The sequence below is a fragment of the Aliihoeflea sp. PC F10.4 genome (genome assembly GCF_054612275.1).
Genome location: NZ_JBTSWH010000001.1, coordinates 4,106,826 through 4,217,803, shown reverse-complemented (window position 1 = coordinate 4,217,803; position 110,978 = coordinate 4,106,826). Strand labels below are relative to the sequence as shown.

At 63.4% G+C, this 110,978-nt stretch carries 110 protein-coding genes, 3 pseudogenes and 2 riboswitches (2 of these 115 cut by a window edge); of the genes and pseudogenes, 43 read left to right on the top strand and 70 right to left on the bottom strand.

Annotation, left to right across the window (positions count from 1 at the left end; genetic code table 11):
* The 4 genes from atpA to ACX82Z_RS21185 all read left to right on the top strand — a co-directional run.
* Positions 1-1,467 carry the 3' portion of a F0F1 ATP synthase subunit alpha gene (atpA, locus tag ACX82Z_RS21200; protein ID WP_459591064.1) on the top strand. Its footprint begins 63 nt before the window's first position, so the window shows 1,467 of its 1,530 coding nt (coding positions 64-1,530); the start codon falls outside the window, past its left edge; it ends in the stop codon at positions 1,465-1,467.
* Positions 1,468-1,497: 30 nt separating this feature from the next.
* Entirely contained in the window at positions 1,498-2,376 is an 879-nt protein-coding gene (locus ACX82Z_RS21195) for a F0F1 ATP synthase subunit gamma (protein ID WP_459591063.1), read from the top strand.
* Positions 2,377-2,424: 48 nt separating this feature from the next.
* A complete protein-coding gene (gene atpD, locus ACX82Z_RS21190) occupies positions 2,425-3,888 on the top strand; it encodes a F0F1 ATP synthase subunit beta (protein WP_459591062.1) in 1,464 nt (487 codons plus the stop codon).
* A 66-nt stretch (positions 3,889-3,954) separates the two neighbouring features.
* On the top strand, positions 3,955-4,353 hold the full coding sequence (locus ACX82Z_RS21185; protein ID WP_459591061.1) for a F0F1 ATP synthase subunit epsilon: 399 nt from the start codon (positions 3,955-3,957) through the stop codon (positions 4,351-4,353).
* A 69-nt stretch (positions 4,354-4,422) separates the two neighbouring features.
* On the opposite strand, the gene ACX82Z_RS21180 is transcribed toward ACX82Z_RS21185, so the two are convergent.
* The 7 genes from ACX82Z_RS21180 to hemC form a co-directional block, all read right to left on the bottom strand.
* The gene (locus tag ACX82Z_RS21180; RefSeq protein ID WP_459591060.1) at positions 4,423-5,514 is read right to left on the bottom strand and encodes a YihY/virulence factor BrkB family protein; all 1,092 of its coding nucleotides are present in this window, start codon (positions 5,512-5,514) and stop codon (positions 4,423-4,425) included.
* Positions 5,515-5,589: 75 nt separating this feature from the next.
* On the bottom strand, positions 5,590-6,366 hold the full coding sequence (locus ACX82Z_RS21175) for a glutamine amidotransferase (RefSeq protein WP_459591059.1): 777 nt from the start codon (positions 6,364-6,366) through the stop codon (positions 5,590-5,592).
* A 5-nt stretch (positions 6,367-6,371) separates the two neighbouring features.
* Positions 6,372-6,848 (bottom strand): tellurite resistance TerB family protein, encoded by a 477-nt coding sequence (locus tag ACX82Z_RS21170; protein ID WP_459591058.1) that lies wholly within the window; start codon positions 6,846-6,848, stop codon positions 6,372-6,374.
* Positions 6,849-6,954: 106 nt separating this feature from the next.
* On the bottom strand, positions 6,955-8,766 hold the full coding sequence (locus ACX82Z_RS21165) for a heme biosynthesis HemY N-terminal domain-containing protein (protein ID WP_459591057.1): 1,812 nt from the start codon (positions 8,764-8,766) through the stop codon (positions 6,955-6,957).
* A gap of 15 nt (positions 8,767-8,781) precedes the next feature.
* Positions 8,782-10,089 carry a COG4223 family protein gene (locus ACX82Z_RS21160; RefSeq protein WP_459591056.1) on the bottom strand — a complete coding sequence of 436 codons (1,308 nt, stop codon included), beginning with the start codon at positions 10,087-10,089 and terminating at the stop codon, positions 8,782-8,784.
* Positions 10,090-10,139: 50 nt separating this feature from the next.
* Positions 10,140-10,835, bottom strand: coding sequence for a uroporphyrinogen-III synthase (locus tag ACX82Z_RS21155; protein ID WP_459591055.1), 696 nt, complete (start codon positions 10,833-10,835; stop codon positions 10,140-10,142).
* Positions 10,836-11,765 carry a hydroxymethylbilane synthase gene (gene hemC, locus ACX82Z_RS21150; protein WP_459591054.1) on the bottom strand — a complete coding sequence of 310 codons (930 nt, stop codon included), beginning with the start codon at positions 11,763-11,765 and terminating at the stop codon, positions 10,836-10,838. It abuts the gene before it with no gap.
* A gap of 91 nt (positions 11,766-11,856) precedes the next feature.
* On the opposite strand from hemC, the gene tsaD reads away from it, so the two are divergent.
* Both tsaD and ACX82Z_RS21140 read left to right on the top strand, forming a co-directional pair.
* Positions 11,857-12,942 (top strand): tRNA (adenosine(37)-N6)-threonylcarbamoyltransferase complex transferase subunit TsaD, encoded by a 1,086-nt coding sequence (gene tsaD / locus ACX82Z_RS21145; protein ID WP_459911928.1) that lies wholly within the window; start codon positions 11,857-11,859, stop codon positions 12,940-12,942.
* Positions 12,939-13,922 (top strand): NAD(P)H-dependent glycerol-3-phosphate dehydrogenase, encoded by a 984-nt coding sequence (locus tag ACX82Z_RS21140; RefSeq protein WP_459591053.1) that lies wholly within the window; start codon positions 12,939-12,941, stop codon positions 13,920-13,922. Before tsaD ends, ACX82Z_RS21140 begins: the two co-directional genes overlap by 4 nt.
* Positions 13,923-13,924: 2 nt before the next feature.
* Here ACX82Z_RS21140 and ACX82Z_RS21135 read toward each other — a convergent pair whose 3' ends face one another.
* The gene (locus ACX82Z_RS21135) at positions 13,925-14,488 is read right to left on the bottom strand and encodes a peroxidase-related enzyme (protein WP_459591052.1); all 564 of its coding nucleotides are present in this window, start codon (positions 14,486-14,488) and stop codon (positions 13,925-13,927) included.
* Positions 14,489-14,612: 124 nt separating this feature from the next.
* On the opposite strand from ACX82Z_RS21135, the gene ACX82Z_RS21130 reads away from it, so the two are divergent.
* Both ACX82Z_RS21130 and ACX82Z_RS21125 read left to right on the top strand, forming a co-directional pair.
* Positions 14,613-19,388, top strand: a complete 4,776-nt coding sequence (locus ACX82Z_RS21130; protein WP_459591051.1) for an NAD-glutamate dehydrogenase — start codon at positions 14,613-14,615, stop codon at positions 19,386-19,388.
* Between the two features lie 21 nt (positions 19,389-19,409).
* Positions 19,410-20,822 carry an MFS transporter gene (locus ACX82Z_RS21125; RefSeq protein ID WP_459591050.1) on the top strand — a complete coding sequence of 471 codons (1,413 nt, stop codon included), beginning with the start codon at positions 19,410-19,412 and terminating at the stop codon, positions 20,820-20,822.
* 226 nt (positions 20,823-21,048) lie between these two features.
* Here the strand turns inward: ACX82Z_RS21125 and ACX82Z_RS21120 are convergent, their stop codons facing one another.
* The 4 genes from ACX82Z_RS21120 to ACX82Z_RS21105 all read right to left on the bottom strand — a co-directional run bounded on the left by ACX82Z_RS21120 (position 21,049) and on the right by ACX82Z_RS21105 (position 24,326).
* The gene (locus ACX82Z_RS21120) at positions 21,049-22,404 is read right to left on the bottom strand and encodes a TadE/TadG family type IV pilus assembly protein (protein ID WP_459591049.1); all 1,356 of its coding nucleotides are present in this window, start codon (positions 22,402-22,404) and stop codon (positions 21,049-21,051) included.
* Positions 22,405-22,619: 215 nt separating this feature from the next.
* The gene (locus ACX82Z_RS21115; protein ID WP_459591048.1) at positions 22,620-22,991 is read right to left on the bottom strand and encodes a thermonuclease family protein; all 372 of its coding nucleotides are present in this window, start codon (positions 22,989-22,991) and stop codon (positions 22,620-22,622) included.
* Positions 22,992-23,092: 101 nt separating this feature from the next.
* Complete coding sequence (locus tag ACX82Z_RS21110) at positions 23,093-23,968, bottom strand: transglutaminase-like domain-containing protein (protein ID WP_459591047.1); 876 nt, start codon at positions 23,966-23,968, stop codon at positions 23,093-23,095.
* Between the two features lie 100 nt (positions 23,969-24,068).
* Complete coding sequence (locus ACX82Z_RS21105; protein ID WP_459911927.1) at positions 24,069-24,326, bottom strand: DUF1674 domain-containing protein; 258 nt, start codon at positions 24,324-24,326, stop codon at positions 24,069-24,071.
* 54 nt (positions 24,327-24,380) lie between these two features.
* Between ACX82Z_RS21105 and htpX the strand changes: the two genes are divergently transcribed.
* The 4 genes from htpX to purH all read left to right on the top strand — a co-directional run bounded on the left by htpX (position 24,381) and on the right by purH (position 30,237).
* Positions 24,381-25,307 carry a zinc metalloprotease HtpX gene (gene htpX / locus ACX82Z_RS21100; RefSeq protein ID WP_459591046.1) on the top strand — a complete coding sequence of 309 codons (927 nt, stop codon included), beginning with the start codon at positions 24,381-24,383 and terminating at the stop codon, positions 25,305-25,307.
* Positions 25,265-26,680 carry an RsmB/NOP family class I SAM-dependent RNA methyltransferase gene (locus ACX82Z_RS21095; RefSeq protein WP_459591045.1) on the top strand — a complete coding sequence of 472 codons (1,416 nt, stop codon included), beginning with the start codon at positions 25,265-25,267 and terminating at the stop codon, positions 26,678-26,680. Before htpX ends, ACX82Z_RS21095 begins: the two co-directional genes overlap by 43 nt.
* Positions 26,681-26,839: 159 nt before the next feature.
* Positions 26,840-28,546, top strand: coding sequence for a heparinase II/III family protein (locus ACX82Z_RS21090; protein WP_459591044.1), 1,707 nt, complete (start codon positions 26,840-26,842; stop codon positions 28,544-28,546).
* Positions 28,547-28,620: 74 nt separating this feature from the next.
* Positions 28,621-30,237: a bifunctional phosphoribosylaminoimidazolecarboxamide formyltransferase/IMP cyclohydrolase gene (purH, locus tag ACX82Z_RS21085; RefSeq protein WP_459591043.1), complete on the top strand. Its 1,617-nt coding sequence runs from the start codon at positions 28,621-28,623 to the stop codon at positions 30,235-30,237.
* A 39-nt stretch (positions 30,238-30,276) separates the two neighbouring features.
* Here the strand turns inward: purH and ACX82Z_RS21080 are convergent, their stop codons facing one another.
* From ACX82Z_RS21080 to ACX82Z_RS21065, 4 genes and pseudogenes are all read right to left on the bottom strand, one after another.
* Positions 30,277-31,083, bottom strand: a complete 807-nt coding sequence (locus ACX82Z_RS21080) for an exodeoxyribonuclease III (RefSeq protein WP_459591042.1) — start codon at positions 31,081-31,083, stop codon at positions 30,277-30,279.
* Positions 31,084-31,205: 122 nt separating this feature from the next.
* Positions 31,206-31,889 carry an outer-membrane lipoprotein carrier protein LolA gene (locus ACX82Z_RS21075; protein ID WP_459591041.1) on the bottom strand — a complete coding sequence of 228 codons (684 nt, stop codon included), beginning with the start codon at positions 31,887-31,889 and terminating at the stop codon, positions 31,206-31,208.
* Positions 31,890-32,000: 111 nt separating this feature from the next.
* Positions 32,001-34,579, bottom strand: a pseudogene (locus ACX82Z_RS21070) (FtsK/SpoIIIE family DNA translocase).
* 156 nt (positions 34,580-34,735) lie between these two features.
* Positions 34,736-36,193 carry an amidohydrolase gene (locus ACX82Z_RS21065; RefSeq protein WP_459591040.1) on the bottom strand — a complete coding sequence of 486 codons (1,458 nt, stop codon included), beginning with the start codon at positions 36,191-36,193 and terminating at the stop codon, positions 34,736-34,738.
* A gap of 128 nt (positions 36,194-36,321) precedes the next feature.
* On the opposite strand from ACX82Z_RS21065, the gene ACX82Z_RS21060 reads away from it, so the two are divergent.
* Positions 36,322-36,801, top strand: coding sequence for a hypothetical protein (locus ACX82Z_RS21060; RefSeq protein WP_459591039.1), 480 nt, complete (start codon positions 36,322-36,324; stop codon positions 36,799-36,801).
* Positions 36,802-36,878: 77 nt separating this feature from the next.
* Here ACX82Z_RS21060 and ACX82Z_RS21055 read toward each other — a convergent pair whose 3' ends face one another.
* The 3 genes from ACX82Z_RS21055 to tesB form a co-directional block, all read right to left on the bottom strand.
* Positions 36,879-38,246 carry an ammonium transporter family protein gene (locus tag ACX82Z_RS21055; RefSeq protein ID WP_459911925.1) on the bottom strand — a complete coding sequence of 456 codons (1,368 nt, stop codon included), beginning with the start codon at positions 38,244-38,246 and terminating at the stop codon, positions 36,879-36,881.
* A 33-nt stretch (positions 38,247-38,279) separates the two neighbouring features.
* Entirely contained in the window at positions 38,280-38,618 is a 339-nt protein-coding gene (locus ACX82Z_RS21050; protein ID WP_252912000.1) for a P-II family nitrogen regulator, read from the bottom strand.
* 209 nt (positions 38,619-38,827) lie between these two features.
* Positions 38,828-39,703, bottom strand: a complete 876-nt coding sequence (gene tesB / locus ACX82Z_RS21045) for an acyl-CoA thioesterase II (protein ID WP_459591038.1) — start codon at positions 39,701-39,703, stop codon at positions 38,828-38,830.
* Positions 39,704-39,798: 95 nt separating this feature from the next.
* Here tesB and ACX82Z_RS21040 point away from each other — a divergent pair, with 95 nt between their 5' ends.
* From ACX82Z_RS21040 to ACX82Z_RS21025, 4 genes are all read left to right on the top strand, one after another.
* Entirely contained in the window at positions 39,799-41,067 is a 1,269-nt protein-coding gene (locus tag ACX82Z_RS21040) for a ubiquinone biosynthesis hydroxylase (protein ID WP_459591037.1), read from the top strand.
* Between the two features lie 25 nt (positions 41,068-41,092).
* Positions 41,093-41,551 (top strand): YbaK/EbsC family protein, encoded by a 459-nt coding sequence (locus ACX82Z_RS21035; RefSeq protein ID WP_459591036.1) that lies wholly within the window; start codon positions 41,093-41,095, stop codon positions 41,549-41,551.
* 64 nt (positions 41,552-41,615) lie between these two features.
* Entirely contained in the window at positions 41,616-42,053 is a 438-nt protein-coding gene (locus ACX82Z_RS21030) for an OsmC family protein (protein WP_459591035.1), read from the top strand.
* Positions 42,054-42,223: 170 nt separating this feature from the next.
* Complete coding sequence (locus ACX82Z_RS21025; protein WP_459591034.1) at positions 42,224-43,336, top strand: Glu/Leu/Phe/Val dehydrogenase family protein; 1,113 nt, start codon at positions 42,224-42,226, stop codon at positions 43,334-43,336.
* A 54-nt stretch (positions 43,337-43,390) separates the two neighbouring features.
* Here the strand turns inward: ACX82Z_RS21025 and msrA are convergent, their stop codons facing one another.
* The 8 genes and pseudogenes from msrA to sdhC form a co-directional block, all read right to left on the bottom strand.
* Complete coding sequence (msrA, locus tag ACX82Z_RS21020) at positions 43,391-43,990, bottom strand: peptide-methionine (S)-S-oxide reductase MsrA (protein WP_459591033.1); 600 nt, start codon at positions 43,988-43,990, stop codon at positions 43,391-43,393.
* A gap of 76 nt (positions 43,991-44,066) precedes the next feature.
* Entirely contained in the window at positions 44,067-45,113 is a 1,047-nt protein-coding gene (locus ACX82Z_RS21015) for a DUF2332 domain-containing protein (protein ID WP_459591032.1), read from the bottom strand.
* A gap of 18 nt (positions 45,114-45,131) precedes the next feature.
* Positions 45,132-45,227, bottom strand: a pseudogene (locus ACX82Z_RS21010) (succinate dehydrogenase iron-sulfur subunit); the annotation flags it as partial.
* A gap of 56 nt (positions 45,228-45,283) precedes the next feature.
* Positions 45,284-45,373 (bottom strand): annotated as a pseudogene (locus tag ACX82Z_RS21005) (succinate dehydrogenase iron-sulfur subunit); the annotation flags it as partial.
* Positions 45,374-45,435: 62 nt separating this feature from the next.
* Positions 45,436-46,215 carry a succinate dehydrogenase iron-sulfur subunit gene (locus ACX82Z_RS21000; RefSeq protein ID WP_459591031.1) on the bottom strand — a complete coding sequence of 260 codons (780 nt, stop codon included), beginning with the start codon at positions 46,213-46,215 and terminating at the stop codon, positions 45,436-45,438.
* Between the two features lie 11 nt (positions 46,216-46,226).
* A complete protein-coding gene (gene sdhA, locus ACX82Z_RS20995) occupies positions 46,227-48,035 on the bottom strand; it encodes a succinate dehydrogenase flavoprotein subunit (RefSeq protein WP_459911923.1) in 1,809 nt (602 codons plus the stop codon).
* 42 nt (positions 48,036-48,077) lie between these two features.
* Positions 48,078-48,461 carry a succinate dehydrogenase, hydrophobic membrane anchor protein gene (gene sdhD / locus ACX82Z_RS20990; RefSeq protein ID WP_459591030.1) on the bottom strand — a complete coding sequence of 128 codons (384 nt, stop codon included), beginning with the start codon at positions 48,459-48,461 and terminating at the stop codon, positions 48,078-48,080.
* 3 nt (positions 48,462-48,464) lie between these two features.
* Positions 48,465-48,875, bottom strand: coding sequence for a succinate dehydrogenase, cytochrome b556 subunit (gene sdhC / locus ACX82Z_RS20985; RefSeq protein WP_459591029.1), 411 nt, complete (start codon positions 48,873-48,875; stop codon positions 48,465-48,467).
* Positions 48,876-49,208: 333 nt separating this feature from the next.
* Here sdhC and ACX82Z_RS20980 point away from each other — a divergent pair, with 333 nt between their 5' ends.
* The 3 genes from ACX82Z_RS20980 to ACX82Z_RS20970 all read left to right on the top strand — a co-directional run bounded on the left by ACX82Z_RS20980 (position 49,209) and on the right by ACX82Z_RS20970 (position 51,835).
* Positions 49,209-49,568: a hypothetical protein gene (locus ACX82Z_RS20980; RefSeq protein ID WP_459591028.1), complete on the top strand. Its 360-nt coding sequence runs from the start codon at positions 49,209-49,211 to the stop codon at positions 49,566-49,568.
* Between the two features lie 99 nt (positions 49,569-49,667).
* Positions 49,668-51,017, top strand: coding sequence for a hypothetical protein (locus ACX82Z_RS20975; RefSeq protein WP_459591027.1), 1,350 nt, complete (start codon positions 49,668-49,670; stop codon positions 51,015-51,017).
* Positions 51,014-51,835 carry a COG3904 family protein gene (locus tag ACX82Z_RS20970; protein ID WP_459591026.1) on the top strand — a complete coding sequence of 274 codons (822 nt, stop codon included), beginning with the start codon at positions 51,014-51,016 and terminating at the stop codon, positions 51,833-51,835. The genes ACX82Z_RS20975 and ACX82Z_RS20970 overlap by 4 nt, the downstream gene beginning before the upstream one ends.
* On the opposite strand, the gene ACX82Z_RS20965 is transcribed toward ACX82Z_RS20970, so the two are convergent.
* The 5 genes from ACX82Z_RS20965 to ACX82Z_RS20945 form a co-directional block, all read right to left on the bottom strand.
* A complete protein-coding gene (locus ACX82Z_RS20965; protein WP_459591025.1) occupies positions 51,804-53,006 on the bottom strand; it encodes a GGDEF domain-containing protein in 1,203 nt (400 codons plus the stop codon). The two genes, ACX82Z_RS20970 and ACX82Z_RS20965, sit on opposite strands and share 32 nt — an antisense overlap.
* A gap of 221 nt (positions 53,007-53,227) precedes the next feature.
* Positions 53,228-54,637: a 3-isopropylmalate dehydratase large subunit gene (leuC, locus tag ACX82Z_RS20960; protein WP_459591024.1), complete on the bottom strand. Its 1,410-nt coding sequence runs from the start codon at positions 54,635-54,637 to the stop codon at positions 53,228-53,230.
* A 64-nt stretch (positions 54,638-54,701) separates the two neighbouring features.
* Entirely contained in the window at positions 54,702-54,824 is a 123-nt protein-coding gene (locus tag ACX82Z_RS20955) for a hypothetical protein (RefSeq protein WP_459591023.1), read from the bottom strand.
* A 32-nt stretch (positions 54,825-54,856) separates the two neighbouring features.
* Entirely contained in the window at positions 54,857-55,360 is a 504-nt protein-coding gene (locus tag ACX82Z_RS20950) for an MgtC/SapB family protein (protein ID WP_459591022.1), read from the bottom strand.
* Positions 55,361-55,452: 92 nt separating this feature from the next.
* A complete protein-coding gene (locus ACX82Z_RS20945; protein ID WP_459591021.1) occupies positions 55,453-56,643 on the bottom strand; it encodes a vWA domain-containing protein in 1,191 nt (396 codons plus the stop codon).
* A gap of 106 nt (positions 56,644-56,749) precedes the next feature.
* Positions 56,750-56,852, top strand: a riboswitch (TPP riboswitch).
* Positions 56,853-56,885: 33 nt separating this feature from the next.
* Here ACX82Z_RS20945 and thiB point away from each other — a divergent pair.
* The 4 genes from thiB to ACX82Z_RS20925 all read left to right on the top strand — a co-directional run bounded on the left by thiB (position 56,886) and on the right by ACX82Z_RS20925 (position 61,878).
* Complete coding sequence (thiB, locus tag ACX82Z_RS20940) at positions 56,886-57,890, top strand: thiamine ABC transporter substrate binding subunit (protein ID WP_459591020.1); 1,005 nt, start codon at positions 56,886-56,888, stop codon at positions 57,888-57,890.
* The gene (gene thiP, locus ACX82Z_RS20935) at positions 57,866-59,485 is read left to right on the top strand and encodes a thiamine/thiamine pyrophosphate ABC transporter permease (RefSeq protein ID WP_459591019.1); all 1,620 of its coding nucleotides are present in this window, start codon (positions 57,866-57,868) and stop codon (positions 59,483-59,485) included. Before thiB ends, thiP begins: the two co-directional genes overlap by 25 nt.
* The gene (gene thiQ, locus ACX82Z_RS20930) at positions 59,482-60,204 is read left to right on the top strand and encodes a thiamine ABC transporter ATP-binding protein (RefSeq protein WP_459591018.1); all 723 of its coding nucleotides are present in this window, start codon (positions 59,482-59,484) and stop codon (positions 60,202-60,204) included. Before thiP ends, thiQ begins: the two co-directional genes overlap by 4 nt.
* Positions 60,205-60,426: 222 nt before the next feature.
* Complete coding sequence (locus ACX82Z_RS20925) at positions 60,427-61,878, top strand: M48 family metalloprotease (protein ID WP_459911921.1); 1,452 nt, start codon at positions 60,427-60,429, stop codon at positions 61,876-61,878.
* A gap of 54 nt (positions 61,879-61,932) precedes the next feature.
* On the opposite strand, the gene pyk is transcribed toward ACX82Z_RS20925, so the two are convergent.
* Together pyk and ACX82Z_RS20915 are read right to left on the bottom strand one after the other, a co-directional pair.
* Positions 61,933-63,369 (bottom strand): pyruvate kinase, encoded by a 1,437-nt coding sequence (pyk, locus tag ACX82Z_RS20920; protein WP_459591016.1) that lies wholly within the window; start codon positions 63,367-63,369, stop codon positions 61,933-61,935.
* The gene (locus ACX82Z_RS20915) at positions 63,366-63,797 is read right to left on the bottom strand and encodes a DUF1036 domain-containing protein (protein WP_459911919.1); all 432 of its coding nucleotides are present in this window, start codon (positions 63,795-63,797) and stop codon (positions 63,366-63,368) included. The genes pyk and ACX82Z_RS20915 overlap by 4 nt, the downstream gene beginning before the upstream one ends.
* A 313-nt stretch (positions 63,798-64,110) precedes the next feature.
* On the opposite strand from ACX82Z_RS20915, the gene ACX82Z_RS20910 reads away from it, so the two are divergent.
* The 4 genes from ACX82Z_RS20910 (at position 64,111) to ACX82Z_RS20895 (ending at position 66,066) form a co-directional block, all read left to right on the top strand.
* The gene (locus ACX82Z_RS20910) at positions 64,111-64,908 is read left to right on the top strand and encodes an N-formylglutamate amidohydrolase (protein ID WP_459591015.1); all 798 of its coding nucleotides are present in this window, start codon (positions 64,111-64,113) and stop codon (positions 64,906-64,908) included.
* A gap of 16 nt (positions 64,909-64,924) precedes the next feature.
* Positions 64,925-65,233: a DUF1244 domain-containing protein gene (locus tag ACX82Z_RS20905; RefSeq protein ID WP_459591014.1), complete on the top strand. Its 309-nt coding sequence runs from the start codon at positions 64,925-64,927 to the stop codon at positions 65,231-65,233.
* A gap of 148 nt (positions 65,234-65,381) precedes the next feature.
* Positions 65,382-65,642 carry a DUF2312 domain-containing protein gene (locus tag ACX82Z_RS20900; protein WP_459591013.1) on the top strand — a complete coding sequence of 87 codons (261 nt, stop codon included), beginning with the start codon at positions 65,382-65,384 and terminating at the stop codon, positions 65,640-65,642.
* A gap of 73 nt (positions 65,643-65,715) precedes the next feature.
* Positions 65,716-66,066, top strand: coding sequence for a hypothetical protein (locus ACX82Z_RS20895; protein ID WP_459591012.1), 351 nt, complete (start codon positions 65,716-65,718; stop codon positions 66,064-66,066).
* A 13-nt stretch (positions 66,067-66,079) separates the two neighbouring features.
* Here ACX82Z_RS20895 and ppk2 read toward each other — a convergent pair whose 3' ends face one another.
* Positions 66,080-66,985: a polyphosphate kinase 2 gene (gene ppk2 / locus ACX82Z_RS20890; protein WP_459591011.1), complete on the bottom strand. Its 906-nt coding sequence runs from the start codon at positions 66,983-66,985 to the stop codon at positions 66,080-66,082.
* Between the two features lie 123 nt (positions 66,986-67,108).
* Positions 67,109-67,315, top strand: a riboswitch (cobalamin riboswitch).
* 108 nt (positions 67,316-67,423) lie between these two features.
* On the opposite strand from ppk2, the gene ACX82Z_RS20885 reads away from it, so the two are divergent.
* Positions 67,424-67,675 carry a hypothetical protein gene (locus ACX82Z_RS20885; RefSeq protein WP_459591010.1) on the top strand — a complete coding sequence of 84 codons (252 nt, stop codon included), beginning with the start codon at positions 67,424-67,426 and terminating at the stop codon, positions 67,673-67,675.
* 18 nt (positions 67,676-67,693) lie between these two features.
* Entirely contained in the window at positions 67,694-68,758 is a 1,065-nt protein-coding gene (locus tag ACX82Z_RS20880) for a homocysteine S-methyltransferase family protein (protein ID WP_459591009.1), read from the top strand.
* Between the two features lie 42 nt (positions 68,759-68,800).
* Here the strand turns inward: ACX82Z_RS20880 and ACX82Z_RS20875 are convergent, their stop codons facing one another.
* From ACX82Z_RS20875 to ACX82Z_RS20845, 7 genes are all read right to left on the bottom strand, one after another.
* Complete coding sequence (locus tag ACX82Z_RS20875; RefSeq protein ID WP_459591008.1) at positions 68,801-70,036, bottom strand: hypothetical protein; 1,236 nt, start codon at positions 70,034-70,036, stop codon at positions 68,801-68,803.
* Positions 70,037-70,182: 146 nt separating this feature from the next.
* Positions 70,183-71,205: a TerC family protein gene (locus ACX82Z_RS20870; RefSeq protein ID WP_459591007.1), complete on the bottom strand. Its 1,023-nt coding sequence runs from the start codon at positions 71,203-71,205 to the stop codon at positions 70,183-70,185.
* Positions 71,206-71,354: 149 nt separating this feature from the next.
* On the bottom strand, positions 71,355-73,475 hold the full coding sequence (locus tag ACX82Z_RS20865) for an EAL domain-containing protein (RefSeq protein ID WP_459591006.1): 2,121 nt from the start codon (positions 73,473-73,475) through the stop codon (positions 71,355-71,357).
* Positions 73,476-73,548: 73 nt separating this feature from the next.
* Complete coding sequence (locus tag ACX82Z_RS20860) at positions 73,549-74,610, bottom strand: alpha/beta fold hydrolase (protein ID WP_459591005.1); 1,062 nt, start codon at positions 74,608-74,610, stop codon at positions 73,549-73,551.
* 31 nt (positions 74,611-74,641) lie between these two features.
* Positions 74,642-75,226 carry a tetratricopeptide repeat protein gene (locus tag ACX82Z_RS20855; RefSeq protein ID WP_459911917.1) on the bottom strand — a complete coding sequence of 195 codons (585 nt, stop codon included), beginning with the start codon at positions 75,224-75,226 and terminating at the stop codon, positions 74,642-74,644.
* A gap of 125 nt (positions 75,227-75,351) precedes the next feature.
* Positions 75,352-75,477 (bottom strand): type B 50S ribosomal protein L36, encoded by a 126-nt coding sequence (ykgO, locus tag ACX82Z_RS20850; protein WP_159589347.1) that lies wholly within the window; start codon positions 75,475-75,477, stop codon positions 75,352-75,354.
* Between the two features lie 141 nt (positions 75,478-75,618).
* The gene (locus tag ACX82Z_RS20845) at positions 75,619-76,014 is read right to left on the bottom strand and encodes a RidA family protein (RefSeq protein ID WP_459591004.1); all 396 of its coding nucleotides are present in this window, start codon (positions 76,012-76,014) and stop codon (positions 75,619-75,621) included.
* Positions 76,015-76,168: 154 nt separating this feature from the next.
* Between ACX82Z_RS20845 and ACX82Z_RS20840 the strand changes: the two genes are divergently transcribed.
* Positions 76,169-76,792, top strand: a complete 624-nt coding sequence (locus ACX82Z_RS20840; RefSeq protein WP_459591003.1) for a TetR/AcrR family transcriptional regulator — start codon at positions 76,169-76,171, stop codon at positions 76,790-76,792.
* On the opposite strand, the gene ACX82Z_RS20835 is transcribed toward ACX82Z_RS20840, so the two are convergent.
* From ACX82Z_RS20835 to ACX82Z_RS20825, 3 genes are read right to left on the bottom strand one after another with little or no spacing between them, the layout of a single operon-like run.
* A complete protein-coding gene (locus ACX82Z_RS20835) occupies positions 76,778-77,857 on the bottom strand; it encodes a 5-(carboxyamino)imidazole ribonucleotide synthase (RefSeq protein WP_459591002.1) in 1,080 nt (359 codons plus the stop codon). The genes ACX82Z_RS20840 and ACX82Z_RS20835 overlap by 15 nt on opposite strands.
* Entirely contained in the window at positions 77,854-78,351 is a 498-nt protein-coding gene (purE, locus tag ACX82Z_RS20830; protein ID WP_459591001.1) for a 5-(carboxyamino)imidazole ribonucleotide mutase, read from the bottom strand. Before purE ends, ACX82Z_RS20835 begins: the two co-directional genes overlap by 4 nt.
* A 24-nt stretch (positions 78,352-78,375) precedes the next feature.
* Positions 78,376-78,579, bottom strand: a complete 204-nt coding sequence (locus tag ACX82Z_RS20825) for a YdcH family protein (RefSeq protein WP_459911915.1) — start codon at positions 78,577-78,579, stop codon at positions 78,376-78,378.
* Between the two features lie 226 nt (positions 78,580-78,805).
* On the opposite strand from ACX82Z_RS20825, the gene ACX82Z_RS20820 reads away from it, so the two are divergent.
* Positions 78,806-78,985: a YdcH family protein gene (locus tag ACX82Z_RS20820; protein WP_459591000.1), complete on the top strand. Its 180-nt coding sequence runs from the start codon at positions 78,806-78,808 to the stop codon at positions 78,983-78,985.
* Positions 78,986-79,064: 79 nt separating this feature from the next.
* On the opposite strand, the gene ACX82Z_RS20815 is transcribed toward ACX82Z_RS20820, so the two are convergent.
* From ACX82Z_RS20815 to ACX82Z_RS20805, 3 genes are all read right to left on the bottom strand, one after another.
* A complete protein-coding gene (locus tag ACX82Z_RS20815) occupies positions 79,065-79,328 on the bottom strand; it encodes an ArsR/SmtB family transcription factor (protein WP_459590999.1) in 264 nt (87 codons plus the stop codon).
* A complete protein-coding gene (locus ACX82Z_RS20810) occupies positions 79,325-80,599 on the bottom strand; it encodes an MFS transporter (RefSeq protein WP_459590998.1) in 1,275 nt (424 codons plus the stop codon). The genes ACX82Z_RS20815 and ACX82Z_RS20810 overlap by 4 nt, the downstream gene beginning before the upstream one ends.
* A gap of 113 nt (positions 80,600-80,712) precedes the next feature.
* Positions 80,713-80,907 carry a DUF1192 domain-containing protein gene (locus ACX82Z_RS20805; protein ID WP_459590997.1) on the bottom strand — a complete coding sequence of 65 codons (195 nt, stop codon included), beginning with the start codon at positions 80,905-80,907 and terminating at the stop codon, positions 80,713-80,715.
* A gap of 81 nt (positions 80,908-80,988) precedes the next feature.
* Here ACX82Z_RS20805 and ACX82Z_RS20800 point away from each other — a divergent pair, with 81 nt between their 5' ends.
* The gene (locus ACX82Z_RS20800; protein ID WP_459590996.1) at positions 80,989-81,993 is read left to right on the top strand and encodes an NAD(P)H-quinone oxidoreductase; all 1,005 of its coding nucleotides are present in this window, start codon (positions 80,989-80,991) and stop codon (positions 81,991-81,993) included.
* A gap of 101 nt (positions 81,994-82,094) precedes the next feature.
* On the opposite strand, the gene ACX82Z_RS20795 is transcribed toward ACX82Z_RS20800, so the two are convergent.
* Positions 82,095-82,514 carry an SH3 domain-containing protein gene (locus tag ACX82Z_RS20795; RefSeq protein WP_459590995.1) on the bottom strand — a complete coding sequence of 140 codons (420 nt, stop codon included), beginning with the start codon at positions 82,512-82,514 and terminating at the stop codon, positions 82,095-82,097.
* A gap of 147 nt (positions 82,515-82,661) precedes the next feature.
* Here ACX82Z_RS20795 and ACX82Z_RS20790 point away from each other — a divergent pair, with 147 nt between their 5' ends.
* Together ACX82Z_RS20790 and ACX82Z_RS20785 are read left to right on the top strand one after the other, a co-directional pair.
* Positions 82,662-82,982 carry a hypothetical protein gene (locus ACX82Z_RS20790; protein ID WP_459590994.1) on the top strand — a complete coding sequence of 107 codons (321 nt, stop codon included), beginning with the start codon at positions 82,662-82,664 and terminating at the stop codon, positions 82,980-82,982.
* A gap of 87 nt (positions 82,983-83,069) precedes the next feature.
* Complete coding sequence (locus ACX82Z_RS20785) at positions 83,070-83,798, top strand: L,D-transpeptidase (RefSeq protein ID WP_459590993.1); 729 nt, start codon at positions 83,070-83,072, stop codon at positions 83,796-83,798.
* Positions 83,799-83,817: 19 nt separating this feature from the next.
* Here the strand turns inward: ACX82Z_RS20785 and ACX82Z_RS20780 are convergent, their stop codons facing one another.
* Positions 83,818-84,819, bottom strand: coding sequence for a DUF808 domain-containing protein (locus ACX82Z_RS20780; RefSeq protein WP_459590992.1), 1,002 nt, complete (start codon positions 84,817-84,819; stop codon positions 83,818-83,820).
* A gap of 188 nt (positions 84,820-85,007) precedes the next feature.
* Between ACX82Z_RS20780 and ACX82Z_RS20775 the strand changes: the two genes are divergently transcribed.
* Positions 85,008-85,703, top strand: coding sequence for a DUF1013 domain-containing protein (locus tag ACX82Z_RS20775; RefSeq protein ID WP_459590991.1), 696 nt, complete (start codon positions 85,008-85,010; stop codon positions 85,701-85,703).
* Positions 85,704-85,771: 68 nt separating this feature from the next.
* Here the strand turns inward: ACX82Z_RS20775 and ACX82Z_RS20770 are convergent, their stop codons facing one another.
* The 5 genes from ACX82Z_RS20770 to ACX82Z_RS20750 all read right to left on the bottom strand — a co-directional run bounded on the left by ACX82Z_RS20770 (position 85,772) and on the right by ACX82Z_RS20750 (position 89,592).
* Positions 85,772-86,086: a hypothetical protein gene (locus tag ACX82Z_RS20770; protein WP_459590990.1), complete on the bottom strand. Its 315-nt coding sequence runs from the start codon at positions 86,084-86,086 to the stop codon at positions 85,772-85,774.
* 73 nt (positions 86,087-86,159) lie between these two features.
* On the bottom strand, positions 86,160-86,387 hold the full coding sequence (locus ACX82Z_RS20765; protein ID WP_459590989.1) for an NINE protein: 228 nt from the start codon (positions 86,385-86,387) through the stop codon (positions 86,160-86,162).
* Between the two features lie 66 nt (positions 86,388-86,453).
* A complete protein-coding gene (locus tag ACX82Z_RS20760; RefSeq protein WP_459590988.1) occupies positions 86,454-87,173 on the bottom strand; it encodes a helix-turn-helix transcriptional regulator in 720 nt (239 codons plus the stop codon).
* An 82-nt stretch (positions 87,174-87,255) separates the two neighbouring features.
* Entirely contained in the window at positions 87,256-88,047 is a 792-nt protein-coding gene (locus ACX82Z_RS20755; protein WP_459590987.1) for an SDR family NAD(P)-dependent oxidoreductase, read from the bottom strand.
* Between the two features lie 672 nt (positions 88,048-88,719).
* On the bottom strand, positions 88,720-89,592 hold the full coding sequence (locus ACX82Z_RS20750) for an ArsR/SmtB family transcription factor (protein ID WP_459590986.1): 873 nt from the start codon (positions 89,590-89,592) through the stop codon (positions 88,720-88,722).
* Here ACX82Z_RS20750 and ACX82Z_RS20745 point away from each other — a divergent pair.
* Entirely contained in the window at positions 89,551-89,769 is a 219-nt protein-coding gene (locus ACX82Z_RS20745; protein ID WP_459590985.1) for a DUF1127 domain-containing protein, read from the top strand. The genes ACX82Z_RS20750 and ACX82Z_RS20745 overlap by 42 nt on opposite strands.
* 53 nt (positions 89,770-89,822) lie before the next feature.
* Here the strand turns inward: ACX82Z_RS20745 and ACX82Z_RS20740 are convergent, their stop codons facing one another.
* The 3 genes from ACX82Z_RS20740 to ACX82Z_RS20730 form a co-directional block, all read right to left on the bottom strand.
* Positions 89,823-90,146 (bottom strand): c-type cytochrome, encoded by a 324-nt coding sequence (locus ACX82Z_RS20740; protein ID WP_459590984.1) that lies wholly within the window; start codon positions 90,144-90,146, stop codon positions 89,823-89,825.
* 120 nt (positions 90,147-90,266) lie between these two features.
* Positions 90,267-91,547: a PQQ-dependent sugar dehydrogenase gene (locus tag ACX82Z_RS20735; RefSeq protein WP_459590983.1), complete on the bottom strand. Its 1,281-nt coding sequence runs from the start codon at positions 91,545-91,547 to the stop codon at positions 90,267-90,269.
* Between the two features lie 90 nt (positions 91,548-91,637).
* Positions 91,638-92,402, bottom strand: coding sequence for an SDR family NAD(P)-dependent oxidoreductase (locus ACX82Z_RS20730; protein WP_459590982.1), 765 nt, complete (start codon positions 92,400-92,402; stop codon positions 91,638-91,640).
* Between the two features lie 97 nt (positions 92,403-92,499).
* Here ACX82Z_RS20730 and ACX82Z_RS20725 point away from each other — a divergent pair, with 97 nt between their 5' ends.
* Entirely contained in the window at positions 92,500-93,396 is an 897-nt protein-coding gene (locus tag ACX82Z_RS20725) for a LysR family transcriptional regulator (RefSeq protein ID WP_459590981.1), read from the top strand.
* 12 nt (positions 93,397-93,408) lie between these two features.
* Here ACX82Z_RS20725 and ACX82Z_RS20720 read toward each other — a convergent pair whose 3' ends face one another.
* Positions 93,409-95,313: a propionyl-CoA synthetase gene (locus ACX82Z_RS20720; protein ID WP_459590980.1), complete on the bottom strand. Its 1,905-nt coding sequence runs from the start codon at positions 95,311-95,313 to the stop codon at positions 93,409-93,411.
* A gap of 117 nt (positions 95,314-95,430) precedes the next feature.
* Between ACX82Z_RS20720 and ACX82Z_RS20715 the strand changes: the two genes are divergently transcribed.
* Entirely contained in the window at positions 95,431-95,592 is a 162-nt protein-coding gene (locus ACX82Z_RS20715) for a hypothetical protein (RefSeq protein WP_459590979.1), read from the top strand.
* Positions 95,593-95,607: 15 nt separating this feature from the next.
* On the opposite strand, the gene ACX82Z_RS20710 is transcribed toward ACX82Z_RS20715, so the two are convergent.
* From ACX82Z_RS20710 to ACX82Z_RS20690, 5 genes are all read right to left on the bottom strand, one after another.
* Complete coding sequence (locus tag ACX82Z_RS20710) at positions 95,608-96,336, bottom strand: SGNH/GDSL hydrolase family protein (protein WP_459911913.1); 729 nt, start codon at positions 96,334-96,336, stop codon at positions 95,608-95,610.
* Positions 96,337-96,427: 91 nt separating this feature from the next.
* Positions 96,428-97,453, bottom strand: a complete 1,026-nt coding sequence (locus ACX82Z_RS20705; RefSeq protein WP_459590978.1) for a class I fructose-bisphosphate aldolase — start codon at positions 97,451-97,453, stop codon at positions 96,428-96,430.
* 164 nt (positions 97,454-97,617) lie between these two features.
* Positions 97,618-98,400: a Bax inhibitor-1/YccA family protein gene (locus ACX82Z_RS20700; RefSeq protein WP_459590977.1), complete on the bottom strand. Its 783-nt coding sequence runs from the start codon at positions 98,398-98,400 to the stop codon at positions 97,618-97,620.
* Between the two features lie 199 nt (positions 98,401-98,599).
* A complete protein-coding gene (locus ACX82Z_RS20695; protein ID WP_459911911.1) occupies positions 98,600-101,098 on the bottom strand; it encodes an ABC transporter permease in 2,499 nt (832 codons plus the stop codon).
* Positions 101,099-101,142: 44 nt separating this feature from the next.
* Positions 101,143-101,844: an ABC transporter ATP-binding protein gene (locus tag ACX82Z_RS20690; RefSeq protein ID WP_459590976.1), complete on the bottom strand. Its 702-nt coding sequence runs from the start codon at positions 101,842-101,844 to the stop codon at positions 101,143-101,145.
* An 88-nt stretch (positions 101,845-101,932) separates the two neighbouring features.
* On the opposite strand from ACX82Z_RS20690, the gene ACX82Z_RS20685 reads away from it, so the two are divergent.
* The 4 genes from ACX82Z_RS20685 (at position 101,933) to ACX82Z_RS20670 (ending at position 104,279) form a co-directional block, all read left to right on the top strand.
* Positions 101,933-102,568 (top strand): arylesterase, encoded by a 636-nt coding sequence (locus tag ACX82Z_RS20685; protein ID WP_459590975.1) that lies wholly within the window; start codon positions 101,933-101,935, stop codon positions 102,566-102,568.
* A gap of 292 nt (positions 102,569-102,860) precedes the next feature.
* Positions 102,861-103,460 carry an RNA 2',3'-cyclic phosphodiesterase gene (gene thpR / locus ACX82Z_RS20680; protein WP_459590974.1) on the top strand — a complete coding sequence of 200 codons (600 nt, stop codon included), beginning with the start codon at positions 102,861-102,863 and terminating at the stop codon, positions 103,458-103,460.
* Positions 103,461-103,527: 67 nt separating this feature from the next.
* Positions 103,528-103,824 carry a 4a-hydroxytetrahydrobiopterin dehydratase gene (locus tag ACX82Z_RS20675; RefSeq protein WP_459590973.1) on the top strand — a complete coding sequence of 99 codons (297 nt, stop codon included), beginning with the start codon at positions 103,528-103,530 and terminating at the stop codon, positions 103,822-103,824.
* 53 nt (positions 103,825-103,877) lie between these two features.
* Positions 103,878-104,279: a YkvA family protein gene (locus tag ACX82Z_RS20670; RefSeq protein WP_459590972.1), complete on the top strand. Its 402-nt coding sequence runs from the start codon at positions 103,878-103,880 to the stop codon at positions 104,277-104,279.
* Here the strand turns inward: ACX82Z_RS20670 and ACX82Z_RS20665 are convergent.
* The 6 genes from ACX82Z_RS20665 to tolB all read right to left on the bottom strand — a co-directional run.
* Positions 104,255-105,511, bottom strand: coding sequence for an NAD(P)/FAD-dependent oxidoreductase (locus tag ACX82Z_RS20665; RefSeq protein ID WP_459590971.1), 1,257 nt, complete (start codon positions 105,509-105,511; stop codon positions 104,255-104,257). The genes ACX82Z_RS20670 and ACX82Z_RS20665 overlap by 25 nt on opposite strands.
* Before the next feature lie 136 nt (positions 105,512-105,647).
* Positions 105,648-107,585, bottom strand: coding sequence for an ATP-dependent zinc metalloprotease FtsH (gene ftsH / locus ACX82Z_RS20660; RefSeq protein WP_459590970.1), 1,938 nt, complete (start codon positions 107,583-107,585; stop codon positions 105,648-105,650).
* A gap of 113 nt (positions 107,586-107,698) precedes the next feature.
* Positions 107,699-108,973, bottom strand: coding sequence for a tRNA lysidine(34) synthetase TilS (tilS, locus tag ACX82Z_RS20655; RefSeq protein ID WP_459590969.1), 1,275 nt, complete (start codon positions 108,971-108,973; stop codon positions 107,699-107,701).
* Positions 108,974-108,987: 14 nt separating this feature from the next.
* Complete coding sequence (gene ybgF, locus ACX82Z_RS20650) at positions 108,988-109,902, bottom strand: tol-pal system protein YbgF (RefSeq protein ID WP_459590968.1); 915 nt, start codon at positions 109,900-109,902, stop codon at positions 108,988-108,990.
* 169 nt (positions 109,903-110,071) lie between these two features.
* Complete coding sequence (pal, locus tag ACX82Z_RS20645; RefSeq protein ID WP_459590967.1) at positions 110,072-110,590, bottom strand: peptidoglycan-associated lipoprotein Pal; 519 nt, start codon at positions 110,588-110,590, stop codon at positions 110,072-110,074.
* A gap of 172 nt (positions 110,591-110,762) precedes the next feature.
* Positions 110,763-110,978, bottom strand: partial view of a Tol-Pal system beta propeller repeat protein TolB gene (gene tolB, locus ACX82Z_RS20640; RefSeq protein ID WP_459590966.1) — the final stretch only. The gene runs 1,101 nt beyond the window's last position; only the last 216 of its 1,317 coding nucleotides appear in the window; its start codon lies beyond the right edge, outside the window — the gene reads right to left on this strand; the stop codon is at positions 110,763-110,765.

The window sequence follows — 110,978 nt, the reverse complement described above, 5'->3', positions numbered from 1 at the left end:
GAGGCCGAGGTTTCCGAGGTCGGTCAGGTTCTCTCCGTCGGCGACGGCATCGCGCGCGTCTACGGTCTCGACAACGTCCAGGCGGGCGAAATGGTCGAGTTCCCCGGCGGCATTCGCGGCATGGCGCTCAACCTTGAAGCCGACAATGTCGGCGTCGTCATCTTCGGTGCTGACCGCGACATCAAGGAAGGCGACACCGTCAAGCGTACCGGCGCGATCGTGGACGTTCCGGTCGGCCCGGGTCTGCTCGGCCGCGTGGTCGACGCTCTCGGCAACCCGATCGACGGCAAGGGTCCGATCGAAGGCATCGAGCGCAAGCGCGTCGACGTCAAGGCACCCGGCATCATTCCGCGCAAGTCGGTTCACGAGCCGATGTCGACGGGTCTCAAGGCCATCGACGCCCTGATCCCGGTCGGTCGCGGCCAGCGCGAGCTGGTCATCGGCGATCGCCAGACCGGCAAGACCGCGATCATTCTCGACACGTTTCTCAACCAGAAGCCGCTCAACGATGGCGACGACGAGAGCCAGAAGCTCTATTGCGTCTACGTCGCCGTCGGCCAGAAGCGCTCGACCGTCGCGCAGTTGGTCAAGGTTCTGGAAGAGCGCGGCGCGATGGACTATTCCATCGTCATCGCAGCAACCGCCTCCGATCCGGCTCCGATGCAGTATCTGGCCCCGTTCGCCGGCTGCACCATGGCCGAATATTTCCGCGACAATGGCAAGCACGCGCTGATCGCCTATGACGATCTGTCGAAGCAGGCCGTCGCCTACCGCCAGATGTCGCTGCTGCTGCGCCGTCCGCCCGGCCGCGAAGCCTATCCGGGCGACGTCTTCTACCTGCACTCGCGTCTCCTGGAGCGCGCCGCCAAGCTGAACGACGAGCTGGGCGCCGGTTCGCTCACCGCTCTGCCGGTCATCGAGACACAGGCCAACGACGTTTCGGCCTACATCCCGACCAACGTGATTTCGATCACCGACGGCCAGATCTTCCTTGAGACGAACCTGTTCTTCCAGGGCATCCGTCCTGCCGTGAACGTCGGCCTTTCGGTGTCGCGCGTCGGATCGGCCGCTCAGGTCAAGGCGATGAAGCAGGTCGCCGGCTCGATCAAGGGCGAGCTCGCCCAGTATCGCGAAATGGCCGCCTTCGCGCAGTTCGGCTCGGACCTCGACGCCTCGACGCAGCGCCTCTTGAACCGTGGCGCGCGTCTGACGGAGCTTTTGAAGCAGCCGCAGTTCTCGCCGCTCAAGACGGAAGAACAGGTCGCGGTGATCTTCGCGGGAACGCAGGGTTATCTCGACAAGCTGCCGCTCGGCGACGTCGGCAAGTTCGAACAGGGTCTGCTGGCTCATATGCGTTCGGACGGAAAGGCCGTTCTGGAAGCCATCCGCAAGGAAAAGGCGCTTTCGGACGACCTGCGCGGCAAGCTCAAGGGCGAGATCGACAAGTTCGCGAAGAACTTCGCCTGAGGCCTTTGACGAGAAAGCAGAGATTGCCGCATGGCTTCACTGAAAGACCTTCGTAACCGCATCGCCTCGGTCAAGGCGACGCAGAAGATCACCAAGGCGATGCAGATGGTCGCCGCGGCGAAGCTGCGTCGCGCGCAGGAGGCTGCCGAGGCCGCGCGCCCCTATTCGGAGCGCATGTCGGCGGTTCTGGCGAACATTGCAGGTGCGGTCGACGCCGTCGACGCGCCCCCGCTGATGTCGGGCACCGGCAAGGACGACGTGCATCTGCTCGTTGTCGCGACTGCCGATCGCGGACTGTGCGGCGGCTTCAATTCGCAGATTTCGCGTTTGGCGCGCGACCATGCCCGCAAGCTTCTGGCCGAAGGCAAGACAGTCAAGATCATCACCGTCGGCAAGAAGGGTTACGATATCCTTCGTCGCGACTATGCCAATCTGATTGTCGAGCGCATCGAACTGCGCGACGTCAAGCAGGTGGGCTTCGCCAATGCGGACCAGATCGCGCGCAAGGTCATCCAGCTCTTCAATCAGGGCGAGTTCGACGTCGCGACGCTGTTCTATTCGCGGTTCAAATCGGTGATCAGCCAGATTCCGACGGCGCAGCAGCTCATTCCGGCTTCCGCACCGGTCGTATCGGATGAGCAGGTCGGCAATACGCCGGTTTACGAATACGAGCCGGATGCGAGCGAAATCCTCGGCGATCTCATTCCGCGTAACATCTCGATCCAGATTTTCCGCGCGCTGCTCGAAAACGCAGCCGGCGAGATGGGGTCCAAGATGACCGCGATGGATAATGCCACGCGCAATGCCGGCGACATGATCAAGAAGCTCTCGATCACCTACAACCGTCAGCGCCAGGCGCAGATCACCAAGGAACTGATCGAAATCATTTCCGGCGCGGAAGCGCTGTAATCGACTTGGGCGCACCTTGTGCGCCATGAAGAAAGAGGCTGAGAAACGATGGCTAAAGCAGCTACCAAAATCACGGCGGCCCCGCCTGCCGCATCTGGCGCGACCGGCACGGTCCGTCAGGTCATCGGCGCCGTCGTCGACGTTGCCTTCGAGGGACAGCTCCCTGCGATCTTGAACGCGCTCGAGACCGACAACAATGGTCAGCGGCTCGTCCTGGAGGTCGCGCAGCACCTCGGCGAGAACACCATCCGCACGATCGCCATGGACTCGACCGAAGGTCTCGTCCGCGGTCAGGCCGTGCGCGACACCGGCGCGCCGATCTCGGTGCCCGTCGGCCCCGAAATGCTCGGCCGCATCATCAACGTCGTCGGTGAAGCCATCGACGAGGCCGGCCCGCTCGGCGCCAAGGAAACCCGCGCGATCCACGCGCCGGCTCCCGAATATATCGAGCAGTCGACCGAATCCGAAATTCTCGTCACCGGCATCAAGGTCATCGACCTTCTGGCGCCCTACGCCAAGGGCGGCAAGATCGGCCTGTTCGGCGGCGCCGGCGTCGGCAAGACCGTTCTCATTCAGGAATTGATCAACAACGTCGCCAAGGCGCACGGCGGTTACTCGGTGTTCGCCGGCGTCGGCGAGCGCACCCGCGAGGGCAACGATCTTTATCATGAGTTCATCGAGTCGGGCGTCAACAAGGCCGGCGGCGGCGAAGGCTCCAAAGCCGCGCTTGTCTACGGCCAGATGAACGAGCCGCCCGGTGCGCGTGCCCGCGTCGGCCTGACGGGTCTGACCGTCGCCGAATATTTCCGCGATCAGGGCCAGGACGTTCTGTTCTTCGTCGACAACATCTTCCGCTTCACGCAGGCGGGTTCGGAAGTGTCGGCGCTTCTCGGCCGTATTCCTTCGGCCGTGGGCTATCAGCCGACGCTCGCGACCGACATGGGCGCCCTGCAGGAGCGCATCACGACGACGACCAAGGGTTCGATCACCTCGGTTCAGGCCATCTACGTTCCGGCCGACGACTTGACCGATCCGGCTCCGGCGACCTCGTTCGCGCACCTTGATGCGACGACGACGTTGAACCGCTCGATCGCCGAAAAGGGTATCTACCCGGCCGTCGATCCGCTGGACTCCACCTCGCGCATGCTCGATCCGCAGATCGTCGGCGAGGAGCATTATGCGGTCGCCCGCGACGTGCAGCAGACGCTCCAGCGCTACAAGTCGCTTCAGGACATCATCGCGATCCTGGGCATGGACGAGCTTTCCGAAGAGGACAAGCTGACCGTCGCCCGCGCCCGCAAGATCGAGCGTTTCCTGTCACAGCCCTTCTTCGTCGCCGAAGTCTTCACCGGCGCGCCGGGCAAGCTCGTCGACCTCGCCGACACCATCAAGAGCTTCAAGGGCCTTGTTGCCGGTGAATACGACCACCTTCCGGAAGCCGCCTTCTACATGGTCGGCTCCATCGACGAAGCCGTCGAAAAGGGCAAGAAGCTCGCTGCCGAAGCGGCCTGATCCAGACTGTTCGAAGGACGCGCCGATGCGCGTCCTTCCCTTTCCTTCCTACCCGCGTGAGTGACCATGGCTGAACGCTTCAAATTCGAACTCGTCTCGCCGGAACGCCTCCTCGTTTCCGAGGAAGTCGAAGCTGTCGTTATCCCCGGCTCCGAGGGCGAATTCACCGTCATGGCCAACCATGCTCCGTTCATGACGACGGTGAAGCCGGGTGTCGTGCGAGTGCAGTTCAGTGGTGGGCGCGAAGATCGCTACGTCGTTTTCGGCGGCTTTGCCGACGTCCTTCCTGAAGGCTGCACCTTGCTGGCCGAATCGTCCGTCGCGGTTGCCGAACTGGACAAGAACGACATCCAGCAGCGCATCCAGGACGCGCGCGAGGACCTTGACGACGCCAAGGACGACGACAGCCGCTCGAAGGCCGAGCAGCTGATCGCGCAGCTTTCCACGCTGCACGACGCCGTCTGATTTCAGGCGCATATCCAGACACGATCATGGCGGGCATTGCCCGCCATTTTCATTTTTGCGCTTTCCTGACTACTTCACCCGGTGCAGCACCGGAATCGCCATCATCACGACGGCGGCCGCGGCTAGGAAGCCGATCCCGGCCTTTTGAGGTTTCTCGCCCGTCTGCCCATCCTTCATGTGTTCGTCGGGAATATGGGTTTCAGCCTGCCGGCCGAGCGTGTCGGCCATCGTCGCGCCGCGCAATCCGAGCGGACGCTTTTTGCCGATCGTTGTGTCGATTGCGGTCTGGTGCTCGATCTCGGCATTGATCTCGGCTCCGACGATAACGATCATCGCGGAAATCCACGTCCACATCATGAAGCCGATGACGGCGCCGAGCGAACCGTAAGTCGCGTTGTAGTCGGCGAAGTTCTGGAGATACCACGAAAAACCGACCGAGGTTATGACCCACACGATCGACGAGAAGCATGCACCCCATGACAGCCAGCGCCACTTGGCGAACTCGCGGCTCGGCCCGAACCGGTAGAGAAGCGAAATGCCGGTGACGATGATCAGCAACATGATCGGCCAGCGCATCGCCGCGATGAGCATCGGTCCGAACTCGTCGAGTCGCAAAAGCGCAAGAGCGGCCGGCACGACACCCACAGTGAAGATGAAAGAGATGGCCAGGAACATCGCGCCGAGCGTGAAGCAGAACGAGATCAGGTTGAGCTTGATGAAGGAGCGCTTCTCTGTCTCCTGATTGGCGACGTTCATCGCCTCGAACATCGACTTGATGCCGTTATTCGCACTCCACAGCGCGATGAGAAGGCCAGTGATGAACCCGAAGCTCAGCGCTTCGGTTCTCTGCTCGGCCAGCGCTTCGAGCTGCGTGTAGATGATATCGAGCGATGCGGACGGCAACAGCCCACCGAGGAACGAGATATGGTCGGCGACCGTGACCGGATCGGCGACGAACCCGTAGATCGACACGAAAGCCGCAAGCGCGGGGAAGAGAGCCAGCAAGAGATAGAACGTGACGCCCGCCGCGATCAGCATCACCCGGTGTTCGTTGATGTTCGCCCACACACGCCAGAAAATGTCCGTCCACCCGGCCTTCGGGATGGCCGAGGGCCACTCCGCGTCACGTCCGCGTGGTGTCTTCGTCGCCTGTCCGGTCATGTGGTATCGCCCCGTATTCGTTCATGAGCGAAACCTTGAATGGAGCGATAGGTTGCATGACGGGAGGCGATGATTTCAGGAAAGCGCGGACGTGCGCGAGGGATGCCGGGCAGAGGCATCGGCACGTGACTCGCGTTCAAAGATGAGCTTCAGAAAACCATCGAGCCAGGCCTTCAATTTAAGGTCCCACATCATCCGACCATGCAGATGATCCCTGCCCGGCTGCGCACCGGGCAGCACGAAACGATGCGCGCCCTTCACCACCCATTTGTGCATCATGACGCGGGTCAGTTCGGCATGGAACTGGATGCCCCACGCGTTCTCTCCATAGCGGAACGCCTGATTGGGATAGTCGCGCGCCGTGGCCAGAAGTTGCGCGCCGGACGGCAGCGAAAAGCCTTCGCGATGGAACTGGTAGACCATGTCCGGCCAGTCGATCGGTAGGGAACGCGCCTCGTCGGTCGCCTCGATCGGATACCAGCCGATTTCGACCAAACCGTCCTCGCGACCGCCTACCTTGCCACCGAGATGGTTGACCAGCATCTGCGCACCAAGGCAGATGCCCAGAAACGGCTTTTTCTCCCGAAGCGGCACCGCGATCCAGTCTGTTTCGCGCTTGACGTATTCTTCCGGGTCGTTGGCGCTCATAGGACCACCGAAAACGACGGCACCGTCATGCTCTGCAAGCGTATCCGGCAAAGGGTCGCCAAGCGGCGGCCGCCGGATATCGAGGTGAAAACCGTTGGCGACGAGCAACTGGCCGACACGGCCGGGGCTCGAATGCTCCTGATGAAGAACGACGAGGATCTGTCTTTTGCCGCGCGCGGCTATCTGGATCGGCCGGTCAAGCATCGCCCTTACGTTTCCCCTTCGGTTTCCCCGCTTCTCAGCCGTTCGGCAACGCGGCGGCGAAGCGCCACGCGGTCCTGCGGCTCGATGCCGATCAATTCGGAGACGCGCCACACGATGTTGTCTTCCAACTCGTGGCGCTCGCCGTCGGCATAGACCATCTCCCACAACAGGGAGACGAGTTCCTGTTTTGCCGGATGATCGAGATGCCGGTTGACGACGCTGGTGAAGGTATAAAGATCGACGGCATCGCGCTCGGCCGTTTCGCCCTCGACCAGAATGTTGTCGAGTTCGCTGCCGGAAAGCTGATAGGCCTCGGCGATCGTCCGGCGCAGCGTGTTCGCCTCCTCGGCACCGCGGACGCCGTCCGCATCGATGATGTGGTACATCAGTGCCGCGACCGCCACGCGCGGATCGTCGGAGCGATCCGCATTGCTCCGGTGGGCAGGCACGTCACGGAAAAGCGATAGAAGTCGGTCGAGCATGGGTGAGCGGCGTTCCCTGAATGCGAGCTTGAAGAATCACGCGCCTGTGCATTCATTTAACGCAACGCGCGTGCAATGGCCAATATTAAGGCAATGAAGAAAACCGTCAGAACAGCTTGAACCGGCTTTCGGCCTGCGGCTTGTCGTTTTCGTCGACACCCGGATCGTCGGGAATCGGTGCCTTGACCGGTTCGCGCTCGATCTCGTCTACTGGTTCGCCATCCGGCATGACCGGCTTTTGTTCCGCCGGTTTCGGCTGCGCCTCGGTTATGGCCGGTGGCGCTTTCGCCTCGCTCAAGGGCTTCACGTCGTTCGCAGGCTGGGGCCGTGCAGGTTCCGCCTTCGGCGCAGGCTTTGGTTCGGGCACCGGCTTTTCCATCGGCTTCACCTGCGCTTTTTCAGGCTCCTGCGGAACGATGGCAGGCGTATCCTTCGGCTCGGCTTTTGGTTTTTCAGCCGTTGCATCGACCTGCTTTGCAGGCGCGGGCTCCGGCGTGTCCTCCACGTCGATGATGTCGTCCTGCGCGTCGAGAAGGCGCGTTTCGGGTTTTCCGGGCTTCGCTTCACTTGGAGCCGGCAAGATAGGCTTAATAGCGAGCGCTTCGTCCCCGGCCTCGATGACCTGGCCGAGCCGCTCGACCGGCGCGCGCCATTCGAAGGCGTCGAGATGGCCGGTGACAGGCGACAGCGGTGCCCATCGGTCCGAGACATACCCGTCGGCGACCCAGGCCGGATCGCGCGGCGCGCGAAGCGCCTTGCCGAGCCACTGGCGCACACGGCCCTGATCGCCCGTCTCGGCCTCCTCGATGTCGGCGAGAACGAGATAGGCTCCCTCGCGCGGCTCCTGACGGATCGCCGCTTCGGCCTGCTCGCGGGCAAGCTTGTAATCGCCGGCGGCGAGCGCCGCGCGGGCCACGACCAGCGCCGATTCGGGATTGTTCTGCTTCAGCGCCTGAAGCTTCTTCGCGCGGGTCAGACGGTCGAGCGTGGAATCGCCCAGCCGCGCATTGACGTAGGCGTCGGCGATTTCAGGGTGCGCTTGCCGCTTCCATGCGGCTTCAAGCACCTTTGCGCCCTTGCGCAGATCGTCGAGGCGAAACAGCGCCTTCGCAGCTGTCACGGCAGCCGGCACGAGATCGGGCGCAAGCCGGCTGGCTTCAAGCGCAGCGTTCTTGGCCTGTACGGGTTCGGCATCGAGAAGGTCCATCGCCCGCGCGGTCAGCAGAACGGCCTTGCGGCGCTCGGCGGTCTCGCGGTCGATCTGCTGGGTGGATTTCTGGGTGTCGACAAGACGCAGCGCGCCGTCCCAGTCGCCCGCCTCCGTGCGCTCTTCGAGCGCCGCGCCAGACGCCCAAGCAAGCTGTGGCGCGGTCTCGACCGCCCGTTCGGCATAATGGCGCGCGACCTGACGGTCGCCGACGCGCTCGGCTTCAAGGTAAAGGCCGCGCAGGCCCAGAAGCTTCATCTCCGGCTTCTCCAGCATCGCCTCGAACTTGGCGCGCGCGGCCGGGTGGTCACCTTCCAGAAGCGATGCCTGCGCGTCGAGAAGCGCGACCAGCGGCTCGCGATCCGACGACAGGAGCTTCATCGCCTCCTTCTTCTTCTTGCGCGCCAAGGTCGGATCGCCCGCGCCGGCTGCGATCATGCCGGCCGACAGCGCCTCGTAGCCACGTTCGCGGCGGCGCTTCCTGAAATGGCTGGAAACGGCGTGCGGGCTCGTCCAGATCGACTTGGCGAGCCACCACGCGATCATGACGGCCGCAACGAGCGCCGTGACCAGAAGCGCGGCGACGAAAAGGCTCACCTGATACTGATAGCCGCCGAAGGTGACGATCATGTCGCCCGGCCGGTCGGCGAGCCACGCGAACGCGATGCCGAGCGCAAAGACGGGAACGAGGAAGAACAGGATGCGGATCATGGTGTCGTCGTTTCCTCAGCTATCCTGAAGCGCGGTGGCAAGCGCGTCGTCGATCAGTTGGTCGGCCGCGTGCCGCGCGCGCACCTTTTCGATGAAATCGGCGCCCGCCGACTGCACGTCCTGCGGCAAGCTCTCATATTCGGATATCGCGCGCACATAGTCGTCCTGCTGCACGGAGGTCTCTATCCGTGCGACGATCGCCGAAACGTCCTCGCCTTCAGCCATGCCCACCGGGCGCACCTGGATCAGCGAGCGGGCGCTGGCTGAAAGCCTGTCGAGAAGTCCTGCATCGGCGGCAGCGCCAGAACCTGCGGCGATCATCGCACGCGCGACAGTCTCCACCTCGCCATTGATTTCGGCCCGCGTTGGAACACCGGCATCCGCATAGGGCCGCAGATCGTCGAGTTCGCTTCCTTCACCGCCGAGCGCCGCATAAGCGTCGAGTTCGCCCGCGAAAGGCTGGCCGCGATCGATCGCGGATTTAAGGGCCGACGCCGCGATGATGCGCTGGCCGGGGCTGGTTTCCTCGGCCGCTGCAAGGCGCGTTTCCAGATCGGTCACGCTCTGCTCGATCGCGTCGAGACGCGAAGCGTTCTGCGTCGATGTTTCGCCCGTGCTCGTCAGTTGCTGCTCCACCTCGGCGAGCGCAGCGCTTGCGTCGGGCGCGTTGCCGACATCGGCGATGGCGGTCTCGAGTGCGGCAAGACGCTCGTTCGTTGCAGCGCTGTCGCCGGTTGCGGAGCGAAGCTGGTTGATGTCGGCGCGCAGTGTATCGACCTCGCTCTGCAACGCGATGACGCGCCCGTCGTCCTGCTGCTCGCTCGTCGGCCAGAAACCAGCCATCTGAAGCCCCGCACCAAGCGCCAGCACGATCAGGCCGCCGATCACGCCGCCCATGAGCGCGGAACTGCCGCGCTTGTCCTGTCGCGCAGGCGGTGGCGTGGAAGCGCTCGCGGGCTTCGTGGCAAAGGCGGACGGCGTGGCGGTCGAAGCTTTCGGCTTATCGTCGGGCTTGGCGGTAGTCGGCTTCAAAGGCTCAGGCTTGACTTCCGGTTTAGCCTTGGCAGCCTCGGCCGGTTTAGTATCGGGCGTCACCTTGGCGGATGAGGCGGGCGGGACAACTGGCGCTGGCTTGACCTCGACTGGCTTGGCATCCTTCGCATCGTCTGCCGGCGTCATGCTCTCCTTCGAGGTGATGTCGCTGACGCCTTCCTCGGGCGCAGGCGTCGTGCCTTCGATGCGCTTCACATCTTTCGGATCGATGTCGATCGTGCTCCCCGACTGCTTCGGCCCCGACTGTCGCGATCTAGGCGTCTTCGACATGCCCGCACTCCCGTTCTCAGTTTCCGGGGCATGTTCGCCCCTCAATTCCGTCAGTCCAGCCGTTCGAGCGCGTCCAGCATGCCCGCCTCGTCAGGCGAATCTGCAAAGGCTAGTTCGCACCTCGTATCTGCAAGGCCAGAACCGGCTTCCCTAGAAATGCACACGAAAACCGTGGAGGCAAACGACGCTGGCACCTGCGTTGCAATCTGTCTCAGGATTTCGCCCCCGCGCTGCGAATACACCAACGCGGACCAGAACGGCTCTGCGCCGAGTTTGGTTCCGATTTCGCCCGGCTCGAACGCGAACGGAACGGCATCGTAGACTTCGATCTCGACCACCTTATGACCGACCGCTTCGAGGCTTTCTTTTAGCGCTGTGTGGCGCACACGGCCCGCCAGATGCAGGATGTGCGACGACGGTTTGAGATGCGCGATCATCTTATCGGCAAGCGCTGCTGCGTCGCTCGCGCTGGACCTCGCGGACCGCTTCGCAGCCGCCGCCGTTTTTTCGCCGACAACGTAGAGCGGCTTGTCGGCCAGTTGCCCTAAAAGCGCAGGCGGCGCATGGCGAAACGCGTTGGCGCTGGTCGCGACCACCGCGTCGATCCGTTCCGGCAATGGCGCTGGCTCGACCGGTACGATCCTCGTCAACGGCAAAACGACCGGCTCGAAGCCGCATGCGGCAAGGCGTTTCGCCGTCGCACCCGCGCCCGGCTCGGGCCGTGTTACGAGCACGCGCCGGGCCATTCAGATCCAGCTTTCGAAGAATTGCGCCCCGGCTCGCGCGCGAATGTCCTCGCCCGCCGAAGCTCCGATCGCGGCAGCGTCCGCCGCCCTGCCCTCGCGGCGGACTTCATGAACCTGCCGCCCGTCCGGAGACAGGATCATGCCGAAAAATGAAAGCGCGTCGCCGTCGATCTGTGCATAGCCGGCCAGCGGCGTGCGGCACGATCCGTCGAGCGTGCCGAGAAACGCGCGCTCGCAAAGGAGCGCCTGCGTCGTCTTCTCGTGCGAGATCGGCGTGAGAAGATCGAGCACACGGCGATCCCCGATCCGGCTCTCGATGCAGATCGCACCCTGCCCCGGTGCGGGCGGAAAGCTTTCGACCGGCAGAAGCTCGGTGATGACGTGATCGAGGCCGAGCCGCTTCAGCCCGGCATTGGCGAGAAGCGTGCCGTCGACGACGCCTTCGGAAAGCTTTCGCAGCCGCGTCTGCACGTTGCCGCGATAGAGCACGACATCGATATCCGGGCGAATTCGGCGGATCAGCGCCTGCCGGCGCAGCGACGAGGACCCGATGACCGCATTTTGCGGCAGGTCTTCCAGCTTGGGCGCTTTCCTGCCGATATAAGCGTCGCGCACGTCCTCACGTTCGAGGAAGCAGGAAAGCTCCAGCCCGTCGGGAAGCAGAGTCGGCATGTCCTTGGAGGAATGGACGGCGATGTCGATCCCGCCTGCGATCAACGCCTCCTCGATCTCTTTCGTGAACAGCCCCTTGCCGCCGGCCTCCGACAGCGGCCGATCTTGAATGCGGTCACCGCTCGTCGAGATGACAACGATCTCGAACGCGTCGGCCGGCAGGGCATGCGCCGCCATCAGGCGCGCACGCGTTTCCTCGGCTTGCGCCAACGCCAGCGCGCTTCCGCGCGTTCCGATCCGGATAAGGTCTGTTTGCATAAAGTAGCGTCCGTGATAGGTCGCCCCTACCTAGCGACGAAGGCCGACAACGGCAACCGAACGACGGTTCTTGAAAAGGTGTAGCGACGATATGCGCGTGCTTGGCATCGAGACGAGCTGCGACGAGACGGCGGCGGCCGTGGTGGCGCGCGCCGATGATGGCGCGCCCGCGATCCTGTCCGATATCGTGCTCAGCCAGATCGAGGATCATGCGGCGTTCGGCGGCGTGGTGCCGGAAATCGCCGCGCGTGCCCATGTCGAAGCGCTCGACGGTGTCATAGAAGCCGCACTTGGCGAAGCCGGCGTGAAGCTTGGCGATCTCGATGCCGTCGCAGTCACCGCCGGCCCGGGCCTGATCGGCGGGCTCATCGTCGGGCTGATGACCGCCAAAGCGATGTCGGCGGCCTCCGGCGTGCCGCTCGTGGCGGTCAATCACCTCGAAGGCCATGCTCTGACCGCACGCCTCGTCGAAAATGTCGCGTTCCCTTATCTCCTGTTGCTCGTCTCCGGCGGTCATACGCAGATCGTCGAAGTGCGCGGCGTGGGCGATTATCGCCGCCTCGGCTCGACCATCGACGACGCGCTCGGCGAGGCGTTCGACAAGACGGCGAAGCTTCTCGGCCTTCCCTATCCGGGCGGGCCGAGCGTCGAGGAATGGGTGTCGCGCGGCGACCGCAAGCGCTTTTCCTTTCCGCGCCCGCTGCGCGGAGAAGCCCGGCCCGATTTTTCGTTTTCCGGCCTGAAAACGGCAGTGCGTCAAGCCGCCAACGCCATCGCGCCGCTTTCCGATCAGGACGTCGCCGACATCTGCGCGTCGTTTCAGGCTGCCATCGTCGATACGCTTCAGGAGCGGCTCGGCAAGGCACTTGCCGCCTTCGCAGCTTCCTATCCCGATCAGGCGGACCGCGTGCTGGTTGTCGCCGGCGGCGTCGCGGCTAACAAGGCGATCCGCGCCGCGCTCGAAACATCCTGCGCGGCGGCGGGTTTCAGGCTGATCGCGCCGCCCATGGCGCTGTGTACCGACAACGCCGCGATGATCGCCTGGGCCGGTGCGGAAAGGTTGGCGGCCGGTCTTGATGTGGGAGACGCGATGGACCTTGCCCCGCGCTCGCGCTGGCCGCTGGATGAAGCCGCCGCGCCCGTCATCGGGTCCGGCAAGCGGGGAGCCAAGGCATGAGCGGCCGGATCGCGGTTCTGGGCGGCGGCGCATGGGGCACGGCGCTCGCCGTCACCATGCTGCGCGCCGGTCACGAGGTCAGGCTTTGGGCACGCGATAGCGAAACGGTCGACGCGATCAACGAGCGCCGCGAGAACCCGCGCTATCTGCCGGGCGTTAAGCTGGATGCGGGTTTGATCGCCACAACGGATCTTGGCGCATCGCTCGCCGGCGCTGACATCGTGCTTTCCGTGATCCCCACGCAGGCAACGCGTGCAGTACTGGGCGAAGCGGCGGCCTTCATATCCGCCGCTTCGCCGCTCGTCCTCGCCGCCAAGGGCATCGAACGGACGACCGGACGGCTCGTCTCGGAAATCGCCCGCGAAATCCTGCCCGACACGACGATTGCGGCGCTGTCCGGCCCAAGCTTCGCGGCTGATGTGGTGCGCGGACTGCCGACTGCCGTCACGGTCGCGTCGGAAGACGAGAGCCAGGCATTCGCGCTTGCCGAACGCCTCTCCGCGCCCGCTTTCCGGTGCTATTCCACGGACGACCTCGTCGGTGTCGAAATCGGCGGCGCGTTGAAAAACGTGCTCGCCATCGCGGCCGGCGCAGTGTCGGGCGCAGGCCTCGGCGCGTCGGCGCAGGCGGCCACGATCACGCGCGGCTTCGTCGAATTGCGCCGTATCGGCGCAGCGTTCTGCGCGCGGTCCGAAACACTGATGGGCCTATCCGGCCTCGGCGATCTGATGCTGACCTGCGCGTCGACGCAGTCGCGCAACTTCGCCTATGGCGTGGCGCTGGGCGAAGGGCGCGACCGAACCGGCATGAAGCTCGCCGAAGGCGCGGCGACCGCCGGCATCGCGCTGTCCATCGCGCGCGACAAGGGCGTCGACGTGCCGATCATCGAGGCGACGGCCGAACTGATCGCGGGGCACATCACCATGAAGGACGCCGCCACACGTCTTTTATCGCGCCCGCTGAAAAGCGAGACGGATTAGAGCTACCTTGCCATCGCGTGATATTCGTCGTTCGGACGCATATCGATCGCCGCGGCGACGCGGTTGGACATGTTGTAGAACCCGACGGTTGAGGCGATGTCGAAAATGTCGCGATCCGAGAATCCTGCATCGCGCAGCCCCTGCCGGTCGGCTTCCTCGATTTTGTCAGGCGTCTCCGTCAGCTTCACCGCGAAATCGAGCATCGCCTTCTGCTTTGCGCTCAGGTCTGCCGCACGATAATTCATCGCCATTATCTCTCCGAGCTTTGGATCGCCTGACAATTGCCGTACCGCCGCGCCATGCGCGGTCAGGCAGTAATAGCAATGGTTCACCGCCGAGACCGCGACCGCGATCATCTCGCGTTCGAGCTTTGACAGCCCCGAATCGCCCAGCATCAGATCGTTGTACATGTCGGTGAAGGCGCGCAGTTTCTTCTCGTCGAAGGCATAGGCGCGAAGAACGTTGGGCACGAGCCCCAGCTTTTCCTCGCATTTGGCGAAATAGGCTTTCGTGCCGTCCGAAAGTTCGGGTTGCTCGATTTTCAGTGCGGTGACGCGCTCGCTCATCCTGTCATCTCCCTTTCAAACGTATCTGCAACCGATACGACGTGAATTTCCTCCGTTAAACCGGTGCCACTTTCCGGCCGGATGATCTAGTGTCGGCGACAAAACAGGACGGGAGACGCTTTTCATGGCTGCGCGCAAGACTGCATCGACGACGAATGTGGATCCGGATGCCGGTGCCGAAAAGCTCGCCGGCTTCTTCAAGTCGCGCGCACCCGTCGAGGATCGCGAAGCCTATACGCCGCAAGCCTTCGCCAAAGCGGCCGAACTTGCCTACCGGGCGTTAACGAAGCACAAGCGCGGCGACAGCCTCGTCGTGTTCGACAATGGCGGCGAGATCGAACGGCAGGGCCGTACACTCACCGCGATCACCATCATCAACGACAACATGCCGTTCCTGTTCGATTCTGTCATGGGCGAGATCGCCGAACAGGCCGGCGAAGCCATGCTCGTCCTTCACCCCGTGGTTCTCGTGCGCCACGAGAAGAAGGGCGTTTCCGAACTCGTCAGCGAAGCCGGCGGCGCGCATGGCGATGCGGACACCGACCGTGTTTCGATCATCCATGTCCATGTCGCCAGACTGACGGACGAGGAATGCGCGGCGCTGAAAACCCGTATCCAGCATGTACTCGGACAGGTCCGCCTTGCCGTATCCAACTGGAAACCGATGCTGGCACGCCTCGATCAGGCGATCAGCGAATACCGCTATAACCCGATCCCAATCGAAAAGAGCCAGATGGCCGAGGCCGTCGCCTTCCTCGAATGGCTGCGTGACGACAATTTCACGTTCCTGGGCATGCGCGAGCTGCGCTATTCGGGCGGCGAGACCGACGGCACGCTGGAGCGCTCGCCCAAAGGCGGACTCGGCATCCTTGCCGATCCCGACGTGCGCGTGTTGCGCCGTGGCGGAGAGCCGGTGACGACGACGCCTGAAATCCGCGAGTTCCTGCACGGCCCCGACGCGCTGCTCGTCACCAAGGCGAACGCGAAATCGGTCGTCCACCGCCGCATCTATCTCGACTATGTCGGCGTCAAGACCTTCGACCAGAAGGGGCGGCTGCTCGGCGAATTGCGCATCGTGGGCCTTTTCACCTCCACCGCCTATACGCGGTCGGTCCTGAAAATCCCCTATCTGCGCTCCAAGGTGGGCGCGGTTCTGGAAAAATCCGGTTTCGATCCGTCCGATCATTCCGGCAAGGCGCTCATCAACGTCCTCGAATCCTATCCGCGCGACGAGCTTTTCCAGATTTCCGTGCCGGTTCTTCGCAAACATGCCGAAGCGATCCTCGCGCTTGGCGAACGGCCGCGCGTGCGCGTTCTTCACCGCGTCGACCAGTTCGACCGCTTCGTCTCCGTCATCGTCTATGTGCCGCGCGACCGCTACGATTCGGCGGTGCGCGAACGCATCGGCCGTTACCTGGCGAAAACCTTCGACGGTCGCCTCTCGGCCTATTACCCAGCCTTCCCGGAAGGCTCGCTGGCACGCGTCCATTTCATCATCGGCCGATCCGGAGGCAAGACGCCGAGGTGCGACACGAACGAGATGGAAGCCGCGCTGCGTGACATCGTGCGCACCTTCGACGACGCGCTGCGCGAAGAGGTGAGCGAGAACCAGGCCGATCCGAAATTCGCCGCCCTTGCCGCCGGCTTCGGCGAAGCCTACCGGAATTTCTTTTCTGCACGCGATGCGATGCGCGATGCCGCCGTCGTCGCCGACCTTGACAACGACGCCAAGATCGCGATCGATTTTTACCGACAACCCGGCGAAAAAAAAACGCAGGCCAGCCTGAAAATCTATCATCAGGGCGAACCCGTCGCCTTGTCCAAACGCGTTCCCCTTCTTGAGAACATGGGGTTCAGGGTCATCTCGGAACGCACTTTCGAACTTGCACGCGGCAGCGATGCGCCGGTCTTCCTGCACGACATGGAACTGGTGAGCGCTTTTGGCGGCGAAATCGACATGAAGGATGGCGGCGAACTTTTGAAGACCGTGTTCCTGTCGGTATGGAACGGCGAAAGCGACAATGACGCCTATGCCTCGCTGGTCCAGACGGCGGGCCTGACGGCGCAGAACATCGGCCTGTTGCGTGCCTATGGCCGCTATCTCCAGCAGGCCGGGATTCCGCAGAATCAGGATTTCATCGCATCCGTCCTCAATCGGTATCCCGACATCGCCCGGCATCTGATCTCGCTGTTTACGGCGCGCTTCGATCCGGCCGGCACTGGCGATGACGGCTCGGTCGACAAGGCCGTCGAAGCCATCGAAAAGGCGCTGGAGGACGTGCCGCAGATCGACGACGACGCCGTCATCCGCCGCTATCTGAACCTCATCCAGTCCACCTTGCGCACCAACTTCTACGCCGCCGAACGGGACGGCGTCTCACTTGCCTTCAAGCTCGATTCACGCGCGCTTCGCGGCTTGCCGGACCCGAGGCCTTGGCGCGAAATCTTCGTCTATGGTCCTCAGGTCGAGGGCGTGCATCTGCGTTTCGGCGCGGTCGCGCGCGGCGGCCTTCGCTGGTCCGACCGTGCGCAGGACTACCGCACCGAGGTGCTCGGCCTCGTCAAGGCGCAGCAGGTCAAGAACGCGGTTATCGTGCCGGTCGGCGCAAAGGGCGGCTTTTATCCCAAGCAATTGCCAGTCGGCGGCAACCGGGGCGAAATCTTCGAAGCGGGCAAGGCCGCCTATATCAACTTCATCACTTCACTCTTGTCGGTCACCGACAATCTGGAAGACGGCAAGGTCGTCACACCCGACAACGTCCTGCGCCATGATGGGGACGATCCTTATTTCGTCGTCGCGGCCGACAAGGGCACCGCGACCTTCTCCGATACGGCCAACGCCATCAGTCAGGCGCACGGCTTCTGGCTCGACGACGCTTTCGCGTCTGGAGGCTCTGCGGGCTACGATCACAAGAAGATGGGCATCACGGCGCGCGGCGCGTGGGAAGCGGTCAAGCGCCATTTCCGCGAGATGGACCGCGACATCCAGACCGAGCCGTTCACCGTCGTCGGCGTTGGCGACATGTCGGGCGACGTCTTCGGCAACGGCATGCTCCTGTCGCATGCGACACGCCTGATCGCCGCATTCGACCATCGCGACATCTTCATCGATCCGAACCCGGACGCCGAAACCTCGTTCGAGGAACGCAAGCGCCTTTTCGACAAGGGACAATCGAGCTGGCAGGACTATGACAAAAGCAAGCTGTCCGAAGGCGGCATGATCGTCTCGCGCAATCAGAAATCGATCGAGCTCAGCCAGGCGGCGGCCGATGCCATCGGCCTTGGCGCGACGCGCGCCACACCGGTTGAGATCATGCGCGCGATTCTGATGGCGAAGGTCGATCTTCTCTGGTTCGGCGGTATCGGCACCTATGCGCGCGGCTCGACCGAATCGAACGCAGATGTCGGCGACAAGACCAACGATTCGCTGCGCGTCACCGCTGCGGAAATCGGCGCGAAAGTCATCGGCGAAGGCGCGAATCTCGGCGTCACGCAGCGTGCCCGCATCGAATACGGAATGCTGGGCGGGCGCTGCAATTCTGATGCGATCGACAATTCGGCCGGCGTCAATTCCTCAGACGTCGAGGTCAACATCAAGATCGCGCTCGCATCGGCCATGCGCGTCGGCAGCCTCACCCGCCCCAACCGCGACAAGCTTCTGGCCGACATGACCGACGAGGTGGCGCATCTGGTTCTCGCCAACAATTACCGCCAGTCGCTCGCCATATCGCTCGCCGCCCGTCGCGGCGTGGCCGATCTGGGCTATCAGGAGCGCTTCATGGAGGCGCTGGAAGCGCGGCAGCTTCTCGACCGCGCGGTCGAGGTGCTGCCCTCGACCCAGATGATGGCGGAACGGGAAAGCCGTGGTCAGCCGCTGACCCGCGCCGAAATCGGCGTGCTGCTCGCCTATGCCAAGCTCGTGCTGTTCGACGATCTTGTCGCGTCCGGCCTGCCTGACGATGCGCATCTGGAAGCCGACCTGATCGCCTATTTCCCGGCCAAGATGGCCAAGAAATTTCCTGGCGATATCAAGACGCACCGGCTGCGCCGTGAGATCATCGCGACCCAGCTTGCCAATGAGGCGATCAATCGCGGCGGGCCGTCCTTCGTGACCCGCCTGCAGGATCTGACTGGCCGGTCCGCCGCCGATATCGTCGCGGCCTTCACTGTAGTTCGCGACGGTTTCGACCTGCCGGCGCTCTATTCGGATATCGACGCGCTCGACACGAAAATCGAGGGCACGACTCAGCTTGAGCTCTACCAGCAGGTCGGCCGGCTCGTGCATTCGGCGAGCGCCTGGTTCCTCAAGAACGACCTGACCGGCGAGACCGTCGGGGCGGAGATCGAACGGCTGCGCAACGCGCGAAAGGCGCTTGAGCCGAAGCTTGGCCGAATGCTGCCGCCCTTCACTGCCGAACGGCAGGAGGAACGCATTGCCGCCATGCTGAAAGCCGGCGTCTCGCAAAAGCTCGCCGAGCGGGTCGCCCATCTTCATGTCTTCGAGATGATCCCCGACATCGCGCTCGTCGCCGAAACCGCATCGGCCGGGCTGGAAACCGCCGCGCGCGCCTTCTTCGCCGTAACCGACGCGTTCCGGATCGGCCGCATCGCCGATGCGGCGCGCTCGATCTCGACCGCCGATTATTATGACGGCCTCGCCGTCGCCCGTGCGACCGACCAGATCAACGCGGCACGTCGCGGCATCGCGGCTTCTGCGCTCGGGGCCTTTCCGAAGGACGCCGCGCCCGTCGACGCATGGATCGAGGCCGGCGGCGCACGCATATCGCGCACGCGCGAGCGTCTGCAAAGCCTGACGGAAGGCGGAGACATCACCGTATCGCGCCTGACCGTCGCGGCCGGGTTGATGGCGGATCTGACAGACGTGGCCGTGACAAACTAGGCAGAGAAGATAGGGGGAGCGATGGCGAGCACGCAGACGGGGAAGCATGCGTCGTGGCATGACGGTGAACAACGCGCCTCGCGGCGCGGCATCTGGGGATGGATGCTGTTCGACTGGGCGCAGCAGCCGTTCCATACGCTCATCGTCACCTTCGTCTTCGCGCCCTATTTCGCCGCCGCCGTCGCACCGGATGCCGCGCGCGGTCAGGAAATGTGGGGCTACGCGACCGGTATCGGTGGGCTGCTCATCGCCTTTTCGTCTCCCGTTCTTGGCGCGATCGCCGATGCGAGCGGACCGCGCAAACCGTGGATCGCCGTCTTTTCGGTAATCGGCATCTTCGCCTGCTGGATGCTCTGGTTCGCCACCCCGGGCATGAGCGACCCGACATGGATACTCGTGATCGTCGCGCTCGCGGTTTTCGGCATGGAATATGCTGCCGTCTTCAACAACGCCATGATGCCGACGCTGGTCCCGCGCGCCGAACTCGGTCGCCTGTCCGGCTCGGCATGGGGGCTGGGCTATGTCGGCGGGCTGATCACCCTGATCCTCGTTCTCGGCTTCATGTCGGCCTCTCCGGAGACGGGCCGCACGCTGCTCGGCTTCGAGCCGATCCTTGGCCTAGACCCGGCGGCGCGTGAAGGCGACCGCGCGGCGGGCCCGCTAACGGCTCTGTGGTATCTCGTCTTTCTGCTCCCGATGATGCTCTTCACGCCCGACATCGCGCGTAAGCCGGCCATAAAAGGTGCCATCCGTGAAGGTCTGACGAAGCTCCGCCAGACGCTGAAGCGCCTGCCGTCCGAGCGCAGCTATTTCTCCTTCCTGATCTCATCCATGTTCTATCGCGACGGGCTGAATGCGCTCTATGCCTTCGGCGGCATCTATGCGGCCGGCGTACTCGGCCTCTCGATCATCCAGATCGGTATTTTCGGAATCTTGTCCAACATCACCGGAGCGGTCGGTGCCTGGGTCGGCGGCCTGATGGATCAGCGCCATGGACCGAAACGCGTCGTCGCATGGTCGGTGGTCGTCCTTGCGCTTTGCTGTGCGCTGATCATTTCGACGACGCAAACGCAGGTGCTGTTCATGCCGGTCGCCGAAGGCAGTGGCCTGCCAGTCATCGCCTTTTACGTCGCAGGCTGTCTCATCGGCGCGGCGGGCGGCTCGATCCAGGCTGCCTCGCGCACCCTGCTGGTCGATCAGGTCGACAAGGAGCGCGTGACCGAAGCCTTTGGTCTTTACGCACTATCAGGCAAGGCGACTGCCTTCATCGGTCCGCTCGCCATCGCCGTCGTCACTGGCATCGTGGCATCCGAAGGGTTCGGCCTGTCACCGGTCGATGCGCAGCGCGTCGGCGTGACGCCGATCATCTTCCTGTTCATTATCGGTCTTGCCCTGTTGCCCTTCGTGAAGAGCCGGCATGGCGAGACGCGTTGACGAACCGTCTTCGAGCGCCCACATTGGGTGTGTGTTCAACGAACTGAAAGGAGGTGATCCGATGTCGAGTGATTCCATGTTCCGTAGCGTGGTCCCGGCGGATCGTCCTTTCGGGAAGCAGTCTTCCTGATAAGGCGCGTGACGCGACGACGGCAGTGATCGCTGCCGCACGGGTCGCGCCACGGACGGAAACACGAAAGGGCCGCCTTTAAGGGCGGCCCTTTTTCTATCTGCTGACATAGAGACTTTCGATGGTCCCGGCGATTTCCAGAAACGCCGTTTTAAGTTCGTCGCCAGTGGCCACATCGTAAAAATAGCGCCGCGTCTGGCTTCCCGCCGACGCGCAGTCGCGCATCGTGTTTCGCGCGTTGGAGTCACGCAGATCGAACCCGATGGTGAAAATCTCGATCCCCTGCGCCTTCATTTCACGGCAAAGACGCACTGCCGCGTCGCGCGTCTGACGCTTGCCGTTTCCGTTATAGACCTGGTCGTGATGCGACGCGTCGAAATAGGACAGGTTGAATTCGCCATCCGTCATCAAGATCGCGTATTTTCTCACATTGTCCGTCACGCGCGCCGGACGCGAGACGGCAGGCAACACCCCCGCCCACCGTTCCGACAGCATGTACCACGTCCACTGAATGCCGATATGCCCGCCGGTGCCCCCGACGGCCTTGAAGCTGTCGATCGCTTTGTTCAAAGTGCTGCGGTCACTGGTGAGCGGCACAAGCGCTGTCGTCGGACACGTGCGGCTTTTTACATTCCTGTCGTAATAACGAATGAAGTCGTCGATCAAGTAATCGCGGTTGATCATCGAATATTCGGGACCGGCATCGCTGTACCGATAGCGCGCGTCCTTGCGTTCGGTGGCGCAATTGTCCGGTCGCATCGCGACAGTCCTCGCCGCAGTGTTGGCAGGCGCTGCCTTGCGGTCCGCCATGCTGCGCTCGACGAACACGCTGCTTTCGGCAAGCAACCCGGCATTGACGGAATTGGCATATGGCACGATCGAAACGCGAACCCGCTCCTGCCCAGCACGCTGGCCGCCCAGTAGCGTTTCGACGGCGATGTTGGCGGCGGCCTTGAGTTCCCTGAGCTTCCAGCCATCCATCGACCCCGTCACATCGAGCATCATCGCGACCTCGACCTTCTGGTCCGAATAGACCGCCGCCGTGCGCGCGCCGACTTGCCGGACCGGTTCCGCGCCAAACAGCGGAAACGCAAGCGGGACATTCACCGTCGCTGTCGCATCGACCGTCTTGGCGCGGCGATCTACGATCACGTCGTCAAGCGTGACGCCTTGGCGCGCGAACGAACCGGCGCCGTTTGCGGTCAGGAACGCCTCGACGGACACCCGCGCGTCTTCCTCGCGGATCACGCCCGTCGTCAAATCGCGCGCCGTGGAGGTCACAGCCGCATCGAGCGCGTTCTGGAGTGATGACTTGGCGTTGAAAAGCTGCGCCGTGTTGACCCCAAACCCTGCGCCCGTCGCAAGCACCGACAGGGCGACGCCCATCAGAATCGCGAAATTCCCGCGCTTGTCCGCCGCAAAGCGTTCTGCCGATTTCCAAACCTGTGCCATCTCGCCTCTCCTTCCGGCCCGCCGCGGCCGCTCGGCAGACCAGGAGCATGTCCGACGCCAAAACCGGCGCGACGTACGAGATGCGCATCTATCCTATTGGAAAGAATGGATTTTACAGGTAATTAAGGTTACCGCTTCCTAGCCTGGAAGATGAAAATTCCGATCAGTCTTGGCAACGCTCCACGGACGTCTCAAATCGGAACGTCCTCACTGTCTCAATTCGGATCGCCGCACCATGCGGTGCGTTTGCCGCCCTCATAGGGACGCGCAAGGTCGGCCGCGAGCAGAAGCGGTGCTACGGCGTCACCTTCATCCGTTTCCAGATCGGCCACCACCCGGCCGTAGAACTTGTCGCGCGCGATGTTGCGGACATTGACCGCGCCGGACCCAAGCAGCGCCGACAGATGCGCGCGGGCGCGTTCAGCCATCCTACGCTCTTCGTCGCACCGCGAACGCAGTTCCGGCGCATCGATGCCGCGCAGTCTCACCGAAACGCGTACGGTGTGTCCGGGCCAAACATGCGCGTCCGCCTCGACAGTGTCGCCATCGATAACCCGCACAACTGTCGCTCGCACGGGTCCGGGCATGTCCGCCGCTGCGACAGTGCCCATCATAACCAGCAAGAAAAAAATAGGAATAAATGCCATTACGGCATTTATTCCTATTTTGCGATGTTTGGCAAGAGCCGTCAGGCCGAGAGGCTAAGAGTCCCTTCGGCGGGGCGGGGCGCCCGGCGCAGATCGGCGGCCATCGGCTCGTCCTTTTGCTCGTAGCTCCAGACCTCGAATTTCGTCAGTCTGTGCGGGCCGAACGTATGGAGGATCGGCACGTCGGTCGCATCGCGCCCGCGTGCGACGACGACACGACCTGTGCGCGGTACGTTGTGGCGCGCGTCGAATGTGTGCCACCCGCCTTCCAGATAGACTTCAAACCAGGCCGAAAAATCCATCGGGGCTGAATCGGCAGTCACGTTGATGTCGCCGAGATAGCCGGTAGCGTAGCGGGCCGGGATGTTGAGCGCGCGGCAAAGCGTGATCGCCAGATGCGCGAAATCGCGGCAGACGCCGACCCGTTCCTCGAAGGCCTGGCTGGCCGACCGGCTCGAACGCGCATAGCCATATCCGAACGAAACGCGATCATGGACGAAATCGCAGATCGCCTGAACGCGCGACCAGCCCGGTTTCATATCGCCGAAGAGCCGCCAGGCCGTCGCGCTCAAATGGTCGGTTTCGCAGTAGCGGCTGCCAAGGAGATATATCAGCGTTTCGGGTGGCAGGTCGTCGACCGGCACTTCGTCTGCACCGTCCAGAACCGGATCTGGCATACCGCCATCTTCCACGACTGCGTCGTAGCGGACGATCAGCTCGCCTTGCGGCGCGACCACACGGCGGCAGCGATTGCCGAACTGGTCCATATAGGTGCGCATCGGCAGCATCGGCCGCGACGTCACGCCGCTTTGCCAGCGTATGTCAGCGCGGCGATCCGGGTGAAGGTCGAGCGACAGGACCATGGGCGTGGGCTGCGGGCAGTCCAGCTCGATTTCGTAACCAAGGCGAATCAGCATGGCACAACCCTTTCAAGACAGCGTTCGACCGTCTAACTCGCGATGCGATGCTACGTTCCTTTACATTGGGTCACATTTCGACAGCGCAGATGACGCAACGTCAAAAGTCGCTGGCGCGGCCTTTCACTTCCCAGTCGCCGTAGCGGGCGGGATCGCGCCCGCCGCGCCCGCCTTTTTCGGTTGGGCGTTCGGCTTCGACGTCGTCATAGAGACGGCGGCGCGCCTCGGCTTCTTCAAGCGCGCGGCGCGCTGCGTCGCTCAAGGTGCGTGGCGGTTCGGCGGGGATTGGATCGTCGTGATGGTCGGACATCGTCTCGATGGTATGAATATTGAAAGAACGGGGCGATATGCCCATCATATAGGGCGTGCAGCCCGTGCTGCGAAGCTTCGAGTTGAAGAGGATCACCATTCGATGAACATCATGCGCACCGCCATGCTTCTGGCTTTCATGACGGCGCTATTCATGGGCGTAGGCTATCTCCTGGGCGGGGCCGGCGGCATGATGATCGCATTCGTCGTCGCGGCGGGCATGAACCTCTTCAGCTACTGGAATTCGGACAAGATGGTGCTGCGCATGCACAACGCCGTCGAAGTCGACGAGCGTTCGGCACCCGAATATTACGGCATGGTGCGCGATCTGGCGCAGCGGGCCGGCCTTCCGATGCCGAAGGTCTATCTGATCCGCGAGGACCAGCCGAACGCATTTGCCACCGGTCGCAACCCGCAGAACGCTGCCGTCGCCGCCACAACGGGCCTGCTCGACCGTTTGACCTATGAAGAGGTCGCCGGTGTCATGGCGCACGAACTTGCCCATGTGCAGAACCGCGACACGCTGATCATGACGCTCACGGCGACCATCGCCGGTGCCATCTCCATGCTCGCGAATTTCGCCCTCTTCTTTCGCGGCAACAACAACAATCCGCTCGGCATCATCGGCGTTCTCATCGCCATGATCGTCGCGCCGTTTGCCGCTATGCTGGTGCAGATGGCGATCAGCCGCACGCGCGAATATTCGGCCGACCGGCGTGGCGCGGAAATCTGCGGCAATCCCGAATGGCTCGCCTCCGCGCTTGGCAAGATTTCGTCCGCCGCCCCGCGTATTCGCAACGACGAGGCCGAGCGCAATCCGGCAACCGCGCATATGTTCATCATCAATCCGCTCTCCGGCGAGAAGATGGACAATCTGTTCTCCACCCACCCCGCCACGCAAAACCGCATCGCAGCGCTGATGAAGATGCAGGGCGAATTCGCGCCGCAGGCGGCTGCGCGCCGCCCGAGTTCGGGCAATGACGGTCCATGGTCGAACAATCCGACCGGCCCGAAAGGCCCGTGGTCGTGAGCGCGCCGAACAGGCAGCCGCGAACGAAACCGGACTTGAACAAAACCGAAGACGACGCGCCAGGCCTCGCCGCCCGGCGCACGGCCGTCCGGCTTCTGTCCGCCGTCATCGATGCGAAAACGCCGCTCGACGGCCTGACGGACGGCGAACACGGTCATCCGCAATATCGTGCGCTCGATCCGCGCGACCGGGGGCTGGTGCGCGCCATCCTGACCACCGCATTGCGCCACCGTCGGACCATCGAGGCACTGATTGCTGCGCGGCTCGACCGGCCGCTTCCCGCCAATGCAACCGCGCTGTCCCACATCCTTCATGTTGGCGCGGCGCAGATGCTGTTCCTCGATATTCCCGACAGCGCGGCGGTGGACCTCGCTGTCAGCCACGCCAAGGCCGATCCGAGAACGCGCCGTTTCGCCAATCTGGTGAACGCCATCCTGCGCGAGATCGGACGACGCAAGGAGCGTGCGCTGCCCGCCGCCCTTGCGAAGACGGTGGAAGCGCCCGACTGGTTCGCCAAAAGCCTTGTTGCGGCCTATGGCGACGAGCATGCCCGCCGCATCCTCGACATGCACCGTTTCGAAGCGGCGATCGACCTGACCGTCAAATCCGATGCGCAAGGCTGGGCGGAGAGGCTCGGCGGCGTCGTCCTGCCGACCGGCTCGGTGCGCCTGCCTTCCGTCGATGGCCCGGTTTCGACCCTTCCCGGCTTCGAAGACGGCGAATGGTGGGTACAGGACGCCGCGGCCGCGCTTCCCGCGCGCCTGATGGGCGACATCGCGGGCAAACGCGTTGGCGATCTGTGCGCCGCACCGGGTGGCAAGACGGCGCAGCTTGCGGCAGCGGACGCACGCGTGACCGCGATCGAGAAAGTGCCCAATCGCGCAAAGCGCCTCGCCACAAATCTGGACCGGCTGAAGCTGTCCGTTGACATCGTCGTTGAAGATTTGTTCGAACATCGCCCGTCCGAACTTTACGACGCGGTGCTTCTCGATGCGCCATGCTCCTCGACCGGAACGGTGCGCCGTCACCCCGACGTCCCGTGGACCAAGTCGCCGGACGACATCGACCGCCTCGCAGCCCTCCAGAGGCGCATGCTCGATCATGCCTCAACGCTGGTGAAGCCGGGCGGCATGATCCTGTTTTGCAACTGTTCGCTCGATCCGTCCGAAGGCGAGGAAATGGTTGAACGCGCCGTCGCGGAAAACGGGCGCCTGCAGCGCGACCCGATCCAGCCGGGCGAATTTCCCTTCGCCGACGCGTTTCTTGACGGGTTCGGCGCTGTCCGCACCACGCCGGCCGGTCTGCCGGATGATCAACCCGTATTGGCCGGGCTTGACGGATTTTACGCCACGCGCCTCAAGGTCACGGCATGACCGTTTCAATTTGAAACGCATTTGATCTTCGCACAAGCGTTTGAATCAGCTATGATTCCGCGCATTGGATGAGCATGGATCGGTTGCGTCGGGGCATCGCGCCCGTTTCCCATGCGGTGGGCAGCGCGTGAGTGCGATCGGGAGGCCGGGGTTTTGGCAATGGCGTGGAACTACGATCCCCAATTGTGGGGCTTCGTGGCGAGCGAGGCATGGCGCCGCGCCCGCAGACGCCTGCGTTCGGGGCCCCTTTACCGCTGGCGCTTTTCCGGCAAGACGCCCGAACGCATCCTGATAGCCCCGCCCGATTTGAGGCTGGCCGACGGCGCGACCGCGCAGGAATTCTACCGTGGACGCTTCCCGCTCGCCGGCTCCGTCGTTGAAACGGGCGGCACCTCGCCGTTCCGCGTCGAACGCGCGCCTTTGGCCTGGCAGGAGGCGCTGCACAGCTTTCGCTGGCTGCGCCACATGCGCGCGGCCGAAACGACGCTTGCCGCCGGCAATGCCCGCGCGCTCGTATCGGAATGGATATCGATCCACGGCCGCCGGATTTCCGCGCCTGCCTGGTCACCGGACATTGTCGCGCGCCGGCTGATTTCGTGGCTTCAGCATTCCCCGATCGTGCTGGCCGGCGCCGATATGGCCGCCTATCGCGCCTTCCTGAAGTCGCTTGCCGTGCAGATGCGCTATCTGCGCGCGGTCGCCGGCGAAATGCCCGATGGCGAGGAGCGGGTGCGCGCGCGCATCGCCATCGTCTTCGCCACGCTGTCGCTACCCTCTTCGCCTGCGCGTCTGCATGCGGTCTCCAAGGCGCTCGCGCTTGAACTCGAACGGCAGATCCTGCCGGACGGCATTCACATATCGCGCAATCCGGGTGCGGGGCTCGAGCTTCTTGCCGACCTTTTGCCGTTGCGCCAGACCTATTTCAATCAGGGCGAGGCGCCGCCCGACGCGCTGATCGGCGCGATCGAGCGGATGCTTCCCGCCTTGCGCTTCTTCCGTCATCAGGACGGCGTGCTCGCCCGTTTCAACGGCATGGGCGCGACGAGCCACGACCGCGTCGCTGCGATCCTCCATCACGACGACACCGGCGGCGCGCCGATCCTGCATGCCTCGCATGGCGGCTACGACCGGCTGGCGCTCGGCGGCACCACGATCATAGCCGATACGGGCGAGCCGCCGCCGCCCGATGTAAGCCACGAGGCGCAGGCCGGCTGCCTGTCCTTCGAGATGTCGTCGGGACGGCATCACTTCATCGTCAATTGCGGCGTCGACTCTTACGGCGCGGACGATTTCCGGCTGCTTTCGCGCTCCACGGCCGCCCATTCGACCGCGACCGTCAACGACACGTCCTCCGCGCGTTTCACCTTGCCCAATCGTCTGCGCGCCATGGTCGGCTCGCCGCTGATCGGTCCGATCCGCAAAGTGCGCTGCAAGCGGTTCGACAGCCCCGGCGTGCATGGCGTCTCGGCCAGCCATGACGGCTATCTGGCGCGCTTCGGCCTCATCCACGAGCGTGAACTGATGCTCGCCGGAAACGGCGATATCTTCGAGGGCACCGACCGCTTTTATTCGCACAAGGATGGCATGGCCCGTCCCGCCCCCGGGATGACGGCGCAGATCCGCTTTCATCTGCATCCCGATATCGGCGTCTTCCGGAACGAGCGCGGCCAGCTTGTCCTCAAGGGTAACGACACCGACATCTGGACCGTGGAAGTCGAGGGTGTCGCGCCTATCGTCGAGGAATCGATGTTCTTCGCGTCGATCGGCGGGCCGCGCCGTTCGCGCCAGCTCGTCGTCGAGATCGACCCTTCGGTGCTGCCGGAAGTCGCCTGGCGCTTCACGCGCATCGAAAAGGCGGGAAGCTGACCCTTCGCGGTTGATTCCGGCCCGCGCACCCGGTAGGCGAAGCCATCTCCCGCTTGCCCGAAGGATACCCCGCCATGGCCGTCGCGTCGAAGAACATTCCCGCCCCCGATCGTGTGCGCGCCACCCGCGCGCTCCTGTCGGTTTCCGACAAGACTGGCCTCGTGGACCTTGCCCGCGAACTCGTGGCGCTCGGCATCGAACTCGTCTCGACGGGCGGCACCTCGAAAGCGATCGCGGATGCGGGCCTGAAGGTTCGCGACGTATCCGACATCACCGGCTTTCCCGAGATCATGGACGGGCGCGTCAAGACGCTGCACCCATCCGTCCATGGCGGTCTTCTCGCCATCCGCGACGATGCGGAGCATCGCGAGGCGATGGAAGCGCATGGCATCGGCCCGATCGACATCGCGATCATCAACCTCTACCCCTTCGAGGAGGTGCGGCGCGCGGGCGGCGACTATGCCGCGACTGTCGAGAACATCGATATCGGCGGCCCGGCCATGGTTCGCGCATCGGCCAAGAACCATGCCTATGTGGCGGTTGTGACGGACCCGGCGGACTATCCGCGCTTCGTCGAAATCCTGAAGGCGAACGAAGGCGAGACCGACTATCGCTTCCGCCAGGAACTTGCCGCCAAAGCCTATGCGCGCACCGCCGCATACGACGCGGCGATCTCGGGCTGGTTCGCCGAGACGCTTCACCTCGACGCACCCGCCTCGCGCGCCTTCGGCGGTCGCCTTTCGGCCGAGATGCGCTATGGCGAGAACCCGCACCAGAAGGCGGCGTTCTACGTCAATGGCGACCAGCGACCCGGCGTCGCGACGGCGAAACAGGTGCAGGGCAAGCAGCTCTCCTACAACAACATCAACGACACCGATGCGGCGTTCGAACTCGTTGGCGAATTCGACCCGAATGCGGGTGCGGCGGTCGCGATCATCAAGCACGCAAATCCGTGCGGCGTCGGCACCGGCGTCTCCCTCAAGGACGCCTATCTAAAGGCACTCGAATGCGATCCGGTCTCGGCATTCGGCGGCATCGTGGCGCTGAACGGCCTGCTCGACGCCGATGCGGCCGAGGAGATCGTCAAGACGTTCACCGAGGTCATCATCGCGCCGCAAGCCTCGGACGACGCGATCGCGCTCGTCGCGGCGAAGAAGAATTTGCGCCTGCTCGTCACCGGCGGGCTGCCCGATCCGCGCGCGGGCGGTCTGGCGTTCAAGTCGGTAGCCGGCGGCATGCTGGTCCAGAGCCGCGACAACGGCGTCGTCGACGATCTGGATTTGAAGGTCGTCACGAAGCGCGCGCCGACAGATGCGGAGATGGCCGATCTGCGCTTCGCCTTCCGCGTCGCCAAGCATGTGAAGTCCAACGCCATCGTCTATGCCCGCGACGGCGCGACGGTCGGCATCGGGGCGGGCCAGATGAGCCGCGTCGATTCCTCGCGCATCGCCGTTCGCAAGGCCGAGGATGCCGCACAGGCGGCGGGCTTTGCCGAGCCGAAGACGAAGGGCTCCGTTGTCGCCTCTGACGCCTTCTTCCCCTTCGCCGACGGTCTGGTCGCGGCGATCGAGGCAGGCGCGACGGCGGTTATTCAGCCGGGCGGCTCGATGCGCGACGACGAGGTCATCGCGGCAGCCGACGAACACGGCATCGCGATGGTCTTCACCGGAATGCGCCATTTCCGCCATTGAAGGCGACTTCCCTTCTCTCCCTGTGGGAGAAGGAACCTCTCAGTCCAGATCGAACCGCGCGATCACCGGCACATGGTCGGAGGGGCGTTCCCAGCCGCGCGCGTCAGTCAGAACATCCATGCCGGTCAGATGGGGCGAGAGATTCTGCGACGACCAGACATGGTCGAGCCTTCGTCCGCGGTTCGACGCCAACCAGTCCTTGGAGCGATAGCTCCACCATGTGAAGAGCTTTTCATCGGGTGGGATCGCCTGGCGCATCAGATCCACCCAATTACCCGCCTTGCGCATCGCCTCGAAACTTTCCGTCTCGATCGGCGTGTGGCTGACGACTTTCAGCAATTGCCGGTGCGACCACACATCGGTTTCGAGCGGCGCGATGTTGAGGTCGCCGACGAGGATCGAGGCGTTGTCGTCGCCGCTCGTCGCCGCAACGTGATGCATCTCCGCGACGAAATCGAGCTTGTGACGGAACTTCGGATTGATCTCCGGGTCCGGCTCGTCGCCGCCAGCCGGCACGTAGAAATTGTGCAGGAGGATGCGCTTGCCGCCGGCCGATACGTTGACGGAAAGATGCCGGCAGTCCCCCTTGGTGCAGAAATCGCGCTTCTCGACGAGTTCCAGCGGCCGCTTCGAGACCGTCGCGACACCGTGATACCCCTTTTGACCGCTGATCTCGATATGCTCGTAGCCGAGTTTCCTGAGCGGCTTCAGCGGGAACATGTCATCCGGGCACTTGGTCTCCTGCAAACACAGGACGTCCGGCTGGTTAGCGCTGAGAAACTGTTCGACCAGCGGCATGCGCAGGCGAACGGAATTGATGTTCCAGGTGGCGACGGAAAAAGGCATGGGAGCGAACGGGACCGGAAAGAAGAAAGGATGCGGCCGGACCCTGCCAGCCGCATCCCGTCAACTCAAGTCTTTCGCCCTTGTTGCGGCGAAAACCGCCGCTCGTCCACAGTTAGACTGGCCTAGCGCTGGTTGTCCCGTCGCGTGGCGATCTCGTTGATGCGCTGATAGTTGATCGCGAAGACGGACGGATCGAACGTCACGCCCGACTGCACATTGTAGATCATCACGGTCGTGTCGCGACCCTGCGCATCGGTGATGGTCCATTGCTTCAGTTCGAAGTTCTGCGGATCGAACATCATCGTGATGGTCGAATTGCCGAACACCGAGCGATCCTGCAACTTGATGGTGGTCGCATCCGATTCCTGCTCCACGCTCTGCACCTTATTGCCCGAAAGGTCGATGCGCTCGTCGAGAAGCAGCTTCAGCGGTGTAGACGACAGCGAATAAAGGTCGGCCGTGTTCATGCGCGTGTTTTCGAGGACGACGGATTGTCCGTCCGACGTCACGCGGAAGGTCGACGGCTGCTCGTAGTTGAACCGTACCTTGCCGGGCCGCTCGATGTAGAATTTGCCACCGGTCTGGTCGCCATTCGGCCCGAACTGGACGAAATCGCCCATCATCGTCTTCACGCTGGCGAAATGGTCGGCGATCTGCTGCGCCTCGCCTGCCGCCGCCTGCGCGCTCGCTGGCGTCACGAAGGCGGGCGAAAGCGCGGTTGCCGCCACCATCGCCGCCGCGCCGAATGCCAGAAAGCCGCGCCGCGTCTTGGAAAGGCCCGGAAAGGTCGGTTTTACCATCGTCATCAGTCTCGCAAGTTCAGGTGTTGCCCTCGACCGAATGCGTAACGCGTCAGTAGGGCTTTAGTTGGGCTGGTCGGCGAGCAAATTTGTCGCAAGCCACCCACCCGCGCAGCATCAATATGTTTCTTCCTCGGTCGGCACGAGAATCTCGCGCTTGCCCGCATGGTTCGCCGGGCCGACGATGCCTTCCTGCTCCATCTTTTCGATGATCGAGGCGGCGCGGTTGTAGCCGATGCCGAGCCGGCGCTGGATATAGGAGGTGGACGCCTTGCCGTCGCGCAGGACGACCGCGACGGCCTGATCGTAAGGATCGTCCGAATCGTCGAGATTGCTGTTGCCGGACGAGCCGCCCTTGCCCGATGCGCCGCCATCTTCATCCTCGCCGTCGTCCTCGGTGATGGAATCGAGATATTCAGGCACGCCCTGAAGCTTCAGATGCGCGACGACCTTCTCGACCTCGTCGTCGGAAACGAACGGCCCGTGGACACGCTGGATACGCCCGCCGCCGGCCATGTAGAGCATGTCGCCCATGCCCAGAAGCTGCTCGGCGCCCTGTTCGCCAAGGATCGTGCGGCTATCGATCTTCGACGTGACTTGGAAGGACATGCGGGTCGGGAAATTCGCCTTGATCGTACCGGTGATGACGTCGACCGACGGACGCTGCGTGGCCATGATGACGTGAATGCCGGCCGCGCGAGCCATCTGCGCGAGACGCTGCACAGCCCCTTCGATGTCCTTGCCCGCAACCATCATCAGGTCGGCCATCTCGTCGATGATGACGACGATATAGGGCATGCGCTCCATTTCGAGCGTTTCGGTCTCGTAGATCGCCTCGCCCGTCTCGCGGTCGAAGCCGGTCTGGACGGTGCGGCTGATCTGCTCGCCCTTCTTCTCGGCATTGGCGACGCGCTGATTGAAGCCGTCGATGTTGCGAACGCCCACTTTCGACATCTTGCGGTAGCGATCCTCCATCTCGCGCACGGTCCATTTGAGCGCGACGACGGCCTTTTTCGGATCGGTGACGACCGGCGTCAAAAGGTGCGGAATGCCGTCATAAACGGACAGTTCCAGCATCTTCGGGTCGATCATGATCAGGCGGCATTCGTCCGGCGTCATCCGGTAGAGAAGCGACAGGATCATGGTGTTGATGGCGACCGACTTGCCCGAGCCGGTCGTGCCGGCGACGAGGACGTGCGGCATCTTGGCGATGTCGACGATGACGGCGTCGCCATTGATCGACTTGCCAAGCGCCAGCGCGAGCTTCGCCTTTGTCGTGCCGAAATCCTGGCTGGCGAGAAGCTCGCGCAGATAGACCGTTTCGCGCCGCGCATTGGGCAGTTCGATGCCGATCGCGTTGCGACCGGGAACGACGGCGACACGCGCGGCGATCGCGCTCATGGAGCGCGCGATGTCGTCGGCAAGGCCGATAACGCGGGAGGACTTGATGCCGGGAGCCGGCTCCAGTTCGTAGAGCGTTACGACCGGGCCGGGGCGGACTTGGATGATCTCGCCCTTGACGCCGAAATCTTCCAGCACCCCTTCGAGGATACGCGCGTTCTGCGTCAAAGCGTCCTGCGAGAGCGAAGCGTCGCGCTGCAGCGCGCGCGGCTCGGACAAAAATTCGATATCCGGCATCTCGAAGCCGCCATCCCCGCGCCGCGCCATCGGCTGGGCGGCGCGCTGTACGGTGCGCGGCGCAGCGGCACGAGCGGCGCCCGCCTGAGCGCGGCGGGCAGCGATTTCCTGCGGGCTTGGAACCGGGGCATCGAGGTCGAGATCGTCTTCCGAAAGGCCGATATCGTCCTCGTCGAATGGCGGCGCGACCGACGGCGCGTTCCCCCCATCGCCTCGAAGCCCGGCTCCACGCGCCCGGCCGGGCGACGCGCCAACTCGTCGAGCCCGTCGAATTCGTCGTCGTCGCGGCGACGGCGCGACATCGTCGGCAGAGCGCCGTTGCGCTTCAGGAACGCGTGCGCAGAAAGCCACATATGCGCCACGGCACCGATGGCCGCGAAGCGCCGGCCCTCGCCGTCCTCGTCTTCATAGTCGTCGTCGTAATCGTCGTCCTCGACCTCTTCGGCAACGGCTGCCTTGCGCGCGGTCTTCTTGCGCTCCGCGGGCAGCGTGCCGAGCGCGTTGCAGGCGACGTAAAGCAGCGCGCCCGCCGGAACGAAAAGCAGCGCGGCAGTGACGAAACCGGCCATCCCGCTCGGATAGGCCCCGATGAATCGGCCCGGCAGTGCCAGCACGATGTCCCCGAATACACCGCCGAGGCCGGAGGGCAGCGGCCATGTCGGAGGCGCCTCGACGCAGCCGATGATGCCTGCGCCGAGGGCGGCAGCGCCGAACCAGGCGAGGCCACGCTTGCCCGGCTGGAGGATGCGTCGTCCAAGCACAAGCCCGATCGCCCACACGATCGCCGGGATCAGGACGATCACCGAACCGAGGCCGAAGAACTGCATCAATATGTCGGAGACGACCGCGCCCGGATACCCGGCTGCATTGGTGACGGGGTTGTCGGTCGCATGGCTGAAAGACGGGTCGGCGACGTTCCATGTCGCCAGTGCGGCCACGATCGCAGCGACGACGACGAGGATCGCCGTGCCCGCAAGCTTTCGCACCTGCCGACGCAGGAAGCCCGTGAAACCGTCGTCGCCCTCGTTCAAGCTGAGCGCATGAGACTGCGAACGCATGCCTTACCCCGTATGCCCGTCGCGCCGGTAAACCGGCCAGATTCGCATCACGCTACAAGGTGCGGGTTAAGACGGCATTAACCACGAAAACGCACTCGCGATCGGGATTCTCGACAGTCGGGAACGCACGCCACGTAAAGCGGCGTGCGAATATCGTCAGTCCGACACGCGGTAGTCGAGCGGTGCTTCGCGATCGCCGAGCAGTGCGGAGTAGGAAAAGTCGGCACCGCGCGCATCTTCGAATTCGGCCTTGGCCTTTTCGATCAGCTCCGGAGACTGGAGGAGTTCTGCCGCCGTCAACGCCAAAGTCTCTGCCGCAAGACGCGTGCCCTTGTGGCCGATGGACATGCCGCCCGCGGCGACCGCTTGCCAGCTATGGGTTGCGGTGCCGGGCACCCAGGTCGCCGTACCGAGGCCGACGGTGGGGGTAGCCCAGCTGACATCACCCACATCGGTCGAATAAAAGCCCTGATCGCCGAAGCTGTAGTCCTGAACTTCGCCGACCGTCGTCAGCGGTGGCTGCGCGCGCAAAGTCGTCTGTAGCTGGGTAGCAAATGCCGTCTCCTCATCGCCCCATTCGATCGCTTCGGCACTGCGCAGATTGGCGTCCATGATCCGGCCGAGCGTATCGTTCGGCAGCACGGAATAGACACCGCTCATCCGCTCGACTTCATATTCGGTGCCCGTACCGAGCGCCGCACCTTCGGCCGCCTTCTCGATGCGCGCGAACACGTCCGCAACAACAGCCGGATCGGGATGGCGGACGTAGAGATAGCTTTCGGCAAAGTCTGGAACGACGTTAGGCGCGGCACCGCCATTGGAAACGACGTAGTGAATGCGCGTCTCCTGCGGCACGTGCTCGCGCATCATATTGATCATGTGATGCATGGCCTCCACGCCGTCGAGAGCCGAACGGCCACGCTCGGGATACATCGCAGCGTGCGCCGATTCGCCGTGGAAGCGGATTTTCGCGCTGACATTGGCGAGCGAACGACCCTGCCCCGCCGAGTTCTGGCTGGATGGATGCCAGTGGAGCACGACGTCGACATCGTCGAACAGGCCCTCGCGCACCATGTAGACCTTGCCCGAACCGCCCTCCTCGGCGGGCGTTCCATAAAGCCGCACCTGACCCTCGACACCGTTCTCTTCAAGCCATTTCGCCACCGCAATAGCTGCAGCAGCGGAGCCTGCTCCGAACAGATGATGACCGCATGCGTGCCCGCTTTCGATGCCCTCGACGTCTTCCTGATGCGGCGCGGCCGCTTGCGAAAAGCCCGGCAGCGCATCCATCTCGGCGAGGATGGCGATCACCGGTCCTTCGTCAGACCCGGCCGTCGCGATAAAGGCGGTCGGGATACCGCCGACCTCGCGCTCGATGCGAAATCCGTTGCCCTCGAGTTCGCCGATCAAAAGCGCCGTCGTTTCCGTTTCGAGATAGCCGAGTTCCGGCGTTGCCCAGATCGCGTCTGCAACTTCGTTCATGCGCGTTTCATAGCCGGCGATATGATCGGCAAGCTGCGTTCGGTTCTCATCGGAAAGCGACGAAGCCAGGGCGGCGGACGAGGCGGACACCAGCAATGCCGTCGCAACGGCGCCTATGGAAACGAACTTCATTTGCGTACCCTCTCTTGAAAACATGCCAACAAAGTCTCAGAGCGGATATTCGGAGACAAGTCACAATAGCCCGATAAAAGTGGGCCAATCGGCGATTGTCGTCGCGTGCCGGCGTAGCAGGAAAAGCCATGAACCTGACCTCGATCCAGACCTGGGAATTGCTGAGCTACGTCGTCACGGTGATCGGCCTGCCCGTCGCGATCGTGATCTTCACCATGGAGCAGCGCAAGGAACGCCAGAACGAAGAGGCGGAAATCCAGCAGACGCTGGCCGACGGCTATACGGATTTCCTGAAACTGGCGCTCGAACATCCCGACCTGCGGCTCTTGAGTGCGAACCGTACGCCTGACCTTTCGCCCGAACAGGCTGAGCGCGTGCGCGCGATCTATTCGGTGCTCGTCTCCTTCTTCGAACGCACCTACGTCCTGACCTACCGGTCGCGCATGAATGCGCGCCAGAAGCGCTACTGGAAAAGCTGGGAAGACCTGATGCGCGAATGGTGCGCACGCGACGACTTCCGCGACCTCTTGCCAAACCTTCTCATCGGGGAAGACCCGCAATTCGCCGACCATCTGACCGCGATCGCCGCCAAGCTCGAACGCGGCTGACCCATAAAAAGAGGCCCGGCAATGCCGGGCCTCAAGGTTGCAGCACCCGTTTCGGGATGCTGCGACGGGATTGGATATCAGCGGATGTTGGCGCCCGGGAATTCCGGATAGGCTTCGACGCCCACTTCCACTTTGTCGAGGCCAAGATATTCCTCTTCTTCGGTCGGACGCAGGCCCATGACGGCCTTGACCACGAGCCACACCACCGCGCTGGTTACGATGACGAACGCACCGACCACGACGATCGCGTAAAGCTGCGTGACGATGCTTGCGTCCGGGTTCGTGAAGACGACAGCGATCGTGCCCCAGATGCCAGCCAGAAGGTGGACCGGGATCGCGCCGACGACGTCGTCGATCTTGAACTTGTCGAGGAGCGGCACCGAGAACACGACGATCACGCCGCCTATGGCACCGATCAGCGTTGCCGTGCCGAGGCCCGGCGTCAGCGGCTCGGCCGTGACGGAAACGAGACCGGCAAGTGCGCCGTTGATGACGAAGGTCAGGTCGACTTTCTTGTACATGACCTGCGTGAGGATCGCAGCGGCAAGTGCGCCGCCGATCGCGCCGGCATTGGTGTTGGCCATGACGCGGCCGACATCGGCGATGTCACCGACGGTGCCCATGGCAAGCTGCGAAGCGCCGTTGAAGCCGTACCAACCCATCCACAAGATGAACATGCCGAGGACGGCGAGCGGCATGTTGGAGCCGGGCATGACGTTGACCGTGCCGTCGGCGTTGTACTTGCCCTTGCGTGCACCGAGGATAATCGCGCCGGTGAGCGCAGCCCAGCCGCCGACCGAGTGAACGACCGTCGAACCGGCGAAGTCGAGGAAACCGGCTTCGTCGAGGAAACCGCCGCCCCACTTCCAGGAAGCCTGGATCGGGTAGATCAGCGCCGTCAGGAAGAAGACGAAGACGAGGAACGGCCAAAGCTTGATGCGCTCCGCGACCGTGCCCGAGACGATCGAGGCAGCGGTGGCGCAGAACATGATCTGGAAGAAGAAGTCGGCCGAAACCGTCGCATAGGTCAGGTCGACGCCATCGGGGCCGACGCCGACAGGCTCGAGAACCGCGATGCCGATCGCGCCGAGCACGCCGTTGACCATCCAGGCGTCGCCCGGATACATGATCATGTAGCCGATGAGATAATAGGCGAAGCACGCCAGCGAATACATGGCGATGTTCTTCAAGAGCTGCATCGACACGTTCTTGGTGCGCACGAAGCCGGCTTCGAGCATCGAGAAGCCCGCGGCCATCCAGAACACCAGAATGCCGCCGATGAGCATCAGGAGCGAGTTCAAGATGAACTGGGTGTGCTGGGCAGCTTCACCGGCGACGGCCTCGGCCGCCCCTTCGGCGGCTTCCTGCGCGCCGGCAGGCATGGCTGCGAACGCTGCCAGCGCCAGCGCCCCCAGCGCCGGGCGAGCGATTGCGGAAAAATTCATGGTCTTCATTTCTGGTCTCCTGAGAACGGCGTCTTAGAGCGCGTCGGTGTCGGTTTCGCCGGTGCGGATGCGCAGCGCCTGGTCGATGCCGTAGACGAAGATCTTTCCGTCACCGATCTGGCCGGTCTTGGCGGCCGATGCGATGGCCTCGACGGCCTTGTCGACGAGTTCCGCGCCGACGGCGATTTCGACCTTGATCTTCGGCAGGAAGGACACGGCGTATTCGGCGCCACGATAGATTTCGGTGTGGCCCTTCTGGCGCCCGTAGCCCTTCACTTCGGTGACGGTAAGTCCCTGGATGCCGACGGCGGTGAGCGCTTCGCGCACCTCGTCGAGCTTGAACGGCTTGATGATAGCCATCACGATTTTCATAAGCTTTCGCCCTTTCCCCTGCGCGGAATCCCGCTGCTGCGTGACAACCGCCGCGGCCGTTGCTCGCAGGCGATCACGTCTAGGGAATCAAGAGCCGTGCCAGTTTGGCCGCGCCCGCGAAACGCGGCGCAAAAAAGGCAATGACGGCTTTTTCATCAGCCGTCATTGCCTTATAAATAAGCAATTACCTGCGAAAAACGCCGAAATGCCTATTTTTCGCGCTTTGTCTTCAGGCGGATAAGCCCTTCCTGCGCCACCGAAGCGATAAGGCGGCCATCCCGTCCATAAAGAAATCCGCGCGACAGACCGCGCGCGCCGATGGAATTGGGGCTGTCCATCGTATAGAGCAGCCAGTCGTCGAGCTTGTGCGGCCTGTGAAACCACATCGCGTGATCGAGGCTCGCCATCTGGATTTCTGGATCGAAACCATTGCGGCCATGCGCGAAGGTTGAGGTGTCGAGCAGCGTCATGTCCGAAAGATAGGCGAGAATCGCCGCCTGCAGCGCGCGGTCGTCCGGCACCTCGCCGGTCGTCCGCACCCACACATGCTGCTGCGGCGCAAGCTTCTTGCGGGTCGTGTAGTGCTCCAGAACCACCGGCTTGATCTCCAGCGGTCGCTCCCGCGCCCAGAACTTGCGGATCGCCTCGGGCACGTCTTCGCCCATCATTTCCAGAAGCTCGGTCTGCGACTTGAGCGCTTCGGGCTCCGGCACGTCGAGCGTATTGTCGATCTGATGCTCCAGACCCGGCTCCTCGACCTGGAAAGAGGCTTCCAGCGAGAAGATCGCATGGCCGTGCTGGATCGCGATGACCCGTCGCGTGGTGAACGACCCGCCGTCGCGAATGCGGTCGACCTCGTAGATAATCGGCACCGAGGGATCGCCCGGCCGCATGAAGTAGCAATGCAGCGAATGAACGAAGCGGTCGGCCGCCACCGTACGCTGCGCGGCGACGAGCGCCTGGCCGATGACCTGCCCGCCGAAGACGCGCTGCCAGCCCGCCTGCGGGCTGCGACCCCGATAAAGGTTGTGTTCGAGCCGTTCGAGGTCGAGTATGGACAAAAGCTCGTGCATTGCCGTCGTCATGTTGAAATCCCCCGGCAAATGCCGACATCCAGTATGGGTTCGGTTCATCAGGATCGAACCGCGAAGTCAAGAATTCGTGCGGAAAGGCCACCTCGATGGCGCAAACCAGAAATGACGCCCTCCCTGATATCGTGCCCGCCTTCGATATCGTCATCGCCGGCGCAGGCTACGTCGGCCTTGCAACCGCCGTCTCGATCAAGGCCGCGCGGCCGAACCTTTCCGTCCTGATCGTCGACGCGGCGCCTGAGGGGGTCTGGCAGCGCGACACACGCGCCTCGGCCATCGCGGCGGCGGCGACGCGCATGCTCGATCAACTGGGTTGCTGGACCGAAATCGCGCCCGGCGCACAGGCGATGACGGAAATGGTGGTGACCGATTCGCGCACGTCCGATCCCGTCCGCCCGGTCTTCCTCACTTTCGACGGCGAGGTCGGCCCCGGCGAAGCCTTTGCCCATATGGTCGCCAACAAGGACCTGAACGGCGCGCTGCGCCGCCGGGCGGGCGAGCTTGGCGTGGAATTGCGCGAGGGGCTTGCCGTCTCCGCCTTCGAGATGCTGCCTGCCGCAACGCGCGTTTCTTTCGCCGACGGCTCCTCCGTCGAGGCGAAGCTTCTGGTCGCCGCCGATGGCGTCAAGTCGCGCCTGCGCGACATGGCCGGCATCAGGACGGTCGACTGGGATTACGGCCAGTCCGGCATCGTGTGCACCGTCCATCACGAGCGCCCACACAATGGCCGCGCCGAAGAGCACTTCCTGCCGGCCGGTCCCTTCGCCACCTTGCCGCTTGCGCCTGATAGCGACGGCAACAACCGCTCGTCGATCGTGTGGACTGAAAGCACGCGCGATGCCGAACGCCTCGTCGCATCGGACATCATCGTCTTCGAGCACGAACTGGAGCAGCGCTTCGGCCTCCAACTCGGTGAAATCCGCGTCGAGGGCAAACCCCGCGCATGGCCGCTCGGCCTGACGCTCGCGCGCGATTTCGTCAAGCCGCGCTTCGCGCTGGTCGGAGACGCTGCGCACGGCATCCATCCGATCGCGGGCCAGGGCCTCAATCTGGGCTTCAAGGACGCCGCCGCTCTTGCCGAAACCATCGTCGAGGCCGACCGGCTTGGCCAGGATATCGGCACGCTCGACATTCTTGAGCGCTACGAGCGCTGGCGTCGCTTTGACACGGTGCAGATGGGCGTGACGACGGACGTCCTCAACCGGCTCTTTTCCAACGACCTCGCGCCGGTTCGCGCGGTGCGCGATATCGGCCTTGGCCTTGTCGAGCGCATGCCGCGCCTGAAGGACTTCTTCATCCGCCAGGCCTCCGGCCTTTCGCCGTCCGCCCCACGCCTCCTGCGCGGCGAGGCGCTTTAAATCGTCTGAACCGGCTGGACTTTCAATGAGCCTTGAATCCGTACGCGCGTTTTTCGCCGAGAACGCCCCCGACATACACGTCATCGAAACCGAACAGAGTTCCGCCACCGTGACGCTGGCCGCCGAGGCGCATGGCGTCGAACCGGACCAGATTGCCAAGACGATCTGCCTGCGTGTCGGCGACGAAACCATGCTGATCGTCGCGTCGGGCCTGTCGCGGCTCGATAACCGTAAGTTCAAGGACCGCTTCGGCGGTAAGGCGCGCATGCTGGCGGCGGAGGATGTCGTCGCGACCACCTCTCATCCGGTCGGCGGGGTCTGTCCGTTCGGCCTTCCAGCACCCCTTCCGATCTATTGCGACGTGTCGCTGAAAAAGTTCGACGACGTCGTGCCGGCAGCCGGCGCGACAAACGCCGCCGTGCGCCTGCCCATCGAACGCCTCGTTGCCCTGACAAGCGCCGAATGGATCGACGTTTGCCAATAGAGTCTGGAACACGAGGCGGCGGGCGCTAGTTTCACCCTCGAAAGTCCAACCCGAGGAGACTGACATGAACAGACATGCAACGGCGATCTGGCAAGGGGCGCTTCAGGACGGATCGGGCACGCTCGACACCCAGAGCGGCGCCTTTTCCAAGCAGCCCTATTCCTTCAAGGGACGCTTTCAGGACGAAAGCGGCAAGTCCGGCACCAATCCCGAGGAACTGATCGCCGCCGCGCATGCCGGCTGCTTCGCCATGCAGCTTTCGCATTTCCTTGCCGAAAACGGCACGCCGGCCGAAAAGCTCGATGCCAAGGCGGTCGTCACCTACGGACCGGCGGAAGGCGGTGGCTTCGAAATCACCGAAAGCGCCATCCAGTTGACCGGTAACGTGCCCGGCATCGACGAGGCGAAGTTCAAGGAACTCGCCGAAAAAGCCAAGGAAGGTTGCCCTGTCTCCAAGGCGCTCGGCGCGATCAAGGTTTCGCTCGACGCGAAACTGGCCTGACGCAGACAGCCGGGAATAAGGACCTGCGCGAAGGACGCGCGCAGGAAATTTCCTGACGCCCGCATCGATTTTGACGCAAGGGAATGACCGGTTTCCTTGCGTCTTCGCAACCAAAGATCGGCCGATCCACCCTATGATGTTGCACACGCAACGGACGGGAGGAAAACGCCATGTTGCACGCCTTGAAGCCTGCCGCACAGCACGCGCAGACGACCCTTGAAATCACTGACATCACCGAAGACGCCAAGCTTTTGCCCGGCTTTGACGGGCATGAGCGTGTCGTGCTCGGCCGCGACGAGACCCGCGGGCTGATCGCGATCGTCGCGATCCACGATACGCGCCTTGGCCCCGCCCTTGGCGGCACGCGCGTGTGGAAGCATGACAGCCTTGAAGCGGCGATCACCGACGCGTTGCGCCTGTCGCATGGCATGACCTACAAATCCGCCATCGCAGGCATGCCCTTTGGCGGCGGCAAGGCCGTCATCATGGCCAACGCGAAGACCGACAAGACGCCTGAACTTCTCGAAGCCTATGCCGAGATGCTGAGCGTCCTCGACGGCGACTATTACACGGGCGAGGATGTGGGCCTGACGCTCGCAGACGCGGATTTCCTGCGTGCGCGCACACCGAACGTTACCGGCACGACGCTGGGCGGCTCGGAAAATCCCTCGCCCGTCACCGCACACGGCGTCTTTCTCGGCCTGAAGGCCTCGGTCGCGCATCGTCTGGGTCGCACCGATCTTGCTGGCCTCAAGGTGGCCGTTCAGGGTCTGGGATCGGTCGGTCGCCGTCTGTGCGAGGAATTGCACGAAGCAGGGGCAAAGCTCGTCGTTGCGGATATCGATCCCGCGCGGGTTGCGGCAGCGCGCAACGATTTCGATGCGGAAGTCACGGGTTCCGACGAGATCACACGCGCCGATGTCGATGTTTTCGCCCCCTGCGCGCTCGGCGGCGTCATTCATAGCGATATGATCGATGTGATCAGGGCGAAGGTGATTGCGGGCGCGGCTAACAACCAGCTTGCCGAGGCCTCAGACGCACAGCGTCTTGCCGATCGCGGCATTCTTTACGCGCCGGACTATGTCATCAACTCCGGCGGCCTGATCAACGTGGCCAGCGAACTCCTGCCCGGCGGCTACGACCGCGCCCGTGCGATGAAGCTCGTCGAAACCATACCGGCCACGCTTGGCGATATCTTCGCGCGGGCCGAAGCCACCGGCCGTCCGACGGACGCAGTCGCGCAGGCGCTCGCTGAGGAGCGCCTGTCCGCCGGCAACCGATGATCCTTAGGGGAACCGGCCGGAAGATCGCGCGATGCGACGCCGGCCGGATTTGCCTTATGAGTGTTCGGGAATGCCGTACATCGCGGCCGCGCCCCACACCTGCTTGACGCGCGCGTCGCGCTGGCAGGCGCGGCGGTAGCTCATGTAACGCAGTGCGTTCTTCGCCGCGAAGTTCTGGTGATACTCCTCGGCGGGCCAGAATTGCGGCGCAGGCAGCACCTCCGTCACCACCTTAGCCTCGCCAAGCACGTCCTGCGCAGCGTCCTTCGCGGCCTGCGCAGATGCGAGTTGGGCATCGTCCACTGCGTAGACCGCTGTCGTATAAGAGTAGCCGCGATCGCAGAACTGACCGTCCGGGTCGGTCGGGTCGATGGAGCGGAAGAAGCTCGTGACGAGTTGGTCGTAGCTCACCTGCGCCGGGTCGAACGTGATCTCGACCGCCTCGTGGAACCCTTCATGGTTCTCATAGGTCGGATTTTGTCGGTCGCCGCCGATATATCCGGAAATGGTCGATACGACGCCCGGCACCTTGTCGAAGTCGGATTCGACGGACCAGAAGCACCCGCCCGCGAAAATCGCGCGTTGAGTGTCCTGCGCGAAAGCGGGCATGGCGGCGAAAGAAACAAGAATGGCGATTGAAGCGGCGCGGATCATCGAACGAACTCCGTTTGTTCCGGAGAAACGTACGCCTTGCCGCGCAAGTTTCAAATCAACGCTTCGCGACCGCGACTCAAACCAGCCATTCGATCCATCGGCCATGATAGTCGCAGCGCGCCAGTTGCCGCGTCCCGCCGCCCGGCCACATCGTAAGCGAGAGTGTCGCGAACGCATCGCGCGTGTCGATGGGCTCCATGCGAAGCCAGGCCACAGGCGCGTCCTGTGACGCACGCGCACCGGCGTCATTCATCGCGCTCTGGATGTCGTCGCGTATCGCTTCGGGCAGATATTGCCACATGATCGAATGAAACAGGACGCGGCACGCGCCGCTTGACTGCCCGGCGAATTTGTCGCGTACGAAGTCGGCGGCGTCAGCGCGCTTGAGCGAGAATGACATTTCGGCAGCGATGGCGAGCGCACCATCGAGACGCGCCAATCGCTCGGGCTGATCGGGCCAGATATAGGAACGCAGCCGTTTCCGATCCTCGGGGCGACCTGCATCGATCGGCGCAATGTCGCATCCCGCTCGGGCTACGATGGCAAGGTCGCCGACAAGCGGCGGCACGCTGGCGCGTATCTGCGGGACCAAGTGCACGCTGGAGGACGCATCGCCCCACTCGGCCTCACCGTATCGATAGTAAAAGCGGTCGAACAAAAGGTTCAGTCCCGCACTGGAACCGATTTCGGCAAGGCTGAGTGGCATGCCCGCTTCTCTGGCAATACTCAGGAATCCCGGCAAAAGCATCGCCGACCGTGCGATCTCGTTCGTTTGTGGCGGCGAATCGAGTGCGGTACACAAGGTGGCATCGTGACGGGAAAGGGCGGCGCCCACGACGCGAACCAATTCGCCGTCGCTGACGTCATGCGGCGGATAGGCGGCGATCAGTCCGCCGTCCGCCCCTTCCAGGACCAGACGGTGCAGCCCGCCGCACAGACGAAGCGCCAAAGCGTCGGCACGAGCATCGCCGGGCCATCGCGTAACGCGACTGCCCACACGTGTCGTCTCATCGAGAATGTTAACGAGCAGCCTGCAAAGGCGCGCGGTAAAGGGCGAGCCGAGCCGTTCGCACGCATCGGCCTGACGCTCGAAATGCTCCGCAATCGGCCCCTTCAGCGCCATCGCGTTGTCCCTTTTGTTTCAGACCCGACGCTCCACCATCATCTTCTTGATTTCAGCAATCGCCTTGGCGGGGTTCAGCCCCTTCTGGCATGCCTGCGTACAGTTCATTGCCGCCTGCCCGCAGGGCGAAGCCCGAGGACAGGCAACCAGGAAGCGATCATGAACGAAGGTCAGACGCGACGCTCCACCATCATCTTCTTGATTTCAGCGATCGCCTTGGCGGGATTCAACCCCTTCGAGCATGCCTGCGTGCAGTTCATTGCCGCCTGCCCGCAGGGCGAAGCCCGAGGACAGGCAATCAGGAAGCGATCATGAACGAAGGTCAGACCCGACGCTCCACCATCATCTTCTTGATTTCAGCAATCGCCTTGGCGGGGTTCAACCCCTTCGGGCATGCCTGCGTACAGTTCATGATCGTGTGGCAGCGATAAAGCCGGAACGGGTCTTCGAGATTGTCGAGCCGCTCGCCGGTCGCCTCGTCTCTGGAGTCGATCAGCCAGCGATAAGCCTGCAGCAGGACGGCGGGGCCGAGATAGCGCTCACCGTTCCACCAGTAGGACGGGCACGACGTCTGGCAGCAGAAGCACAGGATACACTCGTAAAGCCCGTCGAGCTTCTGGCGATCCTCGTGGCTTTGCGTCCATTCCTTCGCCGGCTCCGGCGAGACGGTCTGAAGCCATGGCTGGATCGACGACAATTGCGCGTAAGGCACGGTCAGATCCGGCACGAGGTCCTTGACCACCGGCATATGCGGCAGCGGATAGACCTTCACGGCGCCTGAAATCTCGTCCGCACCCTTGGTGCAGGCGAGCGTGTTCGTCCCGTCGATATTCATCGCGCAGGAGCCGCAGATGCCCTCACGGCAGGAACGGCGCAGCGTCAGCGTCGGATCGATATTGTTCTTGATCCAGAGAAGACCGTCGAGGATCATCGGCCCGCAATCGTCCATGTCGACATAATAGGTGTCGGTGCGCGGGTTCTCGTCGTCGTCGGGCGACCAACGATAGATCTTGTATTCGCGCAGATTGGTCGCGCCTTCCGGCTTCGGCCAGGTCTTGCCCTGCTTGATCTGCGAATTCTTGGGGAGGGTCAGTTCAACCATTCTTCCGCTCCTCAGTACACGCGCTTCTTCGGCGCGATCTTGGCCGGATCGATGCCGCCCTGATCGACGGCGAGCATCGTTTCGGTGTGGACGCCGCGATAGTCGAGCCGGACCTTGCCGGCCTCGTCGACCCATGACAGCGTGTGCTTGCGCCAGTTGGCGTCGTCGCGATCGGCAAAGTCCTCGCGGGCATGCGCGCCGCGGCTTTCCTTGCGCGCCTCGGCCGAATAGACCGTGGTGATCGCGTTCGCCATCAGGTTTTCCAGTTCCAGCGTCTCGACGAGGTCCGAGTTCCAGATCATCGAGCGGTCGTAAACCTTGAGGTCGGCCATTTCGCCCCAGATCTGGGAGATGCGCTGGCAGCCCTGCTCAAGCGATTCCTGCGTACGGAAGACGGCGGCGTCTTCCTGCATCGCCTTTTGCATCCGGTCGCGGATTTTCGCCGTCGGCGTCGATCCGTTGGCGTTACGGATGCGGTCGAACCGTTCCATGATCGCATCGCAGGCCGCGACGTTGAGCGCAGGGACCTTGGCATCCTTGTCGACGACTTCCGCCGCGCGGATCGCGGCGGCGCGGCCGAAGACGACGAGATCGATCAGCGAGTTCGAGCCGAGGCGGTTCGCGCCGTGAACCGAGGCACAGCCCGCCTCGCCGACAGCCATCAGGCCCGGCGCGGTGGCATCCGGATTGTCGGCGGTCGGGTTCAGCACCTCGCCCCAATAATTCGTCGGGATACCGCCCATATTGTAATGGACGGTCGGCAGAACCGGGATCGGCTCGCGCGTCACGTCGACGCCCGCAAAGATCTTGGCGCTTTCCGAGATGCCGGGAAGCCGCTCATGCAGGACGGCCGGGTCAAGATGGTCGAGGTGAAGGTAGATATGGTCCTTCTCCTTACCGACGCCGCGTCCCTCGCGGATTTCCATGGTCATGCAGCGCGAGACGACGTCGCGCGATGCCAGATCCTTGGCCGACGGCGCGTAGCGCTCCATGAAGCGCTCGCCCTCGGAATTGACGAGATAGCCGCCCTCGCCGCGCGCGCCTTCGGTGATGAGGCAGCCCGCGCCGTAGATGCCGGTCGGATGGAACTGCACGAATTCCATGTCCTGCAAGGGCAGGCCCGCGCGCGCGACCATGCCGCCACCGTCACCGGTACAGGTGTGGGCCGAGGTCGCCGACTGGTAGGCGCGGCCATAGCCGCCCGTCGCCAGAACGACCATCTTGGCGGCGAAGCGGTGGATCGTGCCGTCGTCGAGGTTCCAGGCGACGACGCCGGTGCAAACCCCGTCGGTCATGATCAGGTCGAGCGCGAAATATTCGATGAAGAACTGCGCGTTGTTGCGAACCGACTGACCATAGAGCGTGTGCAGGATGGCGTGGCCGGTGCGGTCGGCCGCCGCGCAGGTGCGCTGGACGGGTGGCCCGTCGCCGAAATTCTGCATGTGTCCGCCGAAGGGGCGCTGATAGATCTTGCCTTCTTCGGTGCGGCTGAACGGAACGCCGTAATGTTCGAGTTCGTAGACGGCAGCAGGAGCCTCACGCGCGAGGTATTCCATGGCGTCGACGTCGCCCAGCCAGTCGGAGCCCTTAACGGTGTCGTAAAGGTGCCACTGCCACGAATCCGGCCCCATGTTTCTCAGCGAGGCGGCGATGCCGCCCTGCGCCGCGACGGTGTGCGAGCGCGTCGGGAAGACCTTCGTGATACAGGCCGTCTTCAAACCCTGCTCGGCCATGCCGAGCGTGGCGCGAAGGCCGGCACCGCCGGCACCCACGACGACGACGTCGTAGGAATGGTCGACATAGGTGTAGGCATCGCTCACGGTGCGCGAAGCGTTGTTTCTGGTCTCGGTGTCAGCCACGCTTCAGCCTCCGAATGCGATTTTCAACAGCGCGAACACCGATGCGGCGCCCACGGCGAAGGTGAAGAAGATATTGAGCGCGATGAGCAGGATCTTCGTGCCCTCGCCATGCACGTAATCTTCGATGATGACCTGCATGCCGAGCTTCATGTGATAAAGCACCGACAGAAGGAACAGGATCAGCACCAGCGCGACGAACGGGCTGGCGAGCGTCGCGCGAACGGCCTCATAGGGTTGCCCGGCGAGCGAGACGATCAGCCCGAGCGCGAAAAGCACCAGCGGCACGTTCGCGAGCGCGGTGAGACGCTGCTTCCAGAAATGGTCCGTGCCTTCCTTGGCCGAACCGAGGCCGCGAACGCGGCGAAGGGGTGTGCGCATGTCCGCCATCGATCAGGCTCCCCGCGAGAAGATTGCGACGATCCAGATCAGGATCGTGATGCCGGCCGAAATGAGGGGCATGGCCTGCGCCGCTTTTGTCGACGCCGCCTTGCCAAGCGCAAGGTCGCTGCCGGCGTCCATGACGAAATGGCGAATGCCGCCGACCATGTGATGGATCAGCACCCAAGTGTAGCCAAAAAGAACAAAGAGGCCGAACCACGAGCCGTAGATCGCTTGAACCCGCGCGAAGCTTTCCGGCGATCCGGCGGCCGCCAGAAGCCAGATCGCAACCAGGACCGTACCGAAGTAAAGGCCGGCTCCCGTGATGCGATGAACGATCGACATCAGCATTGTCGGGATCAGTCTGTAGACCTGAAGATGCGGAGACATGGGTCTCGCGCGGGTGGCTGTGGTTTTGCTCATGGCTCCCCCGGCCGCAACGGTTGTCCTGAGGCCTCAGGCCGCATGCGGGCTTCGACGTGAAGTGTTGGCGCTTTCTAATGCGCTTTTTGCAGCGCGTCAAAGCCGGAACGCGCTGATTTAGCCTGCTTTTTGCGCCTAATTACGTCGCGGAAAATCTTCAATCGATTAAGCGGCGGCGCATGACATGCGCCTGTCGCCGCCCATCACGTTAACCATGTTTGTTAAAACCTTGGGCGCAAAGCGCCGCGTTTGGCGTGACAAACGTTAAGAACGCGTTAACCTGTATTAACGTCGCGGGCGATCGCTTTCGTCTGCATCAACGGAGCAAGTGCCATGAAGATATATGTTTGCGCCATGTTCACTGCGCTTTGCATTGCAGTCATGCCTGCGTCCGCAAGCGGGATCGACCGGGAGCGCGCTCACGCGGACAGTTTCGGCAATCTCGTGATCTATTCGCCGGCCGGCTACAAGCGCATCGTCGTCGGCGCCGGAGAAGCCGCCTCTGGCCACAAGACCACCGGCTCCTATCACGAAACGAACGCATCCCGCGTCGCGCGTCATGGCGGCGAACGCCTGCACCTCACACGCGCGCGCGACTGCGGGTTCGGCGCTGTGCTCCTTCATGGCCGCTCCTATATGTACGGCCTGCCCGACGGCGTCGTTCCCACCCCGGCCGACGTGCTTTGCCGGTAGGCGTCACACATATTCGTGACTGCGGTGCCGGGAGGCGTGACCGCGCGCGTCCATTTTTCGACACCTTTGTTTTGCCTTTGCGAAGCAAGAGGTTAAGAAATGGCTAATCACACCACCGCCCGAAACATCCGCAACCACGTCGCCTCGCTGCAAACGATGACGCGCTTCGTTCTGGCGACGCTGGCGCTGGCAAGCGGCGTCTACACCTATCTGGGCGTGCGCAGCCTGCTCGACGGGGATGCGACGTTCGTCTTCTTCGCGGCCATCATCTATTCGGTTGCGGTCTCGGTGGGCATTTACGGGTTCTGGACCTATCTGGCGCGTCTCCTGCCTGAAATGCGCGATGCCGGCTCACGCATTTCGCTTTTTCTCGTCATGTGCGTCGGCTCGCTGATGATTATCGCCATGTCGTCTTGGCTGAACGCGGCGGCGCTGGCCGGTTCGGCAGCCGTCGAACAGCATCTGGCGACCACGCAGGAAGGCTATACGGCCGATCTCGACCAGGCGAATTCCAACGCCATCGCGGCTCTTTCCCTCCTGCCCGACATCCAGCGCGCGGGCGAACGCTTTGCGCGCCTTGCCGACGAAGAGCGCCAGTCCGGCGCGCTCACCGGCACGTCCGGTTCGGGGACCGTTGTGCAGCTTCTGTCCCAGATGTCGGCGCAGATGCGCGAACTGGAAGCCAACATCCTCGCTTCGCGCGGACGGGTGCAGGAACTGTTCGAAGAGGGCCAGCAACATCTGGCGACCATGCGCGGCCTCGTTTCCGGCGCTGGCCCCGTTCAGCCGCGTTCGGATTCCTTCGCGGAGGAAAGCGTCCAGCTTGCGGGCGTCATCGCCGCCTTGCAGCAGACGTCTATTGCACCGTCCGTGGCGCGCGCCGCACAGGATCTGTCCACCGGCTTCATCGCACCGGTCGCGGGCGGATTGTCGCCCGACCTCGCCGGCCGTCAGACCGAAGTCATGAGTTCGATCCGCGCTTCGGTGGATGCGCAGTCGCAGGCGCTGTCCACCGCCGCCGCCGAAATCCTCGCACAGCCGCGCGTCGAGGAACGCCGTTTCGTGCCGCTGTCCTCGGCCGAAGCCGTCATCCTTTATGCGTCGAGCTTCCTGCCGAGCTGGGCCGGCGCGATCTCGATCGATCTTCTCCCGGGCGTACTCGTCGCCATGCTCGCCGTCGCCCATGCCGCCCAGCGGCGCGACGAGGAAGGCCTGACCGATGCCGACCGCGTCACCGCCGCCGACATGATGCGCGCCATCGAGCTGCATGAGGCGATGGAGCGGGCACGGGGCGAGCGCTTTCATGAGCCCCAGCCGGACGAGGCCGACATGCCGGAACCTGTCGAGGAAGAGCCGGCAGCAGCGCCGCGACCGCCATCGGCCCAGCCGACGAGCAGTGAGAACGTCACACCCCTTTCCGTCAACGAGCGCAAACGGTTCGACCCATGAGCATCAAGCCCAAGGACATTCAGGCCAAAAGCGGTTTTGCCGCACTGATCGACCGGCTCGACGATGGCGACATCATGCGTGTCGTGTTCGGCGCCATGCTGGCCGGAACCGTCTGCGTGCTCGCGCTCGACGTGAACGATATGCGCAAACAGACCGGTGGGCTTTGGCCATCGTCGGACCCTTCGGTCAATGTTTCGCAACCAATCCTGCCGCCCGCCGTCGAGACGGACGGCTCGGCTTCCGGCTCGCAGGACCCACGCGAAAACGTGCAGACGAACGAGGCGGCGTTGAAAGACGCGATCCGCTTCGAGCTGAAGCCCGGCGGCGTTCTTGCCGCGACCGGCTCGATCGATGTCGGCTCGTCCACCCGCCTTGCGGAAGAACTCGACGCGCGCGGCGAATATGTGCGCACGGTGTCGCTCGATTCTCCCGGCGGCTCGCTGGAAGACGCGATGGCGATGGCCCGGATGATCCGCGAACGCGATCTTGGAACCCTCGTACCGGACGGCGCGCTGTGCGCCTCGTCCTGCCCCCTCGTGCTCGCCGGCGGCACGACCCGCACGGTCGGCCAGAAGGCGGCGGTCGGCCTGCACCAGTTCTATTCCGGTTCGGCCGAAATGCCCGGCCCAGAGCAGGCGATGTCGGACGCGCAGATCACCGCCGCGCGCATTTCGCGCTATTTGATGGAGATGGGGGTCGAGCCGGCCATGTGGTTGCACGCTCTCGATACGCCGCCTCGCGCGCTTTATTACCTGTCGCAGCAGGAAATGGCCGAATACGGGCTTGTTACGACGACTGGCCCGCTCGCGATGCGGTGACCTGTCCGCCGCCGCCCTTGACGGTGAGCGGCAGCGCGGCCCGCACGCAATCGCGCCCGCCATCCTTGGCCGCGTAAAGCGCGGCGTCCGCTCTTTTGTGCAGGCTGACGGCCGGCTCGCCATGCGACCGTTCGGCCACGCCGAAACTCGCCGTCACGCGCTCGTCCTCCCGCAGCCCTTCGATGGCGAGATGCTGCATGCGCAGGCGCACATCCTCCGCGAAAAGCCGTGCGGCGGACACAGTATAGCCCGGCAAAAGCACCGCGAATTCCTCGCCGCCGATCCGGCCGACGAAATGCGAATCTTTCGTCGCCTCGCGCAATGTGCGAGAGAAGGCGACGATCACAGCGTCACCGACGCCGTGCCCATAGGTGTCGTTCACGGTTTTGAAATGGTCGAGGTCGGCAACGACGAGCGACAGTGGTTGACCGCCGGTGCGCCCGTAAAGCTCGAGATGGCGCTCGAAGCCGCGCCGGTTGAGCGTTTGCGACAGCATGTCCGTTTCCGACTGCTGCGTCAGCGCGGCAAGAAGATTGCGCACGAGGATGACGAACAGCGTCAGAGCCACGCTGACGGCGAGGACCGCCGCGGCCGACTGACCGATCTGCGCATAGAGAGTGGATGTGTAATCCGCCGGCGTCGCACCCGGCCCGCCGGTCACCTGAGCGAGGAAGGGCTTGGCGAGATAGTGAAGCGCCGTCAGCCCCAGGAGACCCGCCAGAACGTAGTCGAGGCGGTGGCAGTGGCGCGAGCGCACGACGAGCAGTGCGCCGATCGACTGCAAGATGAAATAGGGCGCCTGATAGATCATCATGCGCACGACGGATTCACGCGGCATGCCGTCGCTGAAGATCTTCGCCGCCAGCCCGATAACGAGCACGACGGCGATCAGCCTGACCGGCTGGCGCACGTCGTAGAAGCGCGAAACGCCGGTATTGAACGCAACGAGCGCAGCCAGAAACGCCACATAGCCCAAGCTCTCGGCGATCAGCCCGCCATGGGCGAGCGGCGTGAAAAGTTCGACGCCGAAGAATGCCGCGCCCAGCGCATAGCCGAGCGCGAACCAGCGGGCCGATAACCGCTGGTCATCATAGATCGCAATCGCCAGAAACGCTGCAGCCAGAAGGCAGGCGATCGCGAAATTGGCCGCCAGAAGAAATTCCGCACCCAATGGTCAACCTCGTACGACATATCGGGCCGTTGCCTGCCGAACGATCCACCGCCGATACTCGCGGCAATGATACGATCAGGCGACAGGAACAACGCAAATAAACAAGATGGGAGCCGCCGCCGCAGTCCCGATCTTCGATGCTTATGGTTAGCGAATTGCAAAGGCGCTGCAAGCAAAAGCCGCAGCACCTTAACGTTAATCCGGCATGCGCCAGTCGGCGATCAATGCCAGTCGCGGATATCCACGAAATGGCCCGCGATCGCCGCCGCCGCCGCCATCGCGGGCGAGACGAGATGCGTGCGACCCTTGAAGCCCTGCCGCCCCTCGAAATTGCGGTTCGAGGTCGAGGCACAGCGCTCCTGCGGCTTCAGCCGGTCGTCGTTCATTGCAAGACACATGGAGCAGCCCGGCTCGCGCCAGTCGAAGCCGGCAGCCTTGAAAATCTTGTCGAGACCTTCCTCCTCGGCCTGCTTCTTTACGAGGCCGGAACCGGGCACGACCATGGCGTCGACGCTGGACGCGACCGTCCTGCCTTCGATCACCTTCGCTGCCGCACGCAGATCTTCGATGCGGCCATTTGTGCATGAGCCGATGAATACCCGGTCGATGGAGATATCGGTGATCTTCGTCCCCGGCGTGAGGCCCATATAGTCGAGCGCGCGCTGCTTGGAGATGCGCTTGGTCTCTTCCTTGATTGCGGCCGGGTCCGGCACGACGCCGCCGACCGAGATGACGTCTTCGGGCGACGATCCCCACGAGACGATCGGCGGTAGGTTCGCCGCATCGAGCACCACGACCTTATCGTAATGCGCGCCCTCGTCGGAGGTCAGCGTCTTCCAGTAGTCCAGGGCCATATCCCAGGCCTTGCCTTTCGGCGCACGCGGCTTGTCCTTCACATAGGCGAAGGTCGTCTCGTCGGGCGCGATCAGGCCCGCCCGAGCCCCACCTTCGATGCTCATGTTGCAGATCGTCATGCGGCCTTCCATCGAAAGCGCGCGGATCGCTTCGCCCGCATATTCGATGACGTAGCCGGTGCCGCCGGCCGTGCCGATCTCGCCGATGATGGCAAGGATGATGTCCTTTGCGGTGACGCCTGCGGGCAACTGCCCGTCGACGCGCACCAGCATGTTCTTCGCCTTTTTCTGAATCAGCGTCTGCGTGGCGAGCACATGCTCGACCTCGGACGTGCCTATACCGTGCGCGAGCGCGCCGAACGCGCCATGCGTGGAAGTGTGGCTGTCGCCGCACACGATCGTCATGCCCGGCAGGGTGAAGCCCTGTTCCGGCCCGATGATGTGGACGATGCCCTGCCGGATATCGACCTCGTTATAGTAGTCGATGCCGAAATCGGCCGCGTTCTTCGCCAGCGCCTCGACCTGGATGCGGCTTTCCTCGTTCTTGATACCGTCCTTGCGGTCGGGCGAGGTTGGCACGTTATGATCGACGACGGCGAGCGTGCGCTCGGGATGGCGCACCTTGCGGCCGGCCATGCGCAGTCCCTCGAAGGCCTGCGGGCTGGTCACTTCATGGACGAGGTGGCGGTCGATATAAAGAAGGCAGGTGCCGTCGGCCTGACGGTCGACCACATGGTCGTCGAAAATCTTGTCATAAAGGGTGCGCGGTGCGCTCATGGCTTGTATTCCGTAATTTGGAAACTGGCGAAGGCGGCCATGATCGGCCGCATGAAAAGCGGAATTACGCGCCGGGCGCGCGCGTCGAGATTGCGCCGGACACGCGGGCATAGAACCGCGCGGGCAGGCGCTTCCTGTCCTGCAGCGTGAACCGCCTGTAGCCGGGTTTTCCGAAGAGCTTTTCCATCACCGCTTCAATACCAGCCTTTTCAGGTAGCTTCAATCGTCCGGCGGGCCGTCCTGACCGTCGACGCGGCCAAGCCGCTTTTCCAAAGCGTGCATCAGGCCCAGGATGATGATCGCCAGCAACGTCGCGAATGCGCCGACCTGCCAGAACCCCAGCCCGGAGGCGAGCCCGATAGCCCCCGCCAACCACAGGCCCGCACCCGTCGTCAGTCCTTTGACCTTGCCTTGAGCAAAGATAATGGAACCGGCCGCCAGAAAGGCAACGCCGGCCGTGACCGCTTCGATCAAGCGCAACGGATCGAGGCGCGAGGCGTCGGCCTCGAACTGGTTGGAATGGACAATCTCGATGCCGAGGATCGCAAAGGCGGCCGAGGCGAGCGCCACCAGCATATGCGTTCGAAGGCCCGCCGGATGTGAGCGCCATTCGCGCTCGAAGCCGATCATAGCGCCGAACAGCGCTGCCGCCAGAAGTCGCGCCACGATAACGCCGAACGGCAGATGGGTGGGATGGCCGAAGTCAAGGAGGATGTCGTCCATGAAGGTGGCACCGGCAGGAAAGTTGCGTTTCCCAGCAACGCCGCTCCGCCGCATTCGTTCACCGACTGCTAAAATTTATGCCGGCGAAGCATTCACCGACTACGCGACAGTTCCCGTGTCGCCCGCTCCAGCCCGTTGAGGGTGAGCGGGTACATGCGCTCGCCGACGATCTCCCGGATCATCTGGATCGAATGCGTATAGGACCAATGTTTCTCGCGCACCGGGTTGAGCCAAACCGCCTTCGGCCATTGCGCGAGCGCGCGTTGCAGCCAAACGATGCCGGCTTCCTCGTTCCAGTGTTCCACCGCACCGCCCGGATATGCGATCTCATAAGGGCTCATGGAGGCGTCGCCAACGAAGATCGCCTTGTAGTCCGGCCCATATTTGTGAAGCACATCGAAGGTACGCATCACTTCGGAGTGACGTCGACGATTGTCCTTCCAAACGCCCTCGTAAAGGCAGTTGTGGAAGTAGAAATATTCCATGTGCTTGAATTCGCCGCGCACGGCCGAAAACAGTTCCTCAACCACCTTGATATGGTCATCCATCGACCCACCGACGTCGAAGAACATCAGGAGCTTGACCGCGTTGCGCCGCTCCGGCCGTGTCTGGACGTCGAGATAGCCATGCTCGGCGGTCGAGCGGATCGTGCCGGAAAGATCGAACTCCTCGTCGGCGCCCTCTCGCACCCAGCGCCGCAGGCGCTTCAGCGCAACCTTGATGTTGCGCGTACCAAGCTCGACGGAATCGTCGAAGTTCTTGAACTCGCGCTTGTCCCACACCTTCACCGCGCGCCGATGCCGGCTTTCGTGCTGGCCGATCCTGACGCCGTCGGGATTGTAGCCATAAGCGCCGAAGGGCGACGTGCCCGCCGTGCCGATCCATTTCGAACCGCTCTGGTGGCGGCCTTTCTGCTCCTGCAGACGCTGTTTCAACGTCTCCATCAGCTTTTCGAACCCGCCGAGCGCCTCGACGAGCTTCTTTTCCTCGTCTGTCAGATGCTTTTCGGCAAGCCGGCGCAGCCATTCGTCGGGCAAATTGCGCGCATCGATGGCCCCTTCGCCAAACACCGCCTCCACGCCCTTGAAGACGTGCCCGAACACCTGATCGAACCGGTCGATGTGCCGCTCATCCTTCACCAGCGCTGCGCGCGACAGATAGTAGAAGCCCTCTACATCGTATTCGACGAGGCGTGCATCCATGCCTTCGAGCAGCGTCAGATATTCGCGCAGGGAAACGGGAACGCGCGCGGCTTTCAGTTCGAGGAAGAACGGAATGAACATCATCGCAGGCTAAAGCAAGAACCTGAAAAGTGGAAACCGGTTTTGGGACAAATCCGATGCTTCATAAAGGAGCTCTTGCCACGTCTGGCGGCCCATTCTATGTCTTTGCCATCTAACGGGGTGCCGCGTCCGTCGCGGCTGAGAGGCATCGCCAACCCGCTGAACCTGATCCGGCTCATACCGGCGGAGGGATTAGACGCAAAATCATCCGGCGCCTGTCCTTCAACACGTAAAAGGAGGCAATGATGATCTCGTCCCGTATAGTCGCAACCGCGCTTTTTGCATCCGCTGCCGCCCTGCCGGCTGCCGCGCAGGAAACGCTGACCGTCTACACCTATGACAGCTTCACAGCAGAATGGGGGCCGGGCCCGCTCGTCAAGCAGGCGTTCGAGGCCGAATGCGGCTGCACGCTGAATTTCGTCGCAGCCGCCGACGGGGTCGCACTCCTGAACCGCCTGAAGCTCGAAGGCGAAAACACCGATGCCGATATCGTGCTCGGCCTCGACACCAATCTGACCTTCGAGGCGCAGGAAAGCGGCCTTTTTGCCCCGCACGGCATCTCGCTGGAGACCGTCACCGTACCGCATGGCTGGAACGACGACATCTTCGTGCCGTTCGACTACGGATATTTCGCCTTCGTCTACGATTCCGAGGTGATCGACACTCCGCCAGCAAGCTTCGCAGAACTGCTGGACGGCGACCCGGAAACGAAGATCGTCATTCAGGACCCGCGCACCTCGACGCCCGGTCTTGGCCTGCTCCTCTGGGTCAAGGCGATCTATGGCGACGAATCGCAGGAAGCGTGGGAGAAATTGTCGGAACGCGTTCTGACAGTCACGCCGGGCTGGAGCGAGGCCTACGGACTGTTCACCTCCGGCGAGGCACCGATGGTTCTGTCCTATACGACATCGCCCGCCTATCATCAGATATCCGAGCGCACGAACCGCTATCAGGCGGCGATCTTTGAAGAAGGGCATTATCTTCAGGTCGAGGTTGCAGCCGCGACGGTGGGCGGCGCGCAAAATCCGCTGACCGCGCAGTTCCTCGAATTCATGACCGGCCCCGGCTTTCAGGACGCGATTCCCGAGCACAACTGGATGTTCCCGGCCGGCCCCACCTCCGAACCGCTCAATCCCGTTTTCGAAGACGCCGTCGCGCCGGAAGACGCACTGCAATTGCCGGCTGAGGAAATCGCGGAAAACCGCAGCGCCTGGATCGATGAATGGCTCTCCGTCATGAGCCGCTGAGAGGCGCGGTCGCGGCGGGCACCATTGCACTCGCTGCGCTTGCCCTCATCGTCGGCGGTGCGTTTGTCGGGCTGATAATCGAGGGTGCGCGGGACCCGTCGGGCGCGCTGTCCGCATTCGATCCCTATCTACTGCGTGTCGCACGCTTCACGCTCTGGCAGGCGATCCTTTCCACCGCGGTCTCGGTCCTGCCTGCGATCCTCGTTGCGCGCGCATTATCGCGCCGGCCCGATTTCTCCGGCCGCCGTCTGCTGCTCGCCCTTTTCGCGGTGCCGCTCGCTTTGCCGGCCATCGTCGCCGCGCTCGGTGTGCTGGCGCTGCTCGGCCGTGCGGGGCTTCTTGCCGAGACACTGACGTCGCTCACCGGCGCGCGCTGGCAGGGAATTTACGGCCTGTCGGGTATTCTCGTCGCGCACGCCTTCTTCAACCTACCGCTCGCGACCCGGCTTTTGCTCGCTGCCCTCGACACGGTACCGAACGACCGCTGGCGGCTGGCGAGCCAGCTCGGCCTCGGGTCCTGGGCGACGTTTCGCATCGTCGAATGGCCGGTCCTGCGCGCCGCGTTGCCGGGCGTCGCCGGCCTCGTCTTCATGTTGTGCGTGACCTCCTTCACCATCGTCCTGATCCTTGGCGGCGGCCCGCGCGCTACAACGCTCGAAGTCGCGATCTATCAGGCGTTGCGCTTCGACTTCGCGCCAGCCCGCGCCGTCGCGCTCGTCGCGGTGCAGATCGCGCTGACCCTCGCCATAGTCGTCGCGCTAAAGCGCATCGGAGCGGACCTTGCGCCCGATACGGCCATCGGCATGACCGCGCGTCGACCGCGCTCGCGCGCGTGGTCCGGCAAGATCGCGGATGCCGTGCCCATCCTCGCCGCAATCGTCTTCGTCGCAGCCCCGATGGCGACCGTGATCATTTCCGGCCTGCGCGCCGATCTTCTTCGGCTCGCTGCCGATCCGGCTGTCCATGCCGCGACCTTGACCAGCCTGCGCCTTGCAGCATTCGCGGCCTGCTTCACGCTCGTGCTTTCGCTCTGCCTCGTGCGCGCCCGTCAGCGGCTGGAAATTCGCCGCGCAGGTCGCCGGCCCGGCCTTCTGGAACGTGCGATGGATACGGGCGCAGGCTTCGTGCTCGTCATCCCGCCCATCGTCGTCGGCGCTGGCTGGTTCATCCTTCTGCGCAACACCGGCAACGTTCTCCTCTACGCCGCGCCGATGGTCGTCGCGGTTAATACCGTAATGGCGCTGCCCTTCGCGCTGCGCATCCTGCGTCCGGCACATGACGCGGCAGCCGCACGCTACGACCGGCTCGCCGCCTCGCTCGGCATGAGCGCTTTCGATCGCGCACGCCTCGTCGACTGGCCGCTTTTGCGCCGTCCGCTCTTTACCGCCTTCGCCTTCGCGATGGCCCTGTCGCTCGGCGATCTCGGCGTCATCGCCCTTTTCGGGTCGGATGCCGTGCAGACACTGCCCTATCTTCTTCTGTCGCGCATGGGCGCATACCGCACCGAGGACGCGGCCGGCATCGCGCTTTTCTTAGCCCTCCTGACGCTGATACTGATGCTGGCTTCCGAATGTGCGGGACGCAGGCAAAGATGACGAACGCACTCGAACTTCACGATATCCGCTTCGCCTATCCGGGCGGCAGCGAAATGGCGTTCGATTTTTCCGTTCCGGCCGGCGAGATCGTCGGACTTTTAGGCGCGAGCGGCTCGGGCAAGTCGACGCTTCTGCATCTCGTTGCCGGTTTCGAGGAACCGCAGGACGGTACGATCCGCATCGGCGGGCAGGATGTGACGCGGATCGACCCGGCCAAACGCCCCGTCTCGATGGTCTTTCAGGAGAACAATCTCTTTCACCACCTCACCGTCGCAGACAATGTCGGGCTTGGCCGTTCGCCCGCGCTGCGGCTGACAGAAGCGGACCGCGCCGATATCGCTCAAGCGCTTGCCGATGTCGGCCTCGCCGGCAAGGAGGATCGACGGCCAGACGCCCTGTCCGGCGGCGAGCGTCAACGCACCGCGCTCGCCCGCGCACTCGTGCGTCGCCATCCGCTGCTGCTTCTCGACGAACCCTTCGCTTCGCTCGGTCCCGCGCTTCGCAGCGAAATGATCGAACTCGTCCGCAAGCTGCACGCACGTTCCGGCATGACGATCGTCTTCGTCACCCATGCGCCGGAGGATGCCCGCGCATTGGCCGACCGAATCATCTTCCTCGAAAACGGCCGCGTCGCCGCCGATGGGCCGGTCGAATCGTTCTACGGGCCGGACGCGCCCGCCGCGTTCGCGAACTATGTCGGACGTTCGCCTTTTGTTTGACGGAAACGAACCGCGCAATTGCCCGGTTAAGACCACATTCGCGATGCACAGAGCATCGTGAGCGAAGAGGGGCACTTGTCTTTCGATAAGGATTCTGGTGTGTGCGGGAAATCCCGCAACCTTGAACGCGACCATATGTCGTAACGTGGGGAGGCCGAACTGGCCGCAGAACCGATCGAGATTGACCGCAACCGTCGCGCCGGGCCGAAAGGCTACGGGCGGCTGGCGATCGCGCTCCTTCTGGCGAGCGCGCTCACCTCCTGTCAGGCTTTCGACAGCGCATCCCTGTCCGAGGACGCATTTCGTCCGTCCGCAAATCCGGTTACGGTCGATTCGGTCACACGCGACGACCGCATGGCAGCGATCGCGCGTGAACAGCATCCGCGCATCCTTGCGACCTATGGCGGCGAATATTCCGATCCGAAGCTCGAACGGTCGATCGCGCGCATCATCGGCTCGTTGACGCTCGATCCGGACAATCCGAACCAGACCTACCAGATCACGATTCTGAACTCTCCCAACATCAACGCCTTCGCGCTGCCGGGCGGCTTCCTCTATGTGACGCGCGGGCTTCTGGCGCTCGCCAACGATTCGGCAGAAGTCGCCGCTGTCGTCGCGCACGAAATGGCGCATGTCACCGCCAATCACGGCATTGCGCGCCAGCAGCGTGAGGCCGAGGAGGTGCTCGCTTCGCGCGTCGTCTCCGATGTCCTGGGCGGCGGTTCTGGCGGGCAGGTTGCGCTCATCCGGGGCAAATTGCGTCTGGCCCAGTTCTCGCGCAATCAGGAACTGGAAGCCGATGCGATCGGCATCCGGTCGATCGGCCGTGCCGGCTACGATCCTTATGCGGCCGCACGCTTCCTGCAGGCGATGGCCGCCTATTCGGAGTCGCGGACCGTCTCGTCCTCGGCCAACCCCAATCTCGATTTTCTGGCGAGCCACCCCAACCCGCCGCAGCGGATCGATCTGGCCATGCGCCATGCGCGCCAGTTTGGCCAGCCCGGCACTGGCAACCGCGACCGAGACGCCTTCCTCGACGGTGTGGACGGCATGCTTTTCGGCGACACGCCCGAAGAAGGTTTCGTTCGCGGCACGCGTTTCATTCACCCGGTGCTCGGCATCAGCTTCGACGTACCGCAGGGTTTCGTCATCGACAATTCGGCCGCTGCCGTGACAGCTTCGGGTCCGGGCGACATGGCCGTGCGCTTCGACGGCGTGACCGTAGAGCAGCGCCAGTCGCTCAGCGACTATATCCGCTCCGGCTGGGTCGCCGGCCTCGATCCGGCCTCGGTGCGCACGACCACGATCAATGGTAACGAGGCCGTCAACGCGCAGGCCCGCGCCGAAGGTTGGCAGTTCGACGTGACGCTGATCCGCTCGGGACGTCAGGTCTATCGCCTTTTGACGGCTACGCCGCTCGCATCCAACGATCTTCAAAGGGTCGCGCAGTCGGTCTCCGGCAGCTTCCGCACTCTGTCAGCCGCCGACAGGGCGCAGATACGACCGCTGCGCATCCGCGTCGTCACGGTCGGGGCGGGTGACACGGTTGCATCGATGGCGAACCGCATGGTCGGTACGGATCGCCCGCAGGACCTCTTCCGGCTCCTCAACGGCCTTGGCCCCGGTGCCAGCCTGTCGGTCGGCAGCCGGGTCAAGATCGTCTCCGACAGGTAGGTTATTCGACCCGTTCGGAAGCGTACATCCACCAAACGTGACGCTGACGCGTCCTTAAAGCCCGCCCTTGCCGCCCGAGCCGATATAGGCGATGCGCAGCATATTGGTCGCGCCGGGCGTTCTCAGTGGCACGCCGGCCGTGATGATGACCCGATCGCCAGCATTCCCGAACCCTTCGCGATGCGCGATCCGGCAAGCCCGGTCCACCACGTCGTCGAGATCGTTGGCGTCTTCCGTCACCACGCAATGTGTGCCCCACAGGATCGACAGCCGCCGTGCGGTTTCGATAACCGGCGACAGCGCGATGATGGAAACCTGCGGACGCTCGCGTGCAACGCGCAGGCCGGTCGTGCCTGACCCGGTGTAACAGATGATGGCAGAGAGATTGAGCGTATCGGCGATCTGCCGCGCGGCGAGCGCAATGGCGTCCGGTCCGGTCGCGTCCGGCTCGGTGCGCTGCGCGTTGATGATGCCGGGATAGAGCGGGTCGCGCTCGACCTGCACGGCGATCGAATTCATCGTCGCGACGGCCTCGACCGGATATTGGCCGGCAGCCGATTCGGCCGACAGCATGACGGCGTCCGCACCTTCGAAAACCGCGATCGACACGTCGGACACTTCGGCGCGTGTCGGCACCGGTGCGGAGATCATCGATTCCAGCATCTGCGTGGCGACGACCACCGGCTTGCCGGCGCGGCGAGCGGCGCGCGTGATCTGCTTTTGAATGCCCGGAACGGCCTCGAGCGGCATCTCGACGCCCAGATCGCCGCGCGCGACCATCAGCGCGTCCGACAATTCGATGATCTCGGCCAGCCGCGCGACGGCCTGCGGCTTCTCGATCTTCGACATGATGGCGGCACGCCCGCGCGCGATCTTGCGTACTTCGGCGATGTCGTCAGGCCGCTGCACGAAGGACAGGGCGACCCAGTCGACGCCTGTCGCCAGAACCGCGTCGAGATCCTTGCGGTCCTTTTCCGTCAGCGCACCGACCGGCAGTTCGGTGTCCGGCAGCGAAACGCCCTTGCGGTCGGAAATCTTGGAGCCCGCGACGACGACGCAGCGCACTGTTTTGCCGTCCGTTTCCTCGACCTTCAGCGTCAGGCGGCCGTCATCGATCAGGAGCCGATGCCCCGCCTGCACGGACGCGAGGATTTCAGGGTGCGGCAGGTTCACGCGATGCAAATCGCCCGGGGCCGGATCGGCGTCGAGCGTGAAGCTCTGACCGATTTCCAGCATCTCGGCGCCGTTGGCGAACTTGCCCACGCGCAGCTTCGGCCCCTGAAGGTCGGCAAGAATGCCGATCGGCCGGCCGACCTCGCTTTCGACCTTGCGCAGGCGCGCGACCAGCGTGCGCATCAATTCATGGCTCGAATGGCTCATATTGATGCGAAAGACGTCCGCGCCTGCATCGAAGAGCCTGCGGATCATCGGCTCCTCGGAAGAAGCCGGACCGAGGGTTGCGAGGATCTTGACCTTGCGGCTGCGTTTCATTGGGATTCGCCCGGTGTGGAGCCGTTCATAGGCGTGGAACCATTCATGGGTGCGCCATTCATGTGCGGTGTCGAGCTGTCTTCCGGCTCGTCGGTAAGCTGGACCATCCAGCTCGATTGCTCGCGCGTGTCGTATTCCTGAAAGCCGGCGCGCTGAAAGCCGCGCGGAACGCAATCGCCGGGGCCGGAAATCTTGAACTCACGCTCGGCCACGCACATGTTGATCGCCCCTTCCCAGCGCCCGCCGCGTTGGGCATCCTCGGCGTAGAGATAATAATAGCGCGAGGCGAGCGCGCCCTCGATCAGCGTGCGGCAGCTCGACGCCTCGATATGCCACCAGCCTTCCGTGACCCAGCCGGCCTGCGCGCGATAGCCGATCGCCACCCCGACGAGGCTTTGCGTGGCGTTGCAGACGCGAAAATCGGCCATGGCGGGAACGGCCGTCGCGCCGAGCCCCAGCGCCGCGAGAAAGCCGATAAGAGATGCACGCCGTCGCAGGCGTCCGGCGGCGGCATAAAGCGGGCACATGAGGTGTGAAATCAGCATGGTTTCAACCTTTTCGGCAATCGTCCGGGCCTTGTCAACGCGTCCTCGCGCCGAAGCAAATCGATTTAAGGAAGCCCGCCCCGAATCGACCGGCAGACCCTTGATCGCGATCTTGTCGCATGGATGACATTGCATGGGCCTTGCGTCCATGACACATGAAAGAAGCGCCAGCCATACCATACGGATCAGACTTTCCATGACGCGAACCGCCCTTTTCAATCCCGTCGAGCTTGTCGAGGGTGACCGGACGCGCGGCATGGTGCTTGTCGCGGACCATGCGCGCAACGCGCTGCCGGACGAATATGGCGACCTTGGCCTGCCGGCAGACGAATTCACCCGCCACATCGCCTATGACATTGGCGTCGAGGCGATGACGCGCGCTCTGGCCGCAAAGCTTTCAGCTCCGGCCGTTATGGCGACATGGTCGCGGCTCCTGATCGACCCGAACCGGGGCGAGGACGATCCGACGCTGATCCGCCAGCTTTACGACGGCACGATCGTTCCGGCGAACTATCCGATGAGCCCGGACGAAAGAGAGACACGGCTGAGCCGGTTCTACCGGCCCTATCACGACGAGGTCGCGGCGATGATCGCCTCCGTCGCGGCGGCGGGCGAAGGCACGCCCTTCATCGTTTCGGTCCATTCGTTCACTCCCACGATGCAGGGCCGTCCTCGTCCGTGGGAGATCGGCATTTTGTGGGATTCGGACCCGCGCGCCGTCGAGCCGATGCTGGAAGCGCTGCGCGCCGATCCGGCGCTGACGGTCGGCGACAACGAACCTTATGACGGTGCGCTGCGTGGCGACACCATGTTCCGCCACGCCATCGTCAACGGCTATGCGCATCTCCTGATCGAAATCCGGCAGGATCTGATCGCAGACGACGAAGGCGTCGCAGAATGGACCGATCGCCTCGCGCCAATCCTTGAAGCGATCAATGCGCGCCCCGACATTCATGTCGCGAAACAATTCGGCTCGCGCACCGGTCCATTTTGAACTGATGGAGGAAATCATGACCGACCTCGACGACGCGCAGAAACAGGCGCTTGAAGCCGCCGCGTTCCGCCGACTGGTGGCGCATCTGCGCGAACGTACCGACGTTCAGAACATCGACCTGATGAATCTTGCCGGCTTTTGCCGCAACTGCCTGTCCAACTGGTATCGCGAAGCCGCCGAAGCGGACGGCATCGCGATGACCAAGGACCAGTCGCGCGAGATCGTCTACGGCATGCCCTATGCCGAGTGGCAGGCGAAGCACCAGACGGACGCAAGCACGTCACAAAAGGCCGCTTTCGAAGCGTCTCGTCCAAAAGACCATTGACCGGCCTGCCCGGCTGGGGCAACCAAGCGCCGATCCTTTTCCGGGGCGTCGTCGCGAGTCGCGGCCGCACCGGAAATACCCGCCTGTTTCAGGTCGCGCCAGCCGCGTCCATCCCATAAGGCATCATACGATTGAACGGAATTTGACGATGGCAGACGAAGTTTCGGACAGCACGCACGAAGTCGCAGCAGGACAGTTGCGCTCCTTTATCGAACGCATCGAGCGCCTCGAAGAAGAAAAGAAGGCGCTCGCGGACGACATCAAGGAAGTCTACGCCGAAGCCAAAGGCACAGGCTTCGATACCGGCGCGATCCGCCAGTTGATCCGCATCCGCAAGCAGGATGCGTCGGAGCGCCAGGAAGCCGAAGCGATCCTCGATCTCTACATGAACGCGCTCGGCATGGCCTGAGCCACCACTCCCTGAAAGCAGGCGGGCCGAACTGCCTTACGCGTTCGGTGCCGCAGGCTTCGGAAAATCGATCATGTCCCCCGGATCACCCTCGATAGGCATGCGCGTGCTGACCGCACTCGCCGCGAGCTTGTTCCTTGCGGCTCCCGCGCTTGCCCAGGAGCCTGCCCTTTCCGAATGGCAGATCACCAAATGTGAGGTTTATACCGAGGCGTTCGAGGACGCGTCGGCCAGCGACGCAGATAACCTCAGCCAGTCCTTTATCGACGAGAACGAAGCCTTCATCGCGCAAGGATGCGTCGAGCGCGTGGCCGTGTGTCCACGCACGCAGGCCGATCTCGACATCGCCAACATATTGACGATCGCCGCGATGAATGCCGGCACGGCCAGCACCTTTCTTCCGTTCGCCTGCACGGACGGCTGACGACGCGAAAGCGTCACCGATCCGTCAGGAAATCCTGTCCCTGACCGAGGATCAGCGGGTCGGGTTCGGCAACCACGTTTTCGTCCCTGCCGTCATAGTCGAAACGCCCGAGAATATGGCGCATCACCGAAATCCGCGCGCGTCTCTTGTCGTTCGCGCGCACGATCGTCCAAGGCGCATGTGCCGTATGCGTCCGCTCGATCATCTGGCTGCGCGCTTTGGTGTATTCGTCCCATTTGCTCATGCCCTGAACGTCGATCGGCGAAAATTTCCACGTCTTGAGCGGATCATGCACGCGGTCATGGAAGCGCTTGAGCTGCATCTCGCGGCCGATATTCAGCCAGAACTTGAAAAGATGAATCCCCTCATCGACGATCATCCGCTCGAAATCGGGCGCGTCGCCGAGAAAGGTCTCATGCTGCTTCGGCGTACAGAACCCCATCACGGGCTCGACCACGCCGCGATTGTACCAGGAGCGGTCGAAGCTAACGAACTCGCCGCTGGTGGGGAAATGCTCGACATAGCGCTGGAAGTACCATTGCCCGCACTCCGTCTCGGTCGGCTTCGGCAAAGCCACGTTACGGGACGAGCGCGGGTTCATGTACTGGCGCAAGACAAAGATCGTGCCGCCCTTGCCGGCCGCGTCGCGCCCTTCGAACAGCGCGATCACCCGCTCGCCTTTGGTCTGCATCCAGTATTGCAGCTTCACGAGTTCTTCCTGAAGCGCTTCCAGTTCGGCTTTGTAAGCCTTCCGAACCATCTTTTCGGAATAGGGGTAGTCGCCCGAGCCGAGCGCGTCAGACGCGATCCAGTCGGGCAGCTTCGGATTTTCGATATCGAACGAGCGCTTGCGCCCGTCGAAGTCGATCTCGATCGGTTTGACCTTCTCGCGGCCGTAACTGGTCTTCTTTGCGGGCATGCGGCAGGTTCTCCGGTTGCATCGACGAATGCTAGTCCATCGCACCGAAAAGAAAAGCCGCCCGCCTCTCGGGCGCAATGACCGCGCCCGATTTTATCGCTTTCCTCCGCCCGCCATCCATGCTCATTTGTCGGCGTTCGAGGTGCCCTTGGCCCGCAAGGTCGAAGGGATAATTGGGAAGCCGGTTTGATGCCGGCGCTGCCCCCGCAACGGTAACGAAACTCGTTTTCCGACGAAAGCCACTGGGTCGAAGACCCGGGAAGGCGTCGGAAAGGTCTCTCGATGAGACGGCTTCGAAGCCCGGAAACCAGCCTTGATCAAATGAAACCGACTGATCGCGGTGGGCGATCGGAAGAGACACGCGACCGTGCGGCCTCTCGCCTGCCGGTCGTCACCCTTCCGTCTTCCGCCGGTTTGGTCCTCGAATGAGGCAACGGCATGGACGACGACTTCCCGCGCATCGATACCAGAATTCATCCACGCCGATCACAGGGAGCGGGACACGTCACGCCCGAAACCGTCTTCCTGCAATGGCTCCTGTCGCTGCCGGCGGGCACGCCTGTCGACGCTGCCGCTCAAAGGCAGATCGACATGATCGACACCCGCGCAACGAACCATCCGGACGCTACGCGCCTTCGCGAGCTTTTCGCTGCGGCGGCCGGCGAGCCGCCCCGTCCCATCCTCAACTGATCGATCGGAGATTTACTCATGGCTACAAGAACCGAACCCGCCCCGCACAAGCAGGGATTGCTCGAACGGCTTGCTGCCGGTCCTGTCATCTGCGCGGAAGGCTATCTGTTTGAACTCGAACGGCGCGGCTATCTCCAAGCTGGGCCTTTCGTTCCCGAAGTAGTGCTGGAGCACCCCGAGGCGGTCACGCGCCTGCACGAGGACTTCGTTCATGCCGGCAGCGACGTCGTCGAAGCCTTCACCTATTACGCTCATCGCCAGAAGCTGAAGGTGATCGGTCGCGAGGACAGTCTTGAGACGATCAATCGTCAGGCGCTTCGTATTGCCAAGGATGTCGCCGACCGCAACGGCTGCCTGATGGCCGGCAATATCTGCAACACCAACGCCTATGAGGCCGCAGACGCTTCGACGCACAACGCGGTGCGTGCCATGTTCGAAGAGCAGATCGGCTGGGCGGTCGAGGAAGGGGCCGATTTTCTCATCGCCGAGACCATCGACTGGCTGGGCGAAGCCGAGATCGCGCTCGACGTGATGAAGAAGACCGGCCTGCCCACTGTCGTGACGCTTTCGGTCCACCGCGAGGAAAAGATGTTCGACGGCGCGTCCATCGTGGAGGCGTGCAAGCGGCTCGAAGCGGCCGGCGCCGATGTCGTCGGCCTCAACTGCCAACGCGGCCCGAAGACGCTGATGCCCGTCGTCCGCAAAGTGCGCGAGGCCGTCTCGTGCCACGTCGCGGCGCTGCCCGTGCCCTATCGCACGACGGATGCCGAGCCGACCTTCCAGTCGCTGACCGACCGGGCCTGCTCATGCATTCCCGCCGATCGCCCGTTCCCGACGGCGCTCGATCCGTTTACCTGCAACCGTTACGAATGCGCCGAATTCGCCCGCGAAGCCTATGATGCGGGCGTGCACTATATCGGGCTTTGCTGCGGGGCCGCCCCGCACCACATCCGGGCAGTCGCAGAGGCGCTCGGCCGAACCGTTCCGGCGAGCCGCTATTCTCCCGACATGTCCAAGCACGCCTTCTTCGGAACCGACGCGGCGATCCCCGATGCCTATCGCGGCAGACAGAAAGTAATCTAGGTCAGATGGCGGCCCGCCGGTGAAGGCGGGCCGCCCGCTTACTCATTCGTGGTCATGTGTCGCGCCGGACCCGCCCACGGCAACGATCGTGTAGGGCACGCCTTCGATTTCGATCGTGCCGGTTTCCTCCAGTGTTTGCGTCGAGATCAACCGGACGATGCCCTCGCGCGGATCGGTGATCGCAATCGACTCGCCCGCAACAGCCAGACGCGGGCGCGGATCGCGCCAGTGGCCATCCATCGAATAGGCATCCGTCACCGCCACGCTTTGCTCGATCTTGCCCGAGACGACATCGACGAGATGCAGCCTGCCGTCTTCGGTGAGCACATAGGCATTGCGAGGCTGTGCGGGATCGAGCGCGAAATCGACCCGGCGCATCGGCAGGTCGATTTTTGTGAATTGCGTTTCATCGCCCGGCTCGATGACGACAATTGCCGACGGGCCGTAATTTCCGAGGAAGTAGCTCATCGCCGTTCCGCCCTTCAGAGTCGAGACGTTGCCCTCGCCGAGATCGGCAGTCGGTATATGCTTCAGCGCCGGCGCTTCGCCGCCGGAGCCCGGTGACGCGATGACGATCCCGTCGCGGCAGCCGAAGGCGAAGATGCGCGCCGACTGCGCCTGCCCGTGAACGCCGGGGCAGGCGACGACGTCGCCAACATCGTTCCCCTCCCGGTCGATCACCTTCAGCCCGACCCGTGGCTCGTCGGGATTTTCATGCGGCACGGAGACGACGAGATAATCGCCCATCGGCGCGGCGAGCCCATGATGGGCGGAACCCGGCTGGAGAACGCGCGGTTCGAAACGCCCGCCCAGCACATCGCTTTCGGCAAAAAGCGAAACGTCACCTGACCCGTCGTCGAAAAGCGCGATCGTCCCCGAGCCCTCGACCACATGCGCAGGCTTCGTGCCTCCGATCTCGGTATCGAGCAGCTTCGCGTCCTCGACCTTCAGATCGGCATGGTCGCCATGGTCCTCGAAGGTGATGCCGGTGTCGATCACGGCCACCTTGCCGGCGTCGCCCTGAACGGCGAACACCACGCGACCGCTTTCGCTTCGCGTCAGCGCCGGTGTCTGCTCGATTTCGAAAACACCGGCGGGTGAACCGTCAATGTCGAAAGCGCGCACGACGCCTTCGGCGTGATCTCCGATGAACAGCCGATAATGCGCGTCGTGCGGCTCGTTCGCCATCGCCGGAATTGAATGACCGACATTTAGCGCGAGTGCGCCGATTGCGGCGGACAGCGCGAGAATGCATGTCTGATTTGAAATCGAAATCATGAAGTGCTCCGTTAATTGAACGGTACGTAATAACATAACGTTTTTGAACGGCAATGGTGTGTCGATGAAAATGACCTCGGCCCGGAAACGAAACGGGGCGCCCATTAAGGACGCCCCGCCACATATCGGTCATGAATTTGCGAGTGCTACTGCTCGCCTGTCGGCGAGGCGTGCTTTTGCGCTTCGACCGGATCGGGTTCCTCGCCGCGTGTGGCGAACAGCGAGGCGACGACGCCAATAGCCAGGATCGTGAAGGTAACGCCGAGCGAGATCGTCGGCGGAATCTTTTCGATACCCATGATGCCGGCCGCGAACACCTTGCCGCCGATGAAGATCAGCACGGCCGATAGCGCGTATTTCAGGTAGACGAAGCGGTGAGCCATGGCCGAGAGCGCGAAATAGAGCGCGCGCAGGCCGAGGATCGCGAAGATGTTCGACGTGTAGACGATATAGGGATCGGTCGTGATGGCGAAGATCGCCGGCACGGAATCGACTGCGAAGATCACGTCGGCGATCTCGATCAGCACAAGCGCCATCAGGAGCGGCGTGATGTAGAGCACCTCCTTGCCCGTCTTCGGGTCGGGCAGGCGGACGGTGAAGCGAGAGCCGTGAAAATCCTCCGTGACGCGGAAGCGTCGACGCATGAACCGGATCAGCGGATTGTCGCCGATCGGCTTTTCCTCGTCGGAGGAAAACAGCATCTTGATGCCGGTGATGATCAGGAAACCGGCGAAGATGTAGAGCACCCACTCGAAATTGGTCACGATCGCCGCGCCTGCGCCAATCATGATGCCGCGCAGCAGGATGACGCCGAGAATGCCCCAGAAGAGCACGCGGTACTGATAGATGCGCGGCACCGCGAAATAGGAGAAGATCAGCGCGATGACGAAGACATTGTCCATCGCCAGCGTCTTTTCGACGAGAAAGCCGGTCACATAGTTGAGCCCGGCCTCGTCGCCGAGTTGCCACCACACGAAGCCGCCGAAGGCGAGACCGAGTGCGATGTAGAAGCCTGAAAGCGCGAAGCTTTCCTTCACGCCGATTTCGCGGTCGTCCCTGTGCAGGACGCCCAGATCGAAGGCCAGAAGCGCGATGACGACGGTGATGAAGCCGAGCCACATCCAGGCCGGTTTGCCGAGCCAGTCGGCAAAAAGAAACGCGAATTCCATCGGAAGATATCCCTCTCACGGCCGGCAGGCGACATCGGGATAACGGTCCGACATCACAAGAGAGCCGGCGCTCTTGCCAGAGGGGCCCGGACCAACGGGACGGCGACAATAATGGGGCGTCGGGCCCGCCTTTTCAAGACCTCGAAGGACTATCCTTCGGCTGAAATGGCTTCGATCCGCCCGACGATAGCCTCCAGCGGCTCCGGCCGGTGCAGGAAAAAGCCCTGCCCATATTCGATGCCGAGTTCCGCCAGGAGTTCGAGCGTTTGTTCGTCCTCGATCTTTTCGGCCACGACGACAAGGTTGGCTGCATGCGCCACGTCGCGGATCGAGCGGACGATCGCCTGGTCGAAGGTCGAGCCGGTCAGATTTTCGATGAAGGTGCCGGTGATCTTGATACTGTCGACGGGAAAACGCCGCAGATAATCGAACGAACTCAAACCGGACCCGAAATCGTCGAGGCTGACGAGACAACCACGTTCACGCGCGGCATGAAGGAACCGCTCCGCCGTCTGAAAATTGGTCACGGCAGCCGTTTCGGTTATTTCGAAAACGAGGTTGCGGTGCGCGGCTTTCGAGGTGGTCACTTCGCGGTCGATGAAATCCCACAAGCCCGGATCGCTCAGGGTCTGCGCCGAAAGATTGATGCCAAGCACGAGGCCCGCCGGCCCGTTCATCACGTGCCCGAAGCGCTGAAGCGCATCGCGCACGATCCAGCGGTCGAGACGGGCGGCCATGCCGAAGCGCTCGGCAGCGGGAATGAAGACGCCGGGCGGGATCAGACGGCCGTCCCTGCCCTCCAGCCGCGACAGGACCTCGTAGCGATGCGACGGGCTGCGCGGGTGAACGATCATCTGAATTTGCTGCGCGTAGAGCCTGACGCGATGTTCTTCCATCGCGTCGACCGTTTCGGAAACGATGCGCGCAGCCGTCAGGCCCGATGTCGCGCCTTCGTTGCCTTCGCCGAACGCGACGCAGCGATTGCGGCCGGACGCCTTTGCGGCGTAGCAGGCATCGTCGGCACGTGCCAGCGCGTCGGCCGGCGAGATGCCTTTTTCCGCGATCACGGCATAGCCGATGCTGGCGCCCAGCTTCGTCGCCTCGCTCATGTCGCCGAAATTTTCCGCGGCGATGCGCGCAAGTATGCGTTCGGCCAGATGCGCGGGATCGAACCCGCCCGTAAGTGGCGCGATGAATGCGAACTCGTCCCCGCCAAGACGCGCCGATACGCCGCCCGCTGGCATTTCGCCCGAGATGATGGCTCCGATTTTCGCTAATGCCCTATCGCCGGCGGCATGGCCGGCAACGTCGTTCAGGGCCTTGAAGTAATCGAGATCGAGATAGTAGACGATCACGGGCTTGGAACGCGCCGCACCGACCGCGCTTTTCAGTTCGCCGTCGAAGGCGGCGCGGTTCAAAAGACCCGTCAGCGTGTCGTGCCGCGCCGCATAGGCCAGCCGCTCCTCGCGCTCATGCTCTTCGGTAACGTCCCGCGTGGTGCCGACGAACTGGCCCTTGCTCCCGAATTCGGGCACGAAGCGCGTCAGCGTCTCCAGATGCCGCAGCGCCTTGTCCTTGCGGATGATGCGATAGCGCATCTTGAGCGTTTCGCCCGCACGCTTAGTGGTCAGATGCTCACCGGCCATCGCCCGTTCACGGTCGTCCGGATGAAGATGGGACTGCCATCGCTCCATCGGCACTTCCGACACGGATGGCCTGTAGCCGAAAATCTCGTGCGTGCGCGCGTCCCAGAAACTCTTTTCCCGGGCGACATCGTGATGCCATACCCCGGTTTCACTCGCCGCGAGCGCGAGGCGAAAACGTGCGTTGAGCTGCACGAGACGGTCCTCGGTATCCCTGCGCCGGGTGATGTCGCTGTGAACGCCGACGAGGCGCACGGCCTTTCCCGCCGCATCGCGCTCGATGATCCCGCCACGATTGAGTACCCAGATCCAGCGCCCCTCCTTGTGACGCATCCGCAGTTCCGTCTCGATGCGCGGCGTGCGCCCGGCGATGTGACGCTCGACGCTTGCGATGGCCGCTTCCCGATCATCGGGATGCGTCAGTTCGATGCGCAGGGCCGGGTCGTCGGAAAGGTCATGCTGCTCATAGCCGAGCATCCTTGCCCAGCCGGGCGAGTAATAGCAGGTGCCGGCCTGCATATCCCAGTCCCACACACCAAGGCGCACGCGTTCCAGCGCTCGCGCCCATACGCCTTCGCGCCTTGCATCAGTCCCGTTTTCAGCATTCATCGTCGTCGTCGATTTCATTGTCGGGCGCATCGCTTCACCCGTTCGCGGGACACTTTTTCCCACGCTTGGACCGAAAGCCAGAAAAAAACGGTTAAACAGCCGGCGCCTGCGGCGGGGACGGCTGCGCGCATATGTCGAGATTGAAGGCGTCGTTTGCGATGCGATCCTCGACGAGAAGCGACAAGGCGTCGATATCGATGTCAAGGCCGGCGACACGCTCGATCGCGGCCACAGTCAGTTCTGGTGCCACCCAATCGGGCTTGTGGCCCAGATTACGCACCCAGACCCCCTCGGCTCCGGGAATGTCGCGGATCAGCCCGGCAGCGTGAATTTCCTCGTAGACGACCGTATCGCGGTCGCCGGAAATGACGATCGTCGGCGCGGCGATATCGCCGTAGCGCGGCGCGGCCGCAAGCGTGTGTTCGTAAAGCCCGGCAACGTCGACGGCGTTCGCCCGAAAGGCGGATGGCCGCAAGACCAGCGGTATGCCGGCGTCTTGAAGATAGGTCGGCGAAAGCGCGTTGGGTGAAAAGACGCAGGCCGAGGCGTCGCGCATGCGCGACCAGCCTGCCGGCAGCGTCAGCGTTTGGGAAAACAGCCGCCCGACGACAGGCCGCGCCGCCAGCGTATAATACCAGGACGTATCCGCGCCCGGCCATGGGTGGCTGGCCGGTGCGAGAAAAACGAGGCCGGCGACTTTTTGCGGATGATCGAGCGCCAGCGCCGCCGTCACCGCCGCACCGAAGGAATGGCCGACGATGATGGCGCGTTCGATCCCCATTTCATCCATCAGTGCGGCGATCGTGGCGGCTTGCGCGAACGGGGTCTCGTTGTTGCCCGGTCCGCGTGCCGACCATCCATGTCCGGGACGATCGAGGAACAACAACTCGGCGCGACCTTCCAGCCGCCCACGCACCGGGATCATCGCATCGAGCAGATTGGCGCTCGCGCCGTGGATGAAGACGATGGGCGGCAAATCCGCGTCCGGCCCCGCCGGTAGATGAACATGATGAAGCCGCGTGTCGTTGACGGTCGCGAAGGTGCCGACCGGCGGATATTTGCGCTCGATCAGCCAGACGCCAACGCGGGTGACGCCGACGAAAACGAGCAGCAGCGCGAGAAGAAAGGCGGCGGCAGCCGTCAAAAGGTTCATTCCGGCCCTAGCCCGGTCGCAGGACGTATCGTCAGATGCCCTGCCCCGCCAGTTCGTCGGAAAGCGTCCCGACCCTGTCCTGCGCCCTGCGCATCATCGGATAGACGTCGAGTACGCGTTCATAGGCATGCAACGCGCTTTGCTTGCGCCCACCCTGCTCCAGAATGCGCGCCATGCCGGATAGCGCGCCAAAATGGCGCGGCTCCAGCCGCAGCGTCCGGTCGATATCGGCCATCGACATCGCATAATTGTCCATCATGAAATGCACGGTCGCGCGCCGGTTCCAGCCTTCCGCATAATCCGGCGACAAGGTGACGACCTGATCGAGAAAGTCGAGCGCGACGTCGAATTTTCGCGCCTGCATCGCCTCGCCCGACCATTGCATCATCAAGTCTATGGAACGGCTGCCCGACCGCGCCCATTCCCGCTCGATCCGACCCGCAATGCGCGCCGCCGCCTGTTCGTTGCCGCTGCGCTTCAGTTCGGCGAAAAGCCCATCGAGAACCGCGCCTGCCGTTGGCTCCTGCTCAGGCGTTGCGGCACGAACGGCATCTTCGGCCTGTGCTGAACCGGCCAGAAGAAAAATCGCAAGCGCGCATGACAAAACGTTCCGCATGTGCGCCATGGTAGGCGCGCCATGCGGAACGTCAAATTGAAATCTGCGTGACAGTCGGCCCAAAAGCCGTCGATCCGGTTTCGCGGCCGAAAACGCTCACGCGCTTCAGCCGGAACTGTGTTGGATCAGCCCTGACGCGCCTTGAAGCGCGGGTTGGACTTGTTGATGATGTAGATGCGGCCCTTGCGGCGCACGAGGCGGTTTTCGCGGTGACGGCCCTTGAGCGCCTTGAGCGAGTTCTTGATCTTCATCGGTCTGCCCGTTTTTCTTCTTGCCCTTCAACGGGCGCCAAACGACAAGGACGCGCCACAGGGCGCGCCCGAATTTGTTGGCTGGCTCTTACCGGACCTGCCCCGCGCATGTCAACCGGACTCGCGCCGTATCGACGCTGTTCAGGCCGTCGGAATACGCGCGATCACCTTGATCTCGAAATCGAAACCGGCAAGCCAGTTTACGCCGATCGCGGTCCAGTTCGGGTAAGGCGCTTCTGGGAACACCTCGTTCTTGACCTTCAAGACCGTCTCGAACTGGTTTTCGGGGTCGGTGTGAAAGCAGGTTACATCCACGATGTCGTCGATCGAAGCGCCGCCGGCATCGAGCACGGCTTTCATGTTGCTGAACGCCTTTCGCACCTGCGTTTCGAAATCCGGTTCCGGCGAGCCATCCTGCCGGCTACCGACCTGCCCGGAAACGAACAGGAGATCGCCGGACTGGATCGCGGCGGAATAACGATGCTTTTCGTAAAGGTCGCTGCGATCGGCAGGAAAAACGGTTTTGCGTTTGGTCATGATCTTCGTTCCTTCTTCAACGGCCGATGACGGATTGCATATTTCGGGGTTCAAAATCCGCATTGGCGATTTATATACGTTGCGTATGTGAAACTAGTAGCATACGATCCGTATGTCAATCCGCATACGTAGCGTATATGAAAGAAGGCTCGCCATGCCGCCGAAACCTCGTGCCGAAACGATGGCTTATAACCGCGCAAAGCTGCTTGTCGCAGCAAGGCTGGCGTTCGCCGCAAAAGGCTTCGCCGGCGCATCGATGGACGATTTCACGGCGCAGGCCGGTCTGACGCGCGGCGCGCTCTATCACAATTTCGGCGACAAGAAGGGCCTCTTCGCTGCGGTCGTCGCCGAAGTCGATGGCGAGATGGCCAAGCGCGCGCAGGAGGTCGGCGCGGCGGCGGGCGATGGCTGGAACGCGCTTTTGGCGGAGGGCGAAGCCTATATCGAAATGGCGCTCGTTCCCGAAATCCGCCGGATCGTTCTTCTCGACGGTCCCGCCGTTCTGGGCGATCCCTCGCAATGGCCGAGCCAGAACGCATGTCTGGACGTGACCCGGCAAGCGGTCGCGCAGCTGATAATAGATGGCGTCATGGTCGAGGTCGATGTTGAGGCGGCGGCGCGCCTTCTCAGCGGCGCGGCGATGAACGCCGCGTTGTGGGTGGCATCGAGCGAAGACCCGCACGCAGCCCTGCCAAGGGCCATCGACGCGTTTCGAAAAATGGCGTCGGGCTTTCTGGCCGCGCCATTGCCGGCTCGCGAGCCGTCAACTACGCGGTGAAATCCGCGTGAAATGGCCCATCTTCCGGCCGGGCCGTGCTTCGCTCTTTCCGTAAAGATGAAGAACGACGCCAGGCTCTCCAGCCAGTGTCTCGACCTGTTCGATGTCGTCGCCGATCAGGTTTTCCATTACGCAGTTCGAATGGCGCGCGCTGTTGCCCAGCGGCAGGCCGCTGATTGCGCGGATGTGCTGCTCGAACTGCGACACGGCGCAGGCGGCTTCCGTCCAGTGGCCGGAATTGTGGACGCGCGGCGCCATTTCGTTGGCGATCACCGAACCGTCGCCGAGAACAAAAAACTCGACGCCGATCACTCCGACATAGTCGAGCGCGTCGAGAACGTTGAACGTCGCTTCGCGCGCGGCGCCGAGCGTCTTCGGGCGCACCTTCGCCGGTACAGTCGACCGTTTCAGGATACCGCCCTGATGCACGTTTTCGGCCGCATCGAAGGCGACCTTCGCTCCCGTAAGGTCACGCGCCGCCACCACGGACAATTCACTTGCGAACGGCACGAAGCCTTCGAGGATCAGCGGAACGGAACCCATATTCTCGTAGACGCCGTGCGCCTGATCGCCACCCGCGTCGCGAAAGACCTTCTGGCCCTTGCCGTCATAGCCCATCCGGCGCGTCTTCAGGACGCCCGAGCCGCCGAAGGTCTGAAGCGCGCGCGAAAGATCGGTATTGCTGTCGATCGCCTTGTAGGGTGCCGTGGCGATGCCGGCATCGTTGAGGAACTGCTTCTCGATCAGGCGGTCCTGCGCCATTTCGAGCGCACGCGGCGGCGGGAAGACTGGATGGTCAGCCGCAAGGCTTTTCGCAGCCTCGACCGGCACGTTCTCGAATTCATAGGTGATGACGTCGCATTCGGAGCCCAGACGCGCCAGGCCGTGGGCGTCGTCATAGGCGGCGACGATCTGTTCGTTGGCGACCTGCGCTGCAGGGCAATCGCCCTGCGGATCGAGGATCACGGTGCGATAGCCGAGCTTCGCGGCCGCCATGGCGAGCATGCGGCCAAGCTGGCCCCCGCCGATGATGCCAATGGTCGAGCCTGATTTGAGCGCGCTCATGGCTCGTCCGTCGGCCGTTCGGCGACCGCGTCGCTCTGCTTTTGACGCCACGCATCAAGTCGGGTCGCCAGATCTTCATCGTAAAGCGCCAGCACGGCTGCGGCCAAAAGCGCGGCGTTGACGGCGCCCGCGCGACCGATGGCGAGCGTGCCGACCGGAATGCCGGCCGGCATCTGGACGATGGACAAAAGCGAATCCTGACCCGAAAGCGCCTTCGATTCGACCGGCACGCCGAAGACCGGCAGCGGTGTCAGGGCCGCCGCCATTCCAGGCAGATGCGCCGCGCCGCCTGCGCCTGCGATCACGACCTTGAAGCCTTCGCCCTTCGCACTCTTGGCGAAATCGTAGAGTCGCTCGGGCGTCCGGTGCGCCGAGACGATCCGCGCGTCGTAACCGAGGCCGAGCGCATCCAGCGTTTCGGCGGCGTGACGCATCGTGGCCCAGTCCGACTGGCTGCCCATGATGATGGCGATTTCAACTTTGGCTTGCGGCATGGAATCCGGTTCGATGTAACGCGCTCAGGCGATGATGTCGGGAATGATCCGATCTTCGAGCTTGGACAATTTGTCCTTCAGCGCAAGCTTCTTCTTCTTCATGCGCTGGATCTGGAGCGGGTCGCACCCGACCTCGATCATCGCATTGATCGCGGCATCGAAATCCGCGTGCTCCTGCTTGGTCCGGGCAAATTCGAGACGAATCTCCGCCTGATCCTGTTCCGACATCTTCACCGTCTGCTGAATGCGAGGCGCGCTCGCGAAGGCGGGCCGCGTCAGACGCGATCCTCGTGGGCGATTCATATCACATGTCGATTTGTCAGGAAATGCTACTACTGGGTGTTCGACAGCTTTTGCGAGTGATGGCACACTGTCATCGTGCTGTCATATCCGGTTCCGACCGGGAACCGGACGGCGAGCACGCGAACGAGGAACCAGGAAGGGAGAGCCCGGAATGTCTCTAGCGTCCCATTTACAGGAACTCCAGCGCAAACACGGCGATGTCGACAAGCAACTGGACGAGGTGATGGCGCATCCCTCGGCCGATCCGCTCGAGATCGCTTCATTGAAACGGCGGAAGCTGGCCCTGAAGGACGAAATGGAAAAAATCCGGTCGTATCCGACCAGGCACTAAACGCCGGGCTTTTGAGGGAAAGCCCATAGGGGACCTGCCGGTGGCGTTCGCGCCGCCGGCTTTGTTTTTTCGGGCTCGATCACCCCTCCCAGAACTGATCCAACCACAAATTGAGCTTGAGGAAGCCGGCGGGCTCGATCTCGTAGACCCGCTTTGTGCCTTCACTGGTGGCGAGAACGAGCCCCGCATCGAGCAGCGCCTTCAGATGCTGCGAAACCGCCGGGCGCGATATCGGCAAGCCGGCGGCAAGTTCGCCCACCGTCTTCGGACCGCGCCGCAACTCTTCCAGCAAATGCCGCCGCGTCGGGTCGGCGATCGCGGAAAAGGCGTCCGCTCCGCTCATGCGGCGTCCCGCCGCTCCGCGTCCTCACTCGTATCCTCGGTATCGCTGCGCGGATCGAGCAGCACCGCCTGCGGCGTGACGGCGCGCTCGGACGGCAAGGTCTTGAACGCCTCGCGTTCCTCGATCGGCACCGGCGCGCGGCGCGAGACGCGAAGCATGGTGTAGCCGGCCAGAACGAGATGCGGCAGGGCGGTCGCCAGGAACAGGCTTTCGGGGCGCAGATAGTCCATCAAAGGAGCGGCCACCATCGGCCCGATCATCGTTCCGAACCCGTAGAGCAGCAGCAGCCCGCCCGAAACCTTGACGAAATCCTCCGGGCTCGCATGGTCGTTGGCATGCGCGACGGCGATCGAATAGAGCGTATAGGCGAACATGCCGTAGGCGCCGGTCATCACGAGAACGACGATGCCGTTTCGCGGCGCGATCAAAAAGATCACCAGCGCGATCAATCCGCAGAAAGCCGATGCGCTCGCCAGCACGTAGCGCCGGTCGGTGCGGTCTGAAATCCGGCCGACCGGCATCTGCGCCAGCGCACCGGCAAGCACCACGAGGCTCATCATCAGCGCGATCTCGAAAGTGGTGATGCCGATTCGCGCGCCATAGACCGCGCCGAGCGTGCCCCACGCACCGTTCGCGATGCCCACGAGAAGGCACGCAGCCGAAGCCACCGGCGAGTTGCGGTACAGCCCTTTCAGGTCGAGCGAGACGCTTTGCAGCGGTTTCGGAGCCATAGCGGAGGAGATCGCGGTCGGGATCAGCGAGGCGCAGAACAGGATGCCCGCCATCATGAACAGGGACGCGTTGCCGATATCGGCGGACGCGACCACCATCTGTCCGGCCATGATCGAGGCGTAGGTCACCATCATGTAAAGACCGAAGATGCTGCCCCGGTTCTCGTTCGACGAGCGCTCGTTGAGCCAGCTCTCGATGACCATGAAGGCACCTGCCATCGCAAAGCCGGTGCAGGCACGAAGGATGATCCAGGCAACCTCGTTGATCCAGATGCCGGTCATCAGCGCGACGATGGAAGCGGTTGCCGCGAACGCGCCATAGGCACGTACGTGACCGACGCGCTGCACGAGATACGGCGCGCGATAGCAGCCCGCAACGAAACCGACGGCCCAGGCCGTGCCCAAAAGACCGAGCGAGGTGGTCGTAAATCCTTCCGCCTGCCCGCGCAGCGGCAGAACCAGCCCATGCAAACCTGAGCCGGAAAGCAGGAACGCCGTACCGAAAAGCAGCGAAAGGACGGGGCGGATGGACATGAACATCAAACGAATCTCTTGTGGTCGAGGCGGCGTCGCAGCGCCGGGACAATAGACCTATTACGACCTTTTGACGGCGCGGCTGCGACAGCGGCTGGGGAAAAACCGTCGTCTGCCGATCAGCTCGTCCTGAACAGCGCCTCCGCTGCCGATCGTGTGGAGCCCTTGTCGGCCATTTCGGCCTCCAACCGCGCGATCTCCACCTTCAGCGCCTCGACGCGCTCTGCAAGTTCGCCCACCGAAAGCAAAGACAGGTCCTGCCCGATCTCGTGTACTTTTTTCCGGCGCACCGGTTCGTCGTCGAAAGCGGCCATGGCGCATACTCCCGTTTGATCGTCGCCTCTTAAAGCTACATAAGGAGGCGGTTGCGATCAAACCCGCCAAAGGAGTCATGAATGAGCGTCGACCTGCCCGAAAAGATGACCGCTGTTGCCATCACCGAACCGGGCGGACCGCTTGTCCTGAAACCGGAACGCCGAGCGCTTCCCGAATTGCGCGAGGGCGAAATCCTGATCCGCGTACGCGCAGCCGGCGTCAATCGCCCGGACGTGCAGCAGCGGAAGGGCGCCTATCCGCCGCCGCCGGATGCGTCGGACCTGCCGGGGCTGGAAGCTGCCGGCGAGGTCGCGGCAGTCGGGCCGAACGTCAAACGCTGGCGTGTCGGCGATCAGGTGACGGCGCTGACGCCGGGCGGTGGCTATGCCGAATATTGCCGCGTCCACGAAACCAATGCGCTGCCGATCCCACACGGCTTCACCTCTACCGAGGCGGCGGCGATCCCCGAAACGTTCTTCACCGTCTGGAACAACGTCTTCCAGCGCGGCGAACTTCAGGAAGGCGAAACGCTTCTGGTTCATGGCGGCTCGTCCGGCATCGGCACGACGGCCATCCAGATCGCCTCGAAGCTGGGTGCGAAGGTGATCGTCACGGCCGGCTCGGCCGATAAATGCGAGGCCTGCGAAAAGCTCGGCGCGGCTCTGGCCATCAACTACCGTGAGACCGATTTCGTCGAGGCGGTGAAAGACTTTACCGACGGCAAGGGCGCGAACGTCATCCTCGACATGGTTGGCGGCTCCTATGTCGCGCGCAATTACGATGCCGCCGCCGTCGAAGGCCGCATCGTCCAGATCGCCACGATGGGCGGCGCGACGGGTGAAGCGAACTACGCCAAGCTGATGGTCAAGCGCCTGACGCATACCGGCTCGACTTTGCGCCCGCGCACCGTCGCGTTCAAGGCGAAGGTGGCGTCCGAACTGGAGTCACGCGTGTGGCCACTGCTTGCCGCGCGCGAGATCGCACCAGTCATGGACATGATATTCCCGTTGAAGGAAGCCTGGCGCGCACATGAGCGCATGGAAGAAGGCGACCACATCGGCAAGATCGTGCTCGACGTGGCGTGATCGCCATAGCCACGCGTGACCGACCATTCAATTGCTGACGCCGGGCTTGGAATCACCGAGCCCGACGCTTGCGTCACCCGTCCCTCGCACAACGCGCGTTCCTACTGCGTGACAGACCCCTCGCGCATATAGCGCACATACATCCAGCCTTCATGGTCGGCGGTTTTGACCAGATGCCAGTTGCCGTCGACCTGAACGGAATGGACCCGCGTGCCGGCGGGCGCTGTCCACACGATGTTGAAGCTCGACGCCGGCCCGCTGCGCATGCGCACATTCGCGGTGGTGTAGAATACCTCGCCCTCGATCTCCTGCGGCTCCTCGGCGACAGGCTCGGGCGTGACGGAAGCCGTTGATGAGGGCATGGACGAAGAGGCGAGCGGGGCGGCCTCCTCGATACCGGGCCGCTGCGTCACGGCCGCAACCTGTGGCGACAGCGCCTCGCGCTCCACAGGGGACCACCATCCCATTGCGATGGCGACCACGATGATGCTCAATCCGAACAAGGCCGATAGCGTACGCATGAAAGTCCATAAAGCTTTGGCAGTCCCTTCCTGCAACTGTAGCACGAATGCAACTGACAGGGTCTTAACATGACCGCGATTTCGTATTTCAGACGGCAAGGGACAGGCTGCACGATTCTCGCCACTTTCCGCTTCTAGCCGGAATTCATGTTTCGCCTGCGCCCCATCCTGTTCATTATCGCTTCCTGCCTGGTGCTTGTCGTGCCGGCGCAGGCCAGTGCGATGATGGAGGGCATCGGCCCCAAATGCCGTATGTTGCAGGAAAAGCTGATCGAGATGACCGGCGAGAGCCAGATTCCGGCCGATAGCGAGGCCGCCATCGCCGTTTGCGTCGGCATCCAGGCGATTACGCCGCGCGACACGGACCTTGGCGTCACGCCTTCAACCGAGAACCATGCTCCTTCGAGCCATACGCGGCTGGTCATCGCCAAGCGCCCTTCAGGCATCGAGCGCCCGCCGCAGGGCTGATCCTCTCCGCCCCTAACGGGCATCCACCTTCGACACTCCGATTGCGTGCCGTTCCATGGCACGACAGACTTTTATTTCGAGGCAACAATGACCGAACAAACCTCAGGCGACGGGCGCTTTCCTCCCGCGCGCATGAACCGCCGTTTTCTTCTTCTGGGGGCCGGCTCGCTGGCGCTTGCAGGCTGCATGTCGACGCCCGAGCCGCAGCCCGAACCCTTGCCGCCCCCACCGCCGGTCCGCCCGTCGATGTACGACGCACTGCCCGAGGAACAGTTCGACGTTCCCGCCGTCGACGTCTCCCAGATGGCGCCCGAATGGTGGCGCCGCGAAGTCGACTACGAAACCGACGAACGCCCCGGCACGCTCATCGTCGAGACCGGCGAGAAATATCTCTACCACGTCCGGCCGAACGGGCGCGCCATGCGCTACGGCATCGGCGTTGGGCGTGACGGTTTCTCGTGGCAGGGCCGCGCGATCATCGCATACAAGCGCGTGTGGCCGCGCTGGACGCCGCCGGATTCCATGGTCGCGCGCCAGCCTGAACTCGAACCCTATTCGATCGCCAATGGCGGTATGGCCCCGGGCCCAACGAACCCGATGGGCGCGCGCGGTCTCTACATCCACCAGAACGGCCGCGATACGATCTACCGCGTTCATGGCACGCACCAGCCATGGTCGATCGGCCGGTCGATCTCGTCGGGCTGCATCCGCCTGATCAATCAGGACATCATCCACCTCCATGCCAATGTGCGCGACGGCAGCGCCATCGTCGTGCGGCATGCCACGGCGCCCGATCTGATCGCAGTGGCGGGGTGATAAACTGACGCGGGAAGGTTCAGGCCTTTCCGCGCACCAGTGCAAAGGCGGGCAGAAGCACTTTGCCGACGATCGGGACGAGCGCGAGACCCAGCGCCAATCCGAAGACGCCATCGAGCGCGGCGGTGACGATCCATTCCACCGCCGCCTCGCCTGCCCCGATGAGATGGGCCGCCTGTGCCGCGACGCCTTCGATGAAATGGCTGATCGCACCGAAACCGAGAACGGCGAGCCCATGGGTCACGATCTGTCCACCGACCCACAGCATCGCCGCCGTGCCGACGATCGAGATCACGTTCATGATGCCGGGCATCGCCTTGACCAGCCCGCGCCCGAAGGCGCGCGTTCCAGAAAGCCGTCCGATCTGGGCGAGTTTCAATCCGGCATCGTCCATCTTTACCAAAAGCGCGACCGCGCCATAGACGAGCGCCGTGATCCCGACCGCGACCAGCGCCAACACGATGCCGCGCGTGATAACGCCCTCGGCCTCGATCGCTGCCAGCGCAATCGTCATGATCTCGGCCGACAAGATGAAATCGGTCTTGATCGCGCCCGCCACGCGCTCTTCTTCCAGCCGCGCGGCGTCGAGTTGCTGCGGCTGTTCCGCATGATCTTCTTCATGCGGCGAAAAGAGATGCGCGACCTTCTCCGCACCCTCGAAACACAGATAACAACCGCCCAGCATCAATAGCGGCGTCATCAGCCAAGGCGCGAAACTGTCGAGCAGGAGCGCGAGAGGCAGGAGGATCACGATCTTGTTGAAGACCGAGCCGCGCGCGATCTTCCACACAATCGGCAATTCGCGTGCTGCCGGCAGGTTCTGGACGTATTTCGGCGTCACCGCCGTGTCGTCGATGACCACGCCGAGCGATTTCGCGCCTGCTTTCGCCGTATCGTCGATCACCGCGCCCGCGACCTTGACGCCGACACGTCCCGCCTGCGCGGCTACGTCGTCCACCTGTGCGGCGGCGAGTTTCGCCAGCGCGGCCACGTCATCGAGAAGCGCAAGCAGTCCGCTCATGCTGCATATCCCTGTTTCATTGGCACGCTAAACCGGCCGCCCCCGCTCCACAACATCGCGCATGCCTGGGCCACTTTCCGTTGCGAACAAACCGAATTGCCTTTATATGCAGTAGTGATTTTCCCAATTCGGTGGCATTGCCCACCGCCCGCGGCAGGGACCGCGGGCGAACAGGAAGGATTTATCTCATGGCCAACACCCTGCTCATGCCCAAGGCGACGGCCGTCTGGCTGGTCGACAACACCGCGCTTTCCTTCGATCAGATCGCAGCGTTCTGCACGTTGCACCCGCTCGAAGTGAAGGCGATTGCCGACGGCGAGGCCGCGCAGGGCATCAAGGGTCTCGATCCGGTCATGACCGGCCAGATCACGCGCGAGGAGATCGCCAAGGGCGAAGCGGACGAGAATTACAAGCTCAAGATCGCCGAGCCGAAGGTGCGCGTGCCCGAAACCAAGCGCCGCACGCCACGCTATACGCCGCTTTCCAAGCGGCAGGATCGCCCCAACGCCATTTTGTGGCTGGTGCGCAATCATCCCGAACTGAAGGACGCGCAGATTTCGCGCCTCGTCGGCACGACCAAGGCGACGATCGAGCAGATCCGCGAGCGTAAGCACTGGAATTCGGCTCACCTCGTTCCGATGGACCCTGTGACGCTCGGCCTTTCCTCGCAGATCGACCTCGACCTTGAAGTGCAGAAGGCCTCGCGCAACCTGCCGGCGTCAGAGCCGACCGGCGGAACGCTGCTGCCGGCCCGCGAAACCGAAACGCTGGAAGTCGGCACCGAAAAGGACAACGACGAACTCGACGCGGATGCCGTCTTCGCCAAGCTGTCGTCGCTGAAGTCGACCAATACCGATGACGAGGAAGACGACAACCGCTTCTGACGGTCGGAACAAAACAAATAAAAAGAAGGGCGCTTCGAGCGCCCTTCTTTTTATATGCTGCTTGTCGGTCAGGCCGCTTCCCTGCGACGTGCATGTTCGGCGTTCAGCCGCTTCATCGCACCCGCCAGAACGGCAAGCTTCGCCTTGTTGCCGGTCGCCGAGGTCGCGGCTTCGTTGCCCTTAGGCGCCGCCTTGCCGCGCATCTCGCGCCTGCGGCGCTGAACTTCGGAACTTGCCTTGTCGCGGCGCTCGCGCATCAGCTTGATGACCGATGCCAGTTCCTTGTCCTTGAGGTTCTGCAATTCGGGGTGATGGGTCTTGGCGACGATTTCGCGCTCGTCTTTTGTCAAAGCGCGGTCTTCGTCACGGCGGCTGATGGACATGGTTTTCTCCCCTTCGTCTCATTGAACGGTTCGGGGGACCAACGGGCGCTTTGCCCGATGGTTTCATGAAAAATCAGCGCAGCCGCCCTGCCTCCATCGTCTCGACGCGGCGTTCGAGATTCGCCTGGCGAACCATCGAAGGCAAGAGGAACAGGTCGATGATCTGGCCGATGCCGAGCAGGCCGAGCGTGAACAGCCAGAGCAGGCCGGTCCAGATGCGTCCGGTATAAAAGCGGTGCAGCCCGCAAAAGCCGACGAGGCCGACGAGCCACAAGAGGAAGGCGACGGGTCCCGATTTCATGCGTCCAATTCTCCGGATCGAGTTTTACCGCACCACAGATAGGCACGCATCGCTCCGATTGCGAGATCAGGACGTGGTGCGCCGTTCGGCCCATTCGCGCGCGGACTGATCGTGCTCGATCCTTCGGTAGAAATCGGCGAGCCGCTTGCCCTTCTCGTGCCGAAAGACGGTGCCGTCGCAGGCGACCGAGGCGATCCTGTCGATGCGGAACGCCCGGAAGTCGTCGCGCAATTCGCACCAGGCGACGACCGTCCAGACCTTTCCCCAGAACCAGAGACCGAGCGGCCGGATCTGCCGGCAGGACGACGCGCCCGCCTCGTCGCGATAGTCGATCGAAAGCACATGTCGCGCCTCGACCGCGCGTTCCAATGTGTCGATCGTCCGGCGCTCGGCATCGCTGACGACCCAGAGCGGCATGTGGATTTCAGTGCGGTCGATACGCCCGCGCTCCGCATCGGGCAGCACGGCGGAAATCTTGACCAGCGCCTCTTCGGCAGCCCGCGCCATGGCCGCTCCGCCGAAGGCGCGCACCATGCGCGCGCCGGCGACAAGCGCCACGATCTCGTCGCGGGTGAACATCAATGGCGGCAGGTCGAAGCCTTCGCGCAGGATGTAGCCGACGCCAGCCTCGCCATCGATCGGCACCCCGGTCGACTGCAAATCCGCAATATCACGATAGATCGTGCGGTCAGACACTTCCAGCCGCTCGGCCAGCATGTGCGCGGTAACGAGCCGCCCGCCGCGAAGATGTTGCACGATCTGGAACAGCCGATCCGCGCGTCGCATGGGACGATCCTCTCCTCGGGGCCTTCCCCGTCAGATTGTCAGTATGGACGGCTCCTCCTGACAGCCTGATGTCAGGAGGATGTCAGCTTTCGGGCTTTACCTCCACCGTGTAGTTGAGCGGCAGGCGCCCGCCATCGGCATAGACGGTCTGGCCCGTGACGTAGGATGCGTCGTCGGAGGCAAGGAACACCGCGACCGATGCGATCTCGGACGGATCGCCGATCCTGCCCATCGGCGTGCGCGACAGGATGCGGTTCTTCGCCGCCGGGTCGGCGTTCACTGCCGCCAGCATGTCGGTCATGATCGAACCTGGCCCGATCGCGTTGACGCGGATGCCATGCGGCGCAAGCGAAATCGCCATCGCCTTGGTAAGCTGCGAAACACCGCCCTTGGAGATCGAATACGGTATCTGGTTAGGCAGCGCGAAGACGGCGTTGATGGATGACATGTTGACGATCGCGCCGGGCGCGCCGCCCTTTTCGATCTTTTCGACCATGTAGCGCGCGACAGCCTGACCCGTCAGGAACGAGCCTTTGAGATTGACGCCGAGCACGCGGTCGAAATCGTCCTCCTTCAGATCGAGGAACTCAGCGCCATGGACGATGCCGGCATTGTTGACGAGGATGTCGATGTCGCCGAAAGCGTCGAGCGTCGCGGTGACGAGGTTCTGCACGTCGAGCCGCTTCGACACGTCCGCCTTGATAAAACGCACCTTGCCGAGCCCCGACAGGTCGCTTTCGGCCTTGCCGCCCTTGGTCGTGTCGATATCGGCGATGACGACCTTCGCCCCTTCACGCAGGAAGCGGTCCGCGATGGCGTAGCCGATGCCGCCCGCCGCGCCCGTCACGATCGCCGTCTTTCCATCGAGTCTCATGTCGTATCCTTTCTCGTCAGTCGGTGAATCCATAGCGCGAGGCTAAGCGAAGGAGCAAGGCATGCAGGGACGTCGCCGCGCCGACAGGCATCGGCAGTCGTTCGGAGCGATGACGCGCGGCAGTGCCTCCGCACCGAAAAGTCGGCCGGATCGTGCGAAGAGAAGATCGGGAAGGCGACGGTCCGCTTCACGCTCTTGAGAATATTGTTATTGCGATCGGCAGGACCGTCGCCCGGCGGTTTCGTATCGCGTCCACATCACTGGGGCAGAAGGTTCGGGAAGACCCGACTTCTCTGCCTTAGCGCGCGTATGGCGCACCCCGTACCTTTAAACGGGCTGCAAGATGCCCCGGCCGCGACATCCCTAACCGCACGGCTACGTTTTCCGCACGACCAGAGCGCCGGTTCCTCCCCGCATCAGAACGTCTCCGGACGCGTTCCCGGCGGGAGGAACTGCGGTGGATGATAGAGCAGGTGTGGAGAGGGTGGATAAGTTTTGCCGAAAGAACGGAACCCGAGCGTCGGCCAGCGGACGGGTTAGGGCATGAATTTCGGTGACGAGCACGGGACTAACGGCTTCAAGCTTTATGCCAATAGTGGATTTCGAGATTTGCAGAACGTCCGTGAGGGCCGTCATTGTACTCGTAACGAGAGCCTAGCCTCGAACTTTCCGTCATTCCATCCTGCCTTGCCAGTCGTTGGGCAGGCCGAAGGTTTCGGCAAGGCCGCGCTCGCCGCTGCGCGTGACGATGAGCGCGCGGCTGTCCGGCAAGCGCTTTACCCATTGGCGTTCCACAAGGCGATCAAGAATCGCTGCACCGAGCCGTCCGGCCAGATGATGCCGGCGCTCGCTCCAGTCGAGGCATGTCCGGCAAAGCGGCCGTTTCGAACCATTGCTGAGATCGAGCCCGAAATCCGTGACGAAACCTTGTCCTGCCGGCGTCAGCATGCCGGCACCGTCGGCAAGCACGATCAGGTTTCTTGACTGCATGGAATCGGCGATGGCGAGGCCGAGCCTGCCGGCAATATGATCGTAGCAGGTACGGGCCTTGCGAAGTGCCGTATCACGCGGGCCGAGCGGATGATGTCGCTTCGGTCCCATGGATGCGACGATCGAAAGCGTTTCGACCATCTGTGCGACTTCGGCGGAGGCCATTCTGTAGTAGCGGTGCCGACCCTGCCGTTCGGGCACGATCAATTCGGCTTCCGCAAGACGAGAAAGATGCCCGCTCGTCGTTTGCGCCGTTACGCCGGACGAACGGGCCAGCTCTCCCGCCGTCAGCGCCTGCCCGCTCATAAGGGCGGACATGATGTTGGCGCGAGCAGGCTCACCCAGAAGCGCTGCTACGGTCGCGATGGCATTGCCTGAAGCCATGTTCGTCATGCGTGGCAGCATAGAAGCAACCGTCTGGAAAGCCAGCCCGAACGCTTCGGTCCCGGCCGAAACATCCACAGTCGCAAGCCAGGTAGAAAGGGAGGATCGATGTTTCGAAAGTGATCCGATATGGCCGCAAACGAAATCGCCAGCTTCGGTGTGCCGTGCCACCGCCCGCCCTCGCTCACGCACAGGAACTGTTCCGCGCTACGCCTCATTTTTCGGATCTGGCCGCAAAGGCGGGACCAGCGCGCAAGGTTGCTCGAACTCGAACCTCATGAGCTTCGCGATATCGGCATCGACCGGGATGAGGCCTTGCGAGAGGGGTGCAAACCATTCTGGCGATGATCAGCACCAACCCGTTGCAAGGCGGCGTCCCGGTTGAGAATCGAATATCCGTATTATTGAAAGTTCGCCGCGATGAAGGCGGAAAGGTTGGCGATATCCTCATCGGACAGATTCGCTGCGACTGGCCGCATCAGACCCGAGTTGGGACCGACATTTTCTCCCGCGCGATATTGCTCGAGCCGGTTGACGAGGTAGTCGGCATCCTTGCCCTCGACCGGGGGGAAGGACGCCATACCGCGCCCGGTACGTCCGTGGCATCTTGCACACGAACTCGCATACATCTTTTCCCCCGCGGCGATATCGGCGGTCGACGTATTTTGTGCGAAGGCGGGAAATGCGAAGGCCAGCAAAACCGCTGAGCCGGTCAAAACTCTCATGATGAAGCACCCTTTGGAATTGGACGATATCGAAGGCGCACCGGGCAGCGACCGCCGGGACGGCAGCCGCTGCCCGGTTGATAAGCCGCACGGCCTTTTGGCGATGCGGCCTGCACCGACCTATTCGGGCGTGATGCGGTAGATGTCGCCCTCGTCGATGGCTGCGTAGAGATTGCCATCCGGCCCCTGCACCAGCGACCGGAAACGCCCGGACTCCATCGGAAGCTCCATTTCCGACACGTCGTTGACCGAAAGCCCGTCTTCAGCCAGATCGATGATGTCGATACGCTGGCCGACCGGCGTTCCGCCGAAGCCGATCCCCATCAGACCGACGACCAGACGGCCATCCCATTCGCCCCATTGATCGCCCGAAAGGAACGCGGCGGAGACACTTCCCTGAGAAAGGCCGTTATTGTTCCATGCCGGCTTCATGGCGTCCGGATAGGTCGCAAGATCCGTCATCGGCATATATTCGGCACGTTCCTGCGGATTCATCTCATCCATCTGGTTCGGCTCGTAGCCGCAGTAGCCATCGGGGCACTCGCCGCGTCCGGCCTCGTCGGGGCGCGGGTCCCATCCGCCATTGCCGCCGGCGACCAGCGCGGTGATTTCGTCGGAATGCCATGGACCGTGTTCGGCGACGACCGGCTGCCCGGTGTCGGGGCGGAACGCGATGCCCTGAACGTTGCGGTGGCCATAAGTGAAGATGCGCGGATCGAACCCTTCGGGCGCGCCATTGCCCTCGATCGGCTCGCCGTCACGGTCGATGCGCAGCACCTTGCCGCCGAGCAGCGTCGGGCTTTGCGGCACTTCGGCATTGTGCGTGTCGCCCGTCGTCACGAAAAGATGGCCTTCGGGGTCGAAACGGATGCGTCCGCCATTATGCGCGCCGGGCCCGCCGAAAGGCTGATCCGTTGCGACTGGCTTGTAGGGAATGTCGTCGACGATGTCGGTGCGGTCCGAAACTTCGCTGAGATCGTCATTGACCACCATCCGCAGGACACGGTTTCCGCCCGGCTCGGTCAGATTTGACGCCGAATAGACATAGATGAAACGGTTCTCGTCGAAATCGGGATCGACGGCAACGCCGTTCATGCCGGCCTGACCCTCGCAGAACAGATCATCCCCGGCGCTGGAAAAACCCTCCGTGTCCCCCATGCCCAGAAGCGGATTGACGTCCCCGGACGGCAGCAATACCGAAAGGCCACGGCATTTTTCCGTGAAGAACATGGTGCCGTCCGGCAAGAACGCCATGTCCCAAGGGTCCTGAAGTTCGGAAAGCACGATCTCGTGGCTGAGGCCCGGTCCCTGACCTTGCGCCAGCGCCGCAGCCGGCAAAATGACGACCGTTGCAGTTGCAACAGCCGCCACTGCCGGCCAAGTTTTCAACTTGCTAGGCATTGAAATTCCTCCCGTTGTTTACGGGAAGAATATAACCACACCGATCACATCAGAACCAGCTTATATTACGCAAGGGAATGTAGCTGAAATCTAGATCAGCATGCCGCCCGAAACTTCGATACGCTGCGCGTTGACCCAGCGATTGTCGTCGCTCAGGAGCGAGGCGATGGCCGGGCCGATATCGTCCGCCACCCCGACGCGGCCAAGCGCGATCGTGCCGGCGACATGCGCATTCACGTCCGGGTTGTCCCGCACGACGCCGCCGCCGAAATCGGTCTCGATGGCGCCCGGCGCGACGGCATTGACCGTTATGCCGCGCGATCCCAGTTCCTTGGCGAGATAACGCGTCAAAACCTCGATGCCGCCCTTCATCATCGCATAGGCCGAATAGCCGGGCAGTGAGAAGCGGGCCAGGCCGCTCGACAAATTGACGATGCGCCCGCCATCGGAAATGACCGGCAACAGCTTCTGCGTCAGGAAGAACACGCCCTTGAGATGGATATTCATCAGGCGGTCGAAATCGGCCTCGCTCGTCTCCGCGAAAGGCGAATTGATGCCGATACCGGCATTGTTGACGAGATAGTCGAAATTGTCGCGCTGCCAGTCGCGCTTCAGCGCAGCTTTCACCGCCTCGACGAAATCCGGGAACGTCGCGGATGCGCCGGTATCGAGCTGAAGCATGACCGCGCGACGGCCAAGAGCGCGCACCTCGTTCGCGGTGGCTTCGGCCTCTTGCGCGTTGGAATGATAGGTTCCGATCACATCGATGCCGCGACGAGCGAGCGCAAGCGCGGTGTTGCGCCCGAGCCCGCGGCTGGCGCCGGTCACGATGGCGATTTTGACGTCCTTTGACATGTCGTTTTCCTTTTCGGTTTTGCCTGCACTATCTGGTTGCTGTTGCCGTTCGGATAAACCATCATAATTCGCGTACACTATTCGGGATTTTCGGATTATGGATCGTCTGGACGCCATGCTCGTCTTTACGCGCGTCGTAGAGCGGCAGAGCTTCGTGCGCGCGGCGGAAGATTTGGCGCTGCCCGCCTCGACCGTGACGGATGCGATCAAGAAGCTCGAACGGCGCATCGGCGTGCGTCTTCTGGAGCGCACGACACGGCAGGTTCGCGTGACGTTGGACGGCGATGCCTATTACCGGCGCTGCGTCGATATTCTGGGCGACATCGAGGACGCTGAAAGCGCGTTCAGCGCCGCCGAACCGGGCGGTTTGCTGCGCGCCAACGTGCTTGGCAGCCAGGCACGGGAAATGATCCTGCCACACCTGCCGGCATTCCTCGACCGGTATCCTCAAATCGATCTCCATCTCAGCGAGGCCGACCGGTTCGTCGATCCGGTGCGCGAAGGGTTCGACTGCGTCATACGCGCCGGCGCGTCACAGGAAAGCGACCTCGTCGGTCGGCAGATCGCGCTGCTGCGCGAGGCGACGATCGCCTCCGCTGGTTACGTCCAGCGATTCGGCATGCCCAAGCGCTGGGACAAGCTCGACGGGCACCGGATGGTCGGGTTCCATTCATCGCGGCTGGGGGCCGTGATGCCGCTGGAATTTCAGGTCGATGGCGAACTGCGCACCGTTACGCTTCCGACCCGGCTGGTGGTGAGCGGAACCGAATCGCTACTGGCGGCCGCGCTCGAAGGCATCGGCATCATCCAGGTGCCGCGCTACTCGATCAGGGCGCATATCGAGCGAGGCGCGCTCGTCGAAATGCTCGCGCAAACGCCGCCGTCGCCGACGCCCATTCATGTGCTCTACCCGCCCAACCGCCATCTCAGCTTGCGCGTGCGCGTCTTCATCGACTGGATCGTCGAGCTTTACCGGAAGCTCGAACAGGGCTGACGCAGATCGTTCCTAACCGATCCCGCGTCCCTTCAGCGCCGCGCTGACTTCGTCCAGTACCGCCGGATCGTCGATGGTCGCGGGCATCGACCAATCCTCGCGGTCGGCGATCTTCTGCATGGTCGCGCGCAGGATCTTACCCGAGCGGGTCTTGGGCAGCCGCTTGACCGAGACCACGGTGCGCAGGGCCGCGACGGGGCCGATCTTCTCACGCACCAGCGCGACGATTTCGCGCTCGATCTCGCCGGTGGGACGGTCGACACCGGCATTCAGAACCACGAAGCCGCAGGGAATCTGCCCCTTCATCGTGTCGGCAATCCCGACGACGGCGCATTCGGCGACGTCGGGATGTTCGGCGATGACTTCCTCCATCCCGCCGGTCGACAGACGATGGCCGGCCACGTTGATGATGTCGTCGGTGCGCGCCATGATGAAAAGATAGCCGTCTTCATCGATGATGCCCGCGTCGGCGGTTTTGTAATAGCCAGGGAATTCGTCGAGATAGGCGCTTTTGAAGCGGTCGTCCGCGTTCCACAGCGTCGGAAAGGAACCGGGCGGCAGCGGCAGTTTGGCGACGACGTTGCCGAGCGTGCCGTGCGGAACTACGTGGCCGGCATCATCGAGGATCGCCATGTCCCAGCCGGGCATCGGAACACCGGGCGAGCCGTATTTGACCGGCAACATGCCGAGCCCGACCGGGTTCTGCGTGATCGGCGCGCCGGTTTCGGTCTGCCACCAATGGTCGATGACCGGTTTTCCAAGATGGGTTTCCGCCCATTTCACCGTTTCGGGATCGGCCCGCTCGCCGGCTAGGAAAAGGGTTCGGAATTTCGACAGATCGTATTTGCCGATGAATTCGCCCTTCGGGTCCTGTCCCTTGATGGCGCGAAAGGCGGTCGGGGCGGTAAAGAGCGCGACGACGCCATGCTCTGAAATGACGCGCCAGTAGGTTCCGGCGTCGGGCGTGCCGACCGGCTTGCCCTCGAAGACGATGGACGTGCAGCCATGAAAGAGCGGTGCATAGACGATGTAGGAGTGGCCGACGACCCAGCCGACATCCGACGCCGCCCAGAAGACCTCCCCCGGCTTGATGCCGAACTCGTTTTCCATCGACCAGGCGAGCATGACGAGATGCCCGCCATTGTCGCGCACGACGCCCTTGGGCTGGCCCGTCGTGCCGGAAGTGTAGAGGATGTAGAGCGGATCGGTGGCCTTCACCGGCACGCATTCCACGTCGCGCTTTTCCGCTATGGCCTTCGCGACGGTGGACGCATAGTCGATGTCACGGTCGGGCGTCAGTTCGCAGGTCTGCTGTTCGCGCTGAAGGACGATGACGGTCTCGACCTTGTGCCGGGCCAGCGCGATCGCACCGTCATAAAGCGGCTGGTAAGCGACGACGCGCGTCGGCTCGATGCCGCAGGAAGCGGCGATGATGGCTTTCGGTTTCGCGTCGTCGATGCGGGTGGCAAGCTCACGCGCGGCAAATCCGCCGAAGACGACCGAATGCACCGCGCCGATCCGCGCGCAGGCAAGCATGGCGACGGCCGCCTCGGGCACCATCGGCATGTAGATGATGACGCGGTCGCCCTTCTCGATGCCACGGTCCTGCAACACGGCGGCCAGCGCGACCACTTCGGTCTTGAGGTCGCCATAGGTCAGCGTGCGCCGGGTTTCGGTGACGGGACTGTCGTGGATCAGTGCGGGCTGGTCGGCGCGGCCGTTTTCCACATGACGGTCGACAGCGTTGTAGCAGGTGTTGCAGATCGCATCGGGAAACCAGCGTCCGTAGATTCCGGCGGACGGATCGAAAATCCGGTCCGGCTCGCGCACCCAGTCGACCAGCCGCGCCGCCTCGCGCCAGAAGCCGTCCGGGTCGGCCCGCCAGCGTGCATAGGTCTCGTGATAGCGCGATGCCATATGTTCCTCCCTCTCTTCCGAATTGGTAGCGGGCCGACAGCGGGCCTGTCCAGCGCGGCGAAAGTCGGACAGACGTGCCCATACCTGCTATGGAAGGTGACAGGGGATTCGCAAAACATGCAGTCGAAAGTCGTCGCCTTCCTGTTCATCGCCGCGATGGTCGTGCAGATCATCAAGCCGATCGGCATTCCGGGCCTGAGAAAACGCGGCGATTTCTGGAAGATCGCGGTGGCGGCGATCGCCGTCATGATGCTGACGGTGCTGATCCGGCCTTACTGAAACGCGCAAGCGCAATTACGCTTCGACGATATCGGTATCGAGCAGGATCGGCAGGAGATGCTCGGCCCAGCGGTCATAGCCGGCTTCCGACGCATGGAAACCGTCGAGCGAAAAGCCGGCGATGGGGTCGTCGATCGGCAGGCGCGTGGCAGGCACCGCGCCGCGTTCAAGACACAGGCGATGGCCCCAGTAATTGATCAGCCCGGCACGAATTTCGAGGATGCGCCCTAGCGCGGGCGGCAGCGCCGGCATCAAGGACATTTCCACGACCGGCGACCACACGACGCGCGCTTCCGGCCATTTGGCCCGCAGCGCATAAAGCAGCGTGCCGAATTCGCGGTTGAACCGGCGGCCGGTGTGGAAGTTCTTTGCATCGTTGGAGCCGACGGTCAGGACCAGATGCGTCCAGTGGCCGGGGTCCATGTTCGGCACGACATGGTCACGCAGCCGTCCGGCGGTCGCCGAATTGAAGCCGGCCGCGCGCCAGACGACGGGACGGCCGGTGGCCTCATGCGCACGTTGCGCGATCCGCGCGGCTAGGCCGCGCTCGGAGCTTTCGACGCCGACCGACGCGGCAGATGAGTCACCGAGAACCAGAAGATTGATCGGCTCCCCCTCCCCCGCGATGCGGTGGATGACGGGGCCTTCGGCCGGCAGCATGCGTGCCACGCGGCGGCGCACGGAAAGTCCCTGCCAGACATAGACTGGAAAGGCGAGCCAGGTGAGGAGCGGCAGAAGCGACATCGCCCGATTATAGCGAGCAAGCTGGCAGCAAAAAGCCCGGATGAGGGTCATCCGGGCTTGTGCGTCACTGTGACCTGCAAGTGGCGGTGTATCAGCCCTGCTTTTCGAGGTCTGCCGACCATTTGCCCTGAGCGGCAAGGCCGTTCATCTTCGCACGGTGGGCGAAGGCGGCCTGCGCGGCGGCGACGTTGTCCGCCTTGCCGGCCCATGCCTTTTGGGGTGCGGCCTGAAGCGCGCGGCCATAGGAGAAGGTGACCTTCCACGGCAGCGGGCCTGCCGCGTTTATGGCGTTGAGGTTGGCGGTCGCTTCCTCGTCGGACTGGCCGCCCGACAGGAAGGCGATGCCCGGAACGGCGACGGGAACGGTCTCACGGAAAACCTTGAGCGTCATTTCGGCGATCTGCTCGGGTGACGCCTTGGCGCCCGACTTCTTGCCGGGAATGACCATGTTCGGCTTCAGGATCGTGCCTTCGAGGTTCACATCGGCCGCGTAGAGCTCGGAATAAAGCTGGAGCAGCGTGACCTTGGTCACCTCGTAGCAGGTGTCGATATCGTGCGCGCCGTCCATCAGGACTTCCGGCTCGACGATCGGCACGATGCCCGCTTCCTGGCAAAGCGCCGCATAGCGCGCGAGCGCATGGCAGTTGGCGTCGATCGACGTGGCTGACGGGACGTTGTTTTCCTCGTCGATGTCGATCACGGCACGCCATTTGGCGAAGCGTGCGCCCAGCTTGTAATAGTCGGCAAGACGTTCGCGCAGGCCGTCGAGACCCTCGGTGACGGTATCGCCGGGAAAACCGGCAAGCGGCTTGGCACCGGCATCGACCTTGATGCCCGGAACAGCGCCAGCGGCCTTGATAAGATCGACGAGCTTCGTGCCGTCGGCGGCCTTCTGGCGGATCGTCTCGTCATAGAGGATGACGCCGGAGATGTGGTTCTTCATGGCGGCGTCGGCGCGGAACATCAGCTCGCGATAGTCGCGGCGGTTCTCTTCGGTGGACTCCACCTTGATTGCATCGAAACGCTTCTTGATCGTGCCGGAGCTTTCGTCGGCGGCGAGGATGCCCTTGCCGTCGGCAACCATGGCGAGCGCGATATCTTCGAGACGTTCCGTCATCTGCAATCTTCTCCTGATTAACTGGGTGGATTGCCGATAGCAGATGGCAGCTTGTAACGGAATGCTGCGCCGCACGCTCCAATCGATTGAAATATCACGCCTTGCAACGAAACGAAAAAGGGCGGCCAAAAGGCCGCCCCGATCCAGCTATTCGTTCGCCGCGACTACTCGCGGTTGCCCATGAACTGGAGCATGAACAGGAACAGGTTGATGAAGTCGAGGTAAAGACGCAGCGCACCCATGATCGCCTTGCGGCCCATGGCAACGGCACCGTCACCCTCGTAGTACATTTCCTTGATCTTCTGCGTGTCGTAGGCGGTCAGGCCAGCGAAGACGAGAACGCCGATCGCCGAGACGGCGAACTGAAGCGCCGAAGACTGCAGGAAGATGTTCACGATCATCGCGATGATCAGGCCGAACACGCCCATGATCAGGAACGAGCCCATGCCCGTCAGATCGCGCTTGGTCGTGTAGCCCCACAGCGACAGAGCGCCGAAGGCGGTCGCAGTGATGAAGAAGGTCTGCGTGATCGACTGGGCCGTGTAGACCAGGAAGATCGACGACAGCGACACGCCCATCAGCGCGGCATAGGCCCAGAACGTCGTCTGTGCGGCCGATACGCTCATCTTGTCGATGCGGAACGACAGGAAGAAGACGAGAGCGAGCGGAGCGAGCATGACGACCCAGCGCAGCGGCGAGCCGTAAAGCGTCGCGCCGAGCGAGGTGAGCATCTGTCCGTTGCCGAGCGTGGCGACGGCCTGGCCCGGATCGGACGTGACGGCCAGCGAAACGGTGCCGAGCGCGGCAACGCCGGTGATGGCAAGGCCAAGCGCCATCAGATTGTAGACCCTGAGCATATAGGAGCGCAGGCCCTGGTCGATCGACGCGTCGGCCTGGACGCCGCCAGCGGCCCCGTACCGCGCCTGATAATTACGAAGGTCAGCCATGTGAATGGTTCCTCTTGCTATGCGTCCCGTCCGGTGTCGGGCCGTTTGAGATCAAACGCCCCAGGCGCCGCTGGCGGGACTCCAGCATGCCTGACGCAGAATATGCGCATTCTTTGCTGCGTTCACAAGACCAAACCGGCCCTGAAACACCCCGTGAGCGGCGGCAATTGGTCCCAACCGTAAAAAATATGCGCCTTTCCTAAAGTTCTCTGAGCACCGGCGCGGCCTTATGGCCGAGAACACGCCATGTTCCCACCAGCCCGAAGCCGACCGTCAGCACCAGCGCGAGGACGATCGTGGAGAACGCAACCTCGGGCAAAAAGGCCGATGGGAGGCCCATGATGCGCGCGATGACAAACCACGCGGCAACCCCGCCTGCAAAGAGCGCGAAGGTTGCCGTCGCAAGGCCGATGATGGCGTATTCGAGCGAGAAGGCCGAAATCAGCGTGCGCCGTGTCGCGCCGAGCGTCTTGAGCACCACCGCATCGTGGACCCGCGCGCGATTGCCGGCGGCCAGCGCACCCGAAAGGACGAGCACGGACGCGACCAGAGCGACCGCCGCCGCCGCGCGAATGGCGATGGCAAGCTGGGCGACGATCTCGTTGACGATGTCGAGCGCATCCTTGACGCGCACCGACGTGACCGACGGGAACGTGCGCGTGATGGAATTCAAGATGCGTGCTTCCTCGCTCGCGCTCGCCCCGTCGTCGGAGAGCGTCGCCAGCCAGGAATGCGGCGCGCCCGCAAACGTGTTGGGCGAGAACACCATGACGAAGTTGATGCCCATCGATTCCCACTCGACCTGCCGGAAATTCGCTATCTGTGCAATGATGTTGCGGCCAAGCACATTGACGGTGATCGTGTCGCCAAGCGCCAGACCAAGCTCCTGCCCCTCGTCGGCCGCGAAGGAGACGAGCGGCTCGCCGTCGTAATCAGCCGGCCACCATTCGCCCGCGGTAAGCGTCGAATTTTCCGGCACATTTTGCGCATAGGTAATGCCCCGATCGCCGCGCAGCACCCATGCGCCTTCCGGCGGCACGGTGATTTCGCGCACGTCGACATCGTTGATAGCCATGATACGCCCGCGCAGCATCGGAACGCGAATGAGCTTGCCTTCGGGAGCTTCCGCTTCGACCAGAGCGGCGAAATCGTCCACTTCGCTCGCCTGAATGTCGACGAAGAAGAAGTTCGGCGCCTGTTCCGGTAGGTTTCCGGATATCTGGCGGCGCAGATTTCCATCAATTAGCGCCAGCGTGACGAGAAGCGTCAGCCCGAGGCCAAGCGACAGGACGACGGAGGGCGTCAGCGCGCCCGGGCGGTGAATGTTGCCCACGGCAAGCCGCAGCGCGGTGGAAGAGACGCGCGGCGCGCGTTTGGCGAGGAATTGGACAAGCCAACCGACGGCGCGCAGGACGAGGAAGGCGAAGATCGCCGCCCCGACGAAGATGATCGCGATGCGCCTGTCGCCCGAAAAGCCGATTGCGAGCACGGCAAGACCGATCGCGATGGCGGCTGCGGTGACGACATAGACGGCACGCGGCAGGCCGCGTCCTTCAAGCCCCAGTTCGCGGAAGAGCGCGGTCGCCGGAACGTCGCGCGCTCGCCCTAGCGGCAGAATGGCGAAGGCCAGCGTAACCATAAGGCCGAAGACGGCAGCCAGCGCCAGAGCGCCCGGATAAAGGCCGCCCTCGGACGGGATCGGCAGGACGGCCGCGAGCATCGCGCTTGCGGCAAACGGCATAAGCGCGGCCAGCACCAGCCCGATGGCGATGCCGACGACCGCGATGATGAGGATCTGGATCAGGTAGATCGCAAAGACCAGCGCGCCCGACGCGCCGAGGCTCTTGAAGGTGGCGATGACGCCGCGCTTGGCGTCGAGATAGGCGCGCACGGCGTTCGCCACGCCGACGCCGCCGACAACGAGCGCGGTGAGGCCGACAAGCGTCAGGAACTGCGAGAAGCGCTCGATGTTGGAGGATAGCGCGGGCGCGGCGTTGGTGCGCGAGCGGATCGACCAGCCGGCCTCGGGAAAATCGGTTCCGGCTGCTTCGCGCACAGCTTCGATCTCGTCTTCCGACGTGCCGAGCGGCATGCGGATCTTGTAGCCGTGCTCGACGAGGCTGCCTTCCTGCAAAAGGCCGGAAGCGCGAAGCCCGTCCATCGAGATGAGAAAACGCGGCGCAAGGCCGAAGCCGTCCGAGATGGCGTCAGGCTCATTGACGAGTTCGGCGCGAAGCTCGAACGCCTGCTCGCCCAGCATGACGCGGTCGCCGACTTCAAGGCCGAGACGCTGGAAGAGGATGTCGGGCGCAACCGCGCCGAAAACGCCGTCGCGCTCGGCAAGCTGGTCCTGGAAGGGTTCGGCAAGGGTCGTTTCGACCGCGCCGTAAAGCGGGTAGGCCTCGTCCACGGCCTTCGCTTCGACCAGCGTCTGGTCCGACCCGTCTTCGAGCCGCACCATGGAGCGGATGCCGGCCGTGTGGGTGACATCGCCCTGAGCATCGAGAAAGGCGCGTTCTGTGTCGTTCACCTCGCGGTGGACGAGTTCGAAGCGCATATCGCCGCCGAGCAGCGTCTGGCCCTGATTGGAAACGCCGAGCGTGATCGCCTGCGCGACCGAATTGACGCCGCCTATGGCGGCGACCCCGAGCGCGATGCAGGCAATGAAGATCAAAAAGCCGGAAAGCCCGGCGCGCATCTCGCGCACGGCGAAACGGAAGGCGAGCGAGACGTCGCGCGAATTCACGCGGTCACCGCGTGAAGCTGCTGCGGTTCGGCCTCGATGCGACCCGAGCGGATCGCGATCTGGCGCGAACAGCGCGCCGCAAGTGCGGGATCGTGCGTGACGAGCATCAAGGTCATGTCGCGCTCGGCGGCCTTGGCGAACAGCATGTCGGAAATCTGCCTGCCGGTCGCCTGATCGAGATTGCCCGTCGGCTCGTCGGCGATAAGGAGACGCGGCGACGGCGCGAGCGCACGGGCAATGGCCACGCGCTGCTGCTCGCCGCCCGACAACTCGCCGGGATAGTGGGTGAGACGGTCCTTCAGGCCCACCTCCGTCAATTCGCGCTCCGCGATCTCGAACGCGTCAGCACGGCCGGCAAGCTCCAGCGGCACGGCGACATTTTCGAGCGCCGTCATGTTGGGGATCAGGTGGAAGGACTGGAAGACGATGCCGACATTCCTGCCGCGAAAGGCGGCGAGCCTGTCCTCGCTCATTTTCGTCAAATCCTCGCCGGCGATGGCGATCGTGCCCGCGTCGATGCGCTCCAGCCCGGCGAGCACCATCAGGAGCGTCGACTTGCCCGAACCGGAAGGGCCGACGATGCCGGCCGTCTCACCAGCGGCGATATCGAGGCTGATGCCCTTCAGGACGTGGACCGACGACGCGCCCTCGCCGAGCGTGAGCGAAACGTCCTTCATGCGGATGACGGGTTCTGCCAAGGACGATCGCTCCTATATGATGCCATGATGGGAACGACCGTTCCCGAATGGGCCGGGATTCCGGCTGGTCGAATATGGGTTTTCGATGATGGCGTTCAATTCTTCCATACGCGTTTTGGTCGCAGCCTGCTTCGCGGCGATGGCGGCGATCGGCTCCGCACGCGCGCAGGAGGCCCAGATCGTCGCGTTCGGCGACAGTCTGATGGCCGGATACCAGCTCAATCCGGGCGAATCCTTTCCCGAAAAGCTGGAAGCGGCGCTGCGCGAGCGCGGTCACGATGTGGTGATCGCCAATGCCGGCGTCTCCGGCGACACGACGACGGCGGGCCTGGCCCGGCTCGACTGGTCCGTGCCGGACGGGACGGACCTCGTCATCCTCGGCCTCGGCGCCAATGACATGCTGCGCGGTGTCGACCCGGACATTCCCCGCCGCAACCTGGCCGAAATGATCGAGCGCCTGGAAGCGCGCGACATCGAAATCATGCTGATGGGCATGCTCGCCGCGCCCAATCTCGGCGCGAATTACGGCGAACGCTTCGACGCGATCTATCCCGATCTGGCCGCACAGTTCGGCCTCGAACTCTACCCGTTCTTCCTAGACGGGGTGACGACCGTCGCCGGCATGACGCTTGAGGACCGGATGCATCCGAGCGCCGCGGGTGTCGACCGCATGGTCGAGGGCGTTCTTCCGATGGTCGAGGCATGGCTGAACGCGCAGGAATGAGGCTTTAACCGTTGATGATTTACGCTGCGCTGCAAAATCGCTTGCGAACCAAAGCCAGCGATGATTCGTTTAAGGCAGACGCAGTCGATTCGAGGAGGTGAACAGGCCGGACTCGGAGTGCCGGTGACAATTCCCGGACGGCAGATGCCGCTATTTCCGACGCGTTTTTCTGACCAACCGGCTCTCGCCCGATCTTCGGGCTTCGATCCCGCCTTCGGCCTTTTTTCAAAATCCAGCCGAAGCGCAGGGCACCGCGCTTGAATTGCCGGTGGATCAAGGGGAAGGACCAGACATGCCGCGATTGTTCACAGCACTCGAAATCCCGCGCGATGCAGCTCTTTCATTGTCTTTGTTACGTGGCGGCCTTTACGGCGCGCGCTGGATCGACCCCGAAAACTATCATCTGACGCTGCGCTTCTTCGGCGACGTCGAAGGCCATGTCGCAGACGAAATTGCCGGTGCGCTCGACCGCGTGCATCGCGCCTCGTTCACGCTCGCCCTTTCCGGCGTCGGCGCGTTCGGCTCCAAGAAGCCGCACTCAATTTATGCCGGTATCGCGCCCTCTCCCGCGCTTCACGCGCTGCAGGGCGAGATCGACCGCATCTGCCGGCGGCTCGGCCTGCCTGCCGACGCACGCAAGTTCACGCCTCACGTGACGGTCGCGCGCCTGCGCAACGTGACGCCGGGCGAGGTCGCGCATTATCTGTCCCAGCGCGGAAATTTCTCGACCGCGCCCTTTACTGTCTCCCGCTTCGTCATGATGTCCTCGCGCGATTCGGTCGGCGGTGGGCCCTATGTGATCGAAGAGACCTGGCCGCTCGATGCGAATGAAAAAACCGGCGCAGGCGCGGATTGGGGCCTGTCGCCGCAACCGGCATGGCAGGCGCGGTAGCGTCGGGCCGAAAAGTGGGCACCGGTTTTCGGATAGACCCGATGCGCCGTCGAAGAGGAGAACGATAATGCCGGTCGCAAAACTTGACGAGGCCGCGATCGCAAAGGCGATCGCTGCCCTACCCGGCTGGACGCGCGACGAAGACGGCCTCGGCATCTCGCGAAAGTTCAAGTTCAGAAACTTCAACGAAGCGTTCGGCTTCATGACGCGCTGCGCGCTGGAAGCAGAAAAGGCCGACCACCACCCCGAATGGTCGAACGTTTACAACAAGGTCGATATTCGCCTGACGACGCATGATGCGGGCGGGCTTTCGCAGCGCGATTTCGACCTCGCGGCCAAGATCGACAAAATCACGGAACGTTGAAGACGGCCTCGCGGCTTCCCATCTGAGTACCGTGAAACACGGGGTTTGGAGCCATGAAACAGGCGACCATCGACGACATTTTGGAACCGGGCGACGAGGCCGCGAACACGCGCCGTGCAAAGCGCGTCGCACGCGGATTCTGGCGCACATTCGCGCGTGCGGCGCGCCACATTCCTTTTGCGGAGGAACTGGTCGCGGCCTATTACGCCGCGCTCGATCCGAAGACGCCGTTTCGCGTACGCGGAACGCTGCTTGCCGCGCTCGCCTATTTCGTCCTGCCCTTAGACTTGGTGCCGGACATGCTTCTGGGCCTTGGCTTCACCGACGATATCGCCGTACTGACGGCAGCGCTCGCTGCTGTTCGCCCGCATATCCGCGCCCGCCATCACAATGCTGCGCGCGCCGCGCTCGACCGATTCTCAACCGGAGATCAGCAAAAGCGCGCTGGCGCATAAGGGCGCATGTCGATATTCGGCGCGGTGCCTGAAATCATCTGCGCCAGAAGCCGCCCTGTCTTCGGTCCGCCGGTCAACCCCACATGATGATGCCCGAAGCCGAGCCATGCACCGGCAATCTTCGGCGACGGCCCGATCAGGGGAATGGAATCGGATGCGGTTGGGCGATGGCCCATCCATTCGCGCGTTTCCTTCCATGTCAGGCCCGGCATCGCGGCGCGGATGTTGCGCATCAACAAGTCGAAAGGCGCGCGCGAGGGCGGCGCGTCGAAGCCGCCGAACTCGACGATACCGGCAAGCCTTAACCGCCCGTCCATCGGCGTGACCACGAACTTTCCCGACGCGATCATCACCGGAGACCGAGGTATGACGCTCGGCTCGACAAGTTCGACATGATAGCCGCGCTCGCTTTCGAGCGGCACGTTCACGCCGAGCTTTCGCGCCAGGTCCTTCGACCAGATGCCGGCCGCCAGAACGACGCCGGCACAGTCTATCGTCTCGCCGCCTGCCCGCAGACCGGTGACGCGACCATCCTCGATGACGAAATCGTCCACCTGCGCTTTCAGGAGTCGCGCGCCGTTGGCTTCGGCATGAGCGGCGAGGTCTTTCACATAGTGGCCCGGATCGGCGATCCGGCCATGATTGGCCAATCGCGCACCGAAGCCGATTTCGGGCGAGAAAACCGGGTCGTAGTCACGCAGCGCCTCGCCTTCGAGTTCGTCCCATTCGAAGCCATGCGCGCGGCGAATTTCCCATCCGAACGTATCGGCTTCGAACGCCGCCCGGTCGCGATAAAGAAAGACGTAGTCGGACGGCACGAGCCATCGTTCCGCTTCCGTGCCAGAGGCGAGTGCCTGATGGTCCGACAGACTGTCGCCGATGACCGCATGAAGCGCGGCGGCGATCCGGCGTGTCTCGTCAGCCGTTGCATGGGAGAGAAAACGCCGCAGCCACGGGGCAAGGCGCGGCAGATACGACCACTTCATGAAAAGCGGCTGATCGCGCGACAGCAGCATGCCGGGAGCCTTGGCCATCAGGCCGGGAACCGTGACCGGGATAATGGCCGCCGAGGCGAGAACGCCGCCATTGCCGTAGCTCGTGCCTTCGCCCGGTCCGGCCCGGTCGATGAGGATGACGTCGTGGCCCGCACGCTGAAGCCAGATCGCGGTCGAGACGCCGACGATGCCGGCACCGATGATTGCGATCGGGGATTTATCTGGCGGATTTTCCATGCGCACCGACTTTATACGCGCGCGAAAGGACTGCAATCGGTCAGACCGAAGTGGCGCTGCTCCTTTCTCCCTGTGGGAAAAGGACAAAAAAGCCGGGCGCGAGGCCCGGCTTTTCGATTTCGCGTCACGGCGATCCTCAGCCCTGAGGCTGCGGTTCCATGCCGGCATCCGGCTCCTCGCCGCCCTTCTTAACGTCCGGGCGCTTGCCGGCCTTCGGAACCGTCGAGCCACGCGTCGGCGGCGTGTCGTCGCCCATATCCCGCGCGGGCTTTTCGCCCTTGATCAACTGCTTGATCTCGTCGCCCGACAGCGTCTCGTATTCGAGCAACCCTTCGGCGATCGCCAGCCACTCGTCGCGATGATCCGTCAGGATGCGGCGGGCTTCCGTATAGGCCTCGTCGATCAGGCGGCGCACTTCGCCATCGATGATCTGCGAGGTTTCCTCGGAGATGTTTTGCTGGCGCGCGACGGAATGGCCGAGGAAGACCTCTTCCTGATTCTCGCCATAGGCGACCTGTCCAAGCTTGTCGGAAAAGCCCCAGCGCGTGACCATCGCACGGGCAAGCTTGGTTGCCTGATCGATGTCGGACGACGCGCCGGAGGTGATGTTCTCCTTGCCGAACTTGATCTCCTCGGCAACCCGGCCACCCATCATGATGACGAGGCGCGAGACCATGTATTTGTAGCTCATGGAATAGCGGTCGCCCTCGGGCAACTGCATGACCATGCCGAGCGCGCGACCGCGCGGGATGATCGTCGCCTTGTGGAGCGGATCGGCGGAGGGAACGTGCAGCGCGGTGATCGCGTGGCCGGCCTCGTGATAGGCGGTCAGTTCCTTTTCGGCCTGCGTCATGGCGTTGGAGCGCCGCTCCGCGCCCATCATGATCTTGTCCTTGGCGTCCTCGAATTCGGCCATGGTAACGAGACGCTTGTTGCGCCGCGCCGCCATCAGCGCTGCCTCGTTGACGAGATTGGCAAGGTCCGCGCCGGAGAAACCGGGCGTACCGCGCGCCATGACCTTTAGGTCGACATTGGGTGCGAGCGGAACGTTGCGCACATGAACCTTCAAAATCTTCTCGCGGCCCTGAACGTCCGGGTTCGGCACGACGACCTGACGGTCGAAGCGGCCCGGACGCAGGAGCGCCGGATCGAGAACGTCGGGACGGTTCGTCGCCGCGATCAGGATGATGCCCTCATTCGCCTCGAAGCCATCCATTTCGACGAGAAGCTGGTTCAGCGTCTGCTCGCGCTCGTCATTGCCGCCGCCGAGGCCCGCGCCGCGATGGCGGCCGACCGCGTCGATTTCGTCGATGAAGATGATGCAGGGCGCGTTCTTTTTGGCCTGTTCGAACATGTCGCGCACGCGGGATGCACCCACGCCGACGAACATTTCGACGAAGTCCGAACCGGAAATGGTGAAGAACGGCACATTGGCTTCGCCCGCGACGGCGCGTGCAGTCAGCGTCTTGCCCGTTCCGGGCGGGCCGACGAGGAGCACGCCGCGCGGAATCTTGCCGCCAAGGCGCTGGAATTTCTGCGGATCGCGCAGGAACTCGACGATTTCTTCAAGATCCTGCTTGGCCTCGTCGACGCCTGCGACGTCGGCGAAAGTCACGCGGCCATGCGCTTCCGTCAGGAGCTTGGCCTTGGATTTGCCGAAGCCCATGGCGCGGCCGGAACCCGACTGCATCTGGCGCATGAAGAAAATCCACACGCCGAGGATCAGGATCATGGGCAGCCAGGAGAGCAGATAGCCGAAGATCGAGTTCGACCCGTCAGTTTCGGGGCGGGCATTGATCGTAATGCCCTGCTCTTCGAGCCGCGGCACGAGATTGGCGTCGGTCGGCGCGTAGGTCTGGAAGCCCTGCGATGAATCGTTATAGGTGCCGGTGATGCGGCTGCCGGTGATCGTCACCGACTGGACGCGGCCGCTCTCGACCTCCTGGACGAACTCCGAATACGGCACTTCGCGCGCCGCGCCGCGCTGCTGGGGCGCCTGGAAAAGATTGAAAAGCGCGATCAGAAGGACGGCGATGACCGCCCACAGCGCGAGGTTGCGATAATTCGGATTCATCGTCCATCCCGTTGATGCCCGCCTTGCGGGCGAAAGTCCGAGCCATCTGGCTTGCCGCTAACATAGGAAGATACCCAACCCTTGCCAAGCGCAGCGCAAAGGGAAGGTTAAGGTCATTCGCGAATGTGGTCGCGCCAAGGCGATGGCGGCAAATCCGGCAGGCTGAGGACATGTCGCAGCGCGGCGGCAGGCGCAAGATCGAAAGTAGGTAGAAAAAGCCGCCACGGGCCGAGAACCGGACGGGCTTCGTCGCGCCGCAGGGGACGGACGAACGACCCGCCCTGATAAAGCGCCGGTTCGGCGGCAAGCGCAGCACGAACAAGGGCTTGGCTGGCGCGCTCCGGGATCGGCACATCGATTTCGCCTGCATTTTCCCCAATCGGGGCAAGGGTGGCGTCCGCACCGGGCGCGTCGATCAGCCGATAGCGCCCGTCCCAGATCGCGTCAGTCGAAAAAGGCATCGGAGGCGGCAGGGAGCGGCGCTCCCGGTGAAGCCAGATCGAACCACCTCGCCTGTCGACCACCGCGCGCGACAATGTGGCGCGCAGGCGTGGCGCTGCAAGACGCGCGACGAGCGCCTCGCCCCGCGCGCGATCAGGCAGGTGATCCGTGCCGCCAATGACGGCGAGGAGCATGCGCAAAGCCGTGGCCGCGCCGGGAGCGGTCACGATGTCGGCATCCAATCGAAAAAGGCCGGGCGACGCCTGTTCGACGGAGGCGAGGAGGATCGCGGCGTGTGCGTTTTCGGTGAGGCGCGACGTGGCGTCTGCCTGTGCGGTCGCGCCGCTGTGACGCACGCGGACGCGCTCGTAGGATGGGTCGCAATTGGAGGGATCGTCGATCCAGCCGATATGCCGGTCCGTCAGATAGGCGCGTAAATCTGCACGCGAGACGTCGAGCAGCGGCCGGGCGAACCATGTGCATTCGTCGTAAAGCGTGGCGCGTGCCATGCCCGCGTCCCCGCGCCCGCCTTCGGATGCACGCGCGCGGCGCATGGCGACTGTTTCGCGCTGGTCGTCCTCGGTATGACCGAGAAGGACGAGATTGGTGCCGGCTTCCTTCGCGGCTTCCGCCAGAAGACGGTAGCGGGCAAGGCGGGCTGCCGCCTGAATGCCCGTGGACGGCTTGTCGCCCGACCAGCGCAAGGTCACATGCTCGATGCCAAGCGCGGCGCAAAGGGTCGCGACGGAACGCGCCTCGTTTGCGGATTCGGCACGTAAGGCATGATCGACGGTGGCCGCGACGACGCGAATGCCGTGTCGTTCGGCAAATGAACTGAAAAGATGAAGAAGCGCGGTGGAATCGCTGCCACCTGAAACCGCGACGAGAACGGTGCGTCGGGCGGAAAGGTCGAGGGGCGCGAAGAGCCGTTCAGGGTCGAGCCGCATGGCAGGCTCGCGGATCAGCAGGAGGTGAGCTGCTTTTCCTGCGCGACACGCTCTTTCAGCGCCTCGGACATTTGCGGATAGCGCTGGCCGACCTCGTTGAAGGTCGCGCAGGCGACTTCGCGCTGGTTGAGCGCGGCAAGCGACACGCCAAGCTTGAAGAGCATTTCGGGCGCGCGGCGCGACTGGGGATGATCGCGGCTGGCGGCAAGGAAGGTTTCGGCGGCGTCGCGGTAGCGCTCCTGTCCCAAGAGCGCTTCGCCGAGCCAGAACTGGGCGTCGGGAATCTGCTCGTCCTGCGGGAAGCGCGCGATCAGGTCGCGAAACCCGGCCTCGGCGGTCGCATAATCTCCCGACAGGATAAATTCGTAGGAATTGCGGTAAAGCTGGCCGGCGTCGTTCGCCGGAGGCAGGGCAGCAACCGTCGTGCCGTCCGACGATGCGCCCGGCACGCCCGGTTGCGGGGCGACGGGGTCGGCAACGCCGCCCCCGCGCACATTACCGTCGGCATCGAAGGTGATGGAGCCGAGTTCGCGCGGCGGCACGCCAAGATCACCGGAACCGCCGACGCCCGGCAACCCGCCGCCAGCGTTCGGCTGGGGCTGGGGCTGCGAAGTCGCTTGCGCCATGTCATTGGTCGCGGGCGGCGGCAAGCTGCCCTGATCGTTCGATCCCGAATTGGTGGACGAACCCGAACCGCCGCCGGAACCGCCCTCGAGTTCCTGGAAGCGGAACTCGTTGTCTTCCTGCATGCGGCGAAGCTGGTCCTGCATCTGGAGAACCTGGAAGTTGAGTTCTTCCACGAGCCCGTTCAACTGGCGAAGCTGGTCTTCCATCTGGAGGACGCGCTGGTCGCTCGTCTGCGCGAATACGGGGGACGCCACCAAAAGTGGCAGTGCAATCGCGCAACTCATTAATGTTGCAAATCTCATCATGTCTCTCGCTTGACGATGATTGTGTCGAAACAGACCCCGAATGGAACGCCTGCCCTTCGCTTTTACCTAACGTTGCCGAGTTCGGCCAAATTTTGTTTTACCTGCCCGAAATGAAAAGGGCGGCCCGAAAGCCGCCCCCGTCGCCTGAGATTGTTGCAAAAATGGATCAGCTGCCCGCGCCGTCGATGACGGTGACCGCACGGCGGTTCTGCGACCAGCAGGAAATGTCGTCGCACACGGCGACCGGACGTTCCTTGCCGTAGGAGATGGTGCGCACGCGATTGGCCTGAACGCCCTGGCTGACGAGATAGTCGCGAGCGGCGGCGGCACGGCGGGCGGACAGCGCGAGGTTGTATTCACGCGTGCCGCGCTCGTCGGCATGGCCTTCCATGGTGATGCCGTACTGGCGGTACTGGTTCAGCCACTGTGCCTGACGGGCGAGCGTCTGCTGCGCGTCGGCGCGGATCACGGTCGAATCGGTATCGAAGAAGATACGGTCGCCGACATTGACGGTGAAGTCCTGGCTGGAGCCGGGGGTGGCGGCGATGCCCGAGCCGGCGCCTCCGCCGAGGCCGAGATCGGCGGCGTTGTTGGGCGTGTTCCTGCTGGCGCAGGCCGAAAGGGCAAGACCGGCGACGAGCGCGACGATCAGGGGGCTACGGGTGATGGCTGCGATACGGCGCATGGCCGCCTCTCCTTCGCGCTAGTGGGTTTCGTTGATCTACCAGTAACCATGACAAGGTTAACACGGCCTCAACAGGCTGGATTCAATTTGATTCGCCAATTGTTGGCGAACACTGGTGACGCTAAGGCCGATTGGGGCCAAACCGGGGCCGGTCCGTGTCCTCTGCGCCACACTATTCGAGAAGCGGCGACCAGGCGGGGTCGGAGCCGAAATTCGGCGTCGGGATGCGCTGTTCGTTGCGGCCCGTCAGGTCGATCGAATGCAGCGCCGGCCCGGCCGCGCCCGCCACTTCGCGGAAGAACATGATGACGCGGCCGTTCGGCGCCCAGGTCGGGCCTTCCTGCAGATAGCCGGTGGTCAGGATACGCTCGCCCGAACCGTCGGTGCG

Coding starts and splice junctions, on each gene's coding strand:
- ACX82Z_RS21195 (WP_459591063.1), top strand. CDS start 1,498: ATGGCTTCACTGAAAGACCTTCGTAACCGCATCGCCTCGGTCAAGGCG.
- atpD (WP_459591062.1), top strand. CDS start 2,425: ATGGCTAAAGCAGCTACCAAAATCACGGCGGCCCCGCCTGCCGCATCT.
- ACX82Z_RS21185 (WP_459591061.1), top strand. CDS start 3,955: ATGGCTGAACGCTTCAAATTCGAACTCGTCTCGCCGGAACGCCTCCTC.
- ACX82Z_RS21180 (WP_459591060.1), bottom strand. CDS start 5,514: ATGACCGGACAGGCGACGAAGACACCACGCGGACGTGACGCGGAGTGG.
- ACX82Z_RS21175 (WP_459591059.1), bottom strand. CDS start 6,366: ATGCTTGACCGGCCGATCCAGATAGCCGCGCGCGGCAAAAGACAGATC.
- ACX82Z_RS21170 (WP_459591058.1), bottom strand. CDS start 6,848: ATGCTCGACCGACTTCTATCGCTTTTCCGTGACGTGCCTGCCCACCGG.
- ACX82Z_RS21165 (WP_459591057.1), bottom strand. CDS start 8,766: ATGATCCGCATCCTGTTCTTCCTCGTTCCCGTCTTTGCGCTCGGCATC.
- ACX82Z_RS21160 (WP_459591056.1), bottom strand. CDS start 10,089: ATGTCGAAGACGCCTAGATCGCGACAGTCGGGGCCGAAGCAGTCGGGG.
- ACX82Z_RS21155 (WP_459591055.1), bottom strand. CDS start 10,835: ATGGCCCGGCGCGTGCTCGTAACACGGCCCGAGCCGGGCGCGGGTGCG.
- hemC (WP_459591054.1), bottom strand. CDS start 11,765: ATGCAAACAGACCTTATCCGGATCGGAACGCGCGGAAGCGCGCTGGCG.
- tsaD (WP_459911928.1), top strand. CDS start 11,857: ATGCGCGTGCTTGGCATCGAGACGAGCTGCGACGAGACGGCGGCGGCC.
- ACX82Z_RS21140 (WP_459591053.1), top strand. CDS start 12,939: ATGAGCGGCCGGATCGCGGTTCTGGGCGGCGGCGCATGGGGCACGGCG.
- ACX82Z_RS21135 (WP_459591052.1), bottom strand. CDS start 14,488: ATGAGCGAGCGCGTCACCGCACTGAAAATCGAGCAACCCGAACTTTCG.
- ACX82Z_RS21130 (WP_459591051.1), top strand. CDS start 14,613: ATGGCTGCGCGCAAGACTGCATCGACGACGAATGTGGATCCGGATGCC.
- ACX82Z_RS21125 (WP_459591050.1), top strand. CDS start 19,410: ATGGCGAGCACGCAGACGGGGAAGCATGCGTCGTGGCATGACGGTGAA.
- ACX82Z_RS21120 (WP_459591049.1), bottom strand. CDS start 22,404: ATGGCACAGGTTTGGAAATCGGCAGAACGCTTTGCGGCGGACAAGCGC.
- ACX82Z_RS21115 (WP_459591048.1), bottom strand. CDS start 22,991: ATGCCCGGACCCGTGCGAGCGACAGTTGTGCGGGTTATCGATGGCGAC.
- ACX82Z_RS21110 (WP_459591047.1), bottom strand. CDS start 23,968: ATGCTGATTCGCCTTGGTTACGAAATCGAGCTGGACTGCCCGCAGCCC.
- ACX82Z_RS21105 (WP_459911927.1), bottom strand. CDS start 24,326: ATGATGGGCATATCGCCCCGTTCTTTCAATATTCATACCATCGAGACG.
- htpX (WP_459591046.1), top strand. CDS start 24,381: ATGAACATCATGCGCACCGCCATGCTTCTGGCTTTCATGACGGCGCTA.
- ACX82Z_RS21095 (WP_459591045.1), top strand. CDS start 25,265: ATGGTCGAACAATCCGACCGGCCCGAAAGGCCCGTGGTCGTGAGCGCG.
- ACX82Z_RS21090 (WP_459591044.1), top strand. CDS start 26,840: ATGGCGTGGAACTACGATCCCCAATTGTGGGGCTTCGTGGCGAGCGAG.
- purH (WP_459591043.1), top strand. CDS start 28,621: ATGGCCGTCGCGTCGAAGAACATTCCCGCCCCCGATCGTGTGCGCGCC.
- ACX82Z_RS21080 (WP_459591042.1), bottom strand. CDS start 31,083: ATGCCTTTTTCCGTCGCCACCTGGAACATCAATTCCGTTCGCCTGCGC.
- ACX82Z_RS21075 (WP_459591041.1), bottom strand. CDS start 31,889: ATGACGATGGTAAAACCGACCTTTCCGGGCCTTTCCAAGACGCGGCGC.
- ACX82Z_RS21065 (WP_459591040.1), bottom strand. CDS start 36,193: ATGAAGTTCGTTTCCATAGGCGCCGTTGCGACGGCATTGCTGGTGTCC.
- ACX82Z_RS21060 (WP_459591039.1), top strand. CDS start 36,322: ATGAACCTGACCTCGATCCAGACCTGGGAATTGCTGAGCTACGTCGTC.
- ACX82Z_RS21055 (WP_459911925.1), bottom strand. CDS start 38,246: ATGAATTTTTCCGCAATCGCTCGCCCGGCGCTGGGGGCGCTGGCGCTG.
- ACX82Z_RS21050 (WP_252912000.1), bottom strand. CDS start 38,618: ATGAAAATCGTGATGGCTATCATCAAGCCGTTCAAGCTCGACGAGGTG.
- tesB (WP_459591038.1), bottom strand. CDS start 39,703: ATGACGACGGCAATGCACGAGCTTTTGTCCATACTCGACCTCGAACGG.
- ACX82Z_RS21040 (WP_459591037.1), top strand. CDS start 39,799: ATGGCGCAAACCAGAAATGACGCCCTCCCTGATATCGTGCCCGCCTTC.
- ACX82Z_RS21035 (WP_459591036.1), top strand. CDS start 41,093: ATGAGCCTTGAATCCGTACGCGCGTTTTTCGCCGAGAACGCCCCCGAC.
- ACX82Z_RS21030 (WP_459591035.1), top strand. CDS start 41,616: ATGAACAGACATGCAACGGCGATCTGGCAAGGGGCGCTTCAGGACGGA.
- ACX82Z_RS21025 (WP_459591034.1), top strand. CDS start 42,224: ATGTTGCACGCCTTGAAGCCTGCCGCACAGCACGCGCAGACGACCCTT.
- msrA (WP_459591033.1), bottom strand. CDS start 43,990: ATGATCCGCGCCGCTTCAATCGCCATTCTTGTTTCTTTCGCCGCCATG.
- ACX82Z_RS21015 (WP_459591032.1), bottom strand. CDS start 45,113: ATGGCGCTGAAGGGGCCGATTGCGGAGCATTTCGAGCGTCAGGCCGAT.
- ACX82Z_RS21000 (WP_459591031.1), bottom strand. CDS start 46,215: ATGGTTGAACTGACCCTCCCCAAGAATTCGCAGATCAAGCAGGGCAAG.
- sdhD (WP_459591030.1), bottom strand. CDS start 48,461: ATGGCGGACATGCGCACACCCCTTCGCCGCGTTCGCGGCCTCGGTTCG.
- sdhC (WP_459591029.1), bottom strand. CDS start 48,875: ATGAGCAAAACCACAGCCACCCGCGCGAGACCCATGTCTCCGCATCTT.
- ACX82Z_RS20980 (WP_459591028.1), top strand. CDS start 49,209: ATGAAGATATATGTTTGCGCCATGTTCACTGCGCTTTGCATTGCAGTC.
- ACX82Z_RS20975 (WP_459591027.1), top strand. CDS start 49,668: ATGGCTAATCACACCACCGCCCGAAACATCCGCAACCACGTCGCCTCG.
- ACX82Z_RS20970 (WP_459591026.1), top strand. CDS start 51,014: ATGAGCATCAAGCCCAAGGACATTCAGGCCAAAAGCGGTTTTGCCGCA.
- leuC (WP_459591024.1), bottom strand. CDS start 54,637: ATGAGCGCACCGCGCACCCTTTATGACAAGATTTTCGACGACCATGTG.
- ACX82Z_RS20955 (WP_459591023.1), bottom strand. CDS start 54,824: ATGGAAAAGCTCTTCGGAAAACCCGGCTACAGGCGGTTCACGCTGCAG.
- ACX82Z_RS20950 (WP_459591022.1), bottom strand. CDS start 55,360: ATGGACGACATCCTCCTTGACTTCGGCCATCCCACCCATCTGCCGTTC.
- ACX82Z_RS20945 (WP_459591021.1), bottom strand. CDS start 56,643: ATGTTCATTCCGTTCTTCCTCGAACTGAAAGCCGCGCGCGTTCCCGTT.
- thiB (WP_459591020.1), top strand. CDS start 56,886: ATGATGATCTCGTCCCGTATAGTCGCAACCGCGCTTTTTGCATCCGCT.
- thiP (WP_459591019.1), top strand. CDS start 57,866: ATGGCTCTCCGTCATGAGCCGCTGAGAGGCGCGGTCGCGGCGGGCACC.
- thiQ (WP_459591018.1), top strand. CDS start 59,482: ATGACGAACGCACTCGAACTTCACGATATCCGCTTCGCCTATCCGGGC.
- pyk (WP_459591016.1), bottom strand. CDS start 63,369: ATGAAACGCAGCCGCAAGGTCAAGATCCTCGCAACCCTCGGTCCGGCT.
- ACX82Z_RS20915 (WP_459911919.1), bottom strand. CDS start 63,797: ATGGCCGATTTTCGCGTCTGCAACGCCACGCAAAGCCTCGTCGGGGTG.
- ACX82Z_RS20910 (WP_459591015.1), top strand. CDS start 64,111: ATGACGCGAACCGCCCTTTTCAATCCCGTCGAGCTTGTCGAGGGTGAC.
- ACX82Z_RS20905 (WP_459591014.1), top strand. CDS start 64,925: ATGACCGACCTCGACGACGCGCAGAAACAGGCGCTTGAAGCCGCCGCG.
- ACX82Z_RS20900 (WP_459591013.1), top strand. CDS start 65,382: ATGGCAGACGAAGTTTCGGACAGCACGCACGAAGTCGCAGCAGGACAG.
- ACX82Z_RS20895 (WP_459591012.1), top strand. CDS start 65,716: ATGTCCCCCGGATCACCCTCGATAGGCATGCGCGTGCTGACCGCACTC.
- ppk2 (WP_459591011.1), bottom strand. CDS start 66,985: ATGCCCGCAAAGAAGACCAGTTACGGCCGCGAGAAGGTCAAACCGATC.
- ACX82Z_RS20885 (WP_459591010.1), top strand. CDS start 67,424: ATGGACGACGACTTCCCGCGCATCGATACCAGAATTCATCCACGCCGA.
- ACX82Z_RS20880 (WP_459591009.1), top strand. CDS start 67,694: ATGGCTACAAGAACCGAACCCGCCCCGCACAAGCAGGGATTGCTCGAA.
- ACX82Z_RS20875 (WP_459591008.1), bottom strand. CDS start 70,036: ATGATTTCGATTTCAAATCAGACATGCATTCTCGCGCTGTCCGCCGCA.
- ACX82Z_RS20870 (WP_459591007.1), bottom strand. CDS start 71,205: ATGGAATTCGCGTTTCTTTTTGCCGACTGGCTCGGCAAACCGGCCTGG.
- ACX82Z_RS20865 (WP_459591006.1), bottom strand. CDS start 73,475: ATGAAATCGACGACGACGATGAATGCTGAAAACGGGACTGATGCAAGG.
- ACX82Z_RS20860 (WP_459591005.1), bottom strand. CDS start 74,610: ATGAACCTTTTGACGGCTGCCGCCGCCTTTCTTCTCGCGCTGCTGCTC.
- ACX82Z_RS20855 (WP_459911917.1), bottom strand. CDS start 75,226: ATGCGGAACGTTTTGTCATGCGCGCTTGCGATTTTTCTTCTGGCCGGT.
- ykgO (WP_159589347.1), bottom strand. CDS start 75,477: ATGAAGATCAAGAACTCGCTCAAGGCGCTCAAGGGCCGTCACCGCGAA.
- ACX82Z_RS20845 (WP_459591004.1), bottom strand. CDS start 76,014: ATGACCAAACGCAAAACCGTTTTTCCTGCCGATCGCAGCGACCTTTAC.
- ACX82Z_RS20840 (WP_459591003.1), top strand. CDS start 76,169: ATGCCGCCGAAACCTCGTGCCGAAACGATGGCTTATAACCGCGCAAAG.
- ACX82Z_RS20835 (WP_459591002.1), bottom strand. CDS start 77,857: ATGAGCGCGCTCAAATCAGGCTCGACCATTGGCATCATCGGCGGGGGC.
- purE (WP_459591001.1), bottom strand. CDS start 78,351: ATGCCGCAAGCCAAAGTTGAAATCGCCATCATCATGGGCAGCCAGTCG.
- ACX82Z_RS20825 (WP_459911915.1), bottom strand. CDS start 78,579: ATGTCGGAACAGGATCAGGCGGAGATTCGTCTCGAATTTGCCCGGACC.
- ACX82Z_RS20820 (WP_459591000.1), top strand. CDS start 78,806: ATGTCTCTAGCGTCCCATTTACAGGAACTCCAGCGCAAACACGGCGAT.
- ACX82Z_RS20815 (WP_459590999.1), bottom strand. CDS start 79,328: ATGAGCGGAGCGGACGCCTTTTCCGCGATCGCCGACCCGACGCGGCGG.
- ACX82Z_RS20810 (WP_459590998.1), bottom strand. CDS start 80,599: ATGTTCATGTCCATCCGCCCCGTCCTTTCGCTGCTTTTCGGTACGGCG.
- ACX82Z_RS20805 (WP_459590997.1), bottom strand. CDS start 80,907: ATGGCCGCTTTCGACGACGAACCGGTGCGCCGGAAAAAAGTACACGAG.
- ACX82Z_RS20800 (WP_459590996.1), top strand. CDS start 80,989: ATGAGCGTCGACCTGCCCGAAAAGATGACCGCTGTTGCCATCACCGAA.
- ACX82Z_RS20795 (WP_459590995.1), bottom strand. CDS start 82,514: ATGCGTACGCTATCGGCCTTGTTCGGATTGAGCATCATCGTGGTCGCC.
- ACX82Z_RS20790 (WP_459590994.1), top strand. CDS start 82,662: ATGTTTCGCCTGCGCCCCATCCTGTTCATTATCGCTTCCTGCCTGGTG.
- ACX82Z_RS20785 (WP_459590993.1), top strand. CDS start 83,070: ATGACCGAACAAACCTCAGGCGACGGGCGCTTTCCTCCCGCGCGCATG.
- ACX82Z_RS20780 (WP_459590992.1), bottom strand. CDS start 84,819: ATGAGCGGACTGCTTGCGCTTCTCGATGACGTGGCCGCGCTGGCGAAA.
- ACX82Z_RS20775 (WP_459590991.1), top strand. CDS start 85,008: ATGGCCAACACCCTGCTCATGCCCAAGGCGACGGCCGTCTGGCTGGTC.
- ACX82Z_RS20770 (WP_459590990.1), bottom strand. CDS start 86,086: ATGTCCATCAGCCGCCGTGACGAAGACCGCGCTTTGACAAAAGACGAG.
- ACX82Z_RS20765 (WP_459590989.1), bottom strand. CDS start 86,387: ATGAAATCGGGACCCGTCGCCTTCCTCTTGTGGCTCGTCGGCCTCGTC.
- ACX82Z_RS20760 (WP_459590988.1), bottom strand. CDS start 87,173: ATGCGACGCGCGGATCGGCTGTTCCAGATCGTGCAACATCTTCGCGGC.
- ACX82Z_RS20755 (WP_459590987.1), bottom strand. CDS start 88,047: ATGAGACTCGATGGAAAGACGGCGATCGTGACGGGCGCGGCGGGCGGC.
- ACX82Z_RS20745 (WP_459590985.1), top strand. CDS start 89,551: ATGGCCGCAAACGAAATCGCCAGCTTCGGTGTGCCGTGCCACCGCCCG.
- ACX82Z_RS20740 (WP_459590984.1), bottom strand. CDS start 90,146: ATGAGAGTTTTGACCGGCTCAGCGGTTTTGCTGGCCTTCGCATTTCCC.
- ACX82Z_RS20735 (WP_459590983.1), bottom strand. CDS start 91,547: ATGCCTAGCAAGTTGAAAACTTGGCCGGCAGTGGCGGCTGTTGCAACT.
- ACX82Z_RS20730 (WP_459590982.1), bottom strand. CDS start 92,402: ATGTCAAAGGACGTCAAAATCGCCATCGTGACCGGCGCCAGCCGCGGG.
- ACX82Z_RS20725 (WP_459590981.1), top strand. CDS start 92,500: ATGGATCGTCTGGACGCCATGCTCGTCTTTACGCGCGTCGTAGAGCGG.
- ACX82Z_RS20720 (WP_459590980.1), bottom strand. CDS start 95,313: ATGGCATCGCGCTATCACGAGACCTATGCACGCTGGCGGGCCGACCCG.
- ACX82Z_RS20715 (WP_459590979.1), top strand. CDS start 95,431: ATGCAGTCGAAAGTCGTCGCCTTCCTGTTCATCGCCGCGATGGTCGTG.
- ACX82Z_RS20710 (WP_459911913.1), bottom strand. CDS start 96,336: ATGTCGCTTCTGCCGCTCCTCACCTGGCTCGCCTTTCCAGTCTATGTC.
- ACX82Z_RS20705 (WP_459590978.1), bottom strand. CDS start 97,453: ATGACGGAACGTCTCGAAGATATCGCGCTCGCCATGGTTGCCGACGGC.
- ACX82Z_RS20700 (WP_459590977.1), bottom strand. CDS start 98,400: ATGGCTGACCTTCGTAATTATCAGGCGCGGTACGGGGCCGCTGGCGGC.
- ACX82Z_RS20695 (WP_459911911.1), bottom strand. CDS start 101,098: ATGCGCGCCGGGCTTTCCGGCTTTTTGATCTTCATTGCCTGCATCGCG.
- ACX82Z_RS20685 (WP_459590975.1), top strand. CDS start 101,933: ATGGCGTTCAATTCTTCCATACGCGTTTTGGTCGCAGCCTGCTTCGCG.
- thpR (WP_459590974.1), top strand. CDS start 102,861: ATGCCGCGATTGTTCACAGCACTCGAAATCCCGCGCGATGCAGCTCTT.
- ACX82Z_RS20675 (WP_459590973.1), top strand. CDS start 103,528: ATGCCGGTCGCAAAACTTGACGAGGCCGCGATCGCAAAGGCGATCGCT.
- ACX82Z_RS20670 (WP_459590972.1), top strand. CDS start 103,878: ATGAAACAGGCGACCATCGACGACATTTTGGAACCGGGCGACGAGGCC.
- ACX82Z_RS20665 (WP_459590971.1), bottom strand. CDS start 105,511: ATGGAAAATCCGCCAGATAAATCCCCGATCGCAATCATCGGTGCCGGC.
- ftsH (WP_459590970.1), bottom strand. CDS start 107,585: ATGAATCCGAATTATCGCAACCTCGCGCTGTGGGCGGTCATCGCCGTC.
- tilS (WP_459590969.1), bottom strand. CDS start 108,973: ATGCGGCTCGACCCTGAACGGCTCTTCGCGCCCCTCGACCTTTCCGCC.
- ybgF (WP_459590968.1), bottom strand. CDS start 109,902: ATGAGATTTGCAACATTAATGAGTTGCGCGATTGCACTGCCACTTTTG.
- pal (WP_459590967.1), bottom strand. CDS start 110,590: ATGCGCCGTATCGCAGCCATCACCCGTAGCCCCCTGATCGTCGCGCTC.